This window comes from Paenibacillus sp. OK060, from assembly GCF_900101205.1.
Classification (GTDB): domain Bacteria; phylum Bacillota; class Bacilli; order Paenibacillales; family Paenibacillaceae; genus Paenibacillus; species Paenibacillus marchantiae.
Genome location: NZ_FNFR01000003.1, coordinates 115,344 through 230,686, shown reverse-complemented (window position 1 = coordinate 230,686; position 115,343 = coordinate 115,344). Strand labels below are relative to the sequence as shown.

Annotated in this window: 98 protein-coding genes, 1 pseudogene and 1 riboswitch (2 of these 100 cut by a window edge); of the genes and pseudogenes, 78 read left to right on the top strand and 21 right to left on the bottom strand. The window is 48.3% G+C overall.

All coding sequences use genetic code 11. The features are described from left to right. From BLS14_RS12795 to BLS14_RS12770, 6 genes are all read left to right on the top strand, one after another. Positions 1–981 carry the 3' end of a molybdopterin-containing oxidoreductase family protein gene (locus tag BLS14_RS12795; protein WP_090952021.1) on the top strand. Its footprint begins 1,083 nt before the window's first position, so only the last 981 of its 2,064 coding nucleotides appear in the window; the start codon falls outside the window, past its left edge; the stop codon is at positions 979–981. A gap of 203 nt (positions 982–1,184) precedes the next feature. Beyond that, the gene (locus tag BLS14_RS12790) at positions 1,185–2,408 is read left to right on the top strand and encodes an MFS transporter (protein WP_063566966.1); all 1,224 of its coding nucleotides are present in this window, start codon (positions 1,185–1,187) and stop codon (positions 2,406–2,408) included. A 210-nt stretch (positions 2,409–2,618) separates the two neighbouring features. Further along, on the top strand, positions 2,619–3,533 hold the full coding sequence (locus tag BLS14_RS12785; protein ID WP_090952018.1) for a class I SAM-dependent methyltransferase: 915 nt from the start codon (positions 2,619–2,621) through the stop codon (positions 3,531–3,533). Positions 3,534–3,744: 211 nt separating this feature from the next. After that, on the top strand, positions 3,745–3,903 hold the full coding sequence (locus BLS14_RS32550) for a hypothetical protein (protein ID WP_176854485.1): 159 nt from the start codon (positions 3,745–3,747) through the stop codon (positions 3,901–3,903). Between the two features lie 25 nt (positions 3,904–3,928). Then, complete coding sequence (locus tag BLS14_RS12775; RefSeq protein WP_256336431.1) at positions 3,929–4,993, top strand: ABC transporter substrate-binding protein; 1,065 nt, start codon at positions 3,929–3,931, stop codon at positions 4,991–4,993. Between the two features lie 251 nt (positions 4,994–5,244). Continuing rightward, on the top strand, positions 5,245–6,828 hold the full coding sequence (locus tag BLS14_RS12770; RefSeq protein ID WP_090952010.1) for a hypothetical protein: 1,584 nt from the start codon (positions 5,245–5,247) through the stop codon (positions 6,826–6,828). A gap of 81 nt (positions 6,829–6,909) precedes the next feature. Here BLS14_RS12770 and BLS14_RS12765 read toward each other — a convergent pair whose 3' ends face one another. The 3 genes from BLS14_RS12765 to BLS14_RS12755 form a co-directional block, all read right to left on the bottom strand. Further along, positions 6,910–8,622, bottom strand: coding sequence for an ABC transporter ATP-binding protein (locus tag BLS14_RS12765; protein WP_090952008.1), 1,713 nt, complete (start codon positions 8,620–8,622; stop codon positions 6,910–6,912). Positions 8,623–8,722: 100 nt separating this feature from the next. Next, on the bottom strand, positions 8,723–9,730 hold the full coding sequence (locus tag BLS14_RS12760) for an ABC transporter substrate-binding protein (protein ID WP_090952005.1): 1,008 nt from the start codon (positions 9,728–9,730) through the stop codon (positions 8,723–8,725). 97 nt (positions 9,731–9,827) lie between these two features. Next, positions 9,828–11,477, bottom strand: a complete 1,650-nt coding sequence (locus BLS14_RS12755; RefSeq protein WP_090952003.1) for an ABC transporter substrate-binding protein — start codon at positions 11,475–11,477, stop codon at positions 9,828–9,830. A gap of 457 nt (positions 11,478–11,934) precedes the next feature. On the opposite strand from BLS14_RS12755, the gene BLS14_RS12750 reads away from it, so the two are divergent. Both BLS14_RS12750 and BLS14_RS12745 read left to right on the top strand, forming a co-directional pair. Continuing rightward, positions 11,935–12,951, top strand: a complete 1,017-nt coding sequence (locus BLS14_RS12750; protein WP_063566921.1) for a LacI family DNA-binding transcriptional regulator — start codon at positions 11,935–11,937, stop codon at positions 12,949–12,951. Positions 12,952–13,100: 149 nt separating this feature from the next. After that, positions 13,101–16,502: a GH36-type glycosyl hydrolase domain-containing protein gene (locus tag BLS14_RS12745; RefSeq protein WP_090952001.1), complete on the top strand. Its 3,402-nt coding sequence runs from the start codon at positions 13,101–13,103 to the stop codon at positions 16,500–16,502. Positions 16,503–16,628: 126 nt separating this feature from the next. On the opposite strand, the gene BLS14_RS12740 is transcribed toward BLS14_RS12745, so the two are convergent. Further along, complete coding sequence (locus BLS14_RS12740; RefSeq protein ID WP_090951998.1) at positions 16,629–17,906, bottom strand: methyltransferase domain-containing protein; 1,278 nt, start codon at positions 17,904–17,906, stop codon at positions 16,629–16,631. A 237-nt stretch (positions 17,907–18,143) separates the two neighbouring features. Between BLS14_RS12740 and BLS14_RS12735 the strand changes: the two genes are divergently transcribed. After that, a complete protein-coding gene (locus tag BLS14_RS12735) occupies positions 18,144–18,647 on the top strand; it encodes a GNAT family N-acetyltransferase (protein ID WP_090951995.1) in 504 nt (167 codons plus the stop codon). 24 nt (positions 18,648–18,671) lie between these two features. Then, complete coding sequence (locus BLS14_RS12730; protein ID WP_090808972.1) at positions 18,672–19,460, top strand: SDR family oxidoreductase; 789 nt, start codon at positions 18,672–18,674, stop codon at positions 19,458–19,460. A gap of 183 nt (positions 19,461–19,643) precedes the next feature. Here BLS14_RS12730 and BLS14_RS12725 read toward each other — a convergent pair whose 3' ends face one another. After that, a complete protein-coding gene (locus BLS14_RS12725) occupies positions 19,644–20,192 on the bottom strand; it encodes a GNAT family N-acetyltransferase (RefSeq protein WP_063566926.1) in 549 nt (182 codons plus the stop codon). Between the two features lie 31 nt (positions 20,193–20,223). Next, positions 20,224–20,481, bottom strand: a complete 258-nt coding sequence (locus BLS14_RS12720; protein WP_090808970.1) for a DUF2164 domain-containing protein — start codon at positions 20,479–20,481, stop codon at positions 20,224–20,226. Positions 20,482–20,742: 261 nt separating this feature from the next. Between BLS14_RS12720 and BLS14_RS12715 the strand changes: the two genes are divergently transcribed. Beyond that, positions 20,743–22,452, top strand: a complete 1,710-nt coding sequence (locus tag BLS14_RS12715; protein WP_162842457.1) for a glutamine--tRNA ligase/YqeY domain fusion protein — start codon at positions 20,743–20,745, stop codon at positions 22,450–22,452. Between the two features lie 378 nt (positions 22,453–22,830). Here the strand turns inward: BLS14_RS12715 and BLS14_RS12710 are convergent, their stop codons facing one another. Then, positions 22,831–24,057: an MFS transporter gene (locus BLS14_RS12710; RefSeq protein ID WP_064642065.1), complete on the bottom strand. Its 1,227-nt coding sequence runs from the start codon at positions 24,055–24,057 to the stop codon at positions 22,831–22,833. 96 nt (positions 24,058–24,153) lie between these two features. On the opposite strand from BLS14_RS12710, the gene BLS14_RS12705 reads away from it, so the two are divergent. After that, positions 24,154–24,762 (top strand): molybdenum cofactor guanylyltransferase, encoded by a 609-nt coding sequence (locus BLS14_RS12705; RefSeq protein ID WP_256336481.1) that lies wholly within the window; start codon positions 24,154–24,156, stop codon positions 24,760–24,762. Positions 24,763–24,794: 32 nt separating this feature from the next. On the opposite strand, the gene BLS14_RS12700 is transcribed toward BLS14_RS12705, so the two are convergent. Continuing rightward, positions 24,795–25,769 (bottom strand): AraC family transcriptional regulator, encoded by a 975-nt coding sequence (locus tag BLS14_RS12700; protein WP_072733658.1) that lies wholly within the window; start codon positions 25,767–25,769, stop codon positions 24,795–24,797. Positions 25,770–26,015: 246 nt separating this feature from the next. Between BLS14_RS12700 and BLS14_RS12695 the strand changes: the two are divergent. The 6 genes and pseudogenes from BLS14_RS12695 to BLS14_RS12670 all read left to right on the top strand — a co-directional run bounded on the left by BLS14_RS12695 (position 26,016) and on the right by BLS14_RS12670 (position 34,250). Then, positions 26,016–28,020, top strand: a pseudogene (locus BLS14_RS12695) (beta-galactosidase). A gap of 130 nt (positions 28,021–28,150) precedes the next feature. Then, the gene (locus BLS14_RS12690; protein ID WP_090951990.1) at positions 28,151–29,941 is read left to right on the top strand and encodes a sensor histidine kinase; all 1,791 of its coding nucleotides are present in this window, start codon (positions 28,151–28,153) and stop codon (positions 29,939–29,941) included. Beyond that, positions 29,938–31,038, top strand: coding sequence for a response regulator (locus tag BLS14_RS12685; protein WP_090951987.1), 1,101 nt, complete (start codon positions 29,938–29,940; stop codon positions 31,036–31,038). The genes BLS14_RS12690 and BLS14_RS12685 overlap by 4 nt, the downstream gene beginning before the upstream one ends. A gap of 144 nt (positions 31,039–31,182) precedes the next feature. Then, a complete protein-coding gene (locus BLS14_RS12680; protein WP_063566932.1) occupies positions 31,183–32,463 on the top strand; it encodes an ABC transporter substrate-binding protein in 1,281 nt (426 codons plus the stop codon). Positions 32,464–32,541: 78 nt separating this feature from the next. After that, a complete protein-coding gene (locus BLS14_RS12675; protein WP_063566933.1) occupies positions 32,542–33,426 on the top strand; it encodes a carbohydrate ABC transporter permease in 885 nt (294 codons plus the stop codon). Further along, positions 33,423–34,250, top strand: a complete 828-nt coding sequence (locus BLS14_RS12670; protein WP_024632759.1) for a carbohydrate ABC transporter permease — start codon at positions 33,423–33,425, stop codon at positions 34,248–34,250. The genes BLS14_RS12675 and BLS14_RS12670 overlap by 4 nt, the downstream gene beginning before the upstream one ends. 115 nt (positions 34,251–34,365) lie before the next feature. On the opposite strand, the gene BLS14_RS12665 is transcribed toward BLS14_RS12670, so the two are convergent. Beyond that, positions 34,366–35,853 carry an aminotransferase-like domain-containing protein gene (locus tag BLS14_RS12665; protein WP_090951984.1) on the bottom strand — a complete coding sequence of 496 codons (1,488 nt, stop codon included), beginning with the start codon at positions 35,851–35,853 and terminating at the stop codon, positions 34,366–34,368. Positions 35,854–36,010: 157 nt separating this feature from the next. On the opposite strand from BLS14_RS12665, the gene BLS14_RS12660 reads away from it, so the two are divergent. Continuing rightward, positions 36,011–36,619, top strand: coding sequence for a LysE/ArgO family amino acid transporter (locus BLS14_RS12660; protein WP_090951981.1), 609 nt, complete (start codon positions 36,011–36,013; stop codon positions 36,617–36,619). Positions 36,620–36,706: 87 nt separating this feature from the next. Here BLS14_RS12660 and BLS14_RS33470 read toward each other — a convergent pair whose 3' ends face one another. From BLS14_RS33470 to BLS14_RS12645, 3 genes are all read right to left on the bottom strand, one after another. Continuing rightward, a complete protein-coding gene (locus BLS14_RS33470; protein WP_076287553.1) occupies positions 36,707–37,543 on the bottom strand; it encodes a methyl-accepting chemotaxis protein in 837 nt (278 codons plus the stop codon). A gap of 323 nt (positions 37,544–37,866) precedes the next feature. Next, complete coding sequence (moaA, locus tag BLS14_RS12650) at positions 37,867–38,868, bottom strand: GTP 3',8-cyclase MoaA (protein WP_063566937.1); 1,002 nt, start codon at positions 38,866–38,868, stop codon at positions 37,867–37,869. Between the two features lie 119 nt (positions 38,869–38,987). Beyond that, positions 38,988–41,210 carry a methyl-accepting chemotaxis protein gene (locus BLS14_RS12645; protein ID WP_090951979.1) on the bottom strand — a complete coding sequence of 741 codons (2,223 nt, stop codon included), beginning with the start codon at positions 41,208–41,210 and terminating at the stop codon, positions 38,988–38,990. 544 nt (positions 41,211–41,754) lie between these two features. On the opposite strand from BLS14_RS12645, the gene BLS14_RS12640 reads away from it, so the two are divergent. The 11 genes from BLS14_RS12640 to BLS14_RS12590 all read left to right on the top strand — a co-directional run bounded on the left by BLS14_RS12640 (position 41,755) and on the right by BLS14_RS12590 (position 54,009). Continuing rightward, on the top strand, positions 41,755–42,570 hold the full coding sequence (locus BLS14_RS12640) for an ABC transporter ATP-binding protein (RefSeq protein WP_256336425.1): 816 nt from the start codon (positions 41,755–41,757) through the stop codon (positions 42,568–42,570). Next, on the top strand, positions 42,530–43,363 hold the full coding sequence (locus BLS14_RS12635; protein ID WP_256336424.1) for an ABC transporter permease: 834 nt from the start codon (positions 42,530–42,532) through the stop codon (positions 43,361–43,363). The genes BLS14_RS12640 and BLS14_RS12635 overlap by 41 nt, the downstream gene beginning before the upstream one ends. Next, positions 43,360–44,310, top strand: coding sequence for an ABC transporter permease (locus tag BLS14_RS12630; RefSeq protein WP_256336423.1), 951 nt, complete (start codon positions 43,360–43,362; stop codon positions 44,308–44,310). The genes BLS14_RS12635 and BLS14_RS12630 overlap by 4 nt, the downstream gene beginning before the upstream one ends. Before the next feature lie 106 nt (positions 44,311–44,416). After that, positions 44,417–45,493: an ABC transporter substrate-binding protein gene (locus BLS14_RS12625; RefSeq protein ID WP_090951970.1), complete on the top strand. Its 1,077-nt coding sequence runs from the start codon at positions 44,417–44,419 to the stop codon at positions 45,491–45,493. An 88-nt stretch (positions 45,494–45,581) separates the two neighbouring features. Next, entirely contained in the window at positions 45,582–46,955 is a 1,374-nt protein-coding gene (locus BLS14_RS12620) for an aspartate aminotransferase family protein (protein WP_090951967.1), read from the top strand. Between the two features lie 76 nt (positions 46,956–47,031). Next, a complete protein-coding gene (locus tag BLS14_RS12615; protein WP_090951964.1) occupies positions 47,032–48,297 on the top strand; it encodes a M20 family metallo-hydrolase in 1,266 nt (421 codons plus the stop codon). Between the two features lie 169 nt (positions 48,298–48,466). Next, entirely contained in the window at positions 48,467–49,348 is an 882-nt protein-coding gene (locus BLS14_RS12610; RefSeq protein ID WP_090951961.1) for a nitrilase-related carbon-nitrogen hydrolase, read from the top strand. A 142-nt stretch (positions 49,349–49,490) separates the two neighbouring features. Continuing rightward, a complete protein-coding gene (locus BLS14_RS12605; RefSeq protein WP_090952650.1) occupies positions 49,491–50,858 on the top strand; it encodes an NAD(P)-dependent oxidoreductase in 1,368 nt (455 codons plus the stop codon). A gap of 186 nt (positions 50,859–51,044) precedes the next feature. Further along, positions 51,045–52,340 carry an NAD-dependent dihydropyrimidine dehydrogenase subunit PreA gene (gene preA, locus BLS14_RS12600; RefSeq protein WP_063566946.1) on the top strand — a complete coding sequence of 432 codons (1,296 nt, stop codon included), beginning with the start codon at positions 51,045–51,047 and terminating at the stop codon, positions 52,338–52,340. Further along, the gene (hydA, locus tag BLS14_RS12595) at positions 52,337–53,776 is read left to right on the top strand and encodes a dihydropyrimidinase (RefSeq protein WP_090951959.1); all 1,440 of its coding nucleotides are present in this window, start codon (positions 52,337–52,339) and stop codon (positions 53,774–53,776) included. Before preA ends, hydA begins: the two co-directional genes overlap by 4 nt. 5 nt (positions 53,777–53,781) lie before the next feature. Further along, positions 53,782–54,009, top strand: coding sequence for a hypothetical protein (locus tag BLS14_RS12590; protein ID WP_063566948.1), 228 nt, complete (start codon positions 53,782–53,784; stop codon positions 54,007–54,009). Between the two features lie 4 nt (positions 54,010–54,013). On the opposite strand, the gene BLS14_RS12585 is transcribed toward BLS14_RS12590, so the two are convergent. The 8 genes from BLS14_RS12585 to BLS14_RS12555 all read right to left on the bottom strand — a co-directional run bounded on the left by BLS14_RS12585 (position 54,014) and on the right by BLS14_RS12555 (position 63,657). Beyond that, positions 54,014–55,702, bottom strand: a complete 1,689-nt coding sequence (locus tag BLS14_RS12585) for a PucR family transcriptional regulator (protein ID WP_090951956.1) — start codon at positions 55,700–55,702, stop codon at positions 54,014–54,016. Between the two features lie 373 nt (positions 55,703–56,075). Then, positions 56,076–59,294 carry an efflux RND transporter permease subunit gene (locus BLS14_RS12580; protein WP_072733640.1) on the bottom strand — a complete coding sequence of 1,073 codons (3,219 nt, stop codon included), beginning with the start codon at positions 59,292–59,294 and terminating at the stop codon, positions 56,076–56,078. Positions 59,295–59,334: 40 nt separating this feature from the next. Continuing rightward, a complete protein-coding gene (locus tag BLS14_RS12575) occupies positions 59,335–60,264 on the bottom strand; it encodes a TetR/AcrR family transcriptional regulator (RefSeq protein WP_176854483.1) in 930 nt (309 codons plus the stop codon). A gap of 242 nt (positions 60,265–60,506) precedes the next feature. Continuing rightward, positions 60,507–60,638 (bottom strand): hypothetical protein, encoded by a 132-nt coding sequence (locus tag BLS14_RS33105; RefSeq protein WP_256336419.1) that lies wholly within the window; start codon positions 60,636–60,638, stop codon positions 60,507–60,509. Positions 60,639–60,780: 142 nt separating this feature from the next. Beyond that, a complete protein-coding gene (locus BLS14_RS12570) occupies positions 60,781–61,095 on the bottom strand; it encodes a DMT family transporter (RefSeq protein ID WP_063566950.1) in 315 nt (104 codons plus the stop codon). Continuing rightward, positions 61,095–61,436 carry a DMT family transporter gene (locus tag BLS14_RS12565; RefSeq protein WP_063566951.1) on the bottom strand — a complete coding sequence of 114 codons (342 nt, stop codon included), beginning with the start codon at positions 61,434–61,436 and terminating at the stop codon, positions 61,095–61,097. Before BLS14_RS12565 ends, BLS14_RS12570 begins: the two co-directional genes overlap by 1 nt. Then, on the bottom strand, positions 61,433–62,056 hold the full coding sequence (locus BLS14_RS12560) for a TetR/AcrR family transcriptional regulator (RefSeq protein ID WP_072733638.1): 624 nt from the start codon (positions 62,054–62,056) through the stop codon (positions 61,433–61,435). Before BLS14_RS12560 ends, BLS14_RS12565 begins: the two co-directional genes overlap by 4 nt. Before the next feature lie 125 nt (positions 62,057–62,181). Continuing rightward, positions 62,182–63,657 (bottom strand): phospholipase D family protein, encoded by a 1,476-nt coding sequence (locus tag BLS14_RS12555; protein ID WP_063566953.1) that lies wholly within the window; start codon positions 63,655–63,657, stop codon positions 62,182–62,184. Between the two features lie 264 nt (positions 63,658–63,921). Here BLS14_RS12555 and BLS14_RS12550 point away from each other — a divergent pair, with 264 nt between their 5' ends. The 12 genes from BLS14_RS12550 (at position 63,922) to BLS14_RS12495 (ending at position 76,920) form a co-directional block, all read left to right on the top strand. Then, positions 63,922–64,851 carry a MerR family transcriptional regulator gene (locus tag BLS14_RS12550; RefSeq protein ID WP_072733939.1) on the top strand — a complete coding sequence of 310 codons (930 nt, stop codon included), beginning with the start codon at positions 63,922–63,924 and terminating at the stop codon, positions 64,849–64,851. 288 nt (positions 64,852–65,139) lie between these two features. Further along, the gene (locus BLS14_RS12545; protein ID WP_090951950.1) at positions 65,140–66,690 is read left to right on the top strand and encodes a phytoene desaturase family protein; all 1,551 of its coding nucleotides are present in this window, start codon (positions 65,140–65,142) and stop codon (positions 66,688–66,690) included. Next, the gene (locus BLS14_RS12540) at positions 66,687–68,150 is read left to right on the top strand and encodes a phytoene desaturase family protein (protein ID WP_090951947.1); all 1,464 of its coding nucleotides are present in this window, start codon (positions 66,687–66,689) and stop codon (positions 68,148–68,150) included. Before BLS14_RS12545 ends, BLS14_RS12540 begins: the two co-directional genes overlap by 4 nt. Beyond that, on the top strand, positions 68,147–69,019 hold the full coding sequence (locus BLS14_RS12535) for a phytoene/squalene synthase family protein (RefSeq protein WP_090951945.1): 873 nt from the start codon (positions 68,147–68,149) through the stop codon (positions 69,017–69,019). Before BLS14_RS12540 ends, BLS14_RS12535 begins: the two co-directional genes overlap by 4 nt. Continuing rightward, positions 69,019–69,786, top strand: a complete 768-nt coding sequence (locus BLS14_RS12530; protein WP_090951942.1) for a carotenoid biosynthesis protein — start codon at positions 69,019–69,021, stop codon at positions 69,784–69,786. The genes BLS14_RS12535 and BLS14_RS12530 overlap by 1 nt, the downstream gene beginning before the upstream one ends. Continuing rightward, complete coding sequence (locus BLS14_RS12525; protein WP_090951939.1) at positions 69,755–70,513, top strand: lysophospholipid acyltransferase family protein; 759 nt, start codon at positions 69,755–69,757, stop codon at positions 70,511–70,513. The genes BLS14_RS12530 and BLS14_RS12525 overlap by 32 nt, the downstream gene beginning before the upstream one ends. Positions 70,514–70,515: 2 nt before the next feature. Then, positions 70,516–71,664, top strand: a complete 1,149-nt coding sequence (locus tag BLS14_RS12520; RefSeq protein ID WP_090951936.1) for a glycosyltransferase family 2 protein — start codon at positions 70,516–70,518, stop codon at positions 71,662–71,664. Then, positions 71,661–73,142: a phytoene desaturase family protein gene (locus BLS14_RS12515; protein ID WP_090951934.1), complete on the top strand. Its 1,482-nt coding sequence runs from the start codon at positions 71,661–71,663 to the stop codon at positions 73,140–73,142. Before BLS14_RS12520 ends, BLS14_RS12515 begins: the two co-directional genes overlap by 4 nt. 332 nt (positions 73,143–73,474) lie before the next feature. Next, on the top strand, positions 73,475–74,542 hold the full coding sequence (fni, locus tag BLS14_RS12510) for a type 2 isopentenyl-diphosphate Delta-isomerase (protein ID WP_090951931.1): 1,068 nt from the start codon (positions 73,475–73,477) through the stop codon (positions 74,540–74,542). 559 nt (positions 74,543–75,101) lie between these two features. Beyond that, positions 75,102–76,445 (top strand): transcriptional regulator, encoded by a 1,344-nt coding sequence (locus BLS14_RS12500; protein WP_090951926.1) that lies wholly within the window; start codon positions 75,102–75,104, stop codon positions 76,443–76,445. A 6-nt stretch (positions 76,446–76,451) separates the two neighbouring features. Continuing rightward, positions 76,452–76,589: a hypothetical protein gene (locus tag BLS14_RS32545; protein ID WP_160319726.1), complete on the top strand. Its 138-nt coding sequence runs from the start codon at positions 76,452–76,454 to the stop codon at positions 76,587–76,589. A gap of 157 nt (positions 76,590–76,746) precedes the next feature. Beyond that, the gene (locus BLS14_RS12495; RefSeq protein ID WP_090951924.1) at positions 76,747–76,920 is read left to right on the top strand and encodes an aspartyl-phosphate phosphatase Spo0E family protein; all 174 of its coding nucleotides are present in this window, start codon (positions 76,747–76,749) and stop codon (positions 76,918–76,920) included. An 81-nt stretch (positions 76,921–77,001) separates the two neighbouring features. On the opposite strand, the gene BLS14_RS12490 is transcribed toward BLS14_RS12495, so the two are convergent. Next, complete coding sequence (locus BLS14_RS12490; RefSeq protein WP_090951921.1) at positions 77,002–77,433, bottom strand: hypothetical protein; 432 nt, start codon at positions 77,431–77,433, stop codon at positions 77,002–77,004. A gap of 165 nt (positions 77,434–77,598) precedes the next feature. Here BLS14_RS12490 and BLS14_RS12485 point away from each other — a divergent pair, with 165 nt between their 5' ends. The 36 genes from BLS14_RS12485 to BLS14_RS12310 all read left to right on the top strand — a co-directional run. Next, complete coding sequence (locus tag BLS14_RS12485; protein ID WP_090951919.1) at positions 77,599–78,069, top strand: GNAT family N-acetyltransferase; 471 nt, start codon at positions 77,599–77,601, stop codon at positions 78,067–78,069. Between the two features lie 192 nt (positions 78,070–78,261). After that, complete coding sequence (gene ychF, locus BLS14_RS12480; RefSeq protein WP_063566964.1) at positions 78,262–79,362, top strand: redox-regulated ATPase YchF; 1,101 nt, start codon at positions 78,262–78,264, stop codon at positions 79,360–79,362. 620 nt (positions 79,363–79,982) lie between these two features. Next, complete coding sequence (prfA, locus tag BLS14_RS12475; protein ID WP_063566965.1) at positions 79,983–81,050, top strand: peptide chain release factor 1; 1,068 nt, start codon at positions 79,983–79,985, stop codon at positions 81,048–81,050. Positions 81,051–81,075: 25 nt separating this feature from the next. After that, the gene (prmC, locus tag BLS14_RS12470) at positions 81,076–81,960 is read left to right on the top strand and encodes a peptide chain release factor N(5)-glutamine methyltransferase (RefSeq protein ID WP_090952646.1); all 885 of its coding nucleotides are present in this window, start codon (positions 81,076–81,078) and stop codon (positions 81,958–81,960) included. 85 nt (positions 81,961–82,045) lie between these two features. Then, positions 82,046–83,266 carry an FtsW/RodA/SpoVE family cell cycle protein gene (locus BLS14_RS12465; RefSeq protein ID WP_063568410.1) on the top strand — a complete coding sequence of 407 codons (1,221 nt, stop codon included), beginning with the start codon at positions 82,046–82,048 and terminating at the stop codon, positions 83,264–83,266. Between the two features lie 213 nt (positions 83,267–83,479). Further along, positions 83,480–84,700, top strand: a complete 1,221-nt coding sequence (locus BLS14_RS12460; protein WP_090951916.1) for an FtsW/RodA/SpoVE family cell cycle protein — start codon at positions 83,480–83,482, stop codon at positions 84,698–84,700. Positions 84,701–85,453: 753 nt separating this feature from the next. Then, on the top strand, positions 85,454–87,013 hold the full coding sequence (locus BLS14_RS12455; protein WP_256336417.1) for a glycosyl hydrolase family 18 protein: 1,560 nt from the start codon (positions 85,454–85,456) through the stop codon (positions 87,011–87,013). A 290-nt stretch (positions 87,014–87,303) separates the two neighbouring features. Further along, on the top strand, positions 87,304–87,963 hold the full coding sequence (spoIIR, locus tag BLS14_RS12450) for a stage II sporulation protein R (RefSeq protein ID WP_090951914.1): 660 nt from the start codon (positions 87,304–87,306) through the stop codon (positions 87,961–87,963). A gap of 283 nt (positions 87,964–88,246) precedes the next feature. After that, positions 88,247–89,404: an L-threonylcarbamoyladenylate synthase gene (locus tag BLS14_RS12445; RefSeq protein WP_371121636.1), complete on the top strand. Its 1,158-nt coding sequence runs from the start codon at positions 88,247–88,249 to the stop codon at positions 89,402–89,404. Positions 89,405–89,577: 173 nt separating this feature from the next. Continuing rightward, complete coding sequence (locus BLS14_RS12440) at positions 89,578–90,138, top strand: manganese efflux pump MntP (RefSeq protein WP_063568347.1); 561 nt, start codon at positions 89,578–89,580, stop codon at positions 90,136–90,138. 124 nt (positions 90,139–90,262) lie between these two features. Further along, complete coding sequence (locus tag BLS14_RS12435) at positions 90,263–90,835, top strand: low molecular weight protein arginine phosphatase (protein WP_090951908.1); 573 nt, start codon at positions 90,263–90,265, stop codon at positions 90,833–90,835. Between the two features lie 116 nt (positions 90,836–90,951). Then, positions 90,952–91,033, top strand: a riboswitch (ZMP/ZTP riboswitch). A 141-nt stretch (positions 91,034–91,174) separates the two neighbouring features. Continuing rightward, on the top strand, positions 91,175–91,768 hold the full coding sequence (locus BLS14_RS12430) for a TIGR01440 family protein (RefSeq protein WP_063568349.1): 594 nt from the start codon (positions 91,175–91,177) through the stop codon (positions 91,766–91,768). Between the two features lie 233 nt (positions 91,769–92,001). Then, positions 92,002–93,249, top strand: a complete 1,248-nt coding sequence (gene glyA, locus BLS14_RS12425) for a serine hydroxymethyltransferase (RefSeq protein ID WP_162842473.1) — start codon at positions 92,002–92,004, stop codon at positions 93,247–93,249. Positions 93,250–93,673: 424 nt separating this feature from the next. Then, positions 93,674–94,303, top strand: coding sequence for a uracil phosphoribosyltransferase (gene upp, locus BLS14_RS12420; protein WP_053782842.1), 630 nt, complete (start codon positions 93,674–93,676; stop codon positions 94,301–94,303). Between the two features lie 223 nt (positions 94,304–94,526). Then, positions 94,527–95,684, top strand: coding sequence for a non-hydrolyzing UDP-N-acetylglucosamine 2-epimerase (gene wecB / locus BLS14_RS12415; RefSeq protein WP_072733625.1), 1,158 nt, complete (start codon positions 94,527–94,529; stop codon positions 95,682–95,684). 186 nt (positions 95,685–95,870) lie between these two features. Further along, on the top strand, positions 95,871–96,125 hold the full coding sequence (locus tag BLS14_RS12410) for an AtpZ/AtpI family protein (protein ID WP_090951905.1): 255 nt from the start codon (positions 95,871–95,873) through the stop codon (positions 96,123–96,125). Beyond that, on the top strand, positions 96,118–96,498 hold the full coding sequence (locus BLS14_RS12405; RefSeq protein WP_063568353.1) for an ATP synthase subunit I: 381 nt from the start codon (positions 96,118–96,120) through the stop codon (positions 96,496–96,498). Before BLS14_RS12410 ends, BLS14_RS12405 begins: the two co-directional genes overlap by 8 nt. Positions 96,499–96,539: 41 nt before the next feature. Next, positions 96,540–97,358, top strand: a complete 819-nt coding sequence (gene atpB, locus BLS14_RS12400; RefSeq protein WP_063568354.1) for a F0F1 ATP synthase subunit A — start codon at positions 96,540–96,542, stop codon at positions 97,356–97,358. Positions 97,359–97,434: 76 nt separating this feature from the next. After that, on the top strand, positions 97,435–97,659 hold the full coding sequence (gene atpE, locus BLS14_RS12395; protein ID WP_062321699.1) for a F0F1 ATP synthase subunit C: 225 nt from the start codon (positions 97,435–97,437) through the stop codon (positions 97,657–97,659). A gap of 114 nt (positions 97,660–97,773) precedes the next feature. Continuing rightward, positions 97,774–98,262 carry a F0F1 ATP synthase subunit B gene (gene atpF / locus BLS14_RS12390; RefSeq protein WP_063568355.1) on the top strand — a complete coding sequence of 163 codons (489 nt, stop codon included), beginning with the start codon at positions 97,774–97,776 and terminating at the stop codon, positions 98,260–98,262. Continuing rightward, positions 98,259–98,807, top strand: coding sequence for a F0F1 ATP synthase subunit delta (locus BLS14_RS12385; RefSeq protein WP_064641894.1), 549 nt, complete (start codon positions 98,259–98,261; stop codon positions 98,805–98,807). The genes atpF and BLS14_RS12385 overlap by 4 nt, the downstream gene beginning before the upstream one ends. Before the next feature lie 16 nt (positions 98,808–98,823). Continuing rightward, positions 98,824–100,338, top strand: coding sequence for a F0F1 ATP synthase subunit alpha (gene atpA, locus BLS14_RS12380; RefSeq protein ID WP_063568357.1), 1,515 nt, complete (start codon positions 98,824–98,826; stop codon positions 100,336–100,338). A 209-nt stretch (positions 100,339–100,547) separates the two neighbouring features. Then, complete coding sequence (gene atpG / locus BLS14_RS12375) at positions 100,548–101,420, top strand: ATP synthase F1 subunit gamma (protein WP_063567727.1); 873 nt, start codon at positions 100,548–100,550, stop codon at positions 101,418–101,420. A 94-nt stretch (positions 101,421–101,514) separates the two neighbouring features. Then, the gene (gene atpD, locus BLS14_RS12370; protein ID WP_063567728.1) at positions 101,515–102,918 is read left to right on the top strand and encodes a F0F1 ATP synthase subunit beta; all 1,404 of its coding nucleotides are present in this window, start codon (positions 101,515–101,517) and stop codon (positions 102,916–102,918) included. A 59-nt stretch (positions 102,919–102,977) separates the two neighbouring features. Then, entirely contained in the window at positions 102,978–103,382 is a 405-nt protein-coding gene (locus BLS14_RS12365) for a F0F1 ATP synthase subunit epsilon (RefSeq protein WP_062321712.1), read from the top strand. A gap of 603 nt (positions 103,383–103,985) precedes the next feature. Next, positions 103,986–104,243, top strand: coding sequence for a DUF1146 family protein (locus tag BLS14_RS12360; protein ID WP_062321714.1), 258 nt, complete (start codon positions 103,986–103,988; stop codon positions 104,241–104,243). A gap of 520 nt (positions 104,244–104,763) precedes the next feature. Next, positions 104,764–106,110 (top strand): UDP-N-acetylglucosamine 1-carboxyvinyltransferase, encoded by a 1,347-nt coding sequence (gene murA / locus BLS14_RS12355; RefSeq protein WP_083678749.1) that lies wholly within the window; start codon positions 104,764–104,766, stop codon positions 106,108–106,110. A 462-nt stretch (positions 106,111–106,572) separates the two neighbouring features. Beyond that, complete coding sequence (gene spoIID / locus BLS14_RS12350) at positions 106,573–107,919, top strand: stage II sporulation protein D (RefSeq protein WP_090951902.1); 1,347 nt, start codon at positions 106,573–106,575, stop codon at positions 107,917–107,919. Between the two features lie 788 nt (positions 107,920–108,707). Then, complete coding sequence (locus tag BLS14_RS12345; protein WP_063567731.1) at positions 108,708–109,445, top strand: M23 family metallopeptidase; 738 nt, start codon at positions 108,708–108,710, stop codon at positions 109,443–109,445. A gap of 171 nt (positions 109,446–109,616) precedes the next feature. After that, positions 109,617–109,904: a sporulation transcriptional regulator SpoIIID gene (gene spoIIID / locus BLS14_RS12340; protein ID WP_024632710.1), complete on the top strand. Its 288-nt coding sequence runs from the start codon at positions 109,617–109,619 to the stop codon at positions 109,902–109,904. Between the two features lie 219 nt (positions 109,905–110,123). Beyond that, entirely contained in the window at positions 110,124–111,122 is a 999-nt protein-coding gene (locus BLS14_RS12335; RefSeq protein WP_063567732.1) for a rod shape-determining protein, read from the top strand. Between the two features lie 102 nt (positions 111,123–111,224). Beyond that, positions 111,225–112,109, top strand: coding sequence for a flagellar hook-basal body protein (locus tag BLS14_RS12330; RefSeq protein ID WP_064641898.1), 885 nt, complete (start codon positions 111,225–111,227; stop codon positions 112,107–112,109). A gap of 528 nt (positions 112,110–112,637) precedes the next feature. Beyond that, positions 112,638–113,477 carry a flagellar hook-basal body protein gene (locus BLS14_RS12325; protein ID WP_090951899.1) on the top strand — a complete coding sequence of 280 codons (840 nt, stop codon included), beginning with the start codon at positions 112,638–112,640 and terminating at the stop codon, positions 113,475–113,477. Between the two features lie 12 nt (positions 113,478–113,489). Then, on the top strand, positions 113,490–113,714 hold the full coding sequence (locus BLS14_RS12320; protein ID WP_024632706.1) for a DNA-directed RNA polymerase subunit beta: 225 nt from the start codon (positions 113,490–113,492) through the stop codon (positions 113,712–113,714). Between the two features lie 484 nt (positions 113,715–114,198). Further along, entirely contained in the window at positions 114,199–114,630 is a 432-nt protein-coding gene (gene fabZ, locus BLS14_RS12315) for a 3-hydroxyacyl-ACP dehydratase FabZ (protein ID WP_064641900.1), read from the top strand. A 57-nt stretch (positions 114,631–114,687) separates the two neighbouring features. Beyond that, positions 114,688–115,343, top strand: the 5' portion of a protein-coding gene (locus BLS14_RS12310) for a phospho-sugar mutase (protein ID WP_090951896.1). Its footprint extends 1,066 nt past the window's final position; 656 of the gene's 1,722 nt are visible here — the first part of the coding sequence; its start codon is at positions 114,688–114,690; the stop codon falls past the right edge of the window.

The window sequence follows — 115,343 nt, the reverse complement described above, 5'->3', positions numbered from 1 at the left end:
AACCGGATTGGCGAAGCGCTGCTGGAAGCGGAGCAGCCGATCCGGGCGTTGATGGTCTACTGCAGCAATCCACTGGTGGTGGCACCAGATACCGAGCGGGTGGAGCGAGGTTTTGCACGGGAGGATCTGTTCACGGTAGTCCATGACCTGTTCATGACGGATACGGCAAAATACGCGGATATTGTGCTACCTGCGACATCTTCATTTGAAACGACGGATCTGTATACGTCCTACTGGCATCAGTATGTTCATTTGCAAGAGCCAGTCATTGCGCCTTTGGGTGAGAGCAAGAGTAATGTTGAATTGTTCTCTTTGCTTGGACAGGCGATGGGGTATGATCCGGAGATTTTCGGTGAGACACCGGAACAGATGATCGAGGAAGCACTTCAGGGTACGGGCAATCCCTACATGAACGGAGTAACCTTAGAAGGGCTGAAGCAGCATCATTTCGTCAAGCTGGATATGTCTGCACATGACTCCTATTTGGATCAGTTGCCCACGCCTTCGGGGAAAATTGAGCTGTATTCGGAAACGATGGCACAGAAGGGATTGCCGCCGTTACCTACGTACAGTGCTCTCGTTGAGGGGTATGACGGGGAAAACCCTGCTGGACCTGCGGATGTTTATCCGCTGATGTTTCTGTCGCCGCCAAATCATAATTTCCTGAATTCCACCTTTGCCAATTCGGCCAAACATCAACGTCTGGAGAAGATGCCATTATTGCAAATGCACCCGGAGGACGCAGCCCGCAGACAGGTGGAAGACGGGGACGCTGTGGTCGTATGGAACGACCGTGGTCGGATCGAACTAACCGCCAAGGTGAATGAATCCATGCTGCCAGGAACGGTGATCAGTCAAGGCTTATGGTGGGATGGCAATGGCAAAAAACAGCGGGCGAACTCGCTCACGTCCAATCGTCTGTCCGACATGGGGAATGGGGCAACATTCTTCTCGGCCACTGTCGAAGTGAAGCGTCAATGAATGTGCTTGCAGATCGGATCTTTTCAGGTAAGATGAACAATGGATAGTTCGTAAGCAGAATGATAAAGAGCAAGATTCGGAATTCAAATTTCTAAATTCTAAATTCAAGTGGCCTTCGCTCTGGCTAATTATGCCGTCAGGGCAAGGGTCTATTTTTTATGGCAATATGCTTTTTGAAGGTACTAAGGAGAATAAACAAGATGATGAGATGGCTGGATACGTATCCAAAAGAAGTGAAAATATTTTTGCTGGCAAGTTTAGTCAATGCGACAGGCAGTGCCTTGATGTGGCCGCTGACCACGATGTATGTATTTGACGAGCTTGGACGCACGATGGCGAACGCGGGGTTTGTTATTCTGATCCAGTCGCTGGGCGGCATCTTCGGGCAACTGCTCGGCGGTGCATTGTACCACCGGGTGGGCGTCAAGAAGCTAATCATCGGATCGCTGGCGTTAAATGCCGTAGGGCTGTTTGCTCTGCCGTGGATTAGCGCGTATTGGGTTGTGTTTATATGTGCCATGGGCTGGATCGGTCTATTCAGTTCATTGTCGTTACCAGCTATTCAAGCCTTTATTGGCTTCCGGTTTGCGGAACGACGCGGGGAATTGTTCAATGTGATCTATGTCGCCAACAATATCGGTGTGGCAATTGGTACAGCGCTCAGTGGTTTTCTGGCTGACTTTTCCTATCACCTCAGCTTTGTACTGAACGGGGTGACCTCCGCCGGGTTTGCGATTTTCTTCTGGTATTATCTGTCGCGGGCAGAACCGGATCAGGGCGAAGTACATCTGACCAAACGCAAAACGGTTCCCGATGGGCCGGGCGTCTGGGCGCTGCTGGGCAACACCAGATTATATCTGTTCATGAGCCTGGGCGTGCTGTTCCTGCTGTTTGGTAATTCCATCTGGAATACGGGTGTGTCTCCATATATTATTTCCGAGGGTATGGAGAAAAGAATGTACGGTCTGCTCTGGACTCTGAACGGGGTGCTGATCTTTGTGGGACAACCCTTCACCAATTGGGTCAAGCGTACGATGGCCCGTACATCAACTGCTCAGATGACTGCAAGTGCGGTGTTCTATGGCATGGCCTACATCGTCATGATTACCATGTATAGCTATCCGGGTATGGTGCTTGCAATGGTACTGGCTACCTTTGGGGAAATGCTGATCTCACCTGCTACGCCGGCATTCATCTCAGAGCATGCCGGAAGAGCGGCACCTTTCTACATCGGGATCTCCGGTGGTATCGGTGCGGTTGGACGGGTTATCGGGCCGTATGCAATGGGGGTCATGTACGACAAACAGGGACTGATTCCTGTAGCGTGGCTGGCGACTGGCACGGCGGTTATCGCGGTGCTTGGTTTTGTACTGCATGCGGTGCTGAACCGCAATCGTGAAGTGAAGGAGTACGGATTGGACGCTTAGCTTTTTCTGATTGAGTGCTATGAGGGAGGAAGAGGACAGTTTGGAGTGGAGGGGCAAAGAAAGCCGCTTTAATCTGTCGGATCATCCCGTAGATGTAGATTGACAAAAAAATCTTTTTATGCTATAATTTACATATAAGAACATTCCGTATATACTAAGGTTCTCCAGGCCAGGGGGAATCTTATTTTTGTTTGTACGGGAGGATGAAATATGAAGCAAAATGAGTCCAGCATCACATCCTTGATTTCGGCTTTTGGCCGAGCCTACCACTGCCAGTACGATACACCTCTTATTTTCGATGATTATATAGCTAAAGAGCTTATTACTCCTCAAGAGTTTGCGGGTATTCGCGAGAATATGATTCAAGGTATCCATTTTTTTAACCCGGACATGGCTCATCTGATCAAGGACGACCCGGATGAAATACTGAGGTGGATTGTACAAACTCAGCTTGCTCCAACTCCCTTGGCACGTGCCGCATATTGCGAACGGGTGCTGCTTCATGAAGTGGCATTGGGAGGCACGCAATATGTAATACTTGGAGCCGGTCTGGATACGTTTGCGTTTCGGTATCCGGAATTAAAGGATAGGCTGAACATCATTGAAGTGGATATCCCGGTCACACAGCAATTCAAACGCAGTCGGCTGTCGTCCGCGAAACTACCTATTCCATCCAATCTGCACTTTGTGGCTATGGATTTGACCGATAAGGGCTCCCTTTCAAGGCTCGTGACTGAAGAGTTAAGCAGCGAGAAATCCTTTGTAAGTCTACTTGGCGTCTCTTTTTACTTGACCAAGGAAGACTTGTCCCGATTGTTGCAAGTGTTGTTTACGAAACTGCCTTCCGGGAGTTCAATTGTTTTTGACTACGCTGACGAACATCTTTTTGATACGAAGGGCATATCTAATCGCGTGGACCATATGATCCAGATGGCTGCGGCTGGCGGTGAGCCGATGAAATCGGGGTACGCCTATGGGAAGATGGAGGCCTTGCTGGATGAAGCAGGACTGCTTATCTATGAGCATCTGACTCCGGAGGCGATTCAGGAACAGTATTTCCAGGATCGAATCGATCATCTAAGGTCATTTGAAACGATACATTTCATTCACGCAGTTAAAAAATAAATCAATCAGAGCATGTATGGTCACCTAGACCATAATTCGGTACCCAATACCTTCGCATGGGATACAAATGTTCAGAAATCTCACTTGTTATCGTTCAATCCCATGTCAATCAACGTTCTCTCCTCTATTTGTGCATAATACTCATATAATAGAATGGATCTGGTTAAAGGCAGGAGGATGCATACGATGTACAAGGTTTTGTTGGTCGATGATGAATTTATCATATGGATGGATGCGAGCCATAGGCATGATCTGTCTTATGCTGACTCTTCCTGGCTGCGTGAACCAGTTGGATCAAAGGCCAGGCATGATTATGGAAGAAGTGCCGATTCACGCTGCGAATCGCTTGGTGGGGCGGGGAGTTTCGTAACAATGCCACCATTGACGTTATCAACTTGTATGAGAAGTTGAATCCGCATGTGAACATTGAATACGAATACAGCAGCTTCAACGAATACTGGAGAAAACTTGCCCCACATGCAGCAGGCAATGCGTTGCCCGACATTATCCAGATGGACATCTCCTATCTGTCCCAGTACAGTTCGCTGCAGCTGTTGGAAGACATGACGCCGTACATGCAGAGCGAGCTGATTGACACAACAGACATGGAGAAGGAACAGATGGAGAGTGGTAGCCTCAATGGAAAAACCTATGGTCTCAGTTTGGGTGTGAACGCCATGCTCAGCATCTATGATCCGGAAGTGTTGAAGGCTAATGATATTGAATTACCAACGGATACGTGGACATGGACGGATTTTGACCGGATGGGCGAACAATTGCTCGGGAAAGGCATCTATCTGGGAACGTATTTCACGCCGGAACAATTTTTCGCGTATTACTTGAGGCAGTATGGTTCCAAGCTGTACGCCGAGGATGGCACAAGGCTGGGGTATGAGGATGATGGGCTGTTTATTGATTACTTTGGCAGGATGCAGCAACTGGCGCAGAAGAAGCTTATTTTTGCACCGGATATCTGGACATCAGATATTGGCCAGCCTGATAACGACCCGTTCTATCTGGGAGAGGCTTTGTTTAGCTGGGGGTATTCCAACCAATTTATCAGTACCGCTCAGCGTTATGGCAAGCCGTTATCGATTGTGCCGATGCCTGGGCCAAACAGCCAAGAAGGGTTGTTCCTGAAGCCAGGCATGTTTTTCTCCATTGCGGGCAATTCCAGACATAAGGAGGAGGCTGCCAAGTTCATCAGCTTTTTCGTTAATGATCTGGATGCCAATCTGCTGCTCAAAGGCGAGCGGGGGGTGCCCGTCTCATCCCGTGTCAAAGAGCGGATGAAGCTGCTGGTTGAACCAGAGCTGGCGCAGGTGTTTGACTATGTGGATTGGGTTGCGGATCACAGCAGCCAGATGGATCCGCCTGATCCTGTAGGTGCACCCGAGGTTACTGCGGTGCTGCGTGAGTTGTATGATCTTTTGCTGTTTGGCAAAATTACGCCGGAGTAGGCGGCGAAGGAATTCCGTGAGCGGGCGAATGTCATCCTGGGTGGGCAGTTATAAGAATGGACTAGATCATATATGTATATAATGGGCTTGGGGCTGTTGTCGTTCACAAGCTCAACCTTCATTCTACTCGGGTGAGGGTTTTTGTTATGGAATGGTGTATATTTCCTCTAGTATAATAAAAATGGGTAGTCATCCTATCTGTAGATTAGATAGATTCTATCCATATATTATTGGATGAGGAGTGTCAGGACATGTCCATACATCAGATAGGTCACAAGGTTTCTTTTGCAGATATACAAACGAAGTTGCCTCAGGAAAGTTGGATGTACACTAATAATGAAGCGCACAACGGTGAATTTGAAGCCGAGGAAGTATGGTTACATTCTGGTGACCTTCATATCGGTGAACTGTTGTTGGATGAAGGACCTTTCTTGATCTTGGTTGAAGGAAATCTGACAGTGGATCGTTATATTGGAAATACAAGTTCCGACGCGGCCAGTTCAAATCTGGTTGTACTTGGGAATCTTGTGACGCCCTATATGATCGTGGGTGGGCAGGAAATATATATTACAGGTAATCTCTATGTGGAGGATATGTTCTGGGGGGATTATAACCATGGAGAATTGACAGTGAGAGGGAATGTAGAAGGTGGATTGCTAATAAGTACCGAGCAATATACGATTCAGGTTCAAGGACAGCGTAATGTGAAGCGTCAGCTTGAAGAATGGGAGGATCTCGGACCATGGCGGGGCTTTGACATGTTGGCGTTATTGGTTCCTGAATGTGTGATTGATGAAGATACAGAGCCGTTTCCTTGGCGAGAAGAAATGTTAAGGAGGCTGCAGCAAGGACAACCTGTAATCAACCGAAACTACATTCATGCTGATGAATCAGAGCCAGATGTGCCGGATTGGTTTGAAGATCATCGGGTTACCGCTGAGAACATAGAGCGTCTTACTCACCCATCTTTGTTACCTGTAAGAGAGGACGATGAGTTACTGAACAGCTATGAATTTTGGTTGGATGAGCAATTTTGCCGAGTAGCGGTCTATGGAGATGAGCATACGGAGGGGTATTTCCGCAGTCTGTATTTTCAGGATGACCACAATTGTGCATTGTTGCTTAAGATGGAGCCATCAGATCAAGGTTCCAACTCTCCTGATAAACATATCGTACAATCGGGTAAACCTGTCTGGATGATCTCAGGAGCATATCGTTATCTGCACAATGAGAATTCGGAATGGAGCGTATTCTCGGAGAACTCACCTGCTGATATTCAGCAGTTAAGCGAGCAAGGATGGAGCACCTTGTTGCAGTCTGTATCGAATTATCAGTATGCCCGTTCCTTAATTTCGCAACAACTGATCCATGATTTATTAGCACTGCCTGTCGTGGAGCCATATGACGATTATTATGATGATGATCGGCACGGACTGTGGATTGGAGAGTTATATTATGCATTTCGACAAGCAGGTCAGATGTTTAATGGTGTTCCCCAGCCAGCCATGCTACGTATTGGAAGAGAGTATGTGGATGCTCAAGGGGAGACGCAGGTGGAGAAATACTATTATACCCTGCACCAACATGCGGACGGCTCGGAAAGTGTGTTGATCGAATACTCGGCTCAGAAGAAAGAGGATGAAGAAGAAGAAGAATCGTTGTTGCTTGAACTTCATTATATTGGCGGCTCTCAATTACTACATGCCGTTCAATTGCTCGAACGTGGACGCCAAGTGCTCATTCAAGCAAATGAGGATCTACTGAATGGGGAGCTGCCTTACGCTGCTGAATCATTTGCAAAACGATTTTGGGAATCCAAAGGATACCTGAAATGAATAAAACAACCTTCACCTCGTTTACAGAGGGAAGGTTGTTTTCATTCCGTATTTGCTTTTTTCGATGGTTGCTATGTTAGTTTATCCAAACTGGGCTTGATGCAGTCGGCTGTACGAGCCTTTGCGCGCGAGTAGCTCTTCATGACTTCCTTGTTCAGTGACGCCACCGTTCTCCACAACCACAATACGATCCGCGTGTCTAATCGTTGCCAGTCGATGGGCGATGATCAGTGTAGTACGTCCTTGTGCCAGCTCAGATAGAGCCAACTGAATGGCGGCTTCCGTCTCGGTATCAAGTGCGGAGGTCGCTTCATCCAGAATGAGGATCGGCGGATTTTTCAAAATCATGCGAGCAATGGATAGACGTTGCTTCTGTCCGCCAGACAATTTGACGCCCCGCTCACCAATTAGAGTATCGAGTCCTTCCAGTTGAGATTGTACCAGCTCTTCCAGTTGGGCCCTGCGGATGGCTTGCCAGATTTCTTCATCAGGTGCATTCAGTTTGCCGTAGGCAATATTTTCACGGATCGACCCATCAAACAGGAAAATATCCTGCTGCACAATTCCGATATGAGAGCGCAGCGACTCCAATGTCATATCCTTTATCGGAATCCCATCAATAGAGATGTGCCCCGCATCCACATCGTAAAAGCGTGGAATGAGACTGCACAGCGTAGATTTGCCTGCACCCGAAGGTCCAACCAGCGCAACCGTTTGTCCTGCCTTAATTTCCAGATTGACCTGATCCAAGGTTGGTTTGTGTTCCCCATAAGCAAATGAAACGTCATGGAAGGCGATGTCGCCTTTCACATGCGGGAATGGTTTGGCCTGTGGAGTATCATCCACATCGGGCTCGGCCTCCAGCAGCTCCAGATATCTTTTGAATCCAGCGATGCCTTTGGGATACGTTTCGATGACGGAATTGATCTGCTGAATCGGCCCAAGAAACACATTGGATAACATGACAAAGGCAATAAATTCTCCGTAGGTCATGCTGCCCTGAATGACAAACCACGTACCGCACACCAGTACAAACAGCGAGACAAATTTCATCAGAATGAAACTGAGCGAGGAATTCCACGCCATAATCCGGTAGGTGATCAGTTTGGTAAGACGGAAGCGTTCATTATTTTCGACAAAACGTTTCACTTCATGCTTTTCATTGGCAAAAGCCTGTACTACACGAATTCCGCTCACATTGTTCTCTACGCGTGCGTTATAATCTGCAATATCCGCAAACATACGCTTGAACGCTTTGGACATTTTGCGGCTGAAATAGAGGGAAAGGAAGATCATCAGTGGTACGATGATGAAGGTCATTACAGCCAGTTGCCAGTTGATACCCAGCATAATGCCGAAGGCTCCAGCCAACGTCATCAGGGCAATGAACAGATCCTCGGGTCCATGATGCGCAATCTCACCTATATCCATCAGGTCATTGGTCATGCGAGAGACGAGGTGCCCCGTCTTGTTGTTATCGAAAAAGCGGAAGGATTGTTTCTGCACACGCTGGAACAGTTCCCGCCGCATATCGGATTCGATGTTAATACCCAGCTTATGTCCCCAGTAGGTGACTGCATAATGGAAAAAGGAACTGAGCAGATAGATGCCCAGTAATCCGGCACAGGCTGATAAAATCATGGACCAGTTGCCTGCGGGAAGCAGCTGATCGACAACTTTGTTTACAGCCAAGGGAAACGCAAGTTCCAGCAATGCAGCCAGAATCGCACAGGAGAAGTCCAATATAAAGAGTCCCCGATAAGGACGATAATAAGCCATGAAACGGCGAAACATATGTAGTCACTCCTCTCTCTAACGCAAAAGCCCAGGCAGGCTGATCGGCCTGTCCGGACATTACGTTTCTTCCTATGAAATGATTATTGAATCCATCCTCTTATTTACGATTTTGCTGTGCACGTTCTACGATCATATCAGCGAATTCTTCAGCCTGACTCTGAATTGCAATCGGATCGAAGTACCAGTAGCGATCTTCCTGTAATTCGTACACCTGATTGTTCTTCACAGCCGGGAGCGATTGCCAGATGGAATCACCTTGGTAATTTTTGTTGTTCTCCCCTACGGTCAGGAAGATATGGTCTCCTGCATAATCACCAACGACTTCACGCGATATCTCTTTCCACTGGGTATCGCCCATCAGTTCTTTCTTGGTGATTTCGAGTGGTGTAAGATCCAAAGCGCGATAAACGGCTTGTCCACCGCGGCCAAAGTTGTCTCCATAGCCATAATAGCTCTTGTCTGATACTTCGAGGATGGAGAAGGTTTCCTCCGGTTTAATGACTGCTTTTACTTTGGCGCGAGCGGCTTCAATACGTTCGTCGTACGTTTTCAGCCAGGCTTCCGCTTCTTCGGATTTGTTCATGAGTTCTCCGAAGCCCCGAATTTCATCCTCTACATTGGTAAACGTGCCGTAGGGAATGACCACGGTAGGTGCGATTTTTTGATAACTCTCAATTTCTTCAGCTTTATCAGAGTAGGTAATGATCAGATCCGGGTCCAACGCGACGACCTTCTCCAAGGATACGGCACCCCGGTCGCCAATATTCTCTATGCCCTCCACTTGATCGGCGTAGAATGGATTTTCCAGATAATATTTAATAGAGCCAACGGGCTTTACACCAAGTGCGAGCAGATCACTTACGTACATATCCGTAACAATCCGTTTCGGTTCAGCCGGAATTTCCACATCTCCACTTAATGACTTGTAGATCCGCGTAGCACCCGAAGAATCGGTATTTGTTTCGGTCGAACTTGTAGTCGATTCTGAACCCGCCGCTGTTGGTTCCGTTGTGCCGGAACCCGTACCGCTGTTACAGGCAGCCAGAATCATGATGATGGCGAGCATGAGCAGCAAGCCGGAAAAGCGTTTTTTTGCAGCAAACATATAATTGTTCCCCCTGTGTATATAATCAATAATGATTATTATTCTCATTACTAACATAGAGGATGACGTAACATTTGTACATGGACATCTATGATGACTAATGCATGGACAGATGTGATGTCAGTTTGTGCATGATGTGCTGAAATTGCTCCATAACCGAGATGGGGTCGAATCCATAAAACATATCCGCATCAATCTCGTACAGGCGCCCTTCCCGGACCGCACTCAAGGTGTTCCAAGACTCCTGAGCAAACAGTTTGTCCACAGCATCCTGCTCTGCAGATTCCCTGGCATAATCAATAAAAATATGATCTGCAGCGTACAAATGAATTTCATTTAGCGGAACATGGATGTAACCTGTGAGTAGTTGTCCATCCTTCTTCATCCGTGCAGGAGGGGTGAAGCCCAGCGATTGATACAAAATATGAGAAGCTCTACCCCATCCGTGACCATAGATGTACGCTCCACTCTCACCAATCATGAAAATGCATACTGCTGAACCCCGTTCACCCATGATCTGATCGAGTGTACGATTGGCCTCTTGCTGAAGCGTATCATAATGGTCTAACAGCGCACGTGCTTTGGCTTCCAGACCCGTGATACGTCCCAAATGGATGAATTGCTCCTGCCAGTCAAGTTCCTCAAAAGGCATCAAAATCGTTGGTGCAATCTGCCGTAATTCATCCATGCCGGAATGAGGTGCATAACCAAGGATGACATCGGGATGAGCGTCTGCGATTAGATCTGGATGATTAATGAGATCATGCTCATAACACTGATCAAATTGGTTTTGTCCATTTTCAATAAGTCTACTTTTCATCCATCCTGCAACGGCACCCAGATGCGGGATGTGGCCCAGTGCGAGCAAGGAAGCGGTATAGTTGTATGTAAGACTTGCGATTTTTTTTGGCGTTCTCCGATAGAGAGTCGGTGCACAACCTACCGTTTGTTTAAATTTTCGACTTAAATAAAAGGTATCTCTGTATCCCGTCAACTGCGCAAGCTCATGCAATGTGGGATTGGCAAACAGCAGGTGTTCCTGGGCAATTCGAATTCTTAACCGGGTAACATACTCCACGAATGTAAATCCGGTATATTTCTTGAATTCTCTTGAAAAATGCTCTGGACTCACATTAACCTCTTTCGCTAATTGCTCACGTGTAAAAGAATGAGTAATTCTTTCATGGATGTGCGCGATGACGATGTCCAGCCAGGAATGATCTTCATGAGCCAAACGCACAGCATGATCTCGCAACGTATCCAGCAGCTGATAAAACAGCATATGAGGTTTGAATGGTCCGGACTCATCGCGTTTCGAGCTGGACTGAACCAACTCGGAGATCAGCTCGGCAATAAGACGGCTCGTAACGGAAACAGGATGTCCGAATGGCCAGAGCCTTTGTTCGTTATCTGCAAAATCAAAGGCCATTGCAATACCCTGAACGGGTGAAAGGGAACCACGCTTGCTTTCATGCTGAAGCAGGGTTCCAGCTTGGCGTACGATAGCAGAGCCGGTATTTACCATCAATTGACCATTCGAACTGATCAGTCTTGCCTGACCAGAGGTGATGACATAAAGAACGTGCTTGCTGCTCCACAGCTCATCGATACGGGAGAAGGCTTCCCGATCATGGAGCTGCACCAGATGACACAGCTTGAACATTGCGGGAGGCACGTTTGTGATTTGCTGCAAGCGGCCGGGGGTGTTCAGGGATGATTTATGAAAGCTTAGATCCAGATTGCTCATAACTTAATGGACTCCTTATAGAGGATTGGACTAATAAGCAGTATAATACCACAAAGGTGTAATGGGGACCCCGCGAATCATTCCCTTCACATATTTCTGTGAAAAATGGATAAAGAGGTTGAAATCGCTATCAACACCGACTATAATGAAAATGTCGAAACGTTTCAATCTATGGTTTACAGGCGTGTTCATTGTGATTTATAATGAATTCTTCCTCTTGTCCAATATTGAAATGTTGTCAATCGACCAAGCTATATGTACAATTAAAGGGTATATGATTCAGCAGTGATGCTTAAAAGACGTGAAGAGAAATTTTTTTTGAAAACACTTCGAAACGTTTCGATAAATGAGAATTGATGCCATTTCTAATGGATAATGCATAGGAATGAGTGGTTGTTGCAACCATTTACAGTATAAAATGATAGGTAACAAGAAAGTTAGAAGGAGCGAACGTGGAATGGCAACGATTAAGGATGTGGCAAAGCTGGCAGGCGTGGCGCTCTCGACCGCTTCCTATGCACTGAATGGGGACAGCAAGGTAAGTGCCAAGACCAAGGCAAAAGTGCTGGCGGCAGCACGGGAACTGAATTATCGCAAAAACGGCTTTGCCATGGACCTGAAACGGAGCCGGACGAACACGATTGCGTTGATTCTTACAGATCTGTCGGGTCCGTATTACTCCGAATTGATTCGCAGCGTACAGGACGTAGCGCTGGCTAACGGATATGATCTGATTGCTTGCAGCTCTATGGGAGGACGCGACTCCACAGCGGTTCGTTTCTTGCGAGAGAAAAGAGTGGATGGTGCTATTATCCTTGCTCATAACATCCATGATGATATCCTGGTGGAATCTGCAGGCGAACGTTTCCCTATCATTGTGATGGATCGGCAACTGTCGAGCAGCCATCTGGTCAACGTGCTGGTGGACGGGGAGCAAGGTGGTTACCTGGCTACACGTCACCTCATTCAGAAGGGGCATAAGACCATCGCCTATATCAGCGGGCCATCCAATTCTTATGATAATGCTCTGCGTTATCAAGGATATTTGCGAGCAATGCAGGAGGCGGGCCTTGAAGAGAAGTCCAAATGGCGTCTAAGCGGTAATTTTGTACGTGAGGGCGGATATAGTGCAACCAAGATGATGGTTATGCAGGGCGAGCTTCCATCTGCTGTATTTTACGGGAATGACGAAATGGCGATTGGTGGACTGAAAGCATTTGAAGAGAGCGGCATTTCGGTACCGAATGACATTTCGATAATCGGGTTTGATGATATTCAACTGTCCGAATATGTTCATCCTCCGCTTACGACGGTGCGGCAGCCCAAGCATGAAGCAGGTTCATTGGCAGGTCATTTGCTCTTCCAGATGCTGAACGGCGAAGCTGTGAATACATCGTATACGTTAACCATTGATCTGGTGGAGCGCGAGTCTGTACGATCGGTACAGGTAGAGTCAGGAAACCAGCCGGCCTAGGAAGTAACTCGCCCTCTTTGAATTAAGAGTTGAATGATGGGGATCACCGTCCGAATTGGCCAGACAAAGGTCATTTCGCAGAGGACCCCTATTCTTTTTCAGATTTATCGAAACGTTTCGATTTTATACTAATTGAAGGAGTGAATAGTATGACAACGATGATTAATGAACCAATCCGGCTTACTGCCGGGGATTTATCCTTTACCTTTTTGAACAGTGGGGACCTGTACCAAGCTAAATCCGGTACGACCATGTTGAATCAATTGCTTAGCAACCAGATCGATGGATCTTTGAATAACCTGTATCTGCGTGTACACGAGGGAGAGAAAATCAGCTCGTTCCCACTGCTGGGTGTGCGTTCGAACAGCAAAGTGATCACAAGTAAAGCGCAACCCGGGAATCAACTGATCTGGGAAGGTACCGTACAGCTTGAAGGCAAAGAACAAGGTATTAGCTATCAGGTTGTGTTTACAGCCACAACGCAAGGCGTCTGGTTCTGGGATGTGAAGCTCACAGGACAAGAACATAACATTGACGTGGTATATGGACAAGATGTAGGTCTTGCTGATCCAGGTGCAGTACGCAGCAATGAAGCCTATCTGTCACAGTATATTGACCATACGGTATTCGAAGATGAAGCGAAGGGATATGTGGTGTGTTCCCGTCAAAACCAGCCTCAGGGCGGTGCTTTCCCTTACATGCAACAAGGTTCTCTGACTAAGGCAGTTGGTTATTCTACAGACGGATTCCAATTCTTCGGTCTGTCCTACAAGGAAACGAACCAGCCTGAGAGCCTGAGCCATAATACACTGGCAAATGAGACATACCAGTATGAATTTGCCTACACAGCATTGCAATCGGAGCGCGTAAGCTTGGACGGGGAAGCCCAAGTGGTCTTCTACGGACTGGCTAAAGCAGATCATCCTGCCGGAATCTCCGCACTGGAATTCGGGGATGAAGTGACTGCAGCATGGAACGAAGTACAAGCATTGACTGTGGAGCAAGGCGAGACGTTGGAACAGGTGAAACTGTCATCCTTCTTGGGTGAACCGCTTGCTGCGCTTGATTTGACACAAGATGAGATTAATGATCTGTTCCCTGACCGTCATCAGGAAGAGCGTAGCGGTGATTCACTGTTATCCTTCTTCACGGGCAGTTATGAACATATCGTCCTGAAAGCGAAAGAATTGCTCGTAGAGCGTCCGCACGGCCATATCCTGATGAGTGGTGGCAATGTACAGCTGGGTGCGCAGGTTATTACGACGACATCGTATATGTACGGTATTTTCAATTCACAACTCGTTATTGGTAACACCAATTTTAATAAAATGATCAGTAATGCCCGCAACGCACTGAACGTGCCGAAGACGGCTGGACAACGCATTTATGTGGAAATGGATGGACAATATCGTCTGCTGACGATGCCTTCCCTGTTCGAGATTGGCTTCAACTATGTGCGTTGGATCTACAAAACCGAATCGGATACCATTATCGTGACCAACTACACCGCAGCACACACGACTGAAGTGAGCATGAACGTGCGCTCGACTAGTGGCAAAGCATATCGCTACCTGGTAACCAACCAAGTTACGATGAATGTCAATGAATACGAGTATCCGTTGCATATGACGCAAGATGGCAACACGCTGATCTTCAAGGCTGATCCGCAAGCGATTAGTGCCGGAACGTATCCTGATCTGCAATACCGCATGGCGGTGGATGGCGCAGCCGTAAATGTTGGAGACGAAACGTTGCTGGCGAGTGGTATTCGCAGTGGATCTGCATCGCTGGTTACACTTAGTCTGGAAGAGAGTGCAGAATGGACGCTCAAGGTACAAGGCGTATTGGAAGGTCAAGCAAACGAAGCAGACGGTTCTGTCGTAGTAGGATCCAGTCTTACTTTTGAAGAGGAAGTGCAGGCGTACCGTGAATTCTTCGCAGGTGTAATGAACGGTTTCCGTTTGTCTCGTGGTGAAGGCCAAAGTGCAGAGGATCTGTTCAAAGTGAACGCACTGGCTTGGTGGTACACACACAACATGCTGGTTCACTACTCCGTGCCTCACGGTTTGGAGCAGTACGGCGGTGCCGCATGGGGTACTCGGGATGTATGCCAAGGTCCGGTTGAATACTTCATGGCAACGCAAAAATACGAGCAGGTTCGCGATATCATCAAAATGGTATACACCCACCAATATGAAGATGATGGCAACTGGCCGCAATGGTTTATGTTCGACAAGTATTTTGCAATTCAGCAGGAAGAGAGCCACGGTGACATCATCGTATGGCCGCTGAAAGTGCTGGCGGACTACCTGACAGCGACTCGCGACTATGCGATTCTGGATGAGAAAGTGCCTTATACCGTTAAGCACAGCTTCGGATTCACGGAAGAAACAGCGACTGTATTGGATCACGCGAAAAAAGAGATCGAATATATCCGCTCACACTTCCTGCACGACACATTCCTGTCTTCTTACGGTGATGGGGACTGGGATGATACACTCCAGCCAGCCAATGCACAGCTCAAACAATATATGGTGAGCAGCTGGACCGTTGCTTTGACTTATCAGTCTGTAAATGTGCTCGCACAAGCGCTGCAACATAAAGACGCTGGATTTGCACAGGAGCTGGACGTTCTGGCTCAAGGCATCCGTGAAGACTTTAATCGTTACATGCTGGGTACAGATGTGATTCCAGGTTTCGTATACATGGAAGAAGCAGATCAAGCGAAGCTGATGCTTCACCCAACAGATACGGAGACAGGCATTCAATATCGCCTTCTGCCGATGACGCGCAGCATGATCGGTGAATTGCTGAATGCAGAACAGGCAGAATCGCATTATGCGCTGATTCGTGAACAGTTCCTGTGCCCGGATGGGGTACGTCTGATGAATCGTCCAGCTCAATATGCAGGCGGTGTGAGCACTCACTTCAAACGGGCAGAGCAAGCGTCCAACTTCGGTCGCGAGATCGGTTTGCAGTATGTACACGCTCATATCCGTTACGTTGAAGCGATGGCGAAGCTCGGTAAGACGGATCAGGTGTGGAATGGTCTTGCCATGATCAACCCGGTTGGCATCGGCGAAGTTGTACCTAATGCCGAGATTCGTCAGGCGAACGCGTACTTCAGCAGTTCCGACGGCAAGTTCAACACGCGCTACGAGGCGCAGGAGCATTTTGATCAACTACGCAAAGGAACAGTACAGGTGAAAGGTGGATGGAGAATCTACTCCAGCGGCCCTGGAATCTACATGAACCAACTGATCTCCAATGCACTTGGCATTCGTCAGGAAGGCGGAGATCTGGTTATTGACCCGGTATTGCCGGCTGAGCTGAATGGCATGCAATTCGAATTCGAATATGCAGGAGAGCCAGTAACATTTATCTACCATCTGAACGAAGGTTCGGTTAACCGTGTAACGGTAAATGGCAAGGACATCCGCACCGAGCAAACGGCGAACCGTTACCGTCAAGGTGGGGCTCGTATCTCGCTGGATGAGTTCAAACAAGCGCGTAATGCTTCGGAGCGCACGATTGTTGAAATTTATATGTAAATTTAATACAAACTCGATGATTCACTAGAGTGGAAGGTCATCCTCCTTAACAGGCAGGGTGACCTTTTTTTATTTGAAAAGATTTATTGGTAGGTCAGGGGAACTTGTTACGGTGAGATGATGATTCTAACGCAAAGGAACGGCCAGCAACGTGTGCAGAAGCGCATTATGGCGTATATGCTTCGTCACATAGCCTGCGTCCTCCAGCGAGCCGCACAGGCCGTCCAGCAGCGGGAAATGACGTTCCCTTATCGTTTGCAATTGGTCCTCATGACCTGCTGCCTCAGCCTGTTGAATATATGTCTGACGGTGAGCTGCATCAGCGAACATCAGATCTGTCAGGCAGATCCGTCCACGTGCAGTTAACACTCGCTGCATTTCATGTAACGCCAACTGTTGCTGGTCTGGGCTCAGATGATGGAAGGCGAAGCTGGATACGACAAAATCGAAGGAATGGTCGGCGAAAGGCAACGCCAGAAAGTTGCCAAGCTTCACATGCATCTCGGGATATTTGGTGCGGCATGTACGCAGCATCTCCCGGGATTGATCGATGGCAGTCATCGCTGCGCCGCGCTCTAACAGTCTGCCAGCCAAATTCCCCGTGCCTGTACCGATATCGAGTCCTTTTTCGCCGGGCACAGGAGATATCCAGCTTGCCGTCTGCTCCAGCGCCTCATCATAGTTGTCATATATATTGAACGGTCCTGCGCCTACTCTTACTCCTAATTCTCCCGATCCTGATCCTGCATCTTCCGGATACGTTGTATCGCTGTTTGGACTGTGTGCTGTCTGGCTATTGTTCTGGCTATGGATTTCATCGCCGTTATGATCTGGTCCGCCTTTTCGATCCGACTCAACCGCTGCTTGCATGGCTCTAGGTCTCGAATCAATGCTGACGTTTGAGGCAATTTGTCCTGGCAGACGACCATTCGCCGCCTGTACCCGCTGATCGTGGATGGCTGCTTGCATATCGTAATTCCAGCGGTCATGCCAGTTCTGCCGGGCTTCCCTGAGACGGCGCGCACTGTCTGCAAGATCATGCAGATGACTGACATCCAGTGGCCCGTCTTGGCGATTGAGATCAATCATGCGCTGGGTTGTATCCAGCATGCGCTTGAGCTCAACCCATTGGGCATACATGACCGCCTGCTGCAGCTCCAGATATTCTTCCAGCCGCTGCTGATTGCCCTGGTCAATCTCTCCGAGCGCTTGGGTGATATCCTGAAGCGACATCCCGATTTCACGCAGAGCTGCAATGGTTTGCAGCCGCCAGATGTCATTCTCGGTATATGTACGATATCCGTTACTTGTCTGTTTGACGGGCGAGATCAGTCCTTTTTCCTCGTAAAAGCGAATAGCTCTCGCCGATATGCCGAGTCTGTCCGCGGCTTCTTTGATGTTCATCACGTGCACCTCCTTATCAATTCAGTATAAACGATGACGTTACGGCAAGGTTAAGTGTTTATTTCTTTCCACTGAGTGAAATTTTAGTCAAGTCTGAGGCTATGCTACAATATAAAGCAAAGGAACATTTTGCATCGTATTCAATTGCAAAATGTCGAAATGAGTAAGGAACAAGCCATTTTTTCTAACGCTGCTTTGCGCAGTATTATCGACTATTGCACGAAAGGTTGAACTTTTATGCTTATCAGCCATACGTATACCATTCGGCCATCCGAGATCAAGGATGCCGCCCAACTGATGGAACTGGATGCACTTGTATGGGATAAGCATACCTCTCCGGCCCCGTTTCAGTGGCGATCCAGACAACAATATTTGCAGCATTGTCCTCCAGGCAGTCAGCTGATTGCCGTTCAGGGAGAGCGGGTATGTGGTTATGTGGGCTTTTATCTGCCGACAGGAATGCCTGTTAACCGCCATGTATACGAGATTAATATCGCCGTTCATCCCCATGATCGGCGCTGTGGTATTGCTACAGCCCTGATGGATGCGATGAAACAGCATGCCTTTGAACAAGGGATCATCAAACTTAGGTTGCGGGTGTTATCCAGCAATCCAGGGGCGATTGCTTTTTATACACAGTGCGGATTTGTGACGGAAGGCAGACTGGTGTCGGAATTTTATATTGCAGGCAATTATGTGGACGATATTCTTATGAGCTATTTCATCCGGGCCAACGGATAGAACAGAGTAGAAGGAGGAACAACAATGGACATGGGACTTCGGGGTAAAAAGGCGCTGGTGCTTGCATCCAGTCGAGGACTGGGCAAAGCGGTAGCCGCTCAATTGGCGGCAGAAGGCGCTGATGTCATGCTCGCCAGCCGGAACGAAGAGAAGCTTGCAGCGGTGAAGCAGGAGCTGCTGGCGCTGGGTGGCGGTGGACGTATCGAATATTGTGCAACCGATGTGACAAGCAAGGAAGATATTGATGCCCTGATTCGCAAGACAGGCGAACAGTTTGGGCAGATTGATATTTTGGTGAACAATTCAGGCGGCCCGCCTTCAGGAACATTCGAGTCATTGACGGATGAAGATTGGGAACGTGCATTTGAATTAAATGTACTTAGCTATGTCAGACTGATTCGCGGTGCGCTTCCTTACATGAAGGAGAATGGCGGACATATCGTGAACATTGCCTCCACCTCTGTGAAGCAGCCGATCCCCGGTCTGATTCTGTCCAATACGTTCCGTACGGGTGTGTTCGGATTAGCCAAGACCTTGTCACAGGAACTTGCGCCATATGGCATTCTGATCAATACGGTTGCACCAGGTAGAATTGGTACGGATCGGATACATGAACTGGACGCTGCGCGTGCTGAGCAGAACGGAATAAGTGAGGAAGAGGTTGCCGAACAATTCCGTAAGGAAATTCCACTGGGACGTTATGGTCAACCCGAGGAGTTTGCCAAAGCAGTTGTGTTCCTCTTATCAGGAGCGAATACGTACATTACAGGTACATCTCTTGTAGTGGATGGTGGCATGGTACGTGCGCTCTAAGAAGAAGTCGGATCGAGAGATTCGAAGTTATATGGATGCATAAATGCGCAAATAAGATAAGCCCCTCCTTATTCTCCACGTGTTGTGGAGTAGGAGGGGCTTTAAGGGTTGATGTATGCATTGTGAGGGCCGTCATTCGTAATGGAAGCTGGTCCTCCAACCATTCAAATTATGTAAGTCTAATTAGCGTAAAAGTTCCCATTCATGCTGCAGCATGCCATACACCGCATGGTTAACATAGCCCTTAGGCAGTTTCTCAGCCTGGCGAATAACGCCTTCAAGGACGAATCCAAGCCGTTCAGGGATGGCCCGGCTCCGCTTGTTGTTGGTTGCTGAACGAATCTCGACACGGTTCAGATCCAGGGTGACGAGAGCGTAGTCCACCAGAACGCGGCATGCGCTGGTCATCAAGCCTTGACCTTCAAAACCCTTGCCAAGCCAGTAACCGATGCTTACCGTGCGGTTGGTCCAGTTGATTTCGTGGAAGCCGATGATGCCGGCAAGATCGCCTTTCAGCCAGACACCTGCGGTGAACCCGCCGTTGTCAGCGCCCTGTTTCAATGCATTGCTGATAAAATTTGAAGTGTGCTCAATCTCGGTCACGTTGTCCACCCACGGTAACCAATGCCTCAACTGGTCCCGCGAGCGGTCCGTGAGTTCGAACAACGGTTTGGTGTGCTCCATGGCAAGTGGGCGGAGTTCGGTATATTCATCCAATGAATAGGTAAACATGAGTGCAACCTTCTTTCTTTAAAATAATGAATTATCGGGAATTCTTCGGTAGCTTGCGCTCCAATGCAAACAGGTCTTCTTCCATCGAGGCCATGCGTTGATTCACCGTAGTACGGGCGTCACCCAGTGCCTGATTATATATGAAGGGAGCCAACTGGGTCATGAAAAGATCCAGCACACCCCAAGCTGCCAGATCGCCCAGTTCTTCGCCGCGTTCCTCTTCGAAATACGACTGGATGGTACGTATGGCTTCATCCTGTTGTTCTTTGGACAGTTTTAGCGCGTTCAATGGGAAACCCTCCCTTAAATTCTGTTTTTCTATCATGCTACATGATTCGTGCGAACCCGTCAAAATGGTTTTGGGCCTATCTTGTGTGTAACTGATCCTGATTTTGGGGCGTTATTTATTGAACTCCTCCCTCGTTAAAGGTATATTTAAATGAAACGCGTACGAAACTTTCCAAGAAAATAGATTTTTTCAGGAAATGACTTCGTTATAAAGGAATTTTAGCCGGAATTGCTGCAAATTCCTGAAAGCTCCAATCAATTCATGAAAGGTTTGATACCTGTGGACAATCGTACAACCCCACCTAACTTTATCAAAAATATTATTACCGAAGATCTCCGGTCAGGGAAAGTCCAGGAAGTCATTACCCGTTTTCCTCCGGAACCGAACGGTTATCTGCATATCGGCCATGCCAAAGCGATCTGGATTAACTTTGCACTGGGTGGCGAATTTGGCGGCAAAACAAATCTGCGCTTCGATGACACGAATCCGGTCAAGGAAGATGTAGAGTATGTTCAATCGATTCAGGAAGACGTGAAATGGCTCGGATATGAGTGGAGCGAGAAACGTTTTGCTTCCGATTATTTTGATGAAATGTACAGCCGCGCGGTCTTGCTGATCCAAAAAGGCAAAGCTTATATAGACGACCAAAGCGCTGACGAAATCCGTGCTATGCGTGGAACGCTCACTGAGCCGGGCAAGAACAGCCCGTACCGTGATCGCACTGTAGAAGAGAATCTGGACCTGTTCACACGGATGCGTGCAGGCGAATTCCAGAACGGTGAGAAAGTGCTGCGCGCCAAGATTGATATGGCTTCACCGAACATCAACCTACGTGATCCGGTCATTTACCGTATTGCTCATGCACATCATCATAATACGGGTGACAAATGGTGCATCTATCCGATGTACGCATTCGCACATCCACTTGAAGATGCCATTGAAGGAGTAACCCACTCCCTCTGCTCCCTGGAGTTTGAGGATCAACGTCCATTCTATGATTGGGTTATTGCCGAATGTGAGATGGAGAACCAACCACATCAATATGAGTTTGGCCGCCTGAACCTGTCGCAAATGGTGACAAGTAAACGGAAGCTGAAACTGCTTGTGGATGAAGGCCATGTGGATGGATGGGATGATCCGCGCATGCCAACGATTTCAGGTCTGCGCCGCCGGGGATATACACCGGAAGCCATTCGTGATTTCGTATTCGAAACAGGCATTTCCAAAAGCCAAGGCGTCATCGACCTGCAAACGCTGGAGCACTTTGTCCGTGAAGACTTGAAACTGAAAGCTCCGCGCACGATGGCTGTTCTGCACCCGCTCAAAGTGGTCATTACCAACTACCCTGAAGGGCAAGTGGAATGGCTCGAAGCTGAGAATAATGTGGAGAATCCGGAGATGGGCAATCGCCAGATTCCGTTCTCCCGTGAGATTTATATTGAACAAGACGATTTCATGGAAAATCCACCGAACAAATATTTCCGTTTGTTCCCTGGCAACGAAGTTCGTCTGAAACATGCGTATTTCATCAAATGTAACGATGTAATCAAGGATGCAGAAGGCAATGTGACTGAAATCCATTGTACCTATGATGTGGAAACGAAGAGCGGCAGTGGATTCACAGGTCGTAAAGTTAAAGGTACCATCCACTGGGTGGAAGCAAGCCAAGCGGTACCTGCTGAATTCCGTCTGTATGAACCTCTGATCGCCGCAGAAGCACCGGATGCTGAAGAGGAAACAGAGCTTGAAGAGCAACCGGAGAAAACGTTCCTGGATCAATTGAATCCAAACTCTCTTGAAGTCGTTCAAGGGTTTGTGGAGCAAGAGATGAAGGAAGCGAAAGCACAGGATAAATTCCAGTTCTTCCGTCATGGTTACTTCAGCGTTGATCCGAAACATTCCGAGCCAGGCCGTCCGGTATTTAACCGGGTAGTATCCCTGAAAAGCTCATTCCAACTGCCAAAAGCATAAGGTGAAGTACAAAGGTAGAACAATAGGTGAAGTTAGAGGTTTAGGGTGAGAAAACAAGTTAGGGTTATACGCCTAAGCTGTAAACCTAAATCTATAAACGTAAAAGGCGTCTCCAGGGCAACATGCCAATGGAGACGCCTTTCTTTTTTACTACTACAATTCTTAATCTTTTGTTTCGGTTTTTTAAACGATGATGTTACACGATAACGGAGAGGACAGAAATAACCTGAAGAAGCGGAGCGTTCGCCTTTATCCCCGGATTTTCCCCTTTAAATAAGGGATTCAAAAAAATCTGGGGATAACAGCGATCGGAAGGTTGTTCTGTCATCGGAGTGCTCCAGTGTGACTTTGAACGTGCGAATAGCCTACAACAAAAAATTACCTTTCACCCATTTCCGTCAACACTGTTGGCTGATAGCCATTGCGGCGGTTCGAGAGCCACATGATTGCAAAACCAACAGCACCGATCAGGGAGAAGAATACCCCGATGTTATACATCACTTCGGCACCGAAGCTCTGGAACAGCCAGCCGCCAAACAGGCCGGCAATGACACCAGAGAGGCCGCCCCAGGCCATTGTATACACGGCCTGACCAGAGGAACGGTACGGCCTTGGAATGAACAGCATCGTCAGCTGGGTTCCTACATAGAAATACCCGCCGAACGTAATGGAGTGCATGAGCTGAATGAACACAATCTCTAACGGATTGTTCGCTAAGGCCATGAGCTGCCAGCGGATGGCGAACAACAGACTGATCAGGATGAGCGATGATAGAAGCATGCTCATTTTGCGTTTGAGAAAACGGTCCAGGAGTAAGAAAACACCCACTTCAAGGATGGATGATGTGAAGATGGCCCAGCCAACCATCTGTTTATCGCCACCCATTTCCACGATGTATAATGACATAAATGTACTGTTCATAGCGTTGGGTACGGAAACGAGCACCCCAAGCCCGATAAAGATCATAAAGTACGGATTGAACATCACCCTGCCGAAACGTCGAAAGCTCACTACAGGTGTATCTGAAGCGATCGGCTGTCTGGGTAGAAACAGGGCAAAGACAAAGGCAATGACAATCATGAAGGCAAAGACAATCGATACACTGCCCGCTCCCAGGCGGTCAATCAGCGGTCCGGCAGCCACAGCGGTTAGAGCCCAGCCGAGCGATCCCCAAAGACGAAACGTACCGAATTTCTGATTCGTGCCATCGATATAACCAAGAATCAGGCTGTTGGTTTGGGCAAACAACGGACTTTGAAAAAAATAAAAAAAGATCATGGCTGCATAAATCCAGGCATACGTAGGCGCATAGAATACGGCCTGAGCAAGTACAAAGGTGCCACCCATCATCATCATCAGAATAATGCGAATATTGCGTGATTTATCGCTCCAGAATCCCCAGAACGGATTAGCGAACAAGGATACAAACGGACCAATCGCCATCAGACTGCCAATCTCCAATTTGGTCATCCCGATTTCCTGCAAATACAACTGAAGAAAACCGGCGAAGATTGAAATGGCTCCATAAATGAAAAAGTTATATAGTTTCAGCGAAACCAAAGAGGGATTGCCTCTTCCGGGTGCATATCTGTCCAATAGAGCCATTCCTTTCAGAATCATATTCTTCAATGTATCATTTGTTGAAAGGGTATTCAATGTATAGAATAAGTTTATTGAACGAGGAGGATTTCCGTGAGCACGATGGAATGGACAGGTATTATATTGGCTGGAGGTTTATCCCGCCGTATGGGTTCCAATAAGGCATTGTTGGAATGGAATGGTTCCAGCGTGCTGGAGCAGGTCATCCAAGCGATGGCACCAGCTGTGAATAGTATTATCGTTTCCGCAGGAGCCAACACGGCTGCATACAAGGCATTGCCCTATGACTGCGTTCAGGATTATTACCCGGGGAAGGGACCGCTCGCAGGGTTGCATGCCGCGCTGGAAGCCTCGCAGACAGACTGGAACCTCATCTGCGCCTGTGATATGCCGCTGCTAGAGCCATCCTTTTTCAAAGGCTTGAAGTGGCTCACCGAATCAGGTCAAGAGCATCATGCGATCGTTCCACGACTGGCAGGTCGTGTTCATCCGCTTGCAGGTGCATATCATAGATGTGTTCTCCCCGAACTTGAACAGCGCTTATTAGATAATAGACTGAAAGTAACCCAATGGCTTGAAGAGATCGGCTGCCGATATGTCGACGTCGATGAGTTGGAAAGCGCTGGCGTCCATGATGTGGCCATTCAGCTTAGTAATATGAATACCCCGGAAGAGTATGAGCATATTCGCAACAGATCATACGGCCCTTAACCCATCTATTCATTCATCTTCTGATTCCTTTCTTAGTCCGATTCGGTCTCCCAACTCTGGTCCACTGGACCCGATTCGTTGGATAGATCCTGAACGGCGTTGCGATATTGAAGTGGACTCTGGCCCGTCCATCGTTTGAATTGCCGACTGAAGTGCGACAGATGGGTGTAGCCCAGCTTCCATGCAATTTCCCCCAAAGAGAGCTTCGGCTGTTCGATCAGTACTTTGGCTTCCTGCAGCTTCAGGCTGGACAGGTAGGCCCGTGGAGATTGTCCGTATACCTTGCGAAAGATCTGCAACCCATATCCCGGACTGATGCCAAATGAGGATATGATCTGTTCCACTTTGACGGTGGATACATTGCCCTCTTTGATTCGGAGCTGGGTATGGAACGCCTGTTTGATGGCTTCTGCGATGGCTCCTGCATAATGCATGGCTGCGGGAGCTGGAGCATTAGGCGAAGCATCAGATCGGGTGGATAGTGGTTCACGGTCAGCTGCTTGGGACAGCAGGGCAAACAATTCAAACATGCGTGCCTGCATGATAAATTTGTCTGTGGAAGTGTATGCCTCCGATGTTCTGATCATGTTCATCCAGTTCTCCAAAACAGGGCGCATTTGCATATTATCTGTGGTGCCTGCCTCATAGATTCGGCTGTGATGTGACATCAGCTTCAGGGTAAATACGGGATCATCTACATTAAAATGAGCACTGAAGTACGTCATGCCCTCTGATGATACACATTGGTTTGTATGTTTGAATCCGGGTGGAATTAGCAGAATCGAACCTTCCTCAACCGTATAGGTATATCCGTGAATTACACTCTCCTGAGTCCCCTTTATAATCAGCATAATTTCAAAGCCCGGATGGCATTCCTCCGGCATCGCCCAACCGTATGGAACTTGTTGGCTGTGCGCTCCATAGAATTTAATGTTACAGTCGATAATAGGCAGCCAGTGAGCCAGTGTATGATGTGGCATTTCTCGCAGCTGCGATCGGATATCCATGACATTCACCTCGGAAAAGGGTAAAAATAACTCGCCTTGTACAATCGGCACCCATAGTATACTTCATTATAATCAGTTTAACGCCAACATTGAAAATCGCAGAACAGGAGAGCGTTCGGCAGATTGCTAAGTCTCTGATGTACTTCAATAGATAATAATGTAAACGTTATCATTTTTCAATTGGATCATTTCATTTTGTATAAATGCCAAGAGCTTCATACTTCCGGATGAAAAGGGGATTTTAACATGGACAAGTTATTGTACGGGGTAGCCTACTATGACGAATATATGCCTTATGAGCGATTGGACAAGGATATTCAGATGATGAAAGATGCAGGCATCAGCGTGGTGCGGATTGCGGAATCAACATGGAGTACGCATGAACCACAGAATGGTGTATTCGACTTCTCCTCAGTAGATCGTGTTCTGGATGCCATGCATGCGGCGGGTATTCAGGTTATTGTGGGTACACCTACGTATGCTGTTCCGACGTGGATGGTCAAGGAGCACCCGGATGTTCTGGCAACAACGGTACAGGGACCGGGGAAATATGGGGCGCGGCAGATCATGGATATCACACATCCGACGTATCTGTTCTATGCGGAACGCATCATTCGCAAGCTGATTTCCCGTGTCAGTAAACACCCTGCCGTGATTGGTTATCAGACGGATAACGAAACGAAGCATTACAACACTGCCGGAGATAATGTACAATTGCAATTCGTCAAATATATGCGTAACAAGTTCAGCTCATTGGATGATCTGAACAAGGAATTTGGGCTGGATTACTGGAGTAACCGCATTAATAGCTGGGAGGACTTCCCGTCTGTTGTTTGGTACAATCAACGGCAGTCTGGGAGCTGAATTTGCCAAATTCCAGCGCCAACTGGTAACCAGCTTTCTAGCGTGGCAGGTCGGAATTGTAAATGAGTACAAACAGGAGGGGCAGTTTGTAACCCAGAATTTTGACTTCGACTGGCGTGGATATTCGTACGGCATTCAGGGAGATGTGGACCATTTTGCCGCATCCAAACCTTTTGACATCACCAGTGTGGACATCTACCATCCGTCGCAGGATGATCTGACCGGCATTGAGATTTCATTCGGTGGTGACGTGGCACGTTCCACCAAACAATCGAACTATCTCGTACTGGAGACGGAAGCACAGGCTTTCTGGCATTGGGTTCCCTACCCCGGACAGCTTCGCCTTCAGGCGTTTAGCCACCTGGCATCGGGAGCAAACATGGTCGCCTATTGGCACTGGCATTCCTTGCATAATTCATTTGAGACGTATTGGAAAGGATTGCTGAGCCATGATTTTGAACCCAATCCGGTGTACAACGAGGCCAAAACGATCGGCCGGGATTTTGCCAGACTTAGCCCGCAACTTGTGAATTTGAAGAAAACGAATCGGGTAGCCGTGCTGTTCAGCAATGAGGCGTTGACGTCGATCAAGTGGTTCGGATTTAATTTTACGAGTGACAAAAAATACAACGACGTTATCCGCTGGATGTATGACGAATTATACAAAATGAATATTGGCTGTGATCTGATTGATCCGTCTGTGGAGAGTTATGAAGGCTATGATGTGATCGTTGTGCCTGCTTTGTACGCAGCTTCCGATGTCTTGCTTGAGAGGCTGAACCAATTCGTACAAGATGGTGGGCATGTCGTTTACTCCTTCAAGAGCGGATTCGCTAATGAGCATATTAAGGTCCGCTCTACCCACCAGCCTGGACTGATCAGTGAGGCTTGTGGCATCAGTTACAACCTTTTTGTAGAGCCGAAAAATGTTTCGCTTCGAGATGATCCGTTCGAGGTTGGAGAGGAACAGAATCAGATTCACACCTGGATGGAACTCATCATACCAACAACTGCAGAAGTGCTGGCCTGGTATGATCATCCTCACTGGGGAGAATATGCAGCAATTACCCAGAATACCTATGGCAAGGGCAAAGCAACGTACGTTGGATGTTATACCAGCTCCGCGGTGATCCGCAACGTGTTGGAGCGTGTCATGAAGGAAGCTGGACTGTGGGGAACCGATCAGGAATTGGCTTTTCCAATCATCGTGAAGAGCGGAGTGAATGATCAGGGGAATACGATTCGGTATTTCTTTAACTACTCCGATCAGGCGATTTCGTTCGTGTATGCCTACGGGGATGGAACGGAACTTTTGGCAGGAACAGCGGTGTCCGGAGGGCAGAATATGAAGCTGGAACCATGGGGGTTCTGCATTATTGAGCAATAATGGGAAATCATAAATGAATTGACAAGTCTGTTTTCAATGATTATAAAAAGAATACCAAGACCAAAGCGCCCTCGGCTTCATGCTGGGGCGTTTATCTTATTTTAGCTCATAGCTCAGGAGTGGATGCCTCGTGTTTACCGAATTATATCGGAAGCTTACTGATCCGTTCAAACGCAGCATTCGCAACAAATTAATCCTCACCATGACGTTTCTGGCCATTCTGCCCGTCATTGCCATGACGGTTGTAGCAGCCGAAAATACCCGTTCTTCCATGGAAGAAGAGATCATGGAGACCAACCGTGCGAATATGAATTGGGCCTCCATCTATTTGGGTGAACAATTCGCGCGGATGAACAATCTCATCTATTCCATTCAGATCAGTGATGAGCTGCATCAGTATTTGGCATTGAACCAGGATGCTCCAGCTGCCAGCCGCTTCGATGAACAGAAGGCTGTGTTCAACATGCTGAACAGTGTATATTATTCGGCTGGCAACTATGTATTTGGTGTGGAATTATACCTGAAGGAACTGGACACATTGTTCACCTTCAACTCGATGGAAAGCCGGATCAGATCAGTCCCGAACATTCCTTCGGCATACGATGAACTTTTTGAACAGCATAAGGACTTTACGATTATTAATGATCCGAACGATCCAGAGAAGTTTCATATGACCCGCAGCATGAACCGATTCGAGGATCAGGCGCAGATCGGCGCGATCAGTCTGGAAGTCAAGTGGGCCGAATTCAATCAGACACTGGAATTGCTGGACAGCCGGGGAGATTATGCGGTGTACATCGCGGATAGTACGGGAAGTCCGGTCTATCAGCCAAATAAGGAGATACAGCCTTCAGCAGAGGCACTGGAAAGGCTCGCAGCTACGAAGGACAGTTCCGGTTTCATTCGAACAGCCAAGGAATATGTATTCTATCATGCCATTGATCCTTCAGGAATGCGTCTGATCAAAATTGTACCTTCCCATGTCATCAATGAGAGTGCAATGGAAACGATGAAATATGGTCTTGTTGTGGGTGGGCTAGCTACCGTGGTTTCGGTATTGTTGGCAGCACTTGTGGCTTGGCGAACATCCAAACCGATTGTCAGACTGGCGAATTCCATGAAGGGAATCCAGTTGATCAAGGACAAGGAAGTGGTGCGCAGTGGTCGGGTGGATGAGATTGGCCTGCTGGAGAAAAATCTGCATGGTATGGCAAGCCGCATTCGGGAGCATATCCGGGATAACTATCTCATGAATCTGGAGAAACAGACGGCCGAGCTCAAGGCGCTTCAGTCCCAGATTCACCCGCATTTTCTACAAAATACGTTACAGATGATCGGAGGTATGGTGTACTCACAGAAGCCGGCAGACAGTTATAAAGTTATTCGTGCACTAAGTGAGATGTTCCGTTATATTGTCAGAGCGCCGGATGGTCTCGTGCCATTACAGTCCGAATTGGACCAACTGGAGCATTATATGCTCATCCAGAAGCAGCGTTTTGGCAGCAGACTTGAATATAAACTGGAGATTGAAGGCGGGCTGAATGACTGTTACATTCCCAAGTTGTCCCTGCAACCGATTGTGGAGAATGCATTTGTTCATGGTCTGGAGAAAAAGCAGGGAGAGTGGAAATTGAACATTCAAGTTGTCCGACTAGATCATGAGGTAACCATCCGCATTTCCGATAATGGGATGGGCATGGATCAAGAGAGGTTGGCCGAGATGCAATCGAGACTGTCCAAGCTGTCCCAGCAAGGAGACAGAGTATGGAGCTCGGGCACTAGCATTGGTCTGGTCAATGCCGCATCACGCATTTTGATGCACTTTGGGCCTGCATACGGTATGAACATGGAGAGTGGGGAAGGACAGGGAACCCGTGTCACTGTTCGAATTCCTTGCCATACAGGAGGCGAGATCTCGTGAACAAGGATCATTATAGAGTGCTGTTAGTGGACGACGAGCCATGGAATAGAGACATTTTGCGAAATTTGGGCACGTGGGATGAGCTTGGCATGGTGGTAGCAGGTGAGGCAGAGGATGGCGGAGAGGCGATCCGGTTGGTCGAGCAGCATCAGCCCCATATTATCATTACAGACATGCGTATGCCGGGTAAAGACGGCGTGGAACTGCTCCAGACGCTGAGCGCACAATATCCGCATATCAAAGTGATTGTGGTCAGCGGTTATGATGATTTCAATTATGCGAAACATGCCATTCGTCACCGTGCCGCTGATTATCTGCTTAAGCCAGTAAATCCCGATGAATTGAATAACGTTCTGGCCAAGTGTAAACGTGAATTGGAAAAGACCGAGTCCGGGCCGGAGTCCTGGGAACCTTATCCTTCGGCTTTTTCTGGCGAATTCTCGTTGTTCCAGCAGCAGGCACGCTTGCGTTTTAACGACTTGAACGTTCAGGGATTGCATGAGCTGTTCGGGCAGCTGGAGCACCGACTTGATACCAGTGATATCCAAAGACCGCAACAGCTGGGGCGGATTGCATATGAATTGCAGACGCTGCTGGGCGAGCTGTGTGTTTCCAACGGCTTATGTGAGCAACCTGTAGCAGCTGTGCTCCCGCCGCCGACGGCTCTGGCGTCCATCGCATCGGCGGTGGACTGGATATCAGCGCCTTACTATACTTCGTTGGAGCAGCTGATTGCGCAGCGCAAATTCAAGAACAAGCTGAACCTGGATGAGGTGAAGCAATATATCGATCAGCATTGCATGGAGATGATTACGCTGGAGCAGCTTGCCCAGATCTTTTTTGTCAGCAAAGAATATCTCAGCAAGGTGTTCAAAAAAGAACACAGCGTGAATGTGACCGACTATATTGTCCAGTTACGGATGGCAAGAGCCAAGGAGTGGGTGCTCGATGATCAGATTCCATTCAAACATATTGCTGAGATGACGGGTTATGAGGATGTATCGTACTTTTACCGGGTGTTCAAGAAACACTTCGGAGTTTCGCCTGGAGAGATGCGAAAGGGACAACCTCGAATATCAGGTAACAGCCCTAAATAATTCGTTCACAGAGAGCTTACTGTTGGATTAAGGTTTAAAATAATCCAATAAATGAGTCTAATAATGTCCAATGAAGCGCTTTCATTTCATGATATATAATGATCCTATGAAAGACAAACCAGTTACACCGGGAGGTCATAAGAGATGAAAGTATGGAAAAGCGTAGCAAGTGCGGTACTTGTGAGTGTTCTGCTCGCAGGCTGCGGTTCCAATGCGGGTACGGATGGTAAGACGGAGGGAACTGCATCGGGCAGTACGGTGTCCCTCAAAGTATTCATTGCACAGCCGCGGCTGAAAGAACATTACGATAAATATATAGAACAGTTCAAAGCCAAGGAGAAAGCCGAAAAGAATATTGAGGTCAACGTACAACTGGAGATGCCGCCAGCAGATAATGCGCCTCAGATTCTGAAAACACGACTTGCCTCCAATGATGCACCGGACGTGTTCGCACTTCATGCGGTCAATGAAATTCCACCGTTCAGCAAAGCAGGTTATCTGGAAGACCTGTCGGGTCAACCTTTTGTCGATAAATTACTGGATTCCGTTAAGCCTTCCGTAACGGATGCATCGGGTAAAGTCGTGGCCGTTCCTTTGGAAACGTTATCTTGGGGATACCTGTACAATAAGGATATTTTCAAAGAGCAGGGGATAGAGGTACCTACAACTTTGACGGAAATGAAAGCGGTCGTGGAAAAGCTGAAAGCAGCCAACATCACCCCGTTTGAACTTTCATACAAAGAAGCCTGGATTCCACAACTGTTCCTGCCACTTACTGTAGGTGCACTGACTCAGTCAGAACATAAAGACTTCTTGGATAAGATGAATCAGGATCAAGGTTCCTTCTCGGATATGAAATCCTTGTTCGACATCTTCGATCTCGTCAATGCCAATGGAACGGAGAAAGCACTCGAAGTGGGCGGCGATGATGGTTCAGCAGCCTTTGCAACAGGCAAAGCAGCAATGTGGATTCAAGGACCTTGGTTCGCGGAAACCATCCTGAAGTCCAATCCGGATATCAACTTCGGCGTAGCTCCACTGCCGATCAATGACAACCCGGATGATACCAAAATCAACCTGAGCACATCGACTTCACTGGCCGTATCTTCCTCCAGCAAAAACAAGGAAGTGGCACTCGACTTCGTGAACTATGTTCTCGATGACAAGGACTCAAGTGCATTCTACGAAGCACTGAAATTCAATCCGGTTGCCAAAATTCATGACTTCAAAAGTTTCCCTTGGGTAGACGATGCCCTGAAATATGTTAATGAAGGCAAAGCGTATCAGGATCCATCCATTCCTCAAGCGGTTAAGGATGAATCAGGCAAAGCGCTGCAAGGTTACTACTCCGGACAACTGGATCAGCAGCAGGTGATTGATGCGCTCGACAAGGCGTGGAAATCCTACAACAAAGTCAACAAGTAAGCAGATGAAACGGCTGGCAGAACGGTCTTCGTTCCCCCGTTTCCGCGAGTATGCTTATAGTGAAAAGGGGGAGAACCAATGGCTACGAATGTATTCAAGAAGTATCTGTCGCTGCTAGCGTTCACTGCGCCTGCCTTTGTCATCTATGCCATTTTCCTGCTGTATCCCACATTTAGCGGCTTGTTCTACAGCTTGACGGACTGGAATGGTCTGAACCGGGATTACAGTTTTATCGGTCTGGGGAACTTCGTGGAACTGTTCAAGGAAGATCCCGACTTTCTGAATTCCCTGTGGTTCACGTTGAAATATGTGGTGTTTATGCTGATTCTGCAAAATGGAATTGCCTTGCTGCTCGCCGTGTTCATTGAGACACGGACGCGCAGCAAGGGGTTATTCCGGACCCTGTTTTTCATGCCGAACATGATCAGTACAATCATCAGCGCCTTTATGTGGACATTCATCTTCTCCCAGGTGCTGCCGCAGCTGGCCGAGAAGTTGGCGTTCTCCTTTTTGGACCAACAGTGGCTGGGTGATCCGAAATTTTCATTCTACTCCATCCTGATCGTATCGCTCTGGAATGGTGTGGGGTATATGATGATCATCTATCTGGCTGCACTCCAGGGTGTGCCGAAGAGTCTGAAGGAAGCGGCTGTTATTGATGGAGCCAATGCGTTCCAGGTCCTGCGTAATGTCGTATTGCCGATGATTACTCATGCCGTGACGATCTGTTTCTTCCTGACACTGAACGGAGCCTTCAAAGTATTTGAAGTTGTGTACGGTCTGACAGGTGGCGGTCCAGGCAGAGCCACTCAGGTCATTACGATGAATATCTATGAAGAGGCATTCTCCAACAATTTTAGATACGGATATGCCAGTGCCAAGTCGGTTGTGTTATTCGTCATCGTGCTCATCTTCACGCTCATCCAGATTACGGTGATGAAGAAGAAAGAGGTGGAAGCATGAGGATGCAACGAATTAACAGCTACCTGATTCGACTGCTGCTGGTGCTGGGCTCCCTCGTCGCAATGCTGCCAATCTACATGGCGATTGTGAACTCATTCAAAACACAAGGCGAAATGTTCCAGTCCTTTATAGCTCTCCCAACGACATTTCATTGGGAAAACTACTCGGATGCGTTTAACAAAATCAACCTGCTGGGCAGCTCCTTGAACTCGGCGATTGTATCCTTCCTGGGGATTGGGGGTATTGTATTCTGCGCTTCATTGGCCGGATACAAGCTGTCGCGTACTTCAGGCAGATTGAGCAACCTGATCTTCTTCCTGTTCGTGGCATCCATGCTCGTTCCTTTTCACTCGATCATGATTCCGCTGACACGGGTTGCCAAAGGACTTCACGTTCAAGGTAGCACATACGGATTGGCCCTGATCTATATCGGACTTGGTGTGAACATGGCGATCTTCCTGTATCACGGGTTTGTTAAGTCCATCCCGCGTGAATTGGAAGAATCGGCACAGATGGATGGATGTAATGAGTTCCAGACGTTCTTCCAGATCATCTTCCCATTGTTGCTGCCAATTACGGTCACCATCGCCATCTTGGACTTCCTGTGGATCTGGAATGACTTCCTGTTGCCACTACTCATGCTGACAGATGTGAATCGTTATACGCTGATTCTGTCTACGAACATGCTGTTTGGCGAGTACAATAAGGAATGGCCGTTGATTCTGTCCTCCCTGGTACTGACCGCGATTCCGGTGGTTCTCATCTATGCGTTCTTCCAAAAGTTCATCATGGAGGGTATTGCAGAGGGTGCGGTAAAAGGGTAAGGAAAACCTGCCTGCGATCTAGACGAGACGTATCTGTCTCATGAATACAAAAACTCAAAAGAACCGCCATGATCGGAGGGATGTCATTCCTTCCGATCATGGCGGTTCTTTCATTTCATGATGACATCAGCTTCTTGACTGTCTGTGCCAGAAGGTGAAGACCACGCTCCATCTCATCCGGTGAAGCATAGGCATAGGACAGACGAATGTGCTCCGCATCCAGACGGTCATAGAGATAACCCGGATGAATCAGCACATGATTCTCCAGACAGGCATGGAACAGTTCGCGAATGGATAGAGGACTGGCGGTGAATCGGAGCCAGATATAAAAACCTCCGGCAGGTATGCTCCACTCGGCGAGTTCACTGAAATCGCGTTGCAGAAGCTCAAGCATAAAGTCTCTGCGTTTGCGCAGTTCTGGCCGCAGGCGATCCATATGTTGCTCGTGGTATCCATCGGCAAACCAGAGCGCAGCAGCCTCCTGAGCGAGGGAGCTGGTGCCATAATCCGTCTGCATCTTGATGTCTGCGAGGCGACGGATGACCGGCTCTGGCCCAACTAGCCAGCCGAGGCGCAGACCGGGGCTGACCGCCTTGGACAAGGTGCCCATGTGCAGCACCCGTCCTTCTTTATCACGCGCTTTCAGTGATGGCGGCGGGGGCTCGTCCAGCCACAGGTCGATGTACGCGGCATCCTCCAATATGGAGATGCCGATGTTCCGCGCTGTGGCGAGCAGTTCTTCCCGGCGGCTGTCACTCATGACGGAGCCAGTAGGATTGTGGAAGCTCGGAATCGTATAGAGCAGTGAGATGCTGTCCCTGTTTGCATTGTTCTGTACGGCATCTTCCAGACGCAGAGTGTGTAAGCCTTCTGCATCCATCGGAATGCCGCTCATTTTCAATCCGGCGGATTGGAAGGCATGAATGGAGTACAGATAAGATGGTTTCTCCAGCAGAACTGCCGATCCGCGGGGCAGAAGCCCAACTGAAATAAGGTGCAGTGCCTGAAGAGAGCCGGATACGATCAGAATGGAGTCAGGGGAGGCTTGGATACCACTTTCTTGCAAGTAAACGGACAAAGCCTGACGGAGCTCCAGACTACCCTGAGGTTCGAGGTAGTTTAGTGTACGAGGACGACTGGATAGAGCAAGGAGGAGGTCGTTAAAAGCCTCCTGGGGCATCAGCTCAGGGGCAAGCTCACCTGTACCAAGCCTGATGATGCCTGGCTGGAACTCAGCCCGGTTAATCTGCTGTACCTCTGGCAGATTGGGATAATACCAGCCTTCTTCGATGGCTTCCTCCCAGTTGGGCATGGCTCCGTGAGCCAGCGCATGCCAGCCAGAGCCGCAGACATAGGTTCCGCCACCATGTCTGCCTTCAATCATGCCTGCGGAGGCCAGATTTTCCAATGCAGTAACCAGCGTGCTGCGATTCACTCCCATGGATTGAGCCAGTGTTCGTTGTGAAGGAAGCCGATATCCTGCTGTCCATTCGCCGGCAGTAATTTTCTCGCTGATATAGACTTCAATCTGTCGGTACAGAGGTAGGGAATGGGACGGGTCTGGCTTCCAGCTGCCCCCCTGTCGAGAATCGGAACGATTCATGGGCAGGTTTGCCTCCTTTATAGAATGAGTGATGGGATTTACGTTTTCTTTTATTTTGAACACTATATCATTTGGTTGGGTCCAATGCCATCCAAGTGGTTGGTTACGCCTGACGTTATCTCTACTATTATGGAGACATGTCTAAGGGGGATGAACGATGGGGGTAATTATTCACGCGGTGGTGCTGGCGTTTGGCCTGATCTTGCCACTCGGTGTACAAAATGCATTTATTTTTAATCAGGGCATGAGTCAACGAAGTTATGCGCGGGCGCTGCCAGCTATAGTAACCGCAGGACTCAGTGATACGTTGTTGATTGGAGCAGCGGTCGGAGGGGTGTCCCTCATTTTGCTGCAATGGCCGCTGCTGGCGAATGTATTGTATGCAGGAGGGAGTGTATTTTTGCTCTATATGGCATGGAGCATTTGGAGGTCATCCGGACCTGCCAATAGTTCAGCAGCAGTGCTGTCTGCGGGAAGACAGATCGCCTTTGCTGCTTCCGTTTCCTTGCTTAACCCGCATGCCCTGCTGGACACGGTAGCCGTGATCGGCACCAGTTCACTTCAATACGAAGGGGTGGCACGCTTTTATTTTGCAATAACGGCGGCAGTGGTATCATGGGTATGGTTTCTGGGACTGGCAGGTGCAGGCAGGCTAGTAGGTAGAACAGATCGTACAGGCCGGGTCAGTGTTTTCTTCAATCGGTTGTCCGCTGTAGTCATGATCGGAATGGCGGGCATGATGCTGTGGAAGCTGATCCTCTCGTAAAAATAGAAAAGAATCCCCTCACGTTAAACGTGCGGGGATTGTTTATATGCTGGCTTTATAGTTAATGCGCCAAATGAGTATTCTATCTTATTCTGCCTTCAATAGCATGGATTCAATAAAAGCTTTGAGATCCTGAGATGCGTTGTTCAGCTGATCAATCACCTCGCTGAACTCGGTGACGAGTTCGGCCTGCTGGTTGCTGGATTGGGCGATGGATGTAATCTCCTGTTCCATCTGACGAATGGAATGCTGTACTTCCTTCAAGGAGCGTTCGATGTTCACTGTAGCTTCTTTGGTTCCGGTAGATAATTTGCGTACTTCGGTAGCAACAACGCCAAAGCCGGCTCCAGCTTCTCCTGCTCGTGCTGCCTCAATGGCAGCATTCAGACCCAGCAGGTTCGTCTGCTCCGAAATTTCACGAATGAATGAAGCGACCTTGGTGACTTCACTGGAATTTTGCACCGCCATCCGTGTGTTGTCCAAAATCTGTGAAGATGAAGCGGTCAGTTGCTGGGATTGAGCAGCTACGGTCTGAACCATATCGGTTAACTTACCGCTGATTTCTCCGATCAATTCGGTGAAGTGCCCCAGTTTTTCCTCGTTTTTGAGCGAAAATCCAATGGCCAATGCACCTACGATCTGGCCTGCTTCATCGCGAAGCGGGGTAGCCGCAGAGTTAATGGGAGTCCCGTAATGATGCGCTTCAATACGATTGGCTGAAGTCTCACCATGGATAAGTGCCCGGCGTAGTGTAGGATCTTCGAGTGAGATCGGATCTCCGGCCTTGATACCCAAATCAAGATCTTCGCTCCGTACGTAATACCGGAACTGCTCCATATCGGTAACAGCAATCATCAAATCATTTTCCTTGAGCATGATTTTAAAATACGGGCTTGCTGCAACAAGTGCTTCAACAATATTCAATTGGATCAACTCCTATATATGTGTGCGTATTATCGTGATGTATTGTATATTCATCGTCAGAATTGCGGGATTCTTGAAGGCCTAAAGAGGACATATGGCAGATTAATTTTATTTTAATCTTGAAATCAGGAAAATTGATCAACAAGGTTAGAAAAAAGAAAAATACATGACAAAAAAGCTGCTGAGGATCATCTGACCTCAGCAGCTTTTAGTACATCGATAATGGCTGTATTTTGAGAAGTATATCGTGTGCTTACGTTTATTATTTCTTCCTGCTCTGATGCATTTAAACGATGAGCAGGTACCCGCAAGATCACGCTTGCCTAACCGCCGATCTGGGACATGCGTCGTACCGTCGGTGTATGACTTTGCATTTTCTGCTCCAGGGCAAGCGCCATTTCATGATTCTTCGGTTTGGTGCCAAGCGCTTTGAGGAAGAGAGCTGCCATAGCATCGGGAGCATCTACGAAGCGGCGAACGTTGTATTCATCCGACCAGTACAGACAAGCTTTGATATGCCCGTCTGCTGTCAGGCGAAGACGGTTGCAGTTGTCACAGAAGTGATCACTGACCGGATGGATCAATCCGAATGTCCCTTGTGAACCGGCAATCTTCATGTTTCGTGATGGACCATTACCTGCCGGACCTGCCGTATTTTCCACCGCCCAGCCAGCCTCCGCGCATACATCCGTGACTGCTTCCAGCGGCAAATACGATTTGCGCCATGAATCTGAAGCCTGCCCAATCGGCATATATTCAATGAAGCGTACATGCAGTGGCTGATCTATGGTCATGGCAATGAAATCCTTAATCTCATCATCATTGATGCCCTTCATTAACACGACATTCAGCTTGATCGGAGCAAGTCCAACTGCCGTGGCGGCTTCAATGCCTTTCAGCACCTTATTTACATCCCCACCGCGAGTAATCATGGAGAAACGGCTCGCCTGCAGGGAATCCAGACTGATGTTAATCCGGTTCAGTCCAGCATCTTTCAGGGCCTGAGCCTGTTTGTCCAGCAGCAATGCATTGGTAGTTAACGCAATATCTTCAATCCCGTCAATGGCCGAGATCATACTTACGAGTTGATGCAGATCTTTCCGTACCAGAGGCTCGCCTCCGGTCAGACGGACTTTGCGCATTCCCATTGGAGCCAACACTTTGAGCACCTGGGCGATTTCCTCGTAGCTCATAATTTGGTCATGCGGGGCAAATTCCATGCCTTCTTCAGGCATACAGTACACACAACGCAAATTACAGCGGTCCGTAACAGAAATACGGATGTAGTCATGTATTCTGCCAAAAGAATCCTGGAGCATTTCCATGCAGACCACCCTTTCATTGATTCAGATTGGAAAGCTTCTATATGAAATGAACCGACAATGTCTAAACGAACAGTTGCATCAAATTTTAGCTATTTCTCCAATCCGCGTCAATGATGACGTCAGGTAATTACGTTTTTATCGGGATGGGTCAGTTGGAATTGTCCCACAAGCTGTTGCAAGAAGACCGTGATGGCTTCGACATTGTGCGATGAATGCTGAACGTGCAGCATGTCGTTAATAAGCTCGACCATCTCGGCTTCCACCTCCGAAGACGTGGAACGATTTTTGTGGCTGATGGCAGCGATATTCTCCATCAATACCACGACCTGATCTACAACCTGTGTTCTTTGGGGTTCTTCAGCCGTTGCACTTTGGAGTAACTGCGAAGCAGCCTGAACAAGCGTGGTGCCTTCAGCCAGCACCTGATCGCCTTCCTTGATGGATTGCGAGGCTGCTCCTGCCGCTACTGAGATATTATCCAGAATCTGATGAATATCTTCCGTGGAGGAACGGGATAATTCTGCAAGTTTGCGGATCTCACCAGCAACGACGGCAAATCCACGTCCGTGTTCGCCAACATGGGCTGCTTCAATGGAAGCATTTAGTGCAAGCAGGTTGGTCTGTGCCGAAATTTCATCAATGACAGCAAGTGCGCGGTAGATATCCTGCATGGTCGCCATAAAGGATAGAATCGTATGGTTGGTGTCGGACACGGCTCCCGAGATCTGAGTCATTTTGTCTCCAATACGCTCCACTTCCTGGCGGGCAACGTCAATCTGCTCTGTGGACGACACTTCAAGCTGTTGTAAGGTGAGGCGCATTTCGTCGGCGGCTACTTTGGCCTGATCCAGGTCCTCAAGCTGCTTGCGTATCCCCTGAATCATAGAGCCAAGTTTGAGATTTACACGTTCGGTTGTTCCCTGTGTAGTTTCCGTTGACGCCCGCATCTGGTGCTGGTTGTTCATCACATCCACGGTGGCAAGCTGTACCTTGAGCATAATTCCTTCCAGAGAGTCGATCATATTGTTAATCCATTTCGCGAGTTCACCTGACTCATCCTGGGCAAAAGCCGACGTGTCCAGACGCTGAGTCAGATCCCCTTTGCCTTCGGCGTTAATCCGAATAAAGCGGCTAATGCGGCGCAAATCCTCATGGCCCCGTTGAACATGTTTTCGTTGCAGTTGGCTTGCAGTCAGGAATCCATAGATGAAATTAAAGGCAGCGATGGCTGCTGCGCTCCATGCACTTCCAGTCAGCGCATATACAAGTGCAGCTCCCGCAATGCCTGACAACAGGATGTACAAGCTATGCTGCTTGAATTGGCGCCAGCCAATGCTGCGTATCCGATACACTTCCTCCAGATCGCCTTCACACATCATGCCCCACAGATCCGGACAGTGGGGAAGCTGGAACGTGATGCCTTTTCCAATAACTGATATATGACGATAGTCTGAATAACCCGGAAAAGCCACAAACAGATTGGAGCCATTGTGAATGGTATTCGCTACACCGGGATGAAGTTCGTTGGTAGAAGGATCGGTAAACATCAGTTCCAATTCGGTATGTTCTTTAACAGATACAACGCCCCATTCAGTGGTTACGCCGTCTTTCAGATTCTCCCCATGGGTGAATGTATGATCCTCGAAGCGGCTGCGGGACAGGGCAGTCCCGGGTTGAAGCGTAGGCCGCAGTTTTGATTCAGCCATAAAAAGATAATTATCCCCCGAATCAGGGTAGATGTGGCCTGATTCACGCTGGATCAGATCGCCCAATACATCATTAGGCACACGACTGCACAGGGAACCGATGTAACGGCCGTTTTCCATGATCGGTACGATAAACGTCAAGGTTACATCATCGTGAAACGTGGAAGAACGTGGTCCAATTTCTAGTGTGAGCGGATCAGAATAAGGTCCAAACAGGCACTTTTGTCCGTTGATATCCGCTTGGGTATACCTTAATCCTGGCCCGATCAAAGCATTTCCATCTTCGTAGACTTGTCCAATATGTTTCTTATATGTAGAAAATACAACCTGGTTTTGCTCGTTCAGCATAAAAAGCTCAGTACTATCGGTAGCGCGTACATAACTTGCTTCGAACCATACCTCTAATCCATGTACATCTTCGGAGCCTTGCAACATACCTTGCGGATGAACAGCTCGTACCTGCTGAAGCAATCGATCCAGATGATTCCACTGCTCTTCAGCCCAATCCATCAAAAGCTGCCGCCGGGTCTCGGCGATACCCTCAAAGATTTCCTCCACGTCTTGCTTCATATTTGCATTCAACCGATACGACCGCCACAGCGGCCACCCTTTTCTCCATCCCAGCCAATCAAACATACGGACCACCCCGATTTCTGATTTTGAAAATCTTTTGCGAGACTGTTCGGTAACGCGATTATCCAGCCACTATGGGTGGTGGACGAGAATCAATGACACCGCCTTCATGATCCCAGAACCAGACACCGTATCGGGGCGAGAGTTCACGTCCTTCTATATGAGCATTTTGCAAAATGCTGTTATCAATGTTTATACAAGAAAATCAACAAGAATACGAGGGTATATGTCATATTTTCCGAATATTCATTCAATAAATACAAATGATTATGCGCCTTTACTTGGATATTACAAGAGTTCTGTATAAGTGAAGCAGATGTTAGATAACATACACGGACATTGACATGTTTAGGACTGAGAATCGGTATCATTTTACACTGTGTAACATGAACAAGCCCATACTCAAAACAATCTGTATAATGTAATCCCCGCCCAAAGATATATAGTATTACCTAACAAGCAAAACCTGTTACGTTCGTGTATACAAACCTTCCATTCAGCCTTGGTGTGAAAAGATTGCGAGCTTCCCGCGAAAAGGAGAATGCCCATGTCCTCAATCATTGTCCCCGACACCTGCCATATTGAGCTGGATCACGTATCCGTTGTATTTGGCAGTGGAGCACAACAAGTTACCGCCCTGTCCGACGTTTCATTTCAAATCCATTCCAATGAATTTGTCTCTCTGCTTGGCCCCTCGGGGTGTGGCAAGTCCACACTGCTGCGACTCGTAGCCGATTTGCTCCAGCCAACGACAGGCAGCATCCGGGTTGCCGGGGAAGAACCAGAGCGGGCGCGGTTGCAGCGCCAGTTCGGTATTGTCTTCCAGACTCCTGCTCTGTTCGATTGGCGCACGGTACGCCACAATGTGGAGCTTCCCCTGGAGCTGCTCGGCACAAGCCGGAAGGAGTGCCGCCGCATAAGTGGTGAACTGCTTGAAATGGTCGGGCTGACCCACTTTGCTGACCATTATCCGTGGCAGCTCAGTGGGGGCATGCAGCAGCGCGTTTCCATTGCACGTGCACTCGCGCTTGATCCGCCATTGCTGCTTATGGATGAACCTTTCTCCGCACTGGATGAATTCACGAAGGAGAAGCTGCAATTGGAACTACTTGATATTAAGCGATCTACAGGCAAGACATTCCTTTTTGTTACACACAGCATCCCCGAAGCCGTATTTCTATCTGACCGCATCATCGTCCTCTCCGCACACCCCGGTCAGGTGCACTCCATTCATTCCGTTAACCTGCCAGCCGAGCGGGATCGAGAGCTGAGGGAAACCGAAGCCTTTTACCGCATGATGACCACCATCCGCAATTGTTTCTATGAGGAGCGTGATCCAATCCATGTTCCTGCACACCAATAAGCTGGGTTTTCGCTCCTGGGTAGTGATCTGGATTTTGTCCGTATTGCTGCTGTGGGAAGGTATCGCCTGGATTCTCCACTTGTTCTTGTCAACCCAGCAGGCAGCATCCCGTCTTCCTTATCTGCACGAGGTTCTAGCAGCCCTGTTTCGTTACTCAGGCACATTGGCTGAACAGGGGGCCGTAACGTTTGGGAATGCAGCAATTGGTTTTGCCGGTGGAACTGCGTTAGGCCTGCTGCTGGCCCTGCTCATGAGTGTGGCGGTTTGGGTGGAGCGTACCTTATCTCCGTATGTCATCTCTTCCCAGATGGTGCCCGTAATCGGTCTTGCGCCCATTGTCTATGGCATTATCCATAATGCCGAGTGGGCCCGAATTATAATGGCGGCTTACGTTACGTTCTTCCCGATTATCATCCACACACTCAAAGGATTAAAAAGTGCAGCGCCGGAGCATCTGGAGCTTATGCGTTCCTGTGGAGCTTCCCTGCCTGCGCGTTATGTCAAATGTCTGCTGCCTTCTGCACTGCCTGGTCTGTTTTCCGGTATGAAAATAGCTGCTCCACTTGCAGTCACTTCTTCCATTGTGGTGGAGCTAATGGGAGCCCCGGATGGACTTGGCGTACTGATGGTCAGTTCCTTGTATTACGGCAGTGCCCAAATCGGCATGTTCTGGGCAACCATCATGCTCAGCATTGGCATTGGACTCATCTCGTATCTTGCCATCAGCCTTGCTGAGCGCTGGCTAACCCCATGGCAGCCCGAATTCAGGGCCAAGGGAGGGCGTGCTGCATGATGAATGAAAGTGTGGTGGTAAGCCGCAATGGTGAGGAGGGTGCGACGGTCGCTGTCTCTGGCACGGGCTCCATTGGGGAATCTATTGTGGATTCGATTAAGGTGCCAACTGCTTCAGGCTCGGATATCCATGGGCAACAGGGACAAGCCGGACAGAGACTGCGGGGTAGTAGTGTTCGCAAAAGATCAATTGGATTGCGCCTACTGCCGTGGCTTGCCGGAGCCTTATTTCTTACCTTATGGCAGCTTCGATTGTTCCATCAGTTATTCTCGCTTGAAAGTTACCAACTGCCTGTGCCATCAGCAATTGCAGCGTCCATCAGCGAAAATGCAGAAATGCTCTTCCGATACGCGATGTACAGCGGAACCGAGATGCTGGGTGGCTTTCTGCTAGGCTCCTTGCTGGGAGCTTTGGCGGCTTCGGTTGCATCCTTCTTCCCGACGAGTGGCAGGGCGGCAGTTGCTGTAATGTCAGCACTGAACGCCGTTCCGATTGTTGCGCTGGCCCCGATTATGAACAACTGGTTTGGGGACGGGATATGGTCACGTATTGCCGTCGTGGCTGTAATTACGATGGCTGCCATGGCTGTGAGTCTATTCAAGGGCTTGACCTCAATTCAGCCGCAATACAGTGATCTGATGGGTGGTCTTGCCGCCAGTAGGATGCAGGTTTTCGTGAAGCTGCGCTGGCCACATGCGCTACCTTCCCTCTTCGCAGGTCTGAAAATTAATATGTCGACCAGCATTATTGGCGCCATTGTGGGTGAGTTTTTCATCGCCTCCCAGGGGCTTGGATACTTGCTCTCGGATCAGATCCGACTGGCGAACATGCCACTTGCCTGGTCCTGTATTGTTATCGCGGCTGTGCTCGGTATTGTGCTGTATGAAGTCGTCGTTCTGGCCGAGAAACGGCTGATCCCGTGGAATCGTGCACGTACAGATCCATAAAAGCTCATTCAGATGCCAACCTTCCACAGATCGATTGACTCGTGAAGCAGGGCTACACAGTACCTGATTGAAAATCCTTATATATAAACAGGGGGTTGTTCTGTATATGTACAAAACGTTAAAACCGGGTTTTCTGGTGTTGGTACTGTTGGTCGTTGCGATGCTGGGAGCGTGCTCCGCAAAATCAGAGCCGTCCGTCACTCCTGCTGCTGCCAGCTCTGAGGGAGCGGGAGGGGCAGATCAGCCCTTAACCAAAGTGAAAATTCAGCTCAAATGGGTGCCACAGGCTCAGTTCGCGGGGATATACGCCGCTAAGGAGAAAGGTTTCTTTGCAGATGAAGGTATTGATGCCGAGATCATTCCGGGTGGCCCGGATATCGTGATTGAACAGCAGGTGGTCAACGGCGCAGCCGATGTGGGTATCACTGGGGTAGACAGTTTGCTGGTCAGCCGGGATAACGGTCTTCCGCTGGTCTCCTTAGCCCAGATTTCGCAGAAGAGCAGTTATCGATTGATTGCCAAGAAGTCCGCAGGTATTACCGATCCAGCCCAGATGAAAGACAAGAAAGTGAGCACATGGTTCGGCAGTCAGCAGTTTCAGGTTCTCGCTTTTATGGAGAAGAACGGCCTTGATCCAAAGAAGGATATTGAACTGGTGAAGCAGGGTTTCACGATGGATCAGTTCTTCAACGATCAGGTGGATGTCGCCACGGCAACGATTTATAACGAATATCACGTGGTACTGGAAAGCGGAACGAAGGAGACCGACCTGGATGTATTCAACATTGAGGATGCCGGGGTAGGTATGCTGGAGGATACGCTGATCGCGAAGAAGGATTGGGTGGACAGTAATAAAGAGCTGGCGGTGAAAGTGACCCGTGCCGTTCTGAAAGGCTGGAACTACGCCATCGACAATCAGAATGAAACGGTAGATATCGTGATGAAGAACGTAACAGACGGCAGCACGACCCGCGAACATCAGGTGACCATGCTCGAAGAGATTGCGAAGCTGATTCGCCCGGAAGGATTTACGGAGAAACAAGTGGGCAGTTTCGTGGATGAATCGTTTACCCGGACTGCGGATATTGCCCTGAAGTATGGTCTGATCAAGAAAGCCGCTAATCTGGACGAAGCACTGGAGAAAAGCATCTATGAAGAAGCCGTGAAGGATGTGACGAAATAAATAAGCGTGGAGTGTTCGGAAGAGGGTACTGCAATCGGAGTGGTCAAGTGTAAAGTCCATAGGTTCAGGTTAGAGAGGAGGATGACGAATGAGCTCAGTGGATCAGCAACCTCAGCCGCGTGGTGGTACAAAGGAAGAGTGGCTGGAAAAAGATCGCAAATATGTGTGGCATCACATCTCGCCTCATAACGATCATCCGATGATTGCCGTAAGCGGGGAGGGCAGCTGGATCACGGATCAGGATGGCACACGGTATCTGGATGCGATGTCGGGACTGTGGTGTGTGAACGTCGGGCATGGACGCGAGGAGATTGCTCGAAGTGCCTATGAGCAGATGAAAGCTCTAGCGTACGTGCCCATGACCCAGAGCCATGAGCCGGCGATTCTGCTGGCAGAGAAGCTGAATGACTGGCTGGAGGGGGAGTATCGCATATTCTTCTCCAACTCGGGTTCAGATGCCAATGAAGTGGCGTTCAAAATAGCCCGTCAGTTTCATCATCAGAATGGTGAACCAACTCGTCACAAATTCATCTCCCGTCACCGCGCCTATCACGGCAACTCCATGGGCGCACTGGGCGCTACCGGGCAAGCGGCCCGCAAAATCAAATACGAGCCGCTGGGCGTAGGCTTTTCTCATGTACCACCTCCCTATTGCTACCGCTGTCCATTTGGACGAAACAAGGATGGATGCGGACTGGAATGCGCCACTATCTATGAAGAGGTTATTCGTTGGGAAGGGCCGGAGACGGTAGCTGCGGTCATTATGGAACCAGTCATTACAGGGGGCGGCATGATTGTCCCGCCTCCGGAGTATATGCGTACCGTGCAGGAGATTTGTGAGCGTTATGGGGTGCTGTTCATTGTGGATGAGGTCATCTGCGGATTTGGCCGCTCCGGGCAAAAATTCGGTCATCAGAATTACAGAGTGCAGCCCGATATCGTCACGATGGCAAAGGGTATGACGAGTGCGTACGCTCCACTATCGGCGACAGCCGTTCGAGCGGATCTGTATGACACGTTCAGAGAACCCGGACCCGATTCACACTTTCGTCATGTGAATACGTTCGGGGGCAACCCAGTCTCCTGCCGCGTGGCACTGACCAACCTCGATATCCTGGAACGAGAGAATCTGGTCAACCGTGCCGATGAACTTGGATACCTGCTCCGGGATAAGCTGGAGCCGCTGCTGGAGTTATCGGTGGTTGGAGATATCCGTACATTTGGCTTCGCCTGCGGGGTGGAGCTGATTGAAACAGATGGTTCGCCTGCTCATGCGGATAAGGTCATGAAAGTACTGGCAAGCTGCAAACAGGACGGTGTCCTGATTGGCAAGAATGGCGACACCGTGCCGGGATTTGCGAATATTTTGACCATCTCACCGCCGTTTGTCACCACCGAGGAAGAATTGGACCTGATCGCTGGTAGTTTGCTGGCTGCACTACGCAGTCTGGATGCAGGGTAGCGATGGAGGAGAGGCGCAAATCTAGTGGGATCTCTAATTATATCGTGCTTGTGAATATGTAAGGAGGCGAGGGAGGATGCAGACCACCACCGGGAAAATCATCAATCAGCTGCGTCTGGATGATCGAATTGAACAGTTGTCCCGTATTGGCCGAATTGTGGAGACGGGTGTCTGTCGACTTGCCTTAACCCCGGAAGACATGGAGGGCATTATCCAGGTTCGTCTCTGGATGGAAGAGGCCGGACTTGTGACTCGCCTTGATCCGTTTGGCAATCTGATTGGTCGCTTTGAAGGTACAGATTCGTCCCTGCCAATCCTCATGATCGGTTCACATATCGATTCCCAGCCGTATGGCGGTCGGTATGATGGGGCCATCGGTGTCCTTGGTGCGCTGGAAGCTGTTCAGTGTCTGATGGAACAAGGCATTCGCCCTCGGATGCCCATTGAGGTCATTGCCTTTTGTGATGAAGAGGGATCGCGTTTTAACAAAGGATTATTTGGTTCACGTGGCATAACCGGACAGCTGGAAGAGGGAGAATTGGAGCGACAGGACAAAAATGGGGTGACCCGCGGAGAGGCATTGCAGGCCTTTGGCTGTGCACCAGAGCAATTTGCCAAAGCGGTCTATCCGGCGGGTTCGATTGGCAGTTATTTGGAGCTGCATATTGAGCAAGGACCTGTACTCGAATCGTTGGACGCTCCAGTAGGCCTGGTGACTGGCATCTCGGGCCCGCTGTGGCTCACGGTGACGATGAAAGGCATGGCAGGGCATGCCGGTTCCGTACCGATGGGAATGCGTCATGATGCGCTGGTGGGCAGCGCCAAGGTCATTGCGGCTTTTGACGATATGGTCAGAGAAGATCCAGAAGCTCCGACAGTAGGGACCGTGGGGAGCCTCAGTGTCTTTCCCGACTCACGCAACATCATTGCTGAACAGGTCAGCTTTACGGTTGATTTGCGAGATATGGAGATGGAGCGCAGAAATCGGCTTGAGGGAAGGTTAATGAGCCTCTTGGATGACGTCAGCTCGAAATACGGCCTGACCTACTCTTTGACCGAAGATACCAACAGCGAGCCGCGATATTGTGCAGAACGAATCAAAAATGCCATTCGCTCTTCTGCCGAAGAAATCGACCTGCCTTTACCGGAGCTGATGAGTGGTCCGTTCCATGATGCGCTGGCCCTTTCTTACGTGTGTGACTATGGCATGATCTTTGTTCGCAGCAAGGATGGGATCAGCCATCATCCAAGTGAGTATTCTTCGCCCGAGGACATTGCTCTCGGTACAGAAGTGTTGTACCGCACGATAAGGCAGATGTGCAGCCCGGAAACCGGTGAGTAACGAGGGGAACATACCAGGAGGGAGGACGATAGAAGTTCATTTCGTAGGTAACAATCCAATGGATACTTCAAATCCAATCATATTCGGTGGGTTTTACAGTCATATAAGATGATGGTGATTTTCATATAAACGGACAGCGGACAGTTTCTTAGAGGAGGCGATGTGGCGTATGGGTAAAATCAGCATCGGGATGATTCAAGCTTCACACGAGGTGGAGGGCTCGGCCCCAGTTGAAGTGCATAAGGAGGCCGCCATTCAGAAACACATTGCGCTGGTGCGTGAGGCGGCTGCTCGGGGAGCGCAGATTATCGGCTTGCAGGAAGTGTTCTACGGGCCTTACTTCTGCACGGAGCAGAGCCCCAAGTGGTATGCATCTGCCGAGCAGGTGCCGGAAGGACCGACAACCATGCGTTTTCAGGGGCTCGCGAAGGAGCTCGGCGTGGTGATCATTCTGCCTGTATACGAGGTGGAAGGCATCGCTTCGTATTACAATACGGCTGCTGTTATTGATGCGGACGGCTCCTACCTGGGGAAATACCGCAAACATCATATTCCGCATGTGGAAGCGGGCGAAGGCACGAATGGGTTCTGGGAAAAATATTATTTCAGACCTGGCAACCTGGGTTACCCGGTATTTGATACAGCCTACGCCAGAGTGGGTGTGTACATCTGTTATGATCGTCATTTTCCGGAAGGAGCACGGCTGCTTGGGCTAGCGGGTGCAGAGATTGTATTCAACCCTTCCGCAACGGTAGCCGGAACATCGGAGTATTTATGGAAGCTGGAGCAGCCTGCCCATGCGGTAGCTAATGGCTATTATGTGGCTGCTATCAACCGAGTGGGCGTGGAATCGCCATGGAATATGGGTGAATTTTACGGTCAGTCGTATCTGGTGGACCCCCGAGGCAGGATGGTGGCCATGGGCAGCAGGGATCAGGATGAGGTCATCATTGGCGAGATGGATACGGAGTTGATTCGGGAAGTGCGCAATGTATGGCAATTTTACCGCGATCGACGGCCTGAGACCTACGAGCATCTCGTTAACTTGTAGCAATGACCTGGGATAAAAAATCCGGAGCTAACAGCGATTGATCGAAGATAGTTCTGCCATGCAGTCCTGTGTGAATCAATCGTTAACTTTTATTCGGCGGCGAAAGAAAAAACAGAGATCAACCTTGGAGGTGTAAGACATGATGAACAGCGCAGGAGCAACGTTGTCCGATTACGGATGGGAGAGTCGTTTTACCGAAATGAGGCCTGCAATGACGGGCAAGGATGCGATGGAGGAATCGAACCGCTGTCTGTACTGTTATGATGCACCCTGTATCAAGGCATGTCCAACCGACATTAATATTCCTTCGTTTATCAAAAAAATCTCAACAGGTCACCTCAAAGGCTCGGCTCGGACCATTATGGAAGCCAACCCGGTAGGTGCTAGCTGTGCACGGGTCTGCCCGACAGAGGAACTGTGTGAAGGCGCTTGTGTACTGAACGAGTCATCCAAGCCGATTAGGATCGGTGATTTGCAGCGATATGCAACAGACTGGGCACGGACGAAGATTGAACCGTTATTCAAGGCAGCGCCTGCCAACGGAAGAAGTGTTGCAGTTGTAGGCGCAGGGCCAGCGGGATTGTCTGCGGCCAGAGAGTTGGGGCGTGCAGGGTATGAGGTGACGATCTATGAAGCCAAAGGGAAAGGCGGAGGGCTGAACACGTATGGTATCGTGTCCTTTCGCCTACCGGAATCCGTAGCTTTATGGGAAGTCGAACAGGTGCAAGCACTGGGTGTGCAGATTCGGTATGGTGTACGCATTGGGGTGGATGTATCCGCTGAAGAGTTATTGGAGCAGCACGAAGCAGTTATTTTGGCTTGCGGGATGGGCGCTGTTCCGATGCTCGGCATTGAAGGAGAGACGCTGGAGGGAGTCTATGATGCCATTGAGCTGGTGGAATCCACGAAGCAGGGTGTGCCTCCGGCCCTGAATGGTCTGAAGGTTGCCATTATTGGTGCGGGCAATACGGCAGTGGATGCAGCGACCTGTTCGGTACGCCTAGGTGCCGAGCGTGTGCAGATGCTTTATCGACGCGGGGAGAGCCAGATGACAGCGTATGCCTTCGAATATACATTTGCGAAGCAGGAAGGTGTGGAATTTCGCTGGTTCACCATGCCGAAGCGCATTATTGGAGACGAGAATGGTCGAGTCCAGGCTATAGAATGTATGAAAATGAAGCTGGTTACTCCACCTGGAGGTGGTCGGGCATGGCCTGTGCCGATTGAGGGATCGGAGTTCATGCTTGAATGTGACACCGTTGTTCGAGCCATTGGACAGAACCGTTTGCTGCCATTAATTGAGGAATTTGGCCTGCGTCATCACTGGGGCGTTGTTGAAGTGGAACCACAGACGTACCGTACGTCCCATCCACAGATCTATGCGGCAGGAGATGTAATCTTCGGACAGGGGCAGGGCGAAGCGATGGTGGTCTCCGCTGCACAGCAGGGCAAGCTGGCGGCTGCATCGGTGATGAAGGCGTTGCCCGGACAGGTGGAAGAGACGGCTTGAAATACGAGGTGTACGGTTCGTTAGAATATTTCAACAAATTATGCCAACGGGTTGGCAACACCAACCACTCAACTTAACCCTTATGAAGCAGAAGTCCTAGGTAATAAATACGTGAGGTTCCTGTGTAACTTGTGAAGTTGAAACAAACACCGTTGTGGGTTCTATCTACACCAAGGAGGGATCGTTATGGCTGACTTATCCATTAATCTGGCAGGTATTCGATCGCCCAATCCATTCTGGCTGGCCTCTGCGCCGCCGACCAATACCGGATATCAGGTTCAGCGCGCCTTTGAAGCAGGCTGGGGTGGTGCCGTCTGGAAGACGTTGGGCGAGCCGATCATTAATACCTCTTCGCGTTTTGCAGCCGTTCATTTTGGTGGACAGCGCGTCGCGGGTTTTAACAATATTGAGTTAATATCCGACCGTCCGCTCGAGGTGAATCTGCGTGAAATTGCTGAGACCAAGAGGCGTTTCCCAGATCGGGCAGTAGTTGCTTCACTCATGGTGGAACCGAAACGCGAGAAGTGGCATGAGATTGTGAAGAAAGTCGAAGCTGTCGGCGTAGACGGGCTGGAGCTAAACTTTGGATGTCCGCACGGCATGGCCGAGCGTGGTATGGGAGCAGCGTCTGGTCAGCAACCGGATCTGGTTGAATTGCAGACGATGTGGGTGAAGGAAGTGGCGACCACACCTGTCATTGTGAAGCTAACGCCAAATATCACCGATATTACGGCGACTGCCCGGGCAGCCGTGCGTGGCGGTGCGGATGCGATTTCCCTGATTAATACGATCAACTCCCTGGCGGGTGTGGATCTCGATTCATGGAATACCGTGCCGCATGTAGGTGGCAAAGGGGCGCATGGCGGCTACTGCGGTCCGGCTGTGAAGCCAATCGCGCTGAACATGGTTGCCGAGTGTGCGCGCAATCCGGCAGTTGGTGTGCCGATTTCCGGCATCGGAGGCATATCCGATTGGCGGGATACCGCAGAATTTTTACTTATGGGCGCGACGGGGGTCCAGGTATGTACCGCAGCCATGCATCATGGCTTCCGTATCGTGGAGGACATGATCGATGGCTTGAACGATTATTTGGATGAGAAAGGTCTGCGAAGTGTATCTGAATTGATTGGTCAGACGGTTCCGCGTTATTCGGATTGGGGCAATCTCGATTTGAATTACAAAGTGGTAGCCCGCATCAACCGCGATGTCTGCATCAATTGCAACAAATGCCATATCGCCTGCGAAGACACCTCGCATCAATGTATTGATATGTTGTCTGACCCCTCTGGCTCGTATCTGGAGGTCGTTGAGGAAGATTGCGTCGGATGTAATCTGTGCTCGATTGTCTGTCCGGTGGACGGCGCAATTGAGATGGTAGAGATCGCACATGAACAGGAACCGTTAACCTGGAATGACCGTCAGTCTGCGATTGCCCTGCTGCAATCGGCCAGAGACCAATCCACCAAGGAGGCGATATCATGAGTACCCGCAAATTGATTCGTAATGGAATGTTGGTCACAGCGTCGGATACGTTTGAAGCGGATATCTACATTGAAAACGGAAAGATCGTGCAGATTGGCATGGGACTTGTGCCGGATGAACGAACGGAGGTTGTGGATGCGTCTGGCTGTTATGTCATCCCTGGCGGGATTGATCCGCATACTCATCTGGATATGCCGTTCGGCGGAACGGTGACGGCGGATGATTTTGCAACGGGTACCGCAGCTGCTGCCTTCGGTGGCACAACGACGGTCATTGATTTCTGTTTGACGCAAAAAGGTCGACCTTTGCTGGAATCCCTTCAGGAATGGCATGCCAAAGCCGAGGGCAAAGCCGCCATTGATTACGGGTTTCATTTGATGATTGGCGAGATGAATGATCAGGTGCTGGAGGAACTGCCACAGATCATTGAAGAAGAGGGTGTGTCTTCCTTCAAGGTGTTCATGGCTTATAAAAATCAGTTCCAGGCCGATGACGGCATTCTCTTTCAGACGCTGCAAAAGGCCAAAGAGTACGGCGCACTCGTCATGGTACATGCCGAGAACGGCGATGTTATTGATCTGCTGGTCCAGCAGGCGCTGGCGGATGGTAGAACCGAGCCGATACATCATGCACTTACCCGACCTTCCATGTTGGAAGGAGAGGCTACAGGGAGGGCGGCCCGACTGGCAGCACTTGCCGATTCACAGCTCTATGTGGTGCACGTCACCTGTGCGGAAGCCGTGGAGCAGATCGCCCGTATGCGAGACATGGGTTATCGAATCTGGGGCGAGACCTGTCCGCAGTACTTAACTCTGGATCAATCGAAGATGGATCAACCGGATTTTGAAGGCGCGAAGTATGTCTGGTCCCCACCGCTGCGTGAAGCCCATCATCAGGAAGTGTTGTGGAATGCACTCAAGAATGGTCAATTGCAGACGATTGGCTCGGACCATTGTTCGTTTAACTTCAAGGGACAGAAGGATCTGGGACGGGATGATTTCAGCAAAATTCCAAATGGAGGGCCTGTCATTGAAGATCGGCTCAGCATTTTATATTCCGAAGGGGTAGTGAAGGGGCGAATTTCGCTTAATCAGTGGGTGGATTTATGCTCTACACGGGCAAGCAAGCTATTTGGTTTATTTCCGCAGAAAGGAACCCTTGCTGTGGGGACAGATGCGGATATCGTTATTTTTGACCCATCTATCTCAAGGGTGATTTCGGCAGCTACCCACCATATGAATGTGGATTATAGCGCCTTTGAGGGCATGCAGGTTCAGGGATGTCCGGTGACAGTGCTATGCCGCGGGGAATATGTGATTCGGGATCGACAGTTTGCCGGAGTGGCAGGAGCGGGTCAGTATGTGAAGCGTGACAAATATGATGCCGGTGCACCATTACCTGTGAGACAGCCTGTGACGGCAGTGAATGGAGGGTGAAGCTGATGTCTGACCATGATGTATTTGAAGAGGAAAAGATAGCGATTGAACGAATGGTGGCCCAGGGTTACCGGATCTATGCCGTTCGGGAACATCTGGAGGGTGCTCATGTCGTGTGGGGGCACCCCGATCTTCCCGGAGAAAAACAGGAGCAATATGTGGGTACAGCGTCTGGACGGAAGTGGTTCAGTCATATCCTGATCAGGCAGCTTCAAGAGCAAAAAGGAGCGTAGAAGGTCACGCGAGTGGTCCGTGAACATATTCATATGCATAGATAGCTAGTTCGATGGCGACACGTTTCTCGGGGAGAGTATAGTCATCACCCAGGAGTGTCTCAATTTTGTGTAATCTGTGATATAACGTCTGTCGGACGATAAATAAAGCCGTGGCCGTCTCCTGCTTGGAGCAGCATAGAATAAAATATTGTTTAAGCGTACGCAACAACTGACCGCCTTTTTCGGCATCATAACGAATGACTGGCCCAAGATATTCCTCAATGAAATCATCCAGACTGCCGCTCTGCTTCATGCTGGCAATAATGCGGTAGCAGTGAAGATTGCTATAAAAGGGCTGCTGCATCACACCGATGTCCTTCTGAATGCGCAGGGTATCCTTGGCTGCCTCAAGGCTGTCTTTCAGACGTGATAGATCAGCGCAGTTGTGACCGATGCCGAACAGACCCGAGAAGAGGCGATGGGTCTGTTCCTGTTCATGCTGCTGCAACTGTTCAATGCAGCGCCATAGACTGCTTTTTCGCTGAGATCCAGGCAGAGGGTCAACAATAATCAGAATGATCTGGTGGTTTAGCACGGTGCTGTACAGGGCGAATCCTTCCCGCGCGAACACGGAACGGGCAATGATGTTGCGTTGAATTAGCAGTTTCTGTAGCTTGAGACTGTCTGTGTAGCTGGGATTGCTATCGAACAAAATGACGGTACCTTTTCCAGAAGCAAGCTGGGCATTGGCAGCAGATACATATTCATGAATTTCTTTCGCAGAATGATGTCCGTTAAGCCAGTCAATGACCCACATATCTTCCTTGTAGCGTCGCTTTTCCTCCATGTATTTGGTGCGCATCCAGTCCTGAGCAATGGCGGCTGCGCAACGTTCCAGTGCCTGGATGATGAACTCTTCAGAGGGCCTGTTATGCAGATCCTGATCGTGATCCGGTAGCTTGTCGAGCATCAGCACCAGATCGGCAAATGCATAATCAAGCGCTTGAACAGTCAGGGTGAGTGCATCCAGTGAATGCACCGAATGATTCCTCTGTAAAGAATGATCTCCCAAATGCTCTCCCTCGTCCGAATGACCACGACGTGACAACCACTCCTGCCGACGAATCTCCAATTGGGCTGGAGGGCAGTAGGGAACGGCACTTGCTTCCCCATCCAGTGGATATAACGCTACAGGGTAACCCGTTGTTCGAGACAACAGTCGGAGCAGTGGTTGTACACCGTCTCCATTCAAAAGAAGTTGGTTGAACGAGGTAGTGAGGCTGTCGAGATCAGCGAGCATACGCTGGTGGCTGCGAATCAGGGCGAAATGCAGGTCCTGTGTAATATCGATATAACGTACTTGTTCGTGGAACCAGATCAGTGGAAAATCCTCTTCTGCTGCAAGTTCCTTCATAGGTCCGAGCTGGGACTTGGTGTGAGCCCCCAGTTCGATACAGAGTCCCGCAGCTCCACGAGCAATTAACTGGCGCATGAAAGACAGTCCCTGCTTTTCATCATCCTGCCAGCCAATGCCAGTCGTTAGCACCAGTTCCCCGCCATTCAGCAAGTTGCCTACTTCGGTAACCTCCATAATGTGCACCCAGCGCACATATCGCTCTAAGGCCCGTTCACTGGCGAGTACCTCAGCCTTGCGGAACACCGGACGTTTCAGCATGTCTCTCATCTGAATATGCAGCGTCGTTTCCCCCACACAATCACCGTCCTTCCCTCAAATACATGCAGTTTACATACCCGCTTTGTAAGTCGAGCTTCTGAAGAGCGTTTGTCTTGATTATAAGTCTGTTAACAACAGATGAGCTGAAATCTCACGTTCATTTGTTTTATTTCACAAAATGATCTCTTCCTTTTATGAAATAAAACAAAATGGATTATTTCTATGTAGTTCTATCTAACATCTAGATGTTTCTATGACCGATGCTAAGAAACTATAGTTAAATGTAAAACACCCCTTAGCCGCAGATCAGAATGTACAAACCATTCTAATGTGGACTAAGGGGTGTTCTATGTTAGAAGCTCATCATAATTCTGAATGATGATTTAATTCGTTCAACAGAAGGTATCGATTAATCTTCAATTCTTTTCTTTTTGAACTTCATCAGGAACTCATACACGATTGGCACGATAACCAGAGTCAGCAGCGTAGAGCTGATCAGACCACCGATTACGGTAATTCCGAGACCTTTCGAGATGATCCCTGCGCTTTCTTCAAGTCCTGTCACCAGTGGCAGCAAGGCACCAATGGTAGCCAGAGCTGTCATCAGAATTGGACGCAGACGCGTTGCTCCGGCTTCCAGCAAGGCTTCACGAGTAGGCATTCCCTCTTTTTCCTTGTGAATAACACGGTCGATCAGGACGATGGCGTTGGTGACCACGATCCCGATCAGCATCAGTCCACCCATCATGGCAGATACGTCAAGCGTACCCCCAGCCACGAACAGGCCGACCATAATACCAATGACGGTAAATGGCAGGGAGAACAGGATGGCAAATGGCGCCAGTCCACCGCCGAACGTAACAACAAGCACAAAGTATACAATCGCAATGGCTGCCAGCATGGCCAGACCAAGTTGGGTAAACGTATCATTAATCTGTTCGGTTGTACCGCCAAACTTCACTTCAACACCATCTGGCAGATCCAGTTTGTCGATGTTCGCCTGCAAGTTTGATGATGCTTTTTGTACATCGGAAGCTAAGATGTTGGCTGATACCTGCACAACGACTTTGCCATCAATACGCATGATGGAGTTCGGTGAAGTGCCTTCTTCCACTTTCGCGACATCTTTGATTGGTACTTCAATGCCGAGTGGTGAAGTAACTTTTTCGTTTTCAATATCAGCAATGCTGGTGAATGTCTTTTTGTCAGTCTCTACATAGACCTTATACGTTTTGTTTTCAATATCCACTTCTGTGAGTACAGGGCGTTCACGTGCAGGGCTGAGCGTCATAGCCAGTTGGCCAGCAGTCAGACCGAGCGAGCTCAGTTTTTCCTGATCCGCGACGAGCGTGTATTGCCCGTAGGTATCAGAGAGCGTAGTGTCGGCTTTTTCAAAAGATTCGGTATCTGCTTCAACCAGCTTCAGAATTTCATCCGAGACAGGTTTGATCTGATCTACATTGTCACCATAGATGGAAAGGCTCAAGCTGCTGCCTCCCAGTCCCCCAGACATGTCAAGCTCATTCCAGGTTCCTACAGTAACTTCTTTCTTCAGACCTTCCACAAGCTGTTCTTTCACTTTTGTAAAGTCTTTCGTATCTTCGTTATATTCGATATAGAAGAGAGCAGAGTTGGAGCTGCCTCCACCCATGCTGCTCAGTGGATTGCTGCCGCCGATGGAATACTGCATTTTCTCCAGACCTGGCTGCGTCAGCAACCATTTCTCGGCTACGAGTGCTTCTTTTTCAACATCTTCACGCAAAGCTCCAGTTTCCGGGCTGTACGTAATGGTCACATATTTATCCTGTTGTTCCGGCAAGAAACTTGCACCGATGAACGGATACAGGAACAAACTGCCGACGAGCAGCAATACAGCAACGCCGACGGTGATGAGTTTGTGAGACAATGTCCAGTTCAAGAGACGTTTGTAACCTTCCGCCATCTTGCCTGGTTTTTCCTCATGATTCTGCTTGTTCTTCAGACCTTTGCGGAACAGCGTATGTGCCAGCATCGGTACAATCGTAACAGCCACAATCAGGGATGCCAGCAAAGCAAAGACCATGGTCAAGGCAAATGGCATGAACAGCTCACCGACCATACCACTCACCAGTGCCAGCGGCAGGAATACCGCAATGGTTACGATCGTGGAAGAGAGGATCGGAATGAACATTTCACGGGTAGCTTCCCGGATCAAATCACGGCCTTTAAGTTTCTCTCCCTTGAGTGTCAGTCTGCGATAGATATTCTCGATAACAACGATGGAGTCATCGACAACCCGTCCAATCGCGACCGTCATGGCACCCAGGGTCATCATGTTCAGCGTAATGTCCATCATATTCAGTGCTGTCAATGCAATGAGCAAGGAGAGCGGGATGGAGACAATGGAAATAATGGTGGAGCGAATATCACGCAGGAACAACAGAATGATCAAAATGGCGAACAAAGCACCAAACATCGCTTTGAACAGCATCGTGTTTACGGAGTCCTGGATAGGTTTACCTTGGTCAAGCAAAACAGTCAAATCGGCGTTTTTGAACTGCGTTTGTAATTCTTCCGCTTTGTCCTTAACCGCCTTAACGACATCAACTGTATTGGCATCATTGGACTTAACGATGGAGATCCCGATGGATTCCTTACCGTCTGTCCGGGAAATGGACTCCGCCTGACCAATGACTTCAATTTTGGCGATCTCGCTTAATTTAACCGTTGGAATTCCAGGTGCGTTTGCGGCACCTGAAGTGCTGCCTACACTGGCATTTCCACCTGCGGCTTGTCCTGCAGCCTGGTCAGAACCTTGTGCAGAGCCTTGAGCTGCTCCACCAGCTTGTGCGCCGGCGCCTTGTGGTGCTGTGGCCGAACCACTGCCTGCTCCTGCACCGCTTGGTACAACCGGAATAGCGAGATTTTTCAAATCATCCAGATCGATGATGTTGCCATCAACAACAACAGCTTTCTGTGCTTTGTCCAGTTCAAACAGTCCGAGTGGTACACGGACAGAAGAGCCTTGAACGATGCCGTTGACTGTATCTTCAGTCAAACCGAGTTCATTCATTTTTTTCTGATCAAACTTCAGTTGAACTTCCTTAACATATTGGCCGGAAACTTGGACTTGAGCTACACCGTCAATATCTTCGAGTGCAGGCTGGATATCCGTTTCAACCAGTCGAGTCAATTGTTCAAGATCGCCGCCGTCCTTGTCAGACAAGCTGAGCGAGACAACCGGGAAGGAGTTGATGCTGAACTTCGAGATGGTTGGTTTCTGTACACCATCCGGCAACTGCACCTCATTCAGTGCTTCGCGTACCGCTGCGGTAGCGTTGTCCAGATCGGTACCATAATCAAATTCGAGGGTGATGGAAGAAGCATTCTCCATGGAAGTAGAGGTGAGTGTCTTAATTCCCTCTACATTTCTTAAGGTCTGTTCGAGTGGTTTGGTGACATCCTCGACAATACCTTCTGGAGCTGCCCCTGGATCAATGGCCGTAACACTCAAGAATGGCACATTGATGTTTGGAATGGTCTCCTGTTTCATCGTCAGTCCGCTGTACAAACCGGCGAAGGAAACGATGATGGTCAGAATCCAGATCGCAAACTTGTTGTTCAGTGAAAAATTAATAATCCCTTTCATACGATGGTTTCTTCTCCTCTCTGTTTCTCCCTGTATTTCTTTATTGTTGTGACGAGTCAGCCTGGATGAACCGGCTATACATGGCATCCATAATGTGCTGAAGCTCGGAGTGCAATGGCTGGATGACAGGAATGTGATCCAAATTACGCATCATGCCCAGAATAATGGCACGTCGCGGTGTGAATTCCATGATTTCCTGTCTCAGGATGGCGATGGTCTCCAACGCGTCATTGCGCAATTGCCCTGGAGGCATATCAGAAGAGATGATATCCTTCATCTGTTTGATGATATGAATAGGATGACGCATCATTGTGGAATCTGTATCTGAATCGCTGCTCCATGCTGGCCAATGTTCCAAAGGAACCAAAGGGGCAGGGCGTTGATCGAGCAATCCGCGAGCTGCATAATCAATCGTTTGCAGCATGTTGCTTGCCATCTTGGATACGGTAAGGGAAGGCATTTCCGTAAACCAGATTTTGATGTAGGAGAGGAACAGACCATGCGTGAGCAAAATAAGGTCTAAGGTATATGGTCCAATCTCCGGTCCGTACAGATCCTCCAGTTTGTCCTTGAACCAGTGCAGGGTACGGATCTCCAGATCCTTGTTTTTCGGTTTGCACTTTTCCTTGCGATGCTGCTCTTCATCCATCATCATGCTGCGCATTTGCACGCGTAAAAATTCTTTCAGCTCGGATACATGGACAAGCAGTGTTTCAATCTGCTTGTGCAGACGTTCTCTCGAAGTGAGCCCAGCTTCATGTTCAATCTGGGAGATTTCGTCCATGAGCGTGAATATGCAGTACTCCATCGTACTGGCCTCTAATTCCTCTTTGGATTTGAACATGAGGTAGAGGCTGCCTTTCGACATCCCGCATATTTCTGCAATCTCCTGCATGGAGGTTGCAGCACTGCCTTTGGCTGAGAACAGCTTGAGTGCTGTGGTAATAATGAGCTTTTTCTTCTCATTCATTTCATGGATAGGGTTCATTAACGATACATCCACCTCACCTGCGGAACTTATGAGTTCTTGAATTGACTTTAGGGTCAAACCAAGTATAAACGATAAAGACAATGGAATTCAAATGGGAGAAAAATGAAAAAAATAAGAGGGTGTACTATATGGGGACTGGAGCATTTTTCCTACGTAATGCAGACGCAGTAAAGGCTGTATATATGAGCGACGAATGTTCATTGCAATATGTATGATCTATTTCATGATCCGCCTTTAAAGACGTAAATGGCTAGAAGAATAATAGCTACAAGAGCAACCAAATAAAAGGTTCCCACAGCGACCAGAAAGATATATCCGGTAAATGAACCCATACGCGCGAACCATTTCTTCATCATCACGACTTCCTTTCTTACGTAACAGAGTGTGGTGAGGTTTCTTACTTACATCATATCCCAAAAAGACGACTTTCTGATCGAAAGTCGTCTTTTTGGGATAATTAAATATTATGGAAGATATATAATGGAGGTATTTACGTTACGTAATCAGTTTCAATCCGATCGCCGCCACCAAAATCATGGCAATAAACAGCAGCCGCTTGGCTTCCTTCCGCTCACCGAACAGGAACATACCTGTTAACGTACTGCCCACCGTACCGATTCCAGTCCACACCGCATACGCGGTACCCATGGGAATAGAAGTCATCGCGTAGGATAACAGGGAGAAGCTGAATGCGAACGATACGAGCATGAGCACGATATAAGGCCAGCCTTTTCGGGTAGAAGCACCATTAATGCCGATGACGCCAAAAATTTCACATATGCCTGCGCCCACAATTGCCATCCAAGCCATTATGCTTCACCTCCTTTTGCCGATTGTTGATCCGTGACCAGTTTCAGTCCGATCACACCACATAGCAACAGACCGATTAACAAAACCTTGGCAAGTGAGAATGCTTCACCAAATAGGAGCATTTCAGCCAGTACCGTACCTGCAGTACCAATCCCCGTAAATACGGCATACACCGTACCCACAGGCAATCTTTTGGAAGCAGCAATGATTAATCCAAAGCTCAGGATGATGGCTAGGGCCGTCAAAGCCCACTCCCAAACATTAGAGGCGTGTTTCAGCCCACTTACCCATACAATCTCAATGAGTCCTCCGATAAATACATATAACCAGTTGCGGTTCATGATGATGAATCTCCTTTCAAAACAACGGGCAGTGCCTCTTGTTTCAGATGATGAATGCCATGCCAATAGACTGGCCAGGAAGCTTCAATCCGTCTTCTGTATCGACGTGAACTTCCATAAATAATCTCAACCGTGATGCCATCGAGAAAAGTCATATAAGTAATCGCAGCTTGTTCTGCTGGAACAGCCTGTAGTTCCCCCTTGCGCGTCGCCCTTTGCAGCAGTCGTGTCAGTGACCGCTCCATACCGTCCAGAAACGGATAAACTAAATCCATCACTTCGCTATATAGCGAAAGCGGCGGGAAGTAACACATACGCAGCATAAAGCGGGCAGAGGCATTACAGTTATACTCTTGCTCAAACCATATCAGCAAACCTTTCAACCTTTGTTCCAATGGCAGATCGGCGTGATCACGGAAGTATTCGAGCGTTCGACGCTGAACATCCTTAAACGCATGCGCAAGGGTTTGCAAAAACAGGTCATCCTTGCCGCTAAAATGTGCATATATAGACGGTTTTTTAATCCCGACTTCGTCAGCGATTGCTCTTAAGGAGGCTCCTTCATATCCATCTCTTGCAAAATGGAACAGGGCTGCATCCCGAATCGAATGTGCAGTCATCAATATCACCTTCCTAACGGTCGTTAGGTAACCTATATTTTCACATTTTACATTCCCTGTCAAGGCACAAAAAACGCCTGCACGATAGTGTACAGGCGGCTTTATGCTTGGAATTTCATTTTCCATTAGAAGGTCGTTAAACCCAAAATCAGTTGCAGCTTATATACGATTTCTTTCAAAAATGTAGTCTTTTCCTGAAATTCATCCAGGTTCAGGGTGAACTCGGCATCTTCATTATTCCATATCCGGTCAAAATAATTCGCCACATCATGAGTAAATGAGTTGTCTGGTGGTGCAGCAACCCAGAGGTCATTTTCCAGATTGTAATCATTCATGTTTCTGGGGGTGAAGTTGGTCGATCCTCCAAGGACGATATGGTCCCCGGTGGCTTTGGCAATGTACATCATCTTGGTATGATATTGCTCCTTGGTTGTGTTATACCAGCGAATTTGTATTTTTCCATCCGATTTATCATGTAACTCAGCAGCTACAGGACGATTGGGAATGCCAGTCTTCTCCTGACCAAAGGCATTTTCGTTCGGGTCGAGTACAAGCCGTATCTCGGTTCCCCGTTTCGAGGCTTCAAGCAGTGCATCCAGTACTTTGGGTGAAGCGATGTAGAACATGCCCATCCACAAGATGTCACCTTTTGCCGATTGATTAATCTCATGGAGCACTGCGTCATTCACTTTGCCCTCGGTCAGATAGCGAATTCGCAAATCTCCTTTATTCGGGTCTGTGGTAGGAGCTGTATAGGAAGGAATTTTACCTCCACCCGAGATGTTTAGTACGGCCTGCTCGGACTGAAGAATATCTCCGATGATCGGTCCGGTTATTTCAAAAGCAATGTTCGAATGATAGGCACTGGCATCATGAACATTGCCTGAGGAGACAATAGCTGTCTTCTCGCTGACCACCACTTTGCGATGATTGGCCTTCACATTGAGCAACTTAAGGTAGGAACGCACGGTGACATCCGGTCCATCGGTTGCCATCAGGTTCGGAATCCAGCCATTGCCGGATTGTCCAAACCACTGGAAGAAGGTGCGCCAGACCGCAGAGTAGACAGGAGTGGAGTCACGTAAAGGGTCCACATCTGTGATGACCACGTGAATTCCGGCCTGCTTCATCTGCTCCAGTAACGGGTTCGGTGCGGAGTTATAGTTGGTGTTCACTTCATCCGTAATGAACCACATATCCATATCCGGTTTCTGAAGTTTTTTGGCAACCAGTGTTTCCGTAAACTCTGTGCTGATGGGTGGAAATTGCTGACCTTTGTGCTGGTAATTATTGAATAAAAACATATCAACGACGACGAACTGTTCCGCGTCCTCGATAACCTGAAGCATGCGCTGGAAGATCTGCTGTTCGTGCTCCATCTGTCCATCAGCGGATGGATAGGTCAGATCATGCAAAAACTGTACCTGATCCACCCGGTATTCAGGACTTTCATAGGCAATGCCGGATGGTAACGGTTTATAGGTCTGATAGAGCATGACGGCGATGAGCCATAGTGCCAATAGGACGAGTCCTGTTCGTATGTATGGAAATTTGCCGCGTGAAGACTTGCGGTCTGATGTCTGGCGGCGATAAGAAAACAACAATAACTCCCCTTTCTGAACGTGCTGACTTCTATTACCACCCGGATGACAACATTGACGCAGAGAGCCTGACAGATTATTTAAGTCGTCAGGAAAGGCAAAACCATTTCGATCGATTCAATCGACATGCATATGACCGTTGTGTATAATGAGTGTATTATTTTTGTGGAATGTTCGGATTTTCATATACCTGACAAAGACGGGATAAGGATTCGTTTAACCTGCGAAAGTCTGGCTATTTCAGGAAAGAAAGTGGGTAATAAGGTGTATTCCATCAAACAAGTCGCTGCCATGCTGGGTATTCCGACGGTAACGCTCCGGGCTTGGGAGAATCGGTACAGTGCGGTCACCCCTGAGCGGACGGAATCGGGTTATCGCTTGTACACGGAAGAGAATGTTGCAGATCTGCGCTGGTTAAAAGAGCAGGTGGAGCAGCACCAGACGAATATTTCGGAAGCAGTACGTATGCTCAAGGTGAACAAAACCAGTTCACATGAAGCTGCAGTGCCTACATCGTTAACGCCTCCAGTACCCACGATGGAAGAGGCTTATGTACGTATAGCCGATCAGATCTATGACTCGCTATACAACTTTCAGGGTGAACGAGCCAATGGTCTGATTGATTTTGGCTTCACCATGTACGGATATGATTCCATGTTTTATCATGTGCTGGTGCCCATTCTGGTTCGGGTTGGGGATGCATGGGAGCAAGGCAGGGCTTCGGTCGCTCAAGAGCATTTTATGACACAACTGATCTCACAGCGCTTTTATCAGTTTTTCCATCTGTTCCCGATCTATCCGCATCTGCCCAAAGTTCTGGCCTTGTGCCCGGAAGGGGAGCATCATCAGGTGGGATTATTGTTGTTCTCCCTGTTTATGCGTAAAAATGGTGCAGAAGTGCTCTATCTCGGAGCCAACACACCGGAAGAGGGGCTATTCCCAATTATCCGGGAGCAGAACATCCGATTGGTCTGTCTATCGGTTACTAGTTCCGAACTTCTTGAGCGGTGTGATCAACTCATAGGACGAATTGTGGACGAGTTCCCGCATATGCGTTTTGTACTTGGAGGCAAGGGTTATGAGCGTACAGAGAAAGCACGATATCCGCAGTGGATTATGCCTGAAGATTCATCGGATTGGCAAGCGTGGATGGAACGTGAGTATTTTGTTGAACCATCGCCTGGGCGGAGATAACTGATTCGTGTCTTTTTAAAAATGTATTTTAAAATAGAATGTATAGGTTTGGGTATACAGGACATCCTTTGACGCAAGAGCGCAGAGGGTGTTTTTTTGTATTCCAAAATATCTTATTAGAGAATTTGACCAGTCGGTCATTTTTTGATTTAATAAGTTGTATAATATTTGTACTACATTTGTATAATGTTTTTGCGTTTACCCGCTTGAACTGTTCATGGGCGGTTTAATAATAGGTTAAAGACTATAGTCCTAGAGATAGTTCTTAACATAGGAAAGGTGAGTGGCATGATACCGAATCAGCAACGTAAACGTGCAGCTGTCATTGGTGCAGGTCCGGGTGGACTTGCAGCAGCGATGTTATTGTCCGGCCAGGGGTACGAAGTAGATGTATATGAGAAACAGCCAGTCATCGGGGGACGTTCTGCCAGACTGGAGCTGGGTGAATATCGATTCGACCGTGGTGCCACATTTTTAATGATGCCGCAGTTGATTGAAGAGATGTTCGACGTTGTAGGACGCAAGCTATCAGACTATGTGGAGATGAAAGAGCTGACTCCGCTGTATGCCCTAAATTTCGGTGATAAGGTGTTTACGCCTTCTCGTAATCGTGAAGATACAGCTGCACAGATCAAGGAGCTTTTCCCCGGCAACGAGGACAATTACCTTCGGTTCATGCAGGAAGAGGAAGTGAAGTTTGGCAAAGTCATGCCTTTGCTGCGCAGGCCTTTTGGCAAGCTGGCAGATTATTTGCGAAAAGATGCCATGACAGCTCTGCCGAAACTGGACATTAACAATACAGTTTACGGCATTCTGTCCCGCTATTTCACAGATGAGCGCTTGCGCTGGGCATTCACGTTCCAATCCAAATACCTCGGCATGTCCGCTTGGGATTGCCCGGGTACGTTTACGATTCTGTCATTCATTGAGCACCACTATGGTTTGTTTCACCCTATTGGAGGCGTCAATCGCGTATTTCAAGCCATGGCTGATGTAGTTGAAGAATATGGAGGAAGAATACATACATCCTGTCCAGTTAAACAGGTCATTGTTCGCAATGGTCGTGCAGAAGGCGTTTTGCTTGAAAATGGAGAACGCATTGAAGCGGATCATATCGTTGTTAATGCAGACTTCGCGCATGCCGTGAACCATCTGTTTGAACCAGGCGTACTCAAGAAATATACACCGGAGAAAATGAAGCGTAAAAAGTACTCTTGCTCCACAGCCATGCTGTATCTGGGCGTGGACGGTGAATTGGATTTACCGCATCATTCGATCTATTTTCCCGAGGACTATCGACTGAACGTCGACGAGATTACGAAACACAAAGTGTTATCTACGGATCCATCCCTATATATTCATAACCCTTCCAGACTCGATTCGACGCTCGCACCGGAAGGGAAATCTGCATTATATGTTCTCATGCCTACGCCGAACCTTACCGGAGACATCGATTGGGAGGTAGAACGGGAGAATGTGCGGGAGGCGATGATGAAGCGGATGGAATCGATTCCTGAGTTGTCAGACATCCGCAGTCGTATTGAAGAATCCATGATGTTTACACCGCTGGATTGGCAAAATGAACTCGACGTGTACCGTGGAGCAACATTTAATATGGCTCACAATCTTGGGCAGATGATGTATCTGCGGCCGCATAACCAGTTTGAAGAGTTGAAAAGGGTATGGCTGGTGGGCGGCGGAACGCATCCGGGCAGTGGATTGCCGACCATTTTTGAATCAGCTCGAATCAGCGTGAAGCTGATCCAGGAAGAGGACGCTCGCAAGCGCTCGAAACCATCCTCGTATGTGAAAACGGCGGAAGCGGGAGGCCATTCATGAAACGGGCAGCCATCGTAGGTGCAGGCATTGGCGGTCTTACTTCAGCATTGCTGCTGAATAAACAGGGTTGGGACGTAACGGTATACGAACGGGGTTCCAGAGTTGGAGGTCGTATCGGCTACGAGCAGGAAGGGGAATATCGGATCGATCAAGGCCCGACCATCGTACTTCTGCCCGAGATGCTGCTTGGCATTTTGGAGGAAGCGGGGGTGGATCGTTCGAAGATTGAGCTGCTGCGTTGTGATCCATTGTACAGGGTTCATTACAGCAGCGGACGTGTGATGACCAAAATGACGGCACGTGAACAGCAGGCCGAAGAGATTGAACGTCTCTTCCCTGGAGAAAGCCAGGGATTCTCGAAATTTATGAAAGATATGGACACGCTGTTTCCGGCGGGACGGGCTGCGTTTCTGGAACAGGCTTTTCCACGAAAAAGGGATTTCTTCACTCCGTCTCTGATGTCCCTGATGGGCCGATTACGTGCTCACAAAAGTGTACGGAAGGCTGTAGGCGATTATTTTCAGCATGAGGAACTGCTGGATGCATATTCGCTGCAAAGTCTCTATATTGGAGGATCTCCCTTCGGCACGCCGGGTATTTATTCCCTGCTTCCTTATGCAGAGCATGAATATGGCATCTGGATGGTGAAAGGTGGCTATGCTGCATTACCTGCCATACTGGAACAGGAACTGATATCACGAGGTGGTCGGGTGGTGCTGAACACGGAAGTGACGGGACTGAATATTAAAAATGGTGTATGCGAAGGTATAGAAACTGCCGCAGGCGCAGAAAATGTGGATGCAGTTATCTACAATGGCGATTTCCCCCACCTATCGGGTCTGCTGGGTCAGACGAGTGAATTTTCACGCAAACGAAAGCCATTTCGCCCCTCATCAGGATGTGTGTTGATCTATGCGGGCGTAGACAAAACCTGGGATGATGCAACGACGCATCAGTTTTTCCTGCCTCCAAGTCTGGACGGCAGTCTGCGGGAAGTGTTCGACCAGCGCCGCATTCCGGCGAAGTCCTCTTTTTATGTATTCAATCCGGCAGCATTGGACGAGACGGCAGCTCCGCCAGGTCAGAGTGTGTTGTACTTCCTCATTCCGGTGCCGGATGCCGATGGTGTCGACTGGTCTCGGGAGAGCGAAGCGCTGGCAGAACGAGTGTTGGAAGAAGCGGAACAACGCGGATTTCCGGGACTTCGTGAAGCAATCAAGTGGAAAAAAATACGTACTCCCGCTGACGCTGAGCGTGACGGGCTGTATGGCGGCGGCAGCTTTGGCATCGCACCCGTACTGTTTCAATCCGGTGTATATCGTCCGCAACCGAAGCCATTCCCGGAAATCCGGGGACTGTATGCGGCAGGAGCTTCTGTACATCCGGGAGGCGGGGTTCCTATTGTGATGCAAAGTGCACGGATGGCAGTGAATTTACTGACGAAGGAGATGGAAACATGAATGAAGCGATTTTGAACAAGTGTGAGGAATTAATGCAAAAGGGCTCGTCATCTTTTTATCAAGCCTTCAGAGGTCTGCCCAGCCCACGCCGCGAGGCCGTGTACGTGATCTATGCCTTTTGCCGCATGATCGATGACAGTGTAGATGAGCCGGAGCAGTCGCCCTATACGATTCATGAAATCCGCAATCTGTTCAATCAACTGGAAGAAGCGGAAGGACATTTTATTTGGCCGGCATTACGATGGCTGTTTACGAGTTTCCCTCATTTGGACAAGGGGCCTTTCTTCCGTCAAATAGACGGACAATTAACTGATCTTAAAGTCACACATTATACAACGATGGAGGAACTGGAACAGTATTGTTATCTGGTTGCCGGAACCGTCGGCGAGATGTTGCTGCCTGTATTGCGAGATGACAATGGTACAGACGTGGCTATGAACGGGATTGCGCTGGGCAAAGGTATGCAGATCGTCAATATTATCCGTGATGTGGGCGAAGACCGGGCAAGAGCCCGCCGCTATGTTCCGCTGGAGTTGATGGAGAAGCATGGATATTCCGAACAGGATTGGGCTAACGGTGTTGTTGACGAAAGGTTTAAAGCCATCATTCATGAATTAAAAGCAGCTGCGCTGGGCTGGTTCCGTATCGGTATGGACCATCTGGATACGTATCCAACCGAAAGTGCATTTGCCATTGAGCTGGCTGCAGCCTTTTATTCGACTATTCTGCATGCGGTTGAGCGCAACGACTATGACGTGTATACGAAGCGTGCATTTGTTAGTGATGAACTGAAACTGGAGATGCTGGGTGCCATTGTGAAACGTTATCCAATGCTGGCTTACCAAGCCTCCCGCACGGCGGTATCCTGATGGTTCAGGGCCTGTACTGGGCGTGGTACTTCATCGGAGCGGTACTGATGCTGACAATCGGTGTTCCGGATGTACTGTCCTTCTCCAACGGTTTGTTTCTAATCTTCTATGCACTGTATGTGATGGATCTGATATATCAAGGACGGAAACGGACAGGGTTGTCCGACCAGTCAGTCATTTGGATGAAACCTGGACTCTGGCTGGTTTCCTTTATTATATGGCTGGGTGGCATGGGGGTAGAATGGGTCGGCGTGCATACACACTGGCCCTTTGGCGAGTATTCGTATTCAGACTTCTTCGGAATCCACCTGTTTAGTGTACCCGTTACATTAGGCTTCGCCTGGATTGCCGTGGTGGGTAACTCGGCTCTGCTCAGTGGCGGTGGCTCGACCTGGACCGGCAAGCTGATCCGGGCGGTTAAGACTGGATTTTGGGCCATCGTGCTCGATCTGGTGCTGGACCCGGTTGCGCATGCCAGAGGATTCTGGCAATGGCAAGCCCCAGGTGGATTCTACGGTGTGCCCTGGACCAATTACATAAGCTGGTTTGTAATGGGAGCGTTCCTCTCGTTGTTTCTTCCGGCAATGCCTTCAGATCGAAGCTCATTGCTGCGTGCAAAATGGTTATATCAGCTGTTTATTCTACTGTTTGGGTTGTTAGCTCTCAAAGAAGGAATTACAGGTAGCTTCATCATTGCTATTGTAGGTGTGCTTCTTGCTGAGGGGAGCTGGCTATATGATTCGCGCCGTAAAATCAAAACCGTTTAACCGGATTTTTTTCTTATACAATCATTATTATTTGCTGCGGAGACGTTTTCGCTCGTTTACGTTATCAGGGTCACTGGACCCGCTGCTCCCGAACAATGACTCACCCATGGACCCGGATCAACCGGTCATCTATTTCATGAACCACAGCTCGTGGTGGGATGGTCTGCTGCTCTATCATGCATCTCAACAGACTTCCCGAGGCGATCATTATGTCATGATGGAAGAAGAGCAGCTGCGACAATATGCCTTTTTCCGCAAACTTGGCGCGTATTCAATCAATAAGGAGAATGCATCCAGCATTCGAACCTCCTTGCAATATACGACCGAGCTGCTTCACTCCGGCAAAAGGGTCTGGATCTTTCCCCAAGGGGAAATTCTGCATCAGGATGCCAGGCCAATCGAGTTTCGTCCAGGCATTGGTTTGCTGTTACGCCGCTCTCCACGCACCGTAGCTGTACCTGTGACTTTGTGCCATGGCATGGTTCAACATGATTTACCGGAAGTATCGATGCAGGTGGGTGCGCCTGTAATAGAAAATTGGAAGACATGGAAGAGTGACGAGATTGCCACCAGATTGAGCAGGGTGCTGGAGCAGCAGTTGAATGACCATAAATCAGAGCTGGTACGCATCGGGCAGGGGAGTTTACCGGGCGCTTTTCCACTGATTCGTCATGTACGTTCTACGAGTGAAAAATACGATGCGGCACGAAAGCGGGTGAACCGTTAGCGATGAGTGCATCTGAAATAGGATGGATTATACTGACTTGTGTACTGGGCGTTCAGGTGGTGTTTGCAATATGGAACGTCACCTGTCTGCCCAAAGTGCGTTCATTCAACGCAGATGAATTGAAAAATAAGGATATCCTGGTCTCTGTACTGATTCCTGCCCGCAACGAGAAACTGCACATTCAAGGATGTCTAGAAAGTGTGCTTGCCAGCGATACATCCGGATTTCGAATGGAAGTACTGGTGCTGGATGATCGCTCGGAAGATGAGACCGCAGCTATAGTTCAAGCAATTGCCGATTGTGATCCACGTGTGCGCCTGCTGCATGGCGTGGAACTTCCCGTAGGCTGGATGGGAAAATCTCATGCTTGTCACCGACTGGTACAGGAGGCCAAGGGTGAATGGTTTATGTTCGTGGATGCCGATGTACGCTTGGAACCGCAAGCCATCCGGCAGACTATTGCTGCGGGGTGTGAGCAGGGCGGCGGCCTGGTAACGGGATTCCCCTATCAGGTGACGAAGACCTGGATGGAAAAGCTCGTTGTGCCTATGATGGTGTTCACCATCATCAGTCATCTTCCCATTTTCATGATACGCAGATCATCCAATCCGATGTTTGTAGCCGCTACTGGGGCGTTTTTGCTCATTCACCGTTCCAGTTATAAGGCCTCGGGTGGACATGCTGCAATTCAGGCTGATCTGGTCGATGACATGAGTCTGGCGAAGGCGGTTAAGCGTGCGGGACATCCAGTCATGCTGGCCGATGTTCATGATGTAACGAATACACGAATGTACCAGAATGGTGCTGAAGTGTGGAACGGGTATAAGAAAAACATGTACGAAGGTATGGGGCGCAAAGATGTGCTGCTTTTAGGCACGATGCTGATGTATACACTGATGTATATTGTGCCTCCCCTCGGTCTGATTATCGGTTTGTTGTCGGGCAATGCTACATCCATCATCTATGGTCTTGTGGGAACCGTGCTCGGGATGGCAGGCAAAAGGGTATCGGATTACGCTGGAGGACAACCCTGGTGGCTAGCTTTCCTGCAGCCGATTAGTATGGCCTGTGTCATTGCGATCGGCATCGCTTCCTGGCAGGCAGGTCGTTCTGGCAAGGGGTATGTATGGAAGGGTAGGCGGTACAGTTGAAGGGTAACGTCATTATTATCGGAGCAGGATTTGGAGGTCTATCGTGTGCCATTCGTCTAGCTTCGCAAGGAGTGAGGGTCACCATTCTGGAGCGGCAGGAGCGGGCCGGTGGAAAGCTGCAACAGATTGAGCAGGATGGATATCATTTTGACCGGGGGCCAAGTACGATCACGATGCCCGCAAGCTTCCGTTCCGTCTTCGATCACGCAGGTGTGGAGATGGAGGATTACGTTCAGTTGTATGAGCTGGAACCACGTACACGTAATAGTTTTGCAGATGGGACCGTGGTCGATTTGTCGGGCAATCGAGGGTGGATGAAGGAGCAGATTGCTGCCTACAGCCCGGAAGATGCGGCTCGTTATGATGCATTTATGGATGAGTCTGCTGCGCTGTATGCGGAAGCTAATCGTCATTTTCTTGGAAAGCTACTGTTGTCGCCAAAGGATAAATATAATCTTCGAATGCTGCGCAGTCTGCTGCGCGTACGACCTACAGTGAAGCTGGATAAGCTGCTGCGTTCTTATTTCCAACACCCTCATACCCTTGCGATGTTCGGTCGGTATGCTACCTATGTTGGGTCATCACCATATCAGGCGCCTTCAATCTTTGCCATGATGGGTCATGTGGAAGCAGAAGAGGGCATCTATGGGGTCAAGGGTGGAACCTATCAACTAATAGAAGCAATGACACGGCTTGCACAGGAAAAAGGGGTGGAGATCGTTACTGGCATCGAAGTCCGGCAAATTGTTGTCAGGAATGGCAAAGTGGCAGGTGTGGATACGGATCAGGGCTTCCGGGAAGCTGATCAGGTTGTTGCCAATGGAGATGTGCTCAGCGTCAATCGGCTGCTGCTTGCGCCAGAATATCGCAAACAGATGAGCGATGAGCGAATTCGCAAGTATGAGCCGTCGATTTCGGGGTTCGTGACACTGGCTGGTGTGCGGAGACAGTATGAATCCCTGCTGCACCATACCGTCTTTTTCCCGGAACGGTATGAACCGGAGTTTGACCATATTTTCCGTGACCGAAAAATGCCTGCCGATCCGACGATCTACATCTGTTATTCCGGTTATTCGGAAGCGGGTATGGCTCCGACAGGAGCGAGCAATCTGTTCATTCTGGTGAACGCTCCGTATTTGTCGGACTCATGGAATTGGGGTGAACAGATGGACCGTTACGGTGAATTGGTGTTGGAGAAGCTGGCCGAGCGGGGAATTATGGGATTGAAGCAGTCGGATGTGCTGATCCGGTACACACCTCAACATATAGAACGGGATACACTCGCCCATCAAGGGTCGATCTACGGCATCTCGTCCAACTCCGTGAAGCAGACCTTCATGCGTCCCGGCAATAAAAGCAAGGATGTACAAGGGCTGTGGTACGTGGGCGGAACAACGCATCCGGGCGGTGGAACACCGATTGTGACATTGTCCGGGCAGCTTGTTGGAGCGCAGCTTGCATCGGAAATCGTAAAGTAATTTATAGAAGAGATTCATCTAACAGAATGACTGACCCAACCTCCAAATATCTAGTTATCAAATATATGTAGAACCTCGAAACTCAAGTTATTATTGGGTTTCGGGGCACCCTTTCCATTGCTGGGCCGGAACGTTATACTGGTAGAGTTGACGCGCTGAGTGGGAATATCATTTATAATATAGATCCAAATCATACCGTTTGTACGTTACATAATAAGAATTAATATTTCTGAGAATCTCTCTGCTGTATCGGGCAAATCCTGAACGGAACCTAGCCCACGCTGGCAATGATCCTGTCCATCAGCACTATTCTCACATAAGGAGGTCTCATCATGAATGAACAAGAGCGAGCCGGCAAACGGCTGCTTCCCGAGGTGGCTACGGGGGAACGGAAGCTGGAGCATGTGCGCCTCTGTCTTGAAGAGAATGTGGCAGGAGAAGGGGTAACCAGCGGAATGGAGCGATATGCTTTTCGTCATAACCCGTTACCTGAATTGAATTTTGAAGAGGTAAGTCTGGAGACTTCGTTTATTGGTAAAAGGGTGCGTACACCCTTGCTCATCAGTTCGATGACGGGTGGAAGCAAAACAACGGGTGCCATTAATGAGCGGCTTGCCCGTGTGGCAAACGCCCGAGGCTGGGCACTCGGCGTAGGTTCGATTCGGGCTGCCGTGGAACAGCCCGAACTGGCAACCACCTTTGATGTGCGGCGCTGGGCACCGGATATTCCGGTCATCGCGAACCTTGGCGCGGTGCAGCTGAATTATGGCTTCAACACTGCTGATTTCCAGCGGGCCGTTCAGATTGCTGGCGCAGATATGCTGGTGCTGCATTTGAACAGCTTGCAGGAGATCTTCCAGCCTGAAGGCAATACCGATTTTAGCGGGTTACTTCATCGGATCGAGGAGCTGTGCCGTCAATTGGACGTGCCTGTTGGCGTGAAAGAAGTGGGTTTCGGCATCGATGGCGTGACGGCACAGCGATTGTACGAAGCAGGTGTGGCTTTTATCGATGTGGCTGGAGCAGGTGGCACCAGCTGGGTGCAGGTCGAAAAGTTCCGAAATTCGAATCCGGTACGTCGTGCGGCAGCAGAAGCTTTTGCCGACTGGGGCATTCCGACAGCGGAGTGCATTCAGGAAGTGAGAGCGGTAAACCCGGAAGGTGTTCTGATTGGTAGCGGTGGATTGTACACTGGCGTGGATGCGGCCAAAGCCCTTGCGTTAGGTGCAGATCTGGCTGGGTTCGGCCGATCTCTGCTCGAATCCGCGGTTGCTTCCGATGATGCGCTGAATGAGCGGCTGGAACAGGTTGAATTCGAGCTGCGTACCGTCATGTTTGGCATTGGTGCAGGGCGGATCGAGGATTTGAAGCAGACGTCGCGTCTGGTGGAACGGCGTTAGTCCGGGGACAGAAATGCAGGTGCGAACCCCAAGTTCGTATAATTTTCCTGAGGGATTCGCATCTCTATCACATGCTGTTTCAACATAATCAGAAGTCAGTGAAAAAACCAAAAAAACCATCCAAAGTAAAAGTGGACGGTTTTTTTGGTGTCTCTTTATAGTGTGACATTCCGCTCTATTGAGAATGCTTAGCCCAGTTTGTTTTTTTACTCCTTATCGTTATCCGGTATGTACTCTAACACATCTGTAAGAGTGTAGTCATTTCCTGTCATTGTCCGCAGAGTGTTTACAATATTTAAGGTATCTAAATCAAGCCTTTTCGTTTTTCCTTCGCACAAATCATATATAAGATTGGGTCTGACTTTTGCTTCCCTAGCCAGTGCATTTTTCGTGACGCTGGCGCCCCTTTGGAACCATTTCTAAAAAAATTGGGCAATGCAGATAAGTATTTTTATATTAAAAGTAAATTATTTACAAGTAAAATATTGATATAAAATTCAAAAATATAGTATAATTTTATTGACCATTGCTTAATTTTGCTTGGAAAGGTGGTGTACCTTTGAACTCAGTAGCCACAATACGTGATCATTTAGCAGATTATTTAAAAACTAACCATATGACACTCAATCAATTTTCTGAGATATCGGGAATTAACTCAGGAACGTTGAGTGGTACGCTGAACGGGCTGCGTCCCATAGGCATGCAGCAGTTGGATCGACTTACTATCGGGATGGGTTTAACTGAGGGTTACTTCTATGAATTATACATAAATGAGTGTTTTGTACATACAAGTCCGGATTGGAGAAGACTTGGGCCTTTTCTATACCGTTGTGCCGAACTCGGTAAGGTCGATTTTATGGAAGAAGCTGTTAATCTAATTATGGATAATCTTTCCTACGCACCCCTTTTATTCGAGTTGGCCGAGCAGTTATATCGTGAAGGGAAGCTGGAAGCGGCCAGGCCCTTATATCGTTGTGTAGCTGAAAGCGAGAAAATGCAACACTCCGAACGATTGGCTCTAAGTCAGTATCGTTTGTTCACGATCGGGCTTTCCAAGGATCAGATGAGCAATCTTACACTTGCTACGCAGTTTGAGTTTTTTGTAGATCGGCTTGACGAGCCTTATCAGCTGGATGGATTGAACGATCTGATTAATGTGTATGCTTCGTTGCGCCGATGGGATAAGGTGAAGAATCTTGCTGACAAGTTAAAGTTAAAGGCAATGATCCATTATGAGTTGTATAAAACAGTGAGAGAAGAGGAGGATAAACCTAAAAAGCAGTTTGTTTTTTACGTTTTGTACTCATATTTGGCTCTTGGAGAAGCATGTTTCTATTATGAAGAATATGAAAAAGCACTTCAATATGTCTCTTTGTACACCGATTATAGCTGGGTAAATGATCCGAGCGACGAGGAAATCGTTGTTATTCGTCAGTTCGAGGAATGGGCAGAAGGCAACCGATATCTATATGAATTAATGTCAGGTAAAACAGAGGTTATCCAAACTTATATGGACTACATTTCTGAGAGAGAGAACGAGATTTTCCCTGCTTTATGTGCAATTGTGAATGCTGCGAATCGGTTTGATATTAACATTAATCCAGTTTTAGAAACATATGACTCTTATTTCATGTACCAAGAACAGAGTAGTCGTATTGGAAAAATCAGCGAGCAATATACGAATGATCAATATGGTACTTTGCTTGTGGGCCTAGGTACATACTATTTAAAACACCAAGATTATAACAGAGGATTTGAGTTAACTCTTAGCGGTTTGGATTTTGCAATTAAAATTAAGAATAAAGATAGTATTCTAGAGTGTATAAAATTATTTGAAGAATTTCGATATTGTGCAGTTGAAGAAGCTAAATTGCGATACAAAAAATTGATTCGGGAGGTCTGAATAAAAATGAAGATGAAATTGGCACTATTGATATTTACATGTAGTATTGCGGTAGGAGTAATTATTCCTACTACTCAACCCATCCCTGCTGAAATAGACCATCCAGCAATCATGACAACTAATGGTCATGGCATGGGAAGTTAATCAACATTTCTGAAAATACGCTTTTTTAATATGAGCTGCTCCCTCAAGTAGAATGGTGAATTGCCTACTTTGAAGGGAGCTTTTTCGTGTTGGAGTTCGCCTGATTCCCCACTAATTAGCAGAACGGACTAAAATGTTACAACAGGGAGGGGTGAATATGGATTGTGGTAAGCTCAAGTTGCAGATCGAAGCAGCGAGACAAAAGCTTTATCAACTAAAGACGGACTATAATGGAGATTTGCTCCATCCTCATGTTATACAGCAATCTATGGTCCTGGATGATCTAATTAATCAATATAATCAAGTTAAAATAAAAAAGCCGATGGAATAATCCAATCGACTTTGGGCGAGAACTTTGGCGGGTCGCTCGCCCCTATATTTTAACATAAGTTCATGGTGCGAAGTATCGTTATTACATACATTCCTCTTTCACAGTTATCGTTTCATTAGTTACAGTCACATAGGAGTTGCCAGATAAGTATTCGGTATAGCCGCATACCGTTTTGTTATAGGTTTCACCACGGCTGTTCGTAAACTCCAGATAGACGGATCCTTCACCGGAGAGTTGCAGCTGTGGAGCGAACTTCACTTGTTCCCCGCTGGGGACTGCTTTATTTAAGTTGTATATAGTACCCTCATTGTTTGTATTGAACGAGTCAACGCCGCTGCTCACGCGTGTTGTAATATTTGAAAGATCATAGTCGGACTGATTATGAATCGTGATCCTTAAATGTCTGAAGGGGTCCAGCGCCTGGTAAACCATAGAAATAACTAATCCAATGAAGAGAATCACTGTAGATAGGATGATTATTTTCCTTTTTGAAAAGGGACGACGCGTATTCATAAGTAATCTGCTCCTTTCTTTCATATAGATATAAACAGAGTGAGGTAACTAAAAGTTGTAAAGGATTTGGCTTGTATTACATCATGCAGACCATGGTATAACAAGATACAATACTATAGAGTGCAAAAAGATCATACATAGAACACTCGAACTAGGAGGGAACCAATGGAACTGATCCCCATGAATCAAGAAGAATATAGAAATTTCCGTATTCGCTCGATTAAAGATTTTGCAGAAGAGAAAGTGGAGGCGGGTACTTGGGCTGCAGAAGAGGCGCAGGGACTTGCGGAGGCGTCCTACGACAAATATTTACCTGAGGGGCTGAATACACCGGGTGCGTACCTCTATAATTTGGTGCATGCCGTGGACGGGAATGTGGGTTATATCTGGTTTAACGTTACAGATAACCGCCGTGGCAAAGATGCTTTTTTGCTGGATGTTGTGGTCGAAGAAGCCTATCGGGGCAAGGGTTATGGTACAGAGACGATGGAGGCGCTTGAAAAGGAAGCCTTGAGCCTTGGCGTGGATCGCATTGGTCTACATGTCTTTGGACATAATGTGCGGGCAAGCAGCCTGTATCGCAAGATGGGGTATGAGGTAACGGATCTGACGATGTACAAGGAAATCAAAGGGTAAAACTAAAATCGGATAATCTAAGTCAAACGTATGATCTACGCAAAACGAATCATCCGCAGTAACCAGGGATTTGGGGAAGCGGATGGCGCTCTGGTCGAATTGGCGAAGTTCCTTGATGCCTTGGGGTTTGTCATATATAATGTATAGGATTATCCATACCGAACAAGTAATCAATGAGGAGTTGTCATATACATGGCTTTGAAAGCTGGAATCGTGGGCTTGCCTAACGTTGGTAAATCCACACTGTTTAACGCAATTACACAAGCTGGTGCCGAATCGGCAAACTATCCGTTCTGTACGATTGACCCTAACGTGGGGATCGTTGAAGTACCGGACGAGCGTTTGGACAAATTGACAGAACTCGTTGTACCGAAAAAAACGGTACCAACGGCGTTTGAATTTGTAGATATTGCAGGTCTTGTTCGCGGTGCGAGCAAAGGCGAAGGTCTTGGTAACAAGTTCCTTGCCCACATTCGTGAAGTAGACGCCATTGTACACGTGGTACGCTGCTTTGTAGACGAGAACATCACACATGTCGATGGCAAAATTGATCCGGTAAGCGACATCCAAACGATCAATCTGGAGCTGATCCTTGCCGATATCGAGAGTGTCGAGAAAAAAATCGATCGCTCCAAGAAAAACATGAAGGGCGGCAACAAGTCAGCTGCTCAGGAAGTGGAAGTACTGGAGAAAGTGAAGGCTGTTCTGTACGAAGACAAACCAGCACGCAGCATGGAGCTTACGGACGAAGAGCGTCTGATCGTGCGCGATCTGCATTTGCTTACCCTGAAGCCTGTTCTGTACGCAGCCAATGTAGCTGAGGACGAAATCGGTGATGTGGCGAACAATGCTTATGTGCAAAAAGTAAGAGAATTCGCAGCTGCTGAAAATGCAGAAGTGGTGCCGATTAGTGCGAAAGTGGAAGAAGAGATCTCGGAGCTGGAAGGCGAAGATAAACAAATGTTCCTGGAAGAACTCGGTATCGAGGATTCCGGTCTGAACCTGTTGATCAAAGCTGCTTACAAATTGCTGGGTCTGTACACGTACTTCACAGCAGGCGTACAGGAAGTTCGTGCTTGGACGATCCGTAAGGGTACAAAAGCACCTGGCGCAGCGGGTGTCATTCACACCGACTTCGAGCGCGGATTCATCCGTGCAGAGGTTGTTTCCTACGACGATCTGGTTGCTGCCGGTTCCATGAACGGTGCGAAAGAACGCGGACAACTTCGTCTCGAAGGTAAAGAGTATGTTGTAAGCGACGGCGATGTTATGCATTTCCGCTTCAACGTCTAATCTGGATAATCTAGATAAGAAAACATACTTGAATATACGAGTATAACAGCTCTGTCGTCTTCTAATGAAGATGGCAGGGCTTTTTACATATTGCAGAATAATTTTCAATAAGCTTAAGACAATCGACAATAAATTTGTCTGTATCTCCTGTACATTTACTGGATTGTTTACTCGCTCTGGATATAATAAAAGGAAGAAGGCTCATGGGAGATGAGCTCTTATACTCTTATAGCGGTTGCAAATCAATCTCGTTGCTTAAAATAAAGTAAATCAAAATTTGGATGTAGCTGCTGCAAACAGTTGCTATTCAGGAGCATAAGAATATGCTATAATTAAGAGTCGTATACCTATGTTAAATTTCTCGCTCAGCTTAATGAGTTGAAGCGGGTTTGACACCGGGTACGCGATTTCTTTTATATAACTTAAAAGTAAAGGATTTGATGACGTTGTAGCGATGTTATACGTCGATCATAAAATGAATGTTACGGTCAGGGATTTCTGAGAACTCCGTGCCTTGTGAAATATAAATGGTCTGATAACGCATGAATGAATTGAATGCCTATCGGAATCGAATGAATGTTGAAATGCTGGAACGAAAATAATGCGTGAGGTGACTATACATGTTTGATAAATTACAGGCGTTAGCCGACCGTTACGAGAAACTCAGCGAGCTGCTGTGTGACCCCGATGTAGCAAGTGACAACAAGAAGCTGCGGGAATATTCCAAAGAGCAATCGGATCTGCAGCCTACCTATGAAGCGTACAATGAGTACAAACAAGTGAGCCAGGATCTTGAAGCTGCGAAAGAAATGCAGGGCGAGAAGCTGGACGACGAAATGCGTGAAATGGTCAAAATGGAAATTGATGAACTGAGCACTCGCCAGAAAGAACTGGACGATCTGATTCGTGTTCTCATGCTGCCCAAAGACCCGAATGATGATAAAAACGTCATCGTTGAAATTCGTGGAGCTGCTGGTGGGGATGAAGCGGCGTTGTTTGCAGCGGATCTCTATCGGATGTATACACGTTATGCTGATACGCAAGGCTGGCGCGTGGAACTGATGGACGTTAACACAAATGATTTGGGCGGATTCAAAGAGGTCGTATTCCTCATTAATGGACGCGGCGCGTACAGCAAAATGAAATACGAAAGTGGCGCACACCGTGTGCAACGTATTCCTACAACGGAATCCGGCGGTCGGATTCATACGTCTACTTCGACAGTAGCCGTTATGCCTGAAGCCGAAGATTTCGATATTGAAATCCATGATAAAGATATCCGTGTAGATACGTTCTGTTCCAGTGGTGCCGGTGGACAATCGGTTAATACCACGAAATCGGCTGTACGGGTAACTCACGTTCCAACGGGAATTGTGGCTACGTGTCAGGATGGTAAATCCCAGAACTCGAATAAGGAAAAAGCATTGCAGGTTCTGCGTACGCGTATCTTCGATATGATGCGTCAGGAAGAAGAAGCGAAAATTTCGAGTGAACGGAAGAGCAAAGTGGGTACAGGTGACCGCAGTGAGCGGATTCGTACCTATAATTTCCCGCAAAGCCGTGTTACGGATCACCGTATCGGATTGACGATGCACAAGCTGGATCAAATCATGAATGGTGAGATTGCTGATATCGTGTCTGCACTGACGATTGCCGAGCAGACGGATATGATGGATAGAGGAGAATAATGCTGTGACCCGCGCGCAGTTTGTCATGACGCCGGAACAGAGTTGTCGGGAAGCCTTCGTGGAGGCTTCCTCTTTTTTGGAGAAGTGCGGCGTGTACGAGCCGCACAACAATGCCCGGCTGCTGCTGGAACATGTACTCGGCCGCGAAGGGGCCGCGTACTATATGATGCAGCCGGAGCCCTTTCCCAGCGAGCTTCGCAGCCGCTGGGAAGACGCCGTCACGCGCAAGGCTGCGGGTGAGCCGGCGCAGTACATTATCGGCAGCCAGGAATTCTACGGGCTGCCGTTCGAGGTCACTCCGGCCGTGCTGATCCCGCGGCCGGAGACCGAGCTGCTGGTCGAGGCTGTGCTGCGCGAAGCCGACCGCGTGTTTCCCGGCGGCGCTCCGCTCGCCGTCGACATTGGCACGGGCAGCGGGGCCATCGCAGTGACGATGGCTTCGCAGCGCCCGCACTGGCAGGTAGGCGCCGGAGATATCTCGGCGGCTGCCCTGCAAGTGGCCGCGCGGAACGCGGCCGCGAACGGGGTACAGATCGACTTCCGTGAAGGCGATCTGCTGGCCCCGTTCGCCGGGGCACGGGTGGACATCCTGGTGTCCAACCCGCCTTACATCCCGGCGGCGGATATCGCCGGGTTGCAGCCCGAGGTGCGCGATCATGAGCCGCGCACGGCACTGGACGGCGGCCCCGATGGGCTGGGGCCGTACCGCATCATGCTGGAGCAGCTGGTGCTGCTGCCTGCACCGCCGCAGATCATCGGTTTTGAGCTGGGCCAGGGTCAGGCTGGGGACATCGCAGCTCTGCTTGAATCGGCCGGATATTGGCCGGAGATTATCGTCGTGCCGGACCTTGCAGGCATAGAACGGCATGTACTGGGTGTTCGTACTTCGGAACAGGTGACGAAAATGTAAGGTTCCACGGGTTTTCTTTTTGACGTGAAATCCTCTACAATGAGATATACCGAAGATTGCTGAATGCTTGGAGGAACATAACTACATGCTGCATAAATTCAAAAAAATAGACTATTCGATTGTTTTTATATTGCTCATTCTGATGGCTATTAGTATTTTGTCGATTTATAGTACCACCTTCGGCCGACCGAAGTGGGAGGCTTATCCCCAGAAAGCAGTAATTTTTTACATTATCGGTTTTATTGTGTTTTTCGGAATGTCTATGATTAACTACAAATTGATCATTAAAAATTACCTATACATTTATGGCGTGGGCATGATACTGCTTATTCTTGTTATGTTTATCGGTAAGGAGTACTACGGGGCTCAAGGATGGTTATCCATATTTGGCCTGAGCTTGCAGCCTGCCGAGCTATTCAAACTATGTCTGATTGTCTTCCTGTCAGCGCTTCTGGCAAGGAAGAAAAACAGGCCGTTGTTTTTTGGACGAGATGTCATCCCGATCTCACTCTGTGTGCTTCCCCCGTTGTTGCTCGTCTTGCTTCAAAATGACTTGGGGAATGCGCTGAGCTATGTCGTTATCCTGGTGGGGCTTCTATGGATAGGCAATATCAAATTCACGCATGCCCTGATCGGGTTTGTCATAGCGGTGACCGCTTTGATCGCTGGAACACAAGCGTATATTCATTATCATGATGAAATTGTGAAATTTCTGAAGGACATTGGTCGCTCTCACTGGGCAGATCGTTTCGACCCCTGGCTAGTACCGGATCAGACGTCAAGGGATGTGCTCTGGCAGACCTACAATGCCAAGTTGGCTATAGGCTCTGGAGGTATTAGCGGTAAAGGATACATGGAAGGTACCACGATTCAGTCGAATCGGGTGCCGCTGGCCTACGCGGACTCGATCTTTGTGCAGATTGGTGAAGAATTTGGTTTTGTTGGAGCATCGGTGCTGCTGCTGCTCTACTTTATCTTGATTCACAGGCTGGTGCTGATTGCACTGGAATGTAGGGATAGGGCAGGGCCATATCTCATTGTCGGTATTATAGCGATGCTGCTCTACCAGATCTTTGTCAACATTGGTCCGTTCATTGGTCTGATGCCGCTGACAGGCATTACACTGCCGTTTATCAGTTTCGGGGGAACCTCGCTTGTTCTCAACATGCTTAGTATGGGACTTGTGATGAGTATCAAAGTGCATACAGAAGAGAACGAGGATATTCTCGGTTCCGCAGAACAGCCAAGCATTACGGAGTTGGTATTGAAACTATTTAAACGCAAATCAACGCAACAGGAGCAATAGTCTTTATCCTAGGACAGACTCTTTGCAAATGAATACGGTATAAGTTAACCCTGAAATCAACAGATCGGAGTAAGACAGATCTGTGGGTTTCAGGGTTTTTCGTTGTTTTGTTTGACGGATTTCCATTTTCTCCTCCAATTCTATACAATGGTAATATTAAAGACTAATGGAAATAATTAATGGGTATTGAGCCTCAGGGGGATACGTGGGAACATGCTGAGAATGCTGAAGAAGATGGACGGGGTTATTCTGTTTGTGTTGCTGCTGCTTATGGTCATGAGTGTATTTACGGTGTACAGTGCGATTCAGTCCGATCCGAAATTGGGCAATCATCATATCAAAACCTTACAGTTTTACGGAATTGGATTCGTAGCCCTCATTGGTATTGGATTGGTCAATTATAAACTGTATATCCAATATGCGTTTTATATTTACGGGTTTGGGATTGTCCTGTTGATTCTTGTTAATTTCATAGGGGGCACGATCAATAATGCGAATGGCTGGATAAAGATTAATGATTATCTTTCTTTTCAACCGGCAGAGTTGTTTAAAATGATCTTGATTCTGTTTCTGGCTCATGTATTGGTCAAAAGAAAAAATTCTACGCTTCGTTTCTGGAAAGACATCGTTCCTATTGGTTTATGGACGTTCGTTCCCTTTGCACTCGTAATGATTCAGAATGATCTGGGCAACGCCCTTGGATACATCGTGATTCTGGCCGCTGTGTTATGGATAGGGAATATCAAGTTGTCGCATGCACTAATTGCTCTTGCCATTGTGGGGATAACCTTTTTTGGATTCGTCAAAGCATATACGTCATATCACGATGAGATTTTTACCTTTCTGGAAAAGGCGAACCGGGAGCACTGGGCCGAGCGAATTGATCCTTGGCTTGTACCGGACAAAGCAACGTCGAAAGCTTCCTGGCATACGAAAAATGCGGGTCTCGCCATAGGCTCGGGAGGCATAACAGGCAAAGGCTATATGCAGGGAACATCCGTCCAATCGGGGCGTGTACCGTATACGTATTCGGATTCCATTTTTGTGGTCATTGCCGAGGAGTTTGGTTTTGTAGGTGGATCTGTTCTGCTCTTAATGTATTTTATCCTCATTCATCGTATGGTGTTAATCGCTTTACACTGTAGAGACCGGGCAGGACCTGTCGTGATTGTGGGGATTATCGGCATGTTGTTATATCAGGTGTTTGAAAATATTGGTGCTTTCCTTGGGCTGATGCCGCTTACGGGCATTACGCTGCCATTTATCAGCTATGGAGGCACCTCGTTGCTCATTAATATGGCATGTATCGGGCTGGTGATGAGCATTAAATTGTATGGCCAGGAAGACGAGGACGAGCTTCTTATGGGTGAACAACGACCTACCTTATTGGAACGTTTATGGAGTATGGTCAAAAAGGAAAAGACAACAGCGTAATCTTGAACTTTGGTATGATTCATCTCTGCTATGGACATCCAGCTTCTCATTAAGAGGGGGAGTATGTTATAGAGCAGTAAGTGATTTGTTTGTTATTCTGATCTTTGCCTGCGCAGCCAGGTGAAGATCTTTTTTTTTGTTAAAAAGGCAAGGCGATCTTTGGAACTTTGAATGAATGCCAAATTTAAATTTTATTGACAAATATTTCAATTCTGTATTATCCTAATTTTAACTAGATTATATACGTATTTTACCCGCCTACTTACACTCTACACGTCAGACAGTAATCAATACTTTGAAAGTCGGTTATAAACCTACTCCTCATCCATGCAACCAGTCATGCCAATGATGAATGTAATTGTAATTTCGTTGGTGTACTTCTTCCCTAGATTATCAAAATTGTTCAGCGACAAATTTCCTTTGATATCCCATTGCCCTTCAGCTCAACGTACTATGATCCTTTTTGAGTTAGCCTATTTTTTCTGCGAATCTATGTATTCCATCCATGAATGTTCAGCGGCTCAGATTCCTTTTTTTAGAATGAAATCGATTACATTTAATTGTAAACGCTTCCTTTATTTCGAGTCTGATTGGAACAGAAAGGGTGGAAAAGCGATGTGGATCAACAAACATAGCCTTTCAGCGGCATTAACGAGAGAAGCAGCAGGGAGTACAGGGCGTGATCCTCCTGCTAACCAAAACGTAAAGCTACTGCTGAATTCCTAAAATTAAAACCCAAAGGAGAGTTAAGTGATGAACCTAAATCGAGTTGGTACGATCCCTTCATTTGTAAAAGTGTTCATGCTCTTGTTTTTATCTTTTGCACTAACCGTTTCAACATTTGCTATCGGACCGGCGAAACAAGCTGAGGCAGCTCCTCTTCCAAAGAAAATTATTGCTTATGTGGCTGGTTGGGCCAATTGGACCGCGAATGATATCAAGGCAGAACAGCTCTCTCATATCAATTACTCCTTCGCTCTAATCTCTAACGGCAAAGCAACCATTACAAACTCGGATCGTACCAAACTGCAACTTATGGTTGGACTGAAATCCAGAAACCCTGATCTGAAGGTGTTATTGTCTGTTGGGGGCTGGGGAGCTAACGGTTTTTCAGACGCAGCGCTAACAGACGCCTCACGTACAACCTTTGCCGATAGCATTGTGCAGTTGGTAACCTCCAATAATCTGGATGGTGTCGATCTGGATTGGGAATATCCGACCAACCCTGCTGCCGGTACAACTGCACGGCCACAGGATAAACAAAATTTCACACAACTGCTCTCGAAGGTGCGTGAGAAGCTGAATGCTCAAGGACAAATGAATGGCAAACAATATCTGCTGACCATTGCCGCCGGAGCGAGCAGCAGTTATCTGAATGGTGTGGAAATCAATAATATCACGCCTCTGCTCGATTGGATCAATCTGATGACTTACGATTTTCATGGAACCTGGGACGCAACCACAGGTCATCATACGAATCTGTCCGGAAGAGATATTAGTGTAACGTCTGCGGTCAATCTGTTCAGAAATAGCGGTGTTCCCGCGAATAAACTGGTTATTGGCGGAGCCTTTTACGGCCGGGCTTGGACTGGTGTTCAGAATTCGAACAATGGTCTGGACAGGCCAGCTTCGGGTGGTTTTGAACCCGACTACAACACTATTGTCAGCCAATATTTGAATAAAAACGGTTATACACGGTACTGGGACAGCAGTGCCCAAGCTCCTTATCTGTTTAATGGGAATACCTTTATCTCCTATGACGACCCGCAATCGCTCAGCCTGAAGGTGCAATATGTGAAAAACAGCAATCTGGGTGGCATCATGTTCTGGGAGTATAGCAATGACCGCTCAGGTGCGCTGCTTCAAGCCGTATATTCGGAGGTTACGGGTGGGGGCACGGTGCAGCCTCCGAATCCAAGTGGATACAACTATCTGGTTGCTCAAGCCAATCAGCAAATCATCTCTGCCGAGAACCAAGGCAATGACCAGCTTGTCGCCAATCGGACGACGGCAGGAGACTGGGAGCTTTTTGAATGGATCACGAACTCCGATGGAACGGTGTCCCTCAAGTCTAAAATCAATAATAAATATGTCACAGCGGATGTTAATGTGGGTGGTGCCCTGATCGCCAAAGCCACAACCATTCAGCAATGGGAGAAGTTCAATCGTGTGGATTTGGGTGATGGAACAATCGCGTTGCAGGCACTCGCCAATAACCTGTATGTGACCTGTGATCTGAATAATGGCGGTAAGCTTGTAGCGAGCCGAAATTCGGTTGGCGGTGCTTGGGAAGCTTTTCGGGTGAATAAGTAACCGATACACTGATATCCATGCAGCATGCCATATTGGAACACCAAGGGTAGGTTAGAGATTTAGATTTATCAAAGAAGTGCCAGCCGACAAGCGTTCCATAGGCAGGCGCTTCTTTGATTTTCGTCATACATAAAGCGAACTAACAGTCCTTTCGTTTTAAGTATTACCCGCCTATTAAAATTTTAGTAGATTTGTAATCTAGCAGGTTTACTTCCGTCTCTTCCGGGCATACTGATAGACATGAGAGAGTTACAGGGATCATGATCACGGGAGCCGAGGGGGAGAACGGAATGAGCAGAAGAATCGTGAAACAAATTGGACTTATTATTGTATGTCTTATGATGATTATTATGATGTGGGAAGGTCAGAAAACCGATGCAGCTGTGGCGGCCACAGCCATTCCCGAACAATCCATTCGTTTGCGCATTCTGGCAAACTCGGATGCAGCGGGAGATCAGTTGGTCAAACGCGAGATTCGGGACGCCGTCGTTGCCCAAATGAATGGGTGGGTAACCGAACTGGAGAATCCGCAAAGTCTGGAAGAAGCGCGTGGGGTCATCCGTCAGCATTTATCTGAAATCGAGGATCGTGTAGGAGAAGAGCTTGCCAATCGTGGCTTAACCTATTCATATCAGGTGGAACTTGGGGTTGTTCCGTTTCCAACCAAATTATATGGGGGTACCGTATATCCGGCTGGAGATTACGAAGCAGTGAGGATAACACTGGGAAAAGGCGAGGGACAAAACTGGTGGTGTGTGTTGTTTCCACCATTATGCTTCATAGATGCAGGAACAGGTGATGCGCTGGCGAAGCCTGCAACAGCATATGCAGCTGCCGTAGAGCCTGGGGACGCACAAGCATCTGTGCAGGCAGCTACACCAGAAGCGCGTTTCTTCTTGTGGGATATGGCGGTCAAATTGTGGGATTGGGTGACGGGATTGTTTGCATAACTGTATAACATGCTGCTGGATATAAGCTTTATCAGGGGACTTCGATTCAGGGGAGTGCCCTTTTGTTTTACCATAGGCTCGAGTCAAAGATCGCATGATGTTAATCGCTGGCAAGATTCAGACCGCATCCTTGGGCAGAGCAGATATGTTATAATTATAGGAATCAGAAAACATAAGCGAAGAAGGCATCTCGGAAGCGGAATGTCTTGCATTAACTACCCTACTGAAGTTTAGGAATGATGGATATATGACGAGAGAGAACGAGCAATTGCATCAGTCTTCCATGAAAGGCATGGAGAACGATGAAAGTACAGAGAAAAAGGTTACAAGTATGTGGGATGTCAATGTACTGGTAACCAATGAGAACAAGAATGAAGTGGCAAAAGGGAGTGCGTATAAACAGGCACTTGCTGACTTACAGGATGCCGCAGCCTGTCTTCGTCAAGGACAGACCGTGGCATTCCCAACCGAGACGGTATACGGTCTGGGTGCAGACGCTCGCAGTACAGCTGCGGTGGAAGCTGTATTTGCAGCCAAGGGGAGGCCTTCGGACAATCCGCTGATTGTGCATATTGCACAGCGTGACCAGTTGGATTCACTGGTCACGGAAGTGAATGGCACAGCGGAGGCGCTGATGACGGCCTTCTGGCCGGGGCCGCTAACGCTTGTGCTGCCGGTTAGGCCAGGGGCGGTATCCCCGCGGGTTACCGCCGGCTTGGACACGGTGGCCGTGCGGATGCCGGACCATCCGGTGGCCTTGCAGTTGATCGCTGCGGCGGAATGCCCGGTCGCTGCGCCGAGCGCTAACCGCTCCGGGCGGCCAAGCCCGACCCTCGCAGCACATGTGCGCGAGGATCTGGCAGGCCGCATCGGCGGCATCGTGGACGGCGGCCCCACCGGGGTGGGCGTCGAGTCCACGGTGGTGCAGGTCGGTGACGACGGTACCGTCACCATCCTGCGCCCTGGCGGCATTACGGCGGAACAGCTGTCCGTCGTTGCCGCCCGTGTCGCCACGGACCCGGCGCTGCTCGCCGAGGGGCCCGGTGGCGATGACAGCCCGGCGCCGCGCTCGCCGGGCATGAAGTACACGCACTACGCGCCCACAGGTGCGCTGTGCGTGGTGGAGGGGCCGCCCGCAGCGGTGGCGGCCTGGATCAGCGCCGCCCTCGCAGAGGCGGCGCAGCGCGGGGAGCGCACCGCGGTGCTGGCGTTCGCCGAGCACGTGGAGCAGTACCGCGCCGATGCCGTGTTCTCGCTGGGCGAAGCCAGCGAGCTGGAGGAAGCAGCGCGCCGGCTGTACGCCGCGCTGCGTAGCTGCGATGAGCAGGGGGCCACATATATTGTGGCTGAAGCCTGCTCGCGCGAAGGACTGGGAGCAGCCGTCATGAACCGGCTGCTCAAGGCGGCAGGTCACCGACTCATTCAGGTCGGTAACCGATAGCTCCCTTTTTTCATAATATCGCTATGAATATTTCCCTCTGGCACTCGTCCTCTAGTTACGACTAGCAATTCCATTTTTTTGAGCTGGGAATGCAAAATGTCTTCTCAGGTCATGTTTATGTCCTTGTCCGCATAAGGTGTACAAGAACCTTTACGTGACTTGGGGGTATGGGGATGTGGGATGTGTCTGCCCATGTAGGGCAGTTGGTAACCATTTTGATTATGGCCGTCGCTCTCGGACTCGACGCGTTCTCACTCGGCATCGGGATTGGCATGAAGGGTATTCGTATGAGAGACGTATTGCGGATCAGTACCGTAACGGCCCTGTTTCACATCATCATGCCGCTCATCGGCATGTATACGGGCAAATATGTCAGTTCCTTGCTTGGTGACATTACGACGTATGCAGCTGGCGGTCTGCTGGTCCTGCTCGGCGCCCATATGATCTTGAACGCTTTCCGGGAGGGAGATACCAAACTGGTGGATCATCGATCTTTGCTCGGTGTGATACTGTTCTCACTGAGTGTCAGTGTGGATTCGTTTTCCGTTGGAGTCTCGCTCGGCATGTTCAGCAGTGATTTGGTGTTAACGGTACTGGCTTTTGGTGTCTGTGGTGGAGCAATGTCCGTCATGGGTCTGATGTTGGGACGGCGTGTGAGCCAGAACATGGGGGATTACGGAGAAGCGGTCGGCGGAGCGATCTTGCTCGCTTTTGGACTTTTGTTTATATTTTAAAAAACGACGTTAACCATAATTACAGCCTAGTGCAGTCTTCAATATATAATTAAGAGTTTCATTGGTTCAGATGGAGTTTCAAACATGATTCGACAACATTTGCAAAATGGGGAGGCTAACCACAATGAAACATATTTTGTTTGTATGTACAGGGAATACATGTCGCAGCCCCATGGCGGAGGGACTTTTACGTAAACTGGCGTCTGAGCGGGGCATTAAGGTGGACGTTCGTTCCGCAGGTGTAGCCGCAACAACGGGCATGCCCATTTCCCGTCATGCGGAGGCCGTATTAAGGGATCACAACGTTGAGGGACCCCCACATTCGACGCTTCTTAGCTCCAACCTAGTCGGCTGGGCCGACCTGATTCTCACGTTAACACGCAGTCATAAACAGCATGTCATGCAGGTTTTTCCTGACTCGGTACACAAGACGTATACCTTGAAAGAGTATGCGGAAAATGACGAACAAGTCTTGAATGATCTTCAGGAATTGGACAGCCTGTTTGCAACATTCGAAATGAAACGTGCGCTAGGTCAGGAGATTTTGGCATCTGAACGTGAGCGGGCAATCGAGATCAGACAACGCATTCCGAGCTTTGATATTTCAGACCCGTTTGGCGGCAGTCGCGACGATTACAACATCGCTGCGGCAGAGATTCGGACTGCGCTCGATAGACTTTTGGACAAGTTGGAGTAATTGGATTCGTTTAATCATTCCCAGGTACCGATAGATTTCCATATAAAAAACGTACATGGGATGTAAATTACCCGTTGATTTTAAACGCAGGTTGTTTTATGATGAATGGGAAAACAGGGATCCGGTGTAACTGGCGACGAAGTGGGCATAACCACGATGGAGCACCGGAACAAACGGCCGGTCGCCTGGGCAAAAGAGCAATTCTGCGTTACCCGCAGACTGCTCTTTTTTTCGTCTTTCATCTGATTATTCGCTATAATAGTACCTGAAATGCCATACAAGAGAATACCAAGGGCAGCCAAGAGGAAGCCGGGCATGATTTTATCGGGAGGCGATAGGATGACTATTGAGTTAGATTCGGAACAACCCGGATTGCATGAACAGACCGCATCCATTCTGCGTGAACTGGCGCTTGCCGGACAGCTTGGACCTGGACAGATCGTTGTGATCGGTACAAGTACAAGTGAAGTTGCAGGCAAACGGATTGGTACAAGCGGTGCTGTTGAAGTAGCGCAGCAGCTTCTTGCGGGTATACGCGAGGTGCAGCAGGAGTTCGGTTTTGATGTTGTATTCCAATGCTGTGAGCACCTGAACCGTGCGCTGGTTATGGAGCGTTCACTGCTTACACGTCTTGGATTGACTGAAGTGGGTGCAGTACCTGTGCCCAAAGCAGGTGGTTCCATGGCATCCGCAGCGTATCGCTCGCTGACCGATCCATGCCTGGCTGAACATGTGCAGGCCCATGCGGGACTGGATATTGGGGAGACGATGATTGGCATGCATTTGCGGCATGTAGCAGTACCTTTCAGAACAGCACTCCGCTACATCGGTGATGCCCGTGTAACTACAGCACTGACCCGTCCGAAGTTGATTGGCGGCGAGCGTGCAGTGTATCGTATGGAAGAGCAACCAGATTCGACATTTTGTGACTGATATCTTCAACCTATTTAAAGCCAAATTAGACTTTACACGAAAACGGAGAGTGCAACACCAATCTGAAGAAGCAAAGCGTTCGCCTTTATCCCCGGATTTCCCCCTTATTATAAGGGAGTTCAGAAAAATCTGGGGATAACAGCGATCGGAAGATGGTGATGCAATCGAAGTCAGGAGTGTAACCACTGTAGTTTCGCTTTATAACTTCACTTATAACTGGGAGGAATTTAATCATGGAACAATTGCGCAAGAATGACCCGGCAGTACTGGAAGCGATGAATCTTGAACTGAAACGTCAACAAAACAACATTGAGCTGATCGCGTCCGAGAACATCGTAAGCGAAGCGGTTATTGAGGCAATGGGATCTGTACTTACTAACAAGTACGCTGAAGGATATCCAGGCAAACGTTACTACGGTGGTTGTGAGCATGTGGATATCGTAGAAGATATCGCGCGTGATCGTGCCAAAGAATTGTTTGGAGCAGAACATGTGAATGTTCAACCTCACTCCGGTGCACAAGCGAACATGGCAGTATACCTTGCGGCTCTGAAACCAGGTGATACTGTGCTTGGTATGAACCTTGCGCATGGCGGACACCTCACACATGGTAGCCCGGTTAATGCTTCCGGATTGCTGTACAATTTCGTAGCTTACGGTGTACAAGAAGATACATTCCTGATTGATTATGATGAAGTGCGCAAAGCGGCATTTAAACATCGCCCTCGCATGATCGTTGCAGGTGCAAGTGCATATCCGCGTATCATTGATTTTGAAAAGCTTGCTTCCATCGCTAATGATGTAGGTGCTTTGTTCATGGTGGATATGGCTCACATTGCAGGACTGGTAGCTGCAGGCTTGCATCCAAGCCCGGTTCCACATGCGCATTTCGTAACGACAACAACTCACAAAACGCTGCGTGGACCTCGTGGTGGTATGATTTTGTGCCGCAAAGCTTGGGCAGCAGCGATTGATAAAGCGGTATTCCCTGGTTCCCAAGGTGGACCTCTGATGCACGTGATTGCTTCCAAAGCGGTAGCATTCGGTGAAGCACTGCAACCTTCGTTCAAAACGTATGCACAAAACGTGGTAAAAAATGCACAAGTATTGGCTGAAACGCTGATTGCTGAAGGATTGAACATCGTATCCGGCGGTACAGACAACCACTTGATGCTGATCGACACACGCAGCGTGAATATCACAGGTAAAGAAGCCGAGCATGTACTTGATTCCATCGGTATTACCGTGAACAAAAATGCAATTCCGTTTGACCCAACTAGCCCGTTTGTAACGAGCGGTATCCGTATCGGTACACCTGCAGCTACTTCCCGTGGTATGAACGAAGAAGCGATGGTAGCTATTGGCAAGATCATTGCCAAAACATTGAAAAACCCTAAAGATACAGCTAAATTGGATGAAGCCCGTGCTGAAGTAACGGCACTTACGGACCAATTCCCGCTCTACACTGACCTTAAATACTAAAAAACTTGCTCATGGTGTTTGTGTTTGAGATGTTCTTCATGTAAACATGCAGACGGAGCAAACCGAAAGAACCTGAAGAAGCGTAGCGCTCGCCTTTATCACCGGAATTCCACCATTTATTAATGGATCAAAAGAATTCTGGGGATAACAGCGATCAGAAGGTCATTCGGTTTGCGGAGCTTCATAGTGTTTACACATTTTTAACATTCAACTGACATAACAGCGAGAGCAAAAAGGACCGGAAGACTCATTTTTCCGGTCCTATTTTTATAGGATTCGGTTTTCTGTAATGATTAAGTGCCCTTTGATGGTGTAATTCGGTGTAGGTGATGATATAATATACAGGATTTATCGGGCCTATGAATGATGATTAGGCATATTTGGTAATGCTGAACATGAAGAACATACCGGAGGGACAAATTAGATGGGAAAATTAGTAATATGTGATCACCCTTTGATTCAACACAAACTGACGTTTATACGCGACATGCGTACGAATACGAAAGATTTTCGTGAATTGGTGGATGAAGTGGCTACACTGATGGCTTATGAGATTACAAGAGATGTTGAGCTGGAAACTATTGATGTACAGACACCAGTAGCTGAAACACAAGGAAAAGTCATTTCCGGACGTATGCTTGGGCTGGTGCCGATTTTGCGTGCGGGCCTTGGGATGCTGGATGGTGTTGTCAAATTGCTGCCGGCGGCAAAAGTTGGACATGTAGGTTTGTTCCGTGACCCGGAAACACTGCAACCTGTTGAATACTACACCAAGCTGCCTACGGACGTGACAGAGCGTCAGTTGATTGTCATCGACCCGATGCTGGCAACTGGCGGTTCTGCCATTGCTGCTATTGACGTGCTCAAAAAACGCGGCTGCACGCAAATCAAAATGATGAACCTTGTTGCAGCTCCTGAAGGAGTAAAAGCTGTTCAGGATGCGCATCCGGATGTAGACATCTACGTTGCTGCACTGGACGATCGTCTGGATGATCACGGCTATATCGTTCCCGGACTGGGAGATGCAGGAGACCGTCTATACGGCACTAAATAAGCATATCGCATGCTTTGTAAGAGGTTGTTCAAAAAGTCCAATTTTGATTACGAAGGATGCCCAAGGGCATCATCGACATCGAATATGAAATTCAGCCGAAATGTCCGTTGCTCACGTAGTTTTCCCTACGCTCCGCTACTCCATTTCTACCTTCATTCCATATTCTTGGTACTGAAAACCGGACTTTTTGAACATGAACTTATAGAAAAGGGGCTTTGCTTCAATGTCCAAGAAAATTAAAGTCATGACGATATTCGGGGTGCGCCCGGAAGCCATCAAGATGGCTCCGCTTATTTTGGAACTGCAGAAACATCCAGAATCTATTGAATCGATCGTTTGCGTTACTGCACAGCATCGTCAGATGCTGGATCAGGTTCTTGAAGTATTCGATATTCATCCAGACTACGATCTGGATGTGATGAAAGATCGCCAGACGTTGAATGAAATTACGATTCGTGTGCTGGGAGGCCTGGAGCCGGTTTTGCGTGAAGCAAAGCCGGATATCGTGTTGGTTCACGGTGATACGCTGACAACGTTTGTAGCCAGCTATGCTGCGTTCCTGCAGCAGATTCAGGTGGGGCATGTGGAAGCAGGTCTTCGCACGTGGAACAAGCTCTCTCCATACCCGGAAGAAATGAACCGTCAGTTAACCGGTGTGCTTGCTGACTTGCATTTTGCACCGACGGACTGGTCTTCTTCCAACCTTGCCAAAGAAAATAAATCGGAGTCTAGTACGTATGTCACAGGCAACACGGTAACAGATGTGTTTCAATATACAGTACGGCAGGATTACACACATCCGGTACTAGATTGGGCACAGGGCAAGCGTCTTGTGCTGATGACAGCTCACCGCCGCGAATCCCAAGGCGAGCCTCACCGTAACATTTTCCAGGCCGTCAAACGGATTGCCGACGAGTTTGAGGATATTGCCATCGTGTATCCGGTACATCTAAGTCCTGCTGTGAAGGAGCCGGCTCACGCGATTTTGGGGAATCACCCCCGTATTCAACTTATTGATCCACTAGACGTGGTGGATTTGCATAACTTTTACCCGCATACTCACTTGATTTTGACAGATTCAGGAGGTTTGCAGGAAGAAGCGCCTTCGTTTGGTGTGCCTGTTCTCGTCCTTCGGGATACAACGGAGCGTCCGGAAGGAATTGAGGCTGGAACACTGGAGCTGGTGGGTACCGAAGAGGAACGTGTATATGAGCGCACCAAAGCTCTGCTTACAGACGAAACACTGTATGCAAGCATGAGTCAGGCTGCCAATCCTTATGGTGATGGACATGCTTCAGAAAGAATTGTCAATGCGATTTTGCATCATTTTGGTGTGAATAGTGAACGTCCGGAATCATTTCACAGAAAATTCAAAAAATAATTCATTTTTTCTAACGGATTATTAAAGGGTACAGCATACAGTTAAACTGTACGGTTTACGCGGGTTTATGGGCTCTGAGGGCCTGTATTCCCGTCGTTTTCCCCTTTAAAACGCTAAAATCATTCAATTGACAAAGGCTCTCATCATTCAGTAAAATTAACTGGGATTGCAAGGGTGGCGTGGAAAATGGCCGATTCGAACAAACCAAATTCATCCCGTAACCATGACGATAATGTATGGAAAGCGATGGGGCTCGTGACAGCTTTTGGAATCGAGATTGCCATTCTCGCTGTTGTCGGATATTACGTTGGCTCCTGGGTGGACAAGACCATCGGGGGTAGCGGAATATGGATCGCCGTAAGCGTTCTCTTTTTTTTGGCAGCAGGCGGCGTAAGCATCTACTTTATCGCGAAAAAATTCATGGGGGAAAGTGATGAGTGAACTAACCAGATACCGCAGATGGATGACTGTTTTCATCATGTACTTTCTTATGATTTGTTTTCTAGCAGCGGCCTTTCTGCCCCGTGTGGAAACAATAGCTTTGGGACTGGCCCTAGGAACGGTGATCAGTTGGATCAACGCGTCTTATCTGGGTCGCAAAGTCAGGAGAATGTTGGATGGTGCAGCGGAAGGAAACCTTAAGCGTGTGAACCTGGGATTTTTGACTAGAGCAGCTCTCGCAGTACTCGCTGTTTTCGTGGCGATGCAGTATCCGCAATACTTCAATTTATATGCGGTTGTAGTTGGCTTGGTCATAGCGCAATTTTCCTTACTATTTATAGGGATATTGTTGTCCCGCAAAGCAGACTCATAGAGGTGCTGCAAGCTTTCGAATGAGAAAGGGGTGAGAAAAATATGCATGAATCTCCGATAATTAACCTGGGTGGGTTCCATCTGGATTTGTCTGTTCTGCTGATGCTGATCGTAACATCCGCCATTGTATTTATTGTTGCAAAACTGGCTACGCGGAACTTGTCAGTGGAAAATCCGGGCAAAATGCAAAACTTCCTGGAGTGGGCGATTGAGTTTGTACGTAACCTGATCTCGAGCACGATGGACATGAAGAAGGGGCAGCATTTCCTTACCTTGGCAACCACAATGATTATGTTTATCTTTGTGGGAAACATGTTGGGTCTCCCTTTGGGCTTTGTAACTGGGGCTACGGATGCAAGCCAAGCTGAAATCTTTGGCAAGCCAATTGTCTCCGTCCAAGAAGCGTTCCATGAAGCTCATGAGAAGAATCCTGAAGCTCATCCACATATCGAAGTTGCCTGGTGGAAATCACCTACGGCTGACCTTTCGGTAACCATGGGTCTAGCGTTGATCGCATTTGCTATCGCGCATGGATTGGGACTTTTCCGTAACACCAAAGCGTATCTCAAGCATTATTTCCAACCACACTGGCTGTTCTTCCCAATCAACATTGTGGAAACAGCATCCAAGTTGTTGACACACGGTATGCGTTTGTTCGCTAACATCTTTGCAGGTGAGGTTCTGATCTCCACGATTATGAAACTTACAGCATTCAAATGGATTGGCGCAATTGCAGCAATTCCGCTGTTGACGGCATGGCAGGGATTCAGTATTTTCATCGGAGCCATACAGGCATTCGTATTTACGGTTTTGATGATGGTATACATATCACAAACCGTCGAATCGCACGAGGAACATTAAGATTCAGGTCCAATACGGTTAAACCTGTAGGGCTGAACTATAAAATTTGAACGAACATTCTAAGGAGGATATACAAATGGGAGCAATGGCATTAGTGGCAGCAGGAATTGTTGCAGGATTGGGCGCACTTGGCGCAGGTATCGGTAACGGTTTGGTAATTAGCAAAACGGTGGAAGGTATTGCACGTCAACCGGAAGCAAAATCCACTCTTCAAACAACAATGTTTATCGGTGTAGGTTTGATCGAGGTATTGCCGATCATCGGTGTAGTACTCGCGTTCATGTTCTACGGAGCGGCTTAATAAAATCAGTGCAGGTTTGGCGGGGAAGGCCACAGCCATCCGCGCCTTCTTTTTAGGTAGCGTCCGTAAACCGGAGTTGCGGCCTGAGGATACCTTCAGGAAGGAGTGAACAGATTGAATTTCGTATGGGAAAATACAGTTCTGGCGATTATAGCATTTGGTATTTTATATTGGCTGCTTAGCCGTTATGCATTTGGTCCACTTTTCTCCATTATGGAAAAACGTCGTGAGCTCGTATTGGCGCAAATGAATGAGGCTGCCCAAACGCGGGATCAGGCTATTGCCTATGTTGAGGAACAGAAGCAGGCTCTTGAAAAAGCGCGTAAAGATGCTTATGACATCATTGAACAATCCAAACAAACAGGCGGCAAACAGGCTGAAACGATTCTGGCGGATGCAAAAGCAGAAGCGAATCGCCTGAAAGACGATGCTGTGCGTGAGATTGAGAGCGAGAAGAACAAAGCGGTTGCAGCCCTTCGCAGCGAACTGGGTACAGCTTCCGTTCAAATCGCTTCCAAGCTGATCAAAAAAGAAGTTGAGAACGGTCCTGCACAAGAGGAGCTTGTGAACCAATACCTCAATGAGGTAGGAGGCCGACAATGAGCCGCGATACGATTGTTGCTAAGCGTTATGCGAAAGCATTGTTTGAAGTTGCTCTCGGACAGCAGAAGGTGCTTGAAGTCGAACAAGAGCTACGTACTGTTGTAATTGCCATCACTGGTGATGCGGAAATCGGTAAATTTATCGAGTCACCCAACATCTCTGAAGAGGCAAAACAGAATGTACTTCGCACAAGTCTTGACGGCAAGGTGTCTGAACCTGTTCTGAAAACCGTCTTGCTTTTGATTGAGCGTGGACGCGTTGAACTGCTGGAAGCTCTGCTGAATGATTATGTGAAGATCGAGGGCGAATCGCTCGGCATAGCCGATGCACGCGTGTACTCGACTTATGCCTTGAATGATGAAGAACAAGAAGCGGTAGCCCGTGAATTCGGTGGCCGTGTGAATAAAAAGATCCGTATCGAGAACATTGTCGATCCGACTTTGCTGGGCGGATTGAAAGTTGCCATTGGCGATACGATCTATGACGGTAGCTTGGCTGGCAAGCTTGAACGTCTTGAGCAGTCTTTTAACAGACGAGTACAGTAGATTGGGGTGAGGACACTTGAGTATCAAACCAGAAGAAATCAGTACATTAATTAAGAGCCAGATCGAACAATACAAGAACGATATCGATGTAGTCGAAGTCGGGACGGTTATTGAGGTTGGTGATGGTATCGCTCGTGTCTACGGACTTGAGAATGTCATGTCCAACGAGTTGGTTGAATTCCCAAGCGGTGTTATGGGTCTCGCCATGAACGTGGAAGAGAGCAACGTCGGTATCGTTATCCTGGGACCTTACTATGATATTCGTGAAGGCGACCAAGTAAAACGTACCGGTCAAATCATGCAAGTGCCTGTTGGCGAAGCATTGATTGGACGCGTTGTTAACCCGCTCGGTATTCCAGTGGATGGCAAAGGGCCAATCGCTACAACGGAATTCCGTCCGGTTGAAGGTAAAGCACCAGGCGTAATGGATCGTAAATCGGTTCATGAGCCGATGCAAACAGGGATTAAAGCCATTGACGCAATGGTTCCAATTGGTCGCGGACAACGTGAGTTGATCATCGGTGACCGTCAAACAGGTAAAACATCAATCGCGATTGATGCCATCCTGAACCAAAAAGGCAGCGGCATGAAATGTATCTATGTTGCTATCGGTCAAAAACAATCTACAGTTGCACAAGTCGTAGAAACTCTTCGTCGTAAAGGCGCAATGGAGTACACGATTGTTGTAACTGCAGCAGCATCTGACCCATCACCATTGTTGTACATCGCACCGTATTCCGGTTGTTCGATGGGTGAGTACTTTATGTACAAAGGTGAGCACGTTTTGGTTATCTACGATGACTTGACCAAACAAGCTTCCGCATATCGTGAGCTTTCCTTGCTGCTTCGCCGTCCACCGGGCCGTGAGGCTTATCCGGGTGACGTCTTCTACCTGCACTCCCGTTTGCTGGAGCGTGCAGCGAAGCTGAATGATGAGCTTGGTGGTGGTTCTTTAACCGCACTGCCGTTCATTGAAACACAAGCTTCCGACGTATCTGCTTACATTCCGACGAACGTAATCTCCATTACGGACGGACAAATCTTCTTGGAAGCTGACTTGTTCAATGCTGGACAACGCCCGGCGATCAACGTAGGTATCTCCGTATCCCGTGTTGGTGGTTCTGCTCAGATCAAAGCGATGAAAAAAGTTGCAGGTTCCCTGCGTCTCGACCTCGCTCAATATCGTGAGCTTCAAGCGTTCTCCCAGTTCGGTTCCGATCTGGATAAAGCGACTCAGGCCCGCCTGAATCGTGGTGCTCGTATGATGGAAATCCTGAAGCAAGGTGTAAACCAGCCTCTGCCTGTAGAACAACAGGTAGTCAGCTTGTACACAGCGGTTAAAGGGTTCCTGGATGAGATTCCTACAGGTGATGTTACTCGTTTCGAGGGTGAGTTCCTCGCGTTCATGGAGAGCAGCCATCCGGAAATTCTCGGGTCTATCCGTGATACAAAAGAATTGACTGCAGACAATGAATCCGCTCTGAAAGATGCTATTGAGAAGTTCAGAAAGAGCTTTGCTGTCTCTGTCTAAATAGATGATATGCAGTTGCGGAGTTGTTTAACCGATTCCGCATGTCTGCATGTAAAACTTTGATCTATCAAAGTTTCAATATGCTTACGAAGTAGTTTTGACTATGTCAAAACTAGTGAATGCTTACGAAGTAACTTTGGCTCGCCAAAGTTTAAGTTTGGGCTTACGAAGTAGTTTTGACTACGTCAAAACTTGAAGGTGGTGAAATCATGGCAAAAGGCATGCGCGAAATAAAGCGGCAAATTAAAAGCGTACAAAGCACCAAGCAGATCACCAAAGCAATGGAAATGGTAGCTGCCGCAAAACTGCGTAAAGCGCAGGAAAAAGCGGAAGCAGCTCGTCCTTATTCGGAGAAGCTGAAAGAAGTTGTGGCAAGTATTGCAAAAAGCACGCAAGGGGTTCAGCATCCGATGCTGGAAAGTCGTCCGGTCAAAAAGACAGCTTATCTGGTTATTACATCGGACCGCGGTCTTGCGGGTGGTTATAATGCGAATATTTTGCGTCAGGTCAACCTGACACTCAAAGAAAAGCACAACTCTCAGAATGACTACGAATTGTTCGTCATTGGACGTAAGGGACGCGATTATTTCAAACGGCGTGAAATGGCGATGACATCCACTACAACGGATCTTTCCGATTCGCCATCATTTGCAGATATCAAATCCATCGCACACGAAGCTGTTAAAGGGTTTGAATTGGGTAAATTTGATGAATTGTACATTTGTTATAACCGCTTTGTAAATGCGTTGACCCAGATTCCTACGGTAGAACGTCTTCTTCCGATGGAAACACCTGAGGTAACTGCTGCAGAAGGACCGACTGCAAGCTACGAGTATGAGCCGTCTCCTGAAGCTGTACTGGAGGTTTTGCTTCCGCGTTATGCGGAGACGCTAATCTATGGTGCACTTCTGAATGGTAAAGCGAGTGAGCTGGGTGCGAAAATGACGGCCATGGGTAATGCAACCAAAAATGCATCTAAACTCATTAATGACTTGTCATTGACCTATAACCGTGCCCGTCAAGCGGCGATTACGCAGGAGATTACGGAAATTGTGGCAGGTGCCAACGCAGCACAAGGCTAACCGTTTTTTATTAATGAAGGCTTGCAGAGCAAAGATAAACGAACGGTACATTATTTTTGCAAAAGTAGCAGGCTTGTAGGAGGGGAACGTTAAGATGAACAAAGGACGCGTTGTGAGCATCATGGGTCCGGTTGTTGACGTCGAGTTTGATCGCGGCGGTCTGCCGGAAATCCTCAATGCCATTACGATCACTACAGTAAGCGAAGCTGGCGTAAGTGTTAATCTGACACTCGAAGCTTCGAAACATCTGGGTGACAACCGGGTACGTTGTATCGCGATGTCCTCCACGGACGGACTCGTTCGTGGTATGGAAGCCGTAGATACAGGAGCTCCAATCTCTGTACCTGTTGGGGAAGCGACACTGGGTCGTGTATTTAACGTACTCGGCGAAGCCATTGATACTGGCGGCACTGTAGCTGCTGCACATAAAAATCCGATTCACCGCTCGGCTCCTGCATTTGATGAACTGACTACCCAGGCTGAAATGCTGGAGACAGGAATCAAAGTTATCGACTTGTTGGCTCCTTACGCCAAAGGTGGTAAAATCGGTCTCTTCGGTGGTGCCGGTGTAGGTAAAACCGTAACGATTCAGGAATTGATCAACAACATCGCACAAGAACACGGCGGTATCTCCGTATTCGCAGGTGTTGGTGAGCGTACACGTGAAGGTAATGACTTGTATCACGAGATGAGTGATTCCGGCGTTATCAACAAAACAGCAATGGTCTTCGGACAAATGAACGAGCCTCCAGGCGCACGTCTTCGTGTAGCCCTCACTGGTCTGACTATGGCGGAATACTTCCGTGATGAAGAAGGCCGTGACGTGTTGCTCTTTATCGATAACATCTTCCGTTTCACCCAAGCAGGTTCAGAAGTATCTGCCTTGCTCGGACGTATGCCTTCCGCGGTAGGTTACCAACCAACGCTGGCAACGGAAATGGGTCAACTGCAAGAACGTATCACTTCGACTAAAAAAGGTTCCGTAACATCCATCCAGGCCATCTACGTGCCTGCGGATGACTATACTGACCCGGCTCCAGCAACGACGTTTGCCCACTTGGACGCAACGACGAACCTGGAACGTAAAATTTCCGAGATGGGTATCTACCCTGCGGTAGATCCGCTGGCATCCAGCTCCCGGATCTTGTCCCCTGAAGTTGTAGGCGAAGAGCATTACAACGTAGCTCAAGGCGTTAAGCGTATCTTGGCACGTTATAATGAATTGCAGGATATTATTGCGATTCTGGGTATGGACGAGCTGAGTGAAGAAGACAGAGCGCTCGTTTACCGTGCTCGTAAAATTCAACGTTTCTTGTCCCAGCCATTCCACGTTGCTGAAGCATTTAACGGTATTCCGGGTAAATACGTTCCGGTTAAAGAAACGGTGCGCAGCTTTAAAGAAATTCTCGAAGGCAAGCATGACGATCTTCCGGAAGCAGCTTTCCTCTTCGTGGGTACAATTGAAGAGGCAGTGGAGAAAGCCAAAACACTGGTATAATCTGAATCCAGGATTGTCCTTATGAAGCGAGCTATCGGATAGTTTCAGGAGGGATGGAATTGAGCACCTTTTTGTTGGAAATTGTAACGCCTGAGCGTTTGGTATTTACAGAGCAAGTGGATAGTATCATCGTTCGTGGTGTTGAAGGGGAACTGGGTATTATGCCAGGTCACATCCCTATGGTTACACCATTGCAGATCGCACCAATCATTATCAAAAACGGAAAACAGAACAAGCAGGTCGCTATTGGCGGCGGTTTTATCGAAGTCCGTAAAGATAAGGTTGTTGTCCTCGCAGAAAGTGCCGAATTCCCGGAAAGTATCGATGTGGACCGTGCGCGTGCGGCGAAAGAGCGGGCAGAACGCCGTCTCAGCAGCCAAAGCAATCAGGATCATTTTGATCACCGTCGGGCAGAGATTGCTCTGCAAAAAGCGGTTAACCGGATCAACGTATACGGCAAATAAACTGTTCACTGGAGCCTGGCGGCTTAGTCTGCCGGGCTTTTTTGAGTTTTTGGAACGTTTCCTTTTCCAGTTACAGTAAAATATATGGTCATTTTCTTCGGTTGAAGCTCTTGATTTAACGGCAAATAAAGTTAATTGTATTCACCGTTTATGGGCAGTTGAATAGAATGTAGGACTAAAGTCGTGGCGATAATGATCACTGTTGGAACCATTTTTAACGACGGAAATCCAAATTATTTCCGAGGAAATGACAGGATCGATATCGAAATAACGCTCTTTTATGTCGTTTTAGTCACAAAATCCCGGCATTTTGAATTTAAAATATTATCAAAGTGGAAATCAATGTAATTGACAATGTATGATGAAAGAGCCTATATTCCATAGAGTCAGCAGATGCAGGAAGCTGCGTTGATGAATTCCATAGTCATTCACAGCCAGATTGTTGCTGCTCCGTGATTGGGCATCCAGATTTCCTGCATAGCAGGAGTAAGTCTGACAGTAGACTCAGTACGTTGTGTTCAAGTCATTCCATTGTTCTAACAAGTTATGGATGCCAGGCATAATTATGCTGATCGCTGCAACAAATGTGGAGGTAATGAATATATGGATACTGACCTGACGAATCAGTTGAACCAGACATTAAGTACGAATGGCTTAGTTTCGATTATCGTCTCTCTTTTATGTATAGCGTTGTCGTGGTGGGCTTTGCAGAATCTCAAGCTGGATTTAATCATCAGGCAGCCACGAGGAGCACAGGGAAGACTGTTACATTTACTGTTGGCCATTATACTTGGGCATGCTGTTTCAGGCTTTGTCATTGACTATTTGTCATGGACACAAATGTTGCGCCATTTGTTTTAATGTTGAGATGGTTGGTTAATCATCTGTTAGGTTCTTCAAGCAGTGTAATGTCGAATAACATCGATTAATTGTGTTAACAATTAGAGTATGAGTTGTCGGCAAAGAAATTAAGAAAAAAGTGTGACGTGGAATTGGATGAATTTGAGATGTTTTATGTAAAAATGCTTGTATCGTACAATTCAACAATGTTATGATGGAAGTTAGGGAATTCACAATTGTTCACTTATTTTGTGGTTATAAACGGGATATCCGGTTGAATCCGGCTACTAATCATCCCAATCTGTCTGTTCAGATGTTTGCTGGCCTGTAAGGCATTACATTTACAAGTCGGAGGGCATCATGCAACGCACGTGGTATCATCGATATGGATCATAAACCAATTCTTTTCTGAATAGACATCAAGGGCATTATTTGCCAGGCTATGTCGAAATTCCACACACAGCAACAGTCTTTTCTATTACAGAAGGGCTTACGTATTCCGGAATGAAGAAAAGGGAATAAAAGCGCGGAGGGAACCATGATGAGCAAATTTATCGTCCGCGGTGGCAAAAGGTTGACCGGAAGTGTCAAAGTTAGCGGCGCTAAAAATTCTGTTCTTCCGATCATCGCTGCCTCTCTCTTAGGGGAAGAAGGACAAAGCGTTATTATTGACGCTCCTCCTCTAGACGATGTGATGACGATTAACAAGGTGTTGGAATCGCTGGGAGCGGGTGTTACATACCGGGACGAAGTGATTACCGTAAATGCGGAGAAACTTACTTCCTGTGAGGCACCGTATGAATGGGTAAGTAAAATGCGGGCGTCATTTCTGGTCATGGGGCCATTGTTGACGCGTATGGGTCATACAAGAATTTCGCTTCCTGGTGGATGTGCCATCGGTACTCGGCCTATTGATCAGCATTTGAAAGGTTTTGAAGCCATGGGCGCTGAGATTAGCTTGGGCCAAGGCTATATAGAAGCTCGTAGCCAAGGACGGTTGCGCGGCGCGAAAATTTATCTAGATGTGGCTTCTGTAGGTGCCACTCAAAATATTATGATGGCTGCAACATTGGCTGAAGGTGTAACTGTTCTTGAGAACGCGGCAAAAGAGCCAGAGATTGTGGATCTTGCCAACTTCCTGAATGGAATGGGTGCCAAAGTACGAGGTGCTGGAACAGGAGTCATCCGCATCGAAGGTGTGGAGAAACTGTCTGGCGTGAAGCATACCGTCATTCCTGACCGGGTTGAAGCGGGTACCTATATGGCTGCTGCTGCAATCTCCGGTGGTGATGTGTATATCGAAGGTGCGATTTCAGACCACTTGGGTTCTGTTATTGCGAAGCTGGAAGAGATGGGTGTAACCATTCATCCTGACGAGAATGGCGTTCGTGTCATTGCAGATCGTCCGCTCAAGGCTGTGGATGTGAAAACATTACCATACCCAGGTTTCCCTACCGATATGCAATCCCAAATGATGGCGCTTTTGCTTGCCTCTGAGGGAACCAGTGTTGTAACAGAGACTGTTTTTGAAAATCGATTCATGCATGTGGATGAATTCCAATTGATGAATGCGGAGATCAAAGTTGAAGGACGTTCGTCCATCATCACGGGCAATGCCAAGCTGAAGGGTGCCAAAGTAACAGCTACCGATTTGCGTGCGGGTGCCGCACTTATTATCGCGGGTCTTGTTGCTGAAGGTACAACGGAAGTGGGCGGTGTTCATCACATCGACCGTGGCTACGTACATCTCGCTGAGAAGCTTAACGGACTTGGAGCCGATATTTATCGTATTTCGGTTGAAGAGCCTAAGCTGGATGCAGTTAAAGCATCGAATGAAAAAGTCGGGGAAGAAGTACCGCTGTTCAAAGTACAACCGACCTGGGCATAACATCGAATTGGACAATAGGCGTTGCTCTCTAATATGAATCACACATCATTGTATATTGCGGATACGAGAGCATGCGTGCTGTCATTTAAATTCAGATCAAAAGCTAAGCCATCTGGCTTGGCTTTTTTTTTGTGTTCAACGATCCATTGAATCAGTACCTGATTCTATTAATAGCTGGTCCTAACTTATATAGCATAACATCATATTCTGTACCAATTCTGAACAAATGAAAGAGCATGCTTTTGGAGGAACGGGTGGTACCTTATGGAACCGGATTCCGCGACAGATCAATGTTTTTTAATAATACATAGCAGAAGTAAGTTAGAAATTGCCACATATGGAATGCCTTCGTTTCTCTTAAATCAGGTTCTATCAGATCCAGCCAGCTCATACCCTAAACTATGGATTTGAACAAAAGGACCGGCGCTTGACCGGCCATGGACAACGGAGGGTTATATCGAAATGAAAGAAGCCCGTGTGCAGGTTAAGGTACCTCTTGTCCCTCGTCCACTAGTGAAGGAGCCAGAAGAGATTGCTGGTTTCGGTGTGGAAAAAGACAAGCTTGCTTCAACGAACATCAGAACTGTTCCAGATGAGCCCGTAACAACATCTCCTAGACGGCCTAGCTTCCAACAGGAGTCAGCTCAACACACTGCGGCACGTATACACATGCCTGTCATTGAATTAGACCAGTTTCGTCGTGTGAAGCGCCGCCGAATGCGTACGTTCGGCCGAGGCCGCAGATGGGGCAAGAACAATACTCGGTGGCAGCCAGCGGCCGCTGTATCGGCAGTGCTTGCACTTGCGCTGTTGATCCCCGCCATACTGGTCTGGCCGCGGACGAATGATCCGGTTAAACCGATCCCTGTTCCACCAGGTACAGGCAGTGTAACGACTCCAGCACCTTCTCCAGCTGTACCTGTTACCTACCCTGAACCTCAAGTAAGGGTGTACCTGTCTGCAACCGGTACGACGAAGAATCTTCCACTTGAAGATTATGTTACCGGAGTTGTAGCTGCCGAGATGCCAGCTGAGTTCAGATTGGAAGCTCTGAAGGCACAGGCCATCGCTGCAAGGACATTTATCGTGAGAAGGCTGGCAGCCAACGATACAAGCGGTGTACCTTCAGGAGAAGCTGATGTAACGGATACCGTGAGTCATCAGGTGTTCATACCACCAGAACAAGTGAAAGCGGACTGGACGCGTCTGGGGAAAGCGAAGGAATGGGAGAAGCTGCAGCAGGCTGTCCGCGAAAGCAAGGATTCCGTCATGACATATCAAGGTAAGGCGATTACCGCATCCTTTTTCTCTACAAGTAATGGTTATACTGAGAATGCAGAGGATGTATGGGGGAACCCTGTACCTTATTTGCAAAGTGTAGCGAGTCCGTGGGATAAAAACCTAGCTCCGGGCTTTGAGGAAACCATCACGATGAAGCGCAGTGAGATTCTCCAGAAGTTGAATCTGGGGGCGAATGCCATCCCTGTGAGCGCGCAGCAGAGCGGTGGTTGGATGGAAGTATTGTCTACAACGGAAGGCCATCGGATCAAGGAGATACAGATTGCAGGTAAAACGTTTAGCGGACCGGAGGCTCGAAAGTTGCTTGGGCTTCGATCCAGCCAGTTCAGCTGGAAGACCGATGGAGATGAGGTTCAGATTACAACGTATGGATACGGTCATGGAGTCGGCATGAGCCAGTGGGGAGCCAACGGCATGGCACAGGAGGGTCACACCGCAACCCAGATTCTCAAACACTACTACACCGGTATCTCCTTCGGACAGGCATCCAAGATGCTGGCCTCAAAGTAGGAAAAATGAATACGGTTGGATAAGGATAGAGCAATAGATTATTAACAGATGTAAAACGACGAACAGATTAACAACAGTTTAACAGTGAAGTGGAACTGTGCAGTTTTCCTACTCTCGGTGTACGTTTGAGAAGCTAACGAATCTCAGAAGCGCTATATCATGACATATCACGAAATGGAGCCGATAAAGCGCCAAAAAGAGTAATTAGCGTGCCTAAGGTTCGCTAGAATTTCCAGGTTGCGACTTTTCCATCAATAAGGCCACCTGAGTTCGTTAGAAAATTTCATTAACTAAGCATGATGTTAGATGGAACAGTCATTAGTGCCGCGGCCTCGCTAATCTCTCATCTCACTTTAACGAACCTATGGCTCCTTAAATCGGTATTAACGAATCACAGCCTATATCATGTTGCTTTCAGCTAATGAACTCACTTCTTAGAAGGATTGGCTATTACAGCAATCCAGGCTTCTCTACCAGCAACCCCTTCCTGAGCTTTCAAAACTTGGCTATATCAGTTGCAATTAATAGTTACACCGGAACGGAGAGAGCAGAAAAAAGCTGTAGGAGCGGAGCGTCCGCCTTTACTCCCGGATTTCACCTTTGAAGAAGGTGATAGAAAGAAATCTGGGAGTAACAGCGGCCGAAAGGTTGTTCTGCGCGCGGAGTGGTCCAGTGTATCCCCCTTTTTCGCCTTATATAGCACTCTTTGAAAGTTCTGTGAAAATAATTAGAGTCGCGCGTGTATAAAAGAGTTGCACCCGGTAACACTTGTTACTGAGGTGATTAAGATGAATGAACAAAACAAAAAAACAGGCCAAGAAGAAACTCCTAAAACAACTCAAGGAGTACCGGCTAGCCAGCCCTCTTCATGGAAAAGAGCAATGTCCAAACGTTGGGTCTTCCCGGCAGCCTACATCGCAGCAGCAGGCATTATACTAACCTTAGTGTGGGTCTATCAGGGCACAGGCGACAAAACGCTGAACTCGGACCCTACAAGTGGGGTAGTAGAAACGGGCGCATCGGGTACAGAAGGAACAGCGGTTAACGGAGAACAGGAAAGTGTGGAAGTTGTTGCAAAGTCGGAGAATTTTGTATGGCCGGTAGCGGTTCCGTCCGAAATTTCGGTAGTAAAACCTTTCTATGACAACGAAGCTTCAACTGAGGAACATGAAGCAGCGATGGTGCAGTACAATGACACATTTATTCCGAACACGGGTGTAGATCTGGCACGTGGGGATAACAAAACGTTCGAAGTCAAAGCAGCACTCGGCGGAAAAGTTACCCGGGTTGAACAAAACCCGCTGACAGGTCAAGTTGTGGAAATCACACACAGTGATAACCTCAAAACCGTATACCAAAGCCTGGCTGACGTCAAAGTGAAACAGGATGATGAAGTGAAGCAAGGAGATGCAATTGCATCGGCTGGCGTTAATGAACTGGAAAAAACGCTGGGCAACCACCTTCACTTTGAAGTTTACGAAGACGGACAACCGGTTAACCCGCAAGGATATCTTCCGGAAAAATAAATGATTTTTACCGCAGCAACATGACGGGCAGAGGGAATTCTCCTCTGCTCTTTTTGTGCTTTTCAGAAAATAATGGGACCTTCGAAGCTTGTCACACCTTTAAACCGCGAATATATAGGCATGCTCCTCATATAATGTACCAAACTATCCACACAGTAGGGAGGCGGGAGCGTGCACGATTACATCAAGGAACGGACCATAAAAATTGGTCGCTGCATTGTTGAGACGAGGAATACGGTCCGTACCATAGCCAAGGAATTCGGCGTGTCAAAGAGTACTGTGCATAAGGATCTGACGGAGCGTCTGCCGGAAATTAACCCTGATCTTGCTGACCAGGTGAAACACATTCTGGAGTATCACAAGTCCATCCGTCATTTGCGGGGCGGTGAAGCGACCAAAATTAAATACAAAAAAACAAGCGGTAAAAAACGCGAGGTGCTGGCTTCCGCTAAATCGTAGAGACCTGCGGAAAGACGTAGGCCAAAAAGCTCACACATGCATTGAATCCCTCCCCTGAAGTATGATATGTTAAAAGCTGGTACAGGATCGAATTATGACATCTTATCAGCCCGATTTTTACATATATATGTTGCACTTTGTCGAACGAGCGGTGACGTGATAAGGGACTCTTTTTCACAGGATACGCTGACCAAATAATATCACTTTGGGGGCTCTTTTATGTTTAGCAAGGATATCGGTATTGATCTTGGCACGGCGAACGTGCTTATTCACGTGAAAGGAAGTGGGGTTGTCCTCGATGAACCTTCCGTCGTGACCATTGAAAGCGATACGAAGCGGGTCCTTGCTGTTGGGGAAGAAGCGCGTCGTATGGTGGGGCGTACTCCAGGTAACATTGTTGCCATTAGACCGCTGCGTGACGGTGTTATTGCGGACTTCGAGATTACGGAAGCAATGCTTAGACATTTCATTAATCGTGTGGGGGCAAGAAGCTGGTACAGTCACCCGCGTATTCTGATCTGTGCACCAACCAACATTACTTCCGTGGAGCAGAAGGCTATCCGTGAAGCTGCTGAGCGCAGCGGTGCCAAAGAAGTATTTCTGGAAGAAGAGCCGAAAGCGGCAGCGATCGGTGCGGGGATGGATATTTTTCAGCCGAGCGGCAATATGGTCGTGGATATCGGCGGCGGAACGACTGACGTTGCAGTCCTGTCTATGGGCGACGTAGTCACCGCCTCTTCTATTAAAGTCGCAGGGGACAAGTTCGACGAAGCGATTACCAAGTTTATCAAAGCCAAATACAAGCTCATGATCGGTGAACGTACAGCCGAAGATCTCAAGATTGCGATTGGTTCCGTGCATCCGGGTGGTCGTCAAACAGAGATGGACATTCGCGGTCGTGATATGGTATCCGGTTTGCCTGTTACCGTAACGGTGTCGGGAAATGAAGTGCAGGAAGCGTTATGGGATTCCGTGCAATCTATTATCGTGGCAGCCAAGTCGGTATTGGAGCGGACGCCACCAGAATTAGCGGCAGACATTATTGACCGAGGTGTCGTGTTGACAGGTGGAGGCGCTTTGCTGAACGGACTGGACGAACTGTTGTCCAATGAATTGCATGTACCGGTATGGGTTGCAGAGGATCCGATGCATTGTGTCGTGAAGGGGACTGGCATTATGTTGAATAATTTGGATCAGGTGGTTAAGAAAAAGTTCTAATCTGCCGATATAAAAAGCAAGGTTCGCCCAAGCTCGGGAAGCAGAACGGACAAGCAGCCATCCTGTAATGCAGGACAAGCGCTTGAGGAGAGGGGTTAATACATGTTAAGAGGTCTGTACACCGCTACCGCGGGAATGATTACGCAACAACGCCGCCATGACACCGCAACGCAGAACATCGTAAATATGAACACAACGGGATATAAACAAGTGAACAGCGTAAGCCGTTCTTTCCCGGAAATGCTCATTACTTTGGTAGGCGGAGATGCCAATCTTCCGACAAAGCGGCTGGGCAAGCTGAACACAGGTGTGTTCGCGGAAGAAAGTTTGTCCATGAATTTGCAGGGAGCCATTATGGAAAGTGGGCAAAAGAGTGATTTTGCCATTTCGTCCAATCTGGCTGTGAATGATCCACAGACAGGACAACCTGTCCCGTTTGACGGTTCAGGCAAATTTGTACGAGCTGATGGCACGGTAACTTACCAACCTCAGGCGTATTTTACAGTACAGGATGCAGAAGGCAACACAAGATATACACGTGATGGTCACTTCGAGGTTACCGGAACTGGACAGCTGCTCAGCTCAACAGGTTCACAAGTTCTGGATAATAATGGACAACCTGTTGTATTGACAGGCTCGGTAGACCAATTTAAAGTGGATGAGCAAGGTCGTCTCGTCAATGCAGAGACGGGTGCACCTACAGGAGTCACATTGGGAATCAGCGTCATCGATCAACCCAACCAACTGGTACGTCAAGGCGATGGTAATTTCAGCCTGAATGATCAGAATGGAGCAACCGCTCGGATGATGGCTGCCGGTGATAATGTGCAGATCCGTCAGGGCTACCTGGAAGGTTCGAATGTGGATGCATCACAGGCAACTGTAGATATGAACGCAGCATTCCGTGCTTATGAAGCGAACCAGAAGGTCGTACAATTCTACGACCGCAGTCTGGATAAAGCCGTCAATGAAGTTGGGCGTGTATAACGCCAACGTATAATATAGCCGCGTAGCGGAGAGCCAAACCCCCTTTACGAAGCAAGCGGAGAGGCTCACGCGAAGCGCAAGCCTAAACGCAACTGAGCCTATGCGAGGATTGCGCAGTATTATCCTAAGCGCAGCGATGGTCTCGACAGTCCTTTGCGAAGCAAAGCAGGGAGAGACCACGCGGAGCGCAAAAGCCTAACCGCAGCCGAGCTTATGCGAGGATTTCGCAGCATTAAGCTGAGCGCAGCGACGGTCTCGACAGTCCTTTGCGAAGCAAAGCAAGGAGAGACCACGCGGAGCTACACGCCGCATAAAGAGCGTGCCGGGCTATGATTCAGCCATGTGAAACTATGGCGGGAATCATAGCCCGGCAGTCGCGGCGCACACACACGACCGTCACTTAGCAAGATCGTACCCCACTTACCTAATCCGCCTGTTTCGGGAGTCCAGAGGGCAGCGCCATCTGGGGCCCTCCCTACTAGGGAGGGTTTGGGAGGGTGGACAGGAAACAGGGAGGGTAACCACCGAATGAATAATTCCATGATTAGTGCAATGGTCTCCATGACCGGAATACAGCAGCGTCTGGATGTCATTTCCGATAATATTGCCAACGTGAATACGGCAGGCTATAAGAGTAAGCAAGCAGCCTTTGAAGATGTACTGACACGTGTGCAGCAGCAGCCGGACAAGTACAAGCTGGATGGACGCTCGACCCCGATGGGATACAACCTCGGGTTTGGCGTACGTTTGGCTGATGTGACAAAGGATATGACTCAAGGTACACTCAATGAGACAGGCAATCCTACCGATCTGGCGATTGAAGGCAATGCGATGTTTGCGGTTGAAGCGATTGGTGAGAAAATGTGGACGCGTCAGGGTGCATTCCATTTTGTCCCTGATACTAGACCCAAAACGAATCCCAATGCGCCAGACATGATGGTGTTGGTCAATGGCGAAGGCCACTTTGCATTGGATCGTCAAGGTAATCGCATTACGGCACCGAATAACAGCAAGGTTGCATTTGATGAAAAAGGCAATCTGTTGATCCGTCGTGGCAATGAAGCCAATGCAACGATTGGAGCCCAATTGCAACTCGTAGATATCGAGCGCCCGGAAGGGCTTGTGCAGTATGCGGATAATCTGTTTGGTCTGGATGCGGGTCTGACCGAGGATGATGTATTTGGAGCTAATGCAGCTACACGTGAAGCAACAGCTATGATTCGTGCAGGCTACATTGAACAATCCAACGTGGATTTGACACAAGAGATGGCTTTGCTGATGCAAGGACAGCGGACTTACCAACTGGCGGCACGCGCACTGACATCCAGTGATTCCATGTCGGGTCTTGCCAACAATATGAGAGCATAAAAGGTGAATGTGATGACAGATACACAGCAGCAGAACAGCAAGCCGGATAAGACGAAAGTCAAGAAGAAGAAGAGTGGATGGCGCATCGCAAGATGGTTTTTGGTTCCGGTCCTGCTTGTTCTTGCCCTCGCTGGCGGATTGGTGGCTGGCTACGTGGTACTGGGCAAACAGGATATCGGTTCCGTATTGCAGTGGAGTACATGGGAACATGTATATGATTTGGTGTTCGCTCCGTAGATGAACGATATATGCAAAACTCCTGCGCAGGCAGGAGTTTTCTTTTTGGTGTTGAAAACAGTATAATGATGGATGACGTTTGACGTCAAAAGAGGCCTCCCCTGCGAAAGACATTCGTCATCGCGAAGAGAGACCCCTTATCTCAACCTTCACTACTGCAGTCATGAAGGATATAAGTAGTATTAACTGAAAATATGCTTTTCATACAACATTAAAATGAAAAACCCATTTATATGAGTTCTTGACTTTGTCATGTTGGAATTGACCTTGCAGCACCGAAGTAAGTGGAGGGAACGGAATCGTTCAGAAGAAGCGAAGCGCTCGCCTTTGTCACCGAATTTTGACCTCTCTGAGGTTGATCAAAAAAATTCGGTGACAACAGCGATCAGAAGGACGATCCGTAACCGTAACGACCACCGGAGTGCTAAGAGTCAATTGCATGATGGAGAATTCTCATATAAACATCCAGAGAGGAGATTATACTGTGCTCGATATCAAACAGATTCAAGAGATTATCCCACACCGTCCCCCGTTTCTGCTGGTGGACAAGATTTTAGAGATAGAGGATGGCAAACGTGCTGTTGGTTTGAAAAATGTAACCATTAATGAACCTTTCTTCATTGGTCATTTTCCAGAGTATCCGGTAATGCCGGGTGTGTTGATTACAGAAGCTCTGGCACAGGTCGGTGCAGTAGCCATTCTTAATTTGGAAGGCAACAAAGGCAAAATCGGCTTTTTGGCGGGACTGGACAATTTCCGATTCCGTGGACAAGTTGTGCCTGGAGATACGTTGATGCTGGAAGTGGAAATTACGCGTCTCAAAGGTTCAATTGGTAAAGGCAAGGCTACAGCCAAAGTAGGCGACAAAGTGGTAGCTGAAGGCGAAATCATGTTCGCACTGTCTGACCCAAGCTAAGGATTGTATAGTTCAGCATTTAATTGAATTTTATATAGAAGGAAGGGGTTTGCAGGAATGGAACAGTTAAGCACAACAGCAGCACAAACATTGCAGCAGTGGTTGGAGGATGCTTCGATTGATGAAGCGACGAAACAGGAGCTTCGTGATTTGCAGGATCAGCCGAAAGAGCTGGAGGATCGTTTCTACAGAAATCTGGAGTTTGGTACAGGTGGATTGCGTGGTGTGATCGGGGCGGGAAGCAACCGGATGAACCGTTATACCGTGGGTCGTGCAACGCAAGGTTTTGCCCGTTATTTGCTGGAGCAGCATGGCGACAAAGAAGGTAAACCTTCTGTAGTGATCGCACATGATTCCCGTCATTTCTCACCTGAGTTCACACTGGATGCTGCCTTGGTTCTGGCTGGAAATGGAATTGTGGCTAAGTTGTTTACTTCCCTGCGTCCTACGCCTCAGCTTTCCTTCAGTGTACGTCATCTGCAAGCAACCGGCGGTATTGTGGTGACGGCGAGTCATAATCCTCCTGAATACAATGGCTACAAAGTGTACAACCACGAGGGTGGCCAACTGGTACCACACGAAGCAGAGAAAGTCATTCAATACATTCAGGAAGTTCCTTCCCTCGCGGATGTGAAAAAGCTGACGCAGGAAGAAGCCGAAGCTCAAGGATTGCTTGTATGGCTTGGAGAAGAGGAAGATAAGGCATTTGTTGA

Excerpts from the sequence above, each read along its gene's own strand:
- BLS14_RS12790 (WP_063566966.1), top strand. The coding sequence starts at position 1,185 with ATGAGATGGCTGGATACGTATCCAAAAGAAGTGAAAATATTTTTGCTG.
- BLS14_RS12785 (WP_090952018.1), top strand. The coding sequence starts at position 2,619 with ATGAAGCAAAATGAGTCCAGCATCACATCCTTGATTTCGGCTTTTGGC.
- BLS14_RS32550 (WP_176854485.1), top strand. The coding sequence starts at position 3,745 with ATGAATTTATCATATGGATGGATGCGAGCCATAGGCATGATCTGTCTT.
- BLS14_RS12770 (WP_090952010.1), top strand. The coding sequence starts at position 5,245 with ATGTCCATACATCAGATAGGTCACAAGGTTTCTTTTGCAGATATACAA.
- BLS14_RS12765 (WP_090952008.1), bottom strand. The coding sequence starts at position 8,622 with ATGTTTCGCCGTTTCATGGCTTATTATCGTCCTTATCGGGGACTCTTT.
- BLS14_RS12760 (WP_090952005.1), bottom strand. The coding sequence starts at position 9,730 with ATGTTTGCTGCAAAAAAACGCTTTTCCGGCTTGCTGCTCATGCTCGCC.
- BLS14_RS12755 (WP_090952003.1), bottom strand. The coding sequence starts at position 11,477 with ATGAGCAATCTGGATCTAAGCTTTCATAAATCATCCCTGAACACCCCC.
- BLS14_RS12750 (WP_063566921.1), top strand. The coding sequence starts at position 11,935 with ATGGCAACGATTAAGGATGTGGCAAAGCTGGCAGGCGTGGCGCTCTCG.
- BLS14_RS12745 (WP_090952001.1), top strand. The coding sequence starts at position 13,101 with ATGACAACGATGATTAATGAACCAATCCGGCTTACTGCCGGGGATTTA.
- BLS14_RS12740 (WP_090951998.1), bottom strand. The coding sequence starts at position 17,906 with ATGAACATCAAAGAAGCCGCGGACAGACTCGGCATATCGGCGAGAGCT.
- BLS14_RS12735 (WP_090951995.1), top strand. The coding sequence starts at position 18,144 with ATGCTTATCAGCCATACGTATACCATTCGGCCATCCGAGATCAAGGAT.
- BLS14_RS12730 (WP_090808972.1), top strand. The coding sequence starts at position 18,672 with ATGGACATGGGACTTCGGGGTAAAAAGGCGCTGGTGCTTGCATCCAGT.
- BLS14_RS12725 (WP_063566926.1), bottom strand. The coding sequence starts at position 20,192 with ATGTTTACCTATTCATTGGATGAATATACCGAACTCCGCCCACTTGCC.
- BLS14_RS12715 (WP_162842457.1), top strand. The coding sequence starts at position 20,743 with ATGAAAGGTTTGATACCTGTGGACAATCGTACAACCCCACCTAACTTT.
- BLS14_RS12710 (WP_064642065.1), bottom strand. The coding sequence starts at position 24,057 with ATGGCTCTATTGGACAGATATGCACCCGGAAGAGGCAATCCCTCTTTG.
- BLS14_RS12705 (WP_256336481.1), top strand. The coding sequence starts at position 24,154 with ATGGAATGGACAGGTATTATATTGGCTGGAGGTTTATCCCGCCGTATG.
- BLS14_RS12700 (WP_072733658.1), bottom strand. The coding sequence starts at position 25,769 with ATGGATATCCGATCGCAGCTGCGAGAAATGCCACATCATACACTGGCT.
- BLS14_RS12680 (WP_063566932.1), top strand. The coding sequence starts at position 31,183 with ATGAAAGTATGGAAAAGCGTAGCAAGTGCGGTACTTGTGAGTGTTCTG.
- BLS14_RS12675 (WP_063566933.1), top strand. The coding sequence starts at position 32,542 with ATGGCTACGAATGTATTCAAGAAGTATCTGTCGCTGCTAGCGTTCACT.
- BLS14_RS12670 (WP_024632759.1), top strand. The coding sequence starts at position 33,423 with ATGAGGATGCAACGAATTAACAGCTACCTGATTCGACTGCTGCTGGTG.
- BLS14_RS12665 (WP_090951984.1), bottom strand. The coding sequence starts at position 35,853 with ATGAATCGTTCCGATTCTCGACAGGGGGGCAGCTGGAAGCCAGACCCG.
- BLS14_RS12660 (WP_090951981.1), top strand. The coding sequence starts at position 36,011 with ATGGGGGTAATTATTCACGCGGTGGTGCTGGCGTTTGGCCTGATCTTG.
- moaA (WP_063566937.1), bottom strand. The coding sequence starts at position 38,868 with ATGGAAATGCTCCAGGATTCTTTTGGCAGAATACATGACTACATCCGT.
- BLS14_RS12645 (WP_090951979.1), bottom strand. The coding sequence starts at position 41,210 with ATGTTTGATTGGCTGGGATGGAGAAAAGGGTGGCCGCTGTGGCGGTCG.
- BLS14_RS12640 (WP_256336425.1), top strand. The coding sequence starts at position 41,755 with ATGTCCTCAATCATTGTCCCCGACACCTGCCATATTGAGCTGGATCAC.
- BLS14_RS12635 (WP_256336424.1), top strand. The coding sequence starts at position 42,530 with ATGAGGAGCGTGATCCAATCCATGTTCCTGCACACCAATAAGCTGGGT.
- BLS14_RS12630 (WP_256336423.1), top strand. The coding sequence starts at position 43,360 with ATGATGAATGAAAGTGTGGTGGTAAGCCGCAATGGTGAGGAGGGTGCG.
- BLS14_RS12625 (WP_090951970.1), top strand. The coding sequence starts at position 44,417 with ATGTACAAAACGTTAAAACCGGGTTTTCTGGTGTTGGTACTGTTGGTC.
- BLS14_RS12620 (WP_090951967.1), top strand. The coding sequence starts at position 45,582 with ATGAGCTCAGTGGATCAGCAACCTCAGCCGCGTGGTGGTACAAAGGAA.
- BLS14_RS12615 (WP_090951964.1), top strand. The coding sequence starts at position 47,032 with ATGCAGACCACCACCGGGAAAATCATCAATCAGCTGCGTCTGGATGAT.
- BLS14_RS12610 (WP_090951961.1), top strand. The coding sequence starts at position 48,467 with ATGGGTAAAATCAGCATCGGGATGATTCAAGCTTCACACGAGGTGGAG.
- BLS14_RS12605 (WP_090952650.1), top strand. The coding sequence starts at position 49,491 with ATGAACAGCGCAGGAGCAACGTTGTCCGATTACGGATGGGAGAGTCGT.
- preA (WP_063566946.1), top strand. The coding sequence starts at position 51,045 with ATGGCTGACTTATCCATTAATCTGGCAGGTATTCGATCGCCCAATCCA.
- hydA (WP_090951959.1), top strand. The coding sequence starts at position 52,337 with ATGAGTACCCGCAAATTGATTCGTAATGGAATGTTGGTCACAGCGTCG.
- BLS14_RS12590 (WP_063566948.1), top strand. The coding sequence starts at position 53,782 with ATGTCTGACCATGATGTATTTGAAGAGGAAAAGATAGCGATTGAACGA.
- BLS14_RS12580 (WP_072733640.1), bottom strand. The coding sequence starts at position 59,294 with ATGAAAGGGATTATTAATTTTTCACTGAACAACAAGTTTGCGATCTGG.
- BLS14_RS12575 (WP_176854483.1), bottom strand. The coding sequence starts at position 60,264 with ATGAATGAGAAGAAAAAGCTCATTATTACCACAGCACTCAAGCTGTTC.
- BLS14_RS33105 (WP_256336419.1), bottom strand. The coding sequence starts at position 60,638 with ATGAAGAAATGGTTCGCGCGTATGGGTTCATTTACCGGATATATCTTT.
- BLS14_RS12570 (WP_063566950.1), bottom strand. The coding sequence starts at position 61,095 with ATGGCTTGGATGGCAATTGTGGGCGCAGGCATATGTGAAATTTTTGGC.
- BLS14_RS12565 (WP_063566951.1), bottom strand. The coding sequence starts at position 61,436 with ATGAACCGCAACTGGTTATATGTATTTATCGGAGGACTCATTGAGATT.
- BLS14_RS12560 (WP_072733638.1), bottom strand. The coding sequence starts at position 62,056 with ATGACTGCACATTCGATTCGGGATGCAGCCCTGTTCCATTTTGCAAGA.
- BLS14_RS12545 (WP_090951950.1), top strand. The coding sequence starts at position 65,140 with ATGATACCGAATCAGCAACGTAAACGTGCAGCTGTCATTGGTGCAGGT.
- BLS14_RS12540 (WP_090951947.1), top strand. The coding sequence starts at position 66,687 with ATGAAACGGGCAGCCATCGTAGGTGCAGGCATTGGCGGTCTTACTTCA.
- BLS14_RS12535 (WP_090951945.1), top strand. The coding sequence starts at position 68,147 with ATGAATGAAGCGATTTTGAACAAGTGTGAGGAATTAATGCAAAAGGGC.
- BLS14_RS12530 (WP_090951942.1), top strand. The coding sequence starts at position 69,019 with ATGGTTCAGGGCCTGTACTGGGCGTGGTACTTCATCGGAGCGGTACTG.
- BLS14_RS12525 (WP_090951939.1), top strand. The coding sequence starts at position 69,755 with ATGATTCGCGCCGTAAAATCAAAACCGTTTAACCGGATTTTTTTCTTA.
- BLS14_RS12520 (WP_090951936.1), top strand. The coding sequence starts at position 70,516 with ATGAGTGCATCTGAAATAGGATGGATTATACTGACTTGTGTACTGGGC.
- fni (WP_090951931.1), top strand. The coding sequence starts at position 73,475 with ATGAATGAACAAGAGCGAGCCGGCAAACGGCTGCTTCCCGAGGTGGCT.
- BLS14_RS32545 (WP_160319726.1), top strand. The coding sequence starts at position 76,452 with ATGAAGATGAAATTGGCACTATTGATATTTACATGTAGTATTGCGGTA.
- BLS14_RS12495 (WP_090951924.1), top strand. The coding sequence starts at position 76,747 with ATGGATTGTGGTAAGCTCAAGTTGCAGATCGAAGCAGCGAGACAAAAG.
- BLS14_RS12490 (WP_090951921.1), bottom strand. The coding sequence starts at position 77,433 with ATGAATACGCGTCGTCCCTTTTCAAAAAGGAAAATAATCATCCTATCT.
- BLS14_RS12485 (WP_090951919.1), top strand. The coding sequence starts at position 77,599 with ATGGAACTGATCCCCATGAATCAAGAAGAATATAGAAATTTCCGTATT.
- ychF (WP_063566964.1), top strand. The coding sequence starts at position 78,262 with ATGGCTTTGAAAGCTGGAATCGTGGGCTTGCCTAACGTTGGTAAATCC.
- prfA (WP_063566965.1), top strand. The coding sequence starts at position 79,983 with ATGTTTGATAAATTACAGGCGTTAGCCGACCGTTACGAGAAACTCAGC.
- prmC (WP_090952646.1), top strand. The coding sequence starts at position 81,076 with ATGACGCCGGAACAGAGTTGTCGGGAAGCCTTCGTGGAGGCTTCCTCT.
- BLS14_RS12465 (WP_063568410.1), top strand. The coding sequence starts at position 82,046 with ATGCTGCATAAATTCAAAAAAATAGACTATTCGATTGTTTTTATATTG.
- BLS14_RS12460 (WP_090951916.1), top strand. The coding sequence starts at position 83,480 with ATGCTGAGAATGCTGAAGAAGATGGACGGGGTTATTCTGTTTGTGTTG.
- BLS14_RS12455 (WP_256336417.1), top strand. The coding sequence starts at position 85,454 with ATGAACCTAAATCGAGTTGGTACGATCCCTTCATTTGTAAAAGTGTTC.
- spoIIR (WP_090951914.1), top strand. The coding sequence starts at position 87,304 with ATGAGCAGAAGAATCGTGAAACAAATTGGACTTATTATTGTATGTCTT.
- BLS14_RS12445 (WP_371121636.1), top strand. The coding sequence starts at position 88,247 with ATGAAAGGCATGGAGAACGATGAAAGTACAGAGAAAAAGGTTACAAGT.
- BLS14_RS12440 (WP_063568347.1), top strand. The coding sequence starts at position 89,578 with ATGTGGGATGTGTCTGCCCATGTAGGGCAGTTGGTAACCATTTTGATT.
- BLS14_RS12435 (WP_090951908.1), top strand. The coding sequence starts at position 90,263 with ATGAAACATATTTTGTTTGTATGTACAGGGAATACATGTCGCAGCCCC.
- BLS14_RS12430 (WP_063568349.1), top strand. The coding sequence starts at position 91,175 with ATGACTATTGAGTTAGATTCGGAACAACCCGGATTGCATGAACAGACC.
- glyA (WP_162842473.1), top strand. The coding sequence starts at position 92,002 with ATGGAACAATTGCGCAAGAATGACCCGGCAGTACTGGAAGCGATGAAT.
- upp (WP_053782842.1), top strand. The coding sequence starts at position 93,674 with ATGGGAAAATTAGTAATATGTGATCACCCTTTGATTCAACACAAACTG.
- wecB (WP_072733625.1), top strand. The coding sequence starts at position 94,527 with ATGTCCAAGAAAATTAAAGTCATGACGATATTCGGGGTGCGCCCGGAA.
- BLS14_RS12410 (WP_090951905.1), top strand. The coding sequence starts at position 95,871 with ATGGCCGATTCGAACAAACCAAATTCATCCCGTAACCATGACGATAAT.
- BLS14_RS12405 (WP_063568353.1), top strand. The coding sequence starts at position 96,118 with ATGAGTGAACTAACCAGATACCGCAGATGGATGACTGTTTTCATCATG.
- atpB (WP_063568354.1), top strand. The coding sequence starts at position 96,540 with ATGCATGAATCTCCGATAATTAACCTGGGTGGGTTCCATCTGGATTTG.
- atpE (WP_062321699.1), top strand. The coding sequence starts at position 97,435 with ATGGGAGCAATGGCATTAGTGGCAGCAGGAATTGTTGCAGGATTGGGC.
- BLS14_RS12385 (WP_064641894.1), top strand. The coding sequence starts at position 98,259 with ATGAGCCGCGATACGATTGTTGCTAAGCGTTATGCGAAAGCATTGTTT.
- atpG (WP_063567727.1), top strand. The coding sequence starts at position 100,548 with ATGGCAAAAGGCATGCGCGAAATAAAGCGGCAAATTAAAAGCGTACAA.
- atpD (WP_063567728.1), top strand. The coding sequence starts at position 101,515 with ATGAACAAAGGACGCGTTGTGAGCATCATGGGTCCGGTTGTTGACGTC.
- BLS14_RS12360 (WP_062321714.1), top strand. The coding sequence starts at position 103,986 with ATGGATACTGACCTGACGAATCAGTTGAACCAGACATTAAGTACGAAT.
- murA (WP_083678749.1), top strand. The coding sequence starts at position 104,764 with ATGAGCAAATTTATCGTCCGCGGTGGCAAAAGGTTGACCGGAAGTGTC.
- spoIID (WP_090951902.1), top strand. The coding sequence starts at position 106,573 with ATGAAAGAAGCCCGTGTGCAGGTTAAGGTACCTCTTGTCCCTCGTCCA.
- BLS14_RS12345 (WP_063567731.1), top strand. The coding sequence starts at position 108,708 with ATGAATGAACAAAACAAAAAAACAGGCCAAGAAGAAACTCCTAAAACA.
- BLS14_RS12335 (WP_063567732.1), top strand. The coding sequence starts at position 110,124 with ATGTTTAGCAAGGATATCGGTATTGATCTTGGCACGGCGAACGTGCTT.
- BLS14_RS12330 (WP_064641898.1), top strand. The coding sequence starts at position 111,225 with ATGTTAAGAGGTCTGTACACCGCTACCGCGGGAATGATTACGCAACAA.
- BLS14_RS12325 (WP_090951899.1), top strand. The coding sequence starts at position 112,638 with ATGAATAATTCCATGATTAGTGCAATGGTCTCCATGACCGGAATACAG.
- BLS14_RS12320 (WP_024632706.1), top strand. The coding sequence starts at position 113,490 with ATGACAGATACACAGCAGCAGAACAGCAAGCCGGATAAGACGAAAGTC.